The sequence below is a fragment of the Agromyces italicus DSM 16388 genome (genome assembly GCF_000421545.1).
GTDB classification, from domain to species: Bacteria; Actinomycetota; Actinomycetes; order Actinomycetales; family Microbacteriaceae; genus Agromyces; species Agromyces italicus.
Window position 1 is genome coordinate 1 of sequence record NZ_ATXF01000012.1, and the last position, 113997, is coordinate 113997.

Annotated in this window: 108 protein-coding genes and 2 rRNA genes (1 of these 110 only partly in view); 24 read left to right on the top strand and 86 right to left on the bottom strand. The window is 70.4% G+C overall.

Annotation, left to right across the window (positions count from 1 at the left end; all coding sequences use genetic code 11):
* The 3 genes from H516_RS0116670 to tyrS form a co-directional block, all read right to left on the bottom strand.
* Positions 1-2925: ribosomal RNA gene (locus H516_RS0116670) — 23S ribosomal RNA — on the bottom strand; the annotation flags it as partial.
* 489 nt (positions 2926-3414) lie between these two features.
* Positions 3415-4943: ribosomal RNA gene (locus tag H516_RS0116675) — 16S ribosomal RNA — on the bottom strand.
* A 703-nt stretch (positions 4944-5646) separates the two neighbouring features.
* Positions 5647-6948 (bottom strand): tyrosine--tRNA ligase, encoded by a 1302-nt coding sequence (gene tyrS / locus H516_RS0116680; protein WP_026378933.1) that lies wholly within the window; start codon positions 6946-6948, stop codon positions 5647-5649.
* A gap of 113 nt (positions 6949-7061) precedes the next feature.
* Here tyrS and H516_RS0116685 point away from each other — a divergent pair, with 113 nt between their 5' ends.
* Positions 7062-7670: a hypothetical protein gene (locus H516_RS0116685; RefSeq protein ID WP_026378934.1), complete on the top strand. Its 609-nt coding sequence runs from the start codon at positions 7062-7064 to the stop codon at positions 7668-7670.
* On the top strand, positions 7667-8272 hold the full coding sequence (locus tag H516_RS0116690; protein ID WP_051138886.1) for a hypothetical protein: 606 nt from the start codon (positions 7667-7669) through the stop codon (positions 8270-8272). The genes H516_RS0116685 and H516_RS0116690 overlap by 4 nt, the downstream gene beginning before the upstream one ends.
* Positions 8273-8343: 71 nt before the next feature.
* Here H516_RS0116690 and H516_RS0116695 read toward each other — a convergent pair whose 3' ends face one another.
* The 17 genes from H516_RS0116695 to infC all read right to left on the bottom strand — a co-directional run bounded on the left by H516_RS0116695 (position 8344) and on the right by infC (position 25274).
* Complete coding sequence (locus tag H516_RS0116695) at positions 8344-8955, bottom strand: DNA-3-methyladenine glycosylase (RefSeq protein WP_211217113.1); 612 nt, start codon at positions 8953-8955, stop codon at positions 8344-8346.
* 2 nt (positions 8956-8957) lie between these two features.
* Positions 8958-10388 carry an argininosuccinate lyase gene (gene argH / locus H516_RS0116700; RefSeq protein WP_022890844.1) on the bottom strand — a complete coding sequence of 477 codons (1431 nt, stop codon included), beginning with the start codon at positions 10386-10388 and terminating at the stop codon, positions 8958-8960.
* The gene (gene argF / locus H516_RS0116705) at positions 10388-11317 is read right to left on the bottom strand and encodes an ornithine carbamoyltransferase (protein WP_022890845.1); all 930 of its coding nucleotides are present in this window, start codon (positions 11315-11317) and stop codon (positions 10388-10390) included. Before argF ends, argH begins: the two co-directional genes overlap by 1 nt.
* A 23-nt stretch (positions 11318-11340) precedes the next feature.
* On the bottom strand, positions 11341-12495 hold the full coding sequence (locus H516_RS0116710; RefSeq protein WP_051138889.1) for an acetylornithine transaminase: 1155 nt from the start codon (positions 12493-12495) through the stop codon (positions 11341-11343).
* A gap of 32 nt (positions 12496-12527) precedes the next feature.
* Complete coding sequence (gene argB / locus H516_RS0116715; protein WP_022890847.1) at positions 12528-13457, bottom strand: acetylglutamate kinase; 930 nt, start codon at positions 13455-13457, stop codon at positions 12528-12530.
* Between the two features lie 2 nt (positions 13458-13459).
* Positions 13460-14617, bottom strand: coding sequence for a bifunctional glutamate N-acetyltransferase/amino-acid acetyltransferase ArgJ (argJ, locus tag H516_RS0116720; RefSeq protein WP_022890848.1), 1158 nt, complete (start codon positions 14615-14617; stop codon positions 13460-13462).
* The gene (gene argC, locus H516_RS0116725) at positions 14614-15657 is read right to left on the bottom strand and encodes an N-acetyl-gamma-glutamyl-phosphate reductase (protein WP_022890849.1); all 1044 of its coding nucleotides are present in this window, start codon (positions 15655-15657) and stop codon (positions 14614-14616) included. The genes argJ and argC overlap by 4 nt, the downstream gene beginning before the upstream one ends.
* A 320-nt stretch (positions 15658-15977) precedes the next feature.
* Complete coding sequence (gene pheT / locus H516_RS0116730; RefSeq protein WP_022890850.1) at positions 15978-18503, bottom strand: phenylalanine--tRNA ligase subunit beta; 2526 nt, start codon at positions 18501-18503, stop codon at positions 15978-15980.
* A 3-nt stretch (positions 18504-18506) separates the two neighbouring features.
* The gene (gene pheS, locus H516_RS0116735) at positions 18507-19547 is read right to left on the bottom strand and encodes a phenylalanine--tRNA ligase subunit alpha (RefSeq protein ID WP_022890851.1); all 1041 of its coding nucleotides are present in this window, start codon (positions 19545-19547) and stop codon (positions 18507-18509) included.
* Positions 19548-19637: 90 nt separating this feature from the next.
* Positions 19638-20558: an amino acid ABC transporter permease gene (locus tag H516_RS0116740; RefSeq protein WP_022890852.1), complete on the bottom strand. Its 921-nt coding sequence runs from the start codon at positions 20556-20558 to the stop codon at positions 19638-19640.
* Positions 20555-21205 carry an amino acid ABC transporter permease gene (locus tag H516_RS0116745; protein WP_022890853.1) on the bottom strand — a complete coding sequence of 217 codons (651 nt, stop codon included), beginning with the start codon at positions 21203-21205 and terminating at the stop codon, positions 20555-20557. Before H516_RS0116745 ends, H516_RS0116740 begins: the two co-directional genes overlap by 4 nt.
* A gap of 69 nt (positions 21206-21274) precedes the next feature.
* On the bottom strand, positions 21275-22141 hold the full coding sequence (locus H516_RS0116750) for a glutamate ABC transporter substrate-binding protein (protein ID WP_022890854.1): 867 nt from the start codon (positions 22139-22141) through the stop codon (positions 21275-21277).
* A gap of 64 nt (positions 22142-22205) precedes the next feature.
* Positions 22206-22994 carry an amino acid ABC transporter ATP-binding protein gene (locus tag H516_RS0116755; protein ID WP_022890855.1) on the bottom strand — a complete coding sequence of 263 codons (789 nt, stop codon included), beginning with the start codon at positions 22992-22994 and terminating at the stop codon, positions 22206-22208.
* Positions 22995-23050: 56 nt separating this feature from the next.
* A complete protein-coding gene (locus tag H516_RS0116760) occupies positions 23051-23863 on the bottom strand; it encodes a TrmH family RNA methyltransferase (RefSeq protein ID WP_026378938.1) in 813 nt (270 codons plus the stop codon).
* 123 nt (positions 23864-23986) lie between these two features.
* A complete protein-coding gene (gene rplT, locus H516_RS0116765; protein ID WP_022890857.1) occupies positions 23987-24373 on the bottom strand; it encodes a 50S ribosomal protein L20 in 387 nt (128 codons plus the stop codon).
* A 33-nt stretch (positions 24374-24406) separates the two neighbouring features.
* The gene (gene rpmI / locus H516_RS0116770; protein ID WP_022890858.1) at positions 24407-24601 is read right to left on the bottom strand and encodes a 50S ribosomal protein L35; all 195 of its coding nucleotides are present in this window, start codon (positions 24599-24601) and stop codon (positions 24407-24409) included.
* Positions 24602-24653: 52 nt separating this feature from the next.
* Positions 24654-25274 (bottom strand): translation initiation factor IF-3, encoded by a 621-nt coding sequence (gene infC / locus H516_RS20755; RefSeq protein WP_084620765.1) that lies wholly within the window; start codon positions 25272-25274, stop codon positions 24654-24656.
* A 249-nt stretch (positions 25275-25523) separates the two neighbouring features.
* Here infC and H516_RS0116780 point away from each other — a divergent pair, with 249 nt between their 5' ends.
* Positions 25524-25922, top strand: coding sequence for a DUF1844 domain-containing protein (locus tag H516_RS0116780; protein ID WP_022890860.1), 399 nt, complete (start codon positions 25524-25526; stop codon positions 25920-25922).
* Positions 25923-25956: 34 nt separating this feature from the next.
* Here H516_RS0116780 and H516_RS0116785 read toward each other — a convergent pair whose 3' ends face one another.
* From H516_RS0116785 to H516_RS0116825, 9 genes are all read right to left on the bottom strand, one after another.
* Positions 25957-26751, bottom strand: a complete 795-nt coding sequence (locus tag H516_RS0116785; RefSeq protein WP_022890861.1) for a DNA-formamidopyrimidine glycosylase family protein — start codon at positions 26749-26751, stop codon at positions 25957-25959.
* Entirely contained in the window at positions 26738-31378 is a 4641-nt protein-coding gene (locus H516_RS0116790; RefSeq protein ID WP_022890862.1) for an ATP-dependent helicase, read from the bottom strand. Before H516_RS0116790 ends, H516_RS0116785 begins: the two co-directional genes overlap by 14 nt.
* A gap of 68 nt (positions 31379-31446) precedes the next feature.
* The gene (locus tag H516_RS0116795; protein ID WP_022890863.1) at positions 31447-32859 is read right to left on the bottom strand and encodes a pyridoxal phosphate-dependent decarboxylase family protein; all 1413 of its coding nucleotides are present in this window, start codon (positions 32857-32859) and stop codon (positions 31447-31449) included.
* 108 nt (positions 32860-32967) lie between these two features.
* Positions 32968-33822: an SseB family protein gene (locus tag H516_RS0116800; RefSeq protein WP_022890864.1), complete on the bottom strand. Its 855-nt coding sequence runs from the start codon at positions 33820-33822 to the stop codon at positions 32968-32970.
* Complete coding sequence (gene priA, locus H516_RS0116805) at positions 33806-34552, bottom strand: bifunctional 1-(5-phosphoribosyl)-5-((5-phosphoribosylamino)methylideneamino)imidazole-4-carboxamide isomerase/phosphoribosylanthranilate isomerase PriA (protein WP_022890865.1); 747 nt, start codon at positions 34550-34552, stop codon at positions 33806-33808. Before priA ends, H516_RS0116800 begins: the two co-directional genes overlap by 17 nt.
* Positions 34553-34666: 114 nt before the next feature.
* Entirely contained in the window at positions 34667-35305 is a 639-nt protein-coding gene (gene hisH / locus H516_RS0116810; protein WP_022890866.1) for an imidazole glycerol phosphate synthase subunit HisH, read from the bottom strand.
* Complete coding sequence (gene hisB / locus H516_RS0116815; RefSeq protein WP_022890867.1) at positions 35302-35916, bottom strand: imidazoleglycerol-phosphate dehydratase HisB; 615 nt, start codon at positions 35914-35916, stop codon at positions 35302-35304. Before hisB ends, hisH begins: the two co-directional genes overlap by 4 nt.
* Positions 35913-37028, bottom strand: a complete 1116-nt coding sequence (locus H516_RS20760; protein WP_022890868.1) for a histidinol-phosphate transaminase — start codon at positions 37026-37028, stop codon at positions 35913-35915. The genes hisB and H516_RS20760 overlap by 4 nt, the downstream gene beginning before the upstream one ends.
* A gap of 91 nt (positions 37029-37119) precedes the next feature.
* The gene (locus H516_RS0116825) at positions 37120-37482 is read right to left on the bottom strand and encodes a LysM peptidoglycan-binding domain-containing protein (protein WP_022890869.1); all 363 of its coding nucleotides are present in this window, start codon (positions 37480-37482) and stop codon (positions 37120-37122) included.
* Positions 37483-37739: 257 nt separating this feature from the next.
* Here H516_RS0116825 and lexA point away from each other — a divergent pair, with 257 nt between their 5' ends.
* Entirely contained in the window at positions 37740-38423 is a 684-nt protein-coding gene (gene lexA, locus H516_RS0116830; protein WP_022890870.1) for a transcriptional repressor LexA, read from the top strand.
* A 100-nt stretch (positions 38424-38523) separates the two neighbouring features.
* Here the strand turns inward: lexA and metE are convergent, their stop codons facing one another.
* From metE to hflX, 3 genes are all read right to left on the bottom strand, one after another.
* The gene (metE, locus tag H516_RS0116835) at positions 38524-40878 is read right to left on the bottom strand and encodes a 5-methyltetrahydropteroyltriglutamate--homocysteine S-methyltransferase (RefSeq protein ID WP_022890871.1); all 2355 of its coding nucleotides are present in this window, start codon (positions 40876-40878) and stop codon (positions 38524-38526) included.
* Positions 40875-41864 carry a methylenetetrahydrofolate reductase gene (locus H516_RS20765; protein WP_022890872.1) on the bottom strand — a complete coding sequence of 330 codons (990 nt, stop codon included), beginning with the start codon at positions 41862-41864 and terminating at the stop codon, positions 40875-40877. Before H516_RS20765 ends, metE begins: the two co-directional genes overlap by 4 nt.
* Positions 41865-42133: 269 nt before the next feature.
* Positions 42134-43660, bottom strand: coding sequence for a GTPase HflX (gene hflX, locus H516_RS0116845; protein WP_022890873.1), 1527 nt, complete (start codon positions 43658-43660; stop codon positions 42134-42136).
* 42 nt (positions 43661-43702) lie between these two features.
* On the opposite strand from hflX, the gene H516_RS0116850 reads away from it, so the two are divergent.
* Positions 43703-44308 carry a class I SAM-dependent methyltransferase gene (locus tag H516_RS0116850; RefSeq protein ID WP_022890874.1) on the top strand — a complete coding sequence of 202 codons (606 nt, stop codon included), beginning with the start codon at positions 43703-43705 and terminating at the stop codon, positions 44306-44308.
* Positions 44309-44341: 33 nt separating this feature from the next.
* On the opposite strand, the gene H516_RS0116855 is transcribed toward H516_RS0116850, so the two are convergent.
* The 11 genes from H516_RS0116855 to H516_RS0116905 all read right to left on the bottom strand — a co-directional run bounded on the left by H516_RS0116855 (position 44342) and on the right by H516_RS0116905 (position 55160).
* On the bottom strand, positions 44342-45601 hold the full coding sequence (locus H516_RS0116855; protein WP_022890875.1) for an MFS transporter: 1260 nt from the start codon (positions 45599-45601) through the stop codon (positions 44342-44344).
* Between the two features lie 25 nt (positions 45602-45626).
* Positions 45627-46508, bottom strand: coding sequence for a diaminopimelate epimerase (dapF, locus tag H516_RS0116860; RefSeq protein WP_022890876.1), 882 nt, complete (start codon positions 46506-46508; stop codon positions 45627-45629).
* Positions 46509-46513: 5 nt separating this feature from the next.
* Positions 46514-47434, bottom strand: coding sequence for a tRNA (adenosine(37)-N6)-dimethylallyltransferase MiaA (miaA, locus tag H516_RS0116865; protein ID WP_022890877.1), 921 nt, complete (start codon positions 47432-47434; stop codon positions 46514-46516).
* Position 47435: 1 nt separating this feature from the next.
* Positions 47436-49034 carry a tRNA (N6-isopentenyl adenosine(37)-C2)-methylthiotransferase MiaB gene (gene miaB / locus H516_RS0116870; protein ID WP_022890878.1) on the bottom strand — a complete coding sequence of 533 codons (1599 nt, stop codon included), beginning with the start codon at positions 49032-49034 and terminating at the stop codon, positions 47436-47438.
* A 12-nt stretch (positions 49035-49046) separates the two neighbouring features.
* Positions 49047-49853 carry a regulatory protein RecX gene (locus H516_RS21465; protein WP_022890879.1) on the bottom strand — a complete coding sequence of 269 codons (807 nt, stop codon included), beginning with the start codon at positions 49851-49853 and terminating at the stop codon, positions 49047-49049.
* Between the two features lie 16 nt (positions 49854-49869).
* Positions 49870-50937, bottom strand: coding sequence for a recombinase RecA (gene recA / locus H516_RS0116880; RefSeq protein ID WP_022890880.1), 1068 nt, complete (start codon positions 50935-50937; stop codon positions 49870-49872).
* A 301-nt stretch (positions 50938-51238) separates the two neighbouring features.
* Positions 51239-51484 (bottom strand): DUF3046 domain-containing protein, encoded by a 246-nt coding sequence (locus H516_RS0116885; RefSeq protein ID WP_026378943.1) that lies wholly within the window; start codon positions 51482-51484, stop codon positions 51239-51241.
* A 72-nt stretch (positions 51485-51556) separates the two neighbouring features.
* On the bottom strand, positions 51557-51865 hold the full coding sequence (locus H516_RS0116890) for a helix-turn-helix domain-containing protein (RefSeq protein WP_022890882.1): 309 nt from the start codon (positions 51863-51865) through the stop codon (positions 51557-51559).
* A gap of 154 nt (positions 51866-52019) precedes the next feature.
* On the bottom strand, positions 52020-53579 hold the full coding sequence (locus H516_RS20775) for a tripartite tricarboxylate transporter permease (protein WP_022890883.1): 1560 nt from the start codon (positions 53577-53579) through the stop codon (positions 52020-52022).
* On the bottom strand, positions 53572-54144 hold the full coding sequence (locus tag H516_RS20780; protein ID WP_022890884.1) for a tripartite tricarboxylate transporter TctB family protein: 573 nt from the start codon (positions 54142-54144) through the stop codon (positions 53572-53574). Before H516_RS20780 ends, H516_RS20775 begins: the two co-directional genes overlap by 8 nt.
* Positions 54141-55160, bottom strand: a complete 1020-nt coding sequence (locus tag H516_RS0116905) for a Bug family tripartite tricarboxylate transporter substrate binding protein (protein WP_022890885.1) — start codon at positions 55158-55160, stop codon at positions 54141-54143. Before H516_RS0116905 ends, H516_RS20780 begins: the two co-directional genes overlap by 4 nt.
* A 264-nt stretch (positions 55161-55424) precedes the next feature.
* On the opposite strand from H516_RS0116905, the gene H516_RS20785 reads away from it, so the two are divergent.
* Positions 55425-57083: an ATP-binding protein gene (locus H516_RS20785; RefSeq protein ID WP_022890886.1), complete on the top strand. Its 1659-nt coding sequence runs from the start codon at positions 55425-55427 to the stop codon at positions 57081-57083.
* Positions 57080-57778 (top strand): response regulator, encoded by a 699-nt coding sequence (locus tag H516_RS0116915; protein ID WP_022890887.1) that lies wholly within the window; start codon positions 57080-57082, stop codon positions 57776-57778. Before H516_RS20785 ends, H516_RS0116915 begins: the two co-directional genes overlap by 4 nt.
* A gap of 4 nt (positions 57779-57782) precedes the next feature.
* On the opposite strand, the gene H516_RS0116920 is transcribed toward H516_RS0116915, so the two are convergent.
* The 11 genes from H516_RS0116920 to H516_RS0116970 form a co-directional block, all read right to left on the bottom strand.
* On the bottom strand, positions 57783-58340 hold the full coding sequence (locus H516_RS0116920) for a CinA family protein (protein WP_425393482.1): 558 nt from the start codon (positions 58338-58340) through the stop codon (positions 57783-57785).
* Between the two features lie 8 nt (positions 58341-58348).
* Positions 58349-58951: a CDP-diacylglycerol--glycerol-3-phosphate 3-phosphatidyltransferase gene (gene pgsA, locus H516_RS0116925; RefSeq protein WP_022890889.1), complete on the bottom strand. Its 603-nt coding sequence runs from the start codon at positions 58949-58951 to the stop codon at positions 58349-58351.
* A gap of 21 nt (positions 58952-58972) precedes the next feature.
* Positions 58973-61918 (bottom strand): FtsK/SpoIIIE family DNA translocase, encoded by a 2946-nt coding sequence (locus H516_RS0116930; protein ID WP_022890890.1) that lies wholly within the window; start codon positions 61916-61918, stop codon positions 58973-58975.
* 74 nt (positions 61919-61992) lie between these two features.
* Positions 61993-63234 carry an ABC transporter permease gene (locus tag H516_RS0116935; RefSeq protein ID WP_022890891.1) on the bottom strand — a complete coding sequence of 414 codons (1242 nt, stop codon included), beginning with the start codon at positions 63232-63234 and terminating at the stop codon, positions 61993-61995.
* Positions 63231-63971 carry an ABC transporter ATP-binding protein gene (locus H516_RS0116940; protein ID WP_022890892.1) on the bottom strand — a complete coding sequence of 247 codons (741 nt, stop codon included), beginning with the start codon at positions 63969-63971 and terminating at the stop codon, positions 63231-63233. Before H516_RS0116940 ends, H516_RS0116935 begins: the two co-directional genes overlap by 4 nt.
* Entirely contained in the window at positions 63968-65029 is a 1062-nt protein-coding gene (locus H516_RS0116945) for an efflux RND transporter periplasmic adaptor subunit (protein WP_022890893.1), read from the bottom strand. The genes H516_RS0116940 and H516_RS0116945 overlap by 4 nt, the downstream gene beginning before the upstream one ends.
* A 135-nt stretch (positions 65030-65164) precedes the next feature.
* Entirely contained in the window at positions 65165-66841 is a 1677-nt protein-coding gene (locus H516_RS0116950; protein ID WP_022890894.1) for a ribonuclease J, read from the bottom strand.
* An 86-nt stretch (positions 66842-66927) separates the two neighbouring features.
* A complete protein-coding gene (gene dapA / locus H516_RS0116955; protein WP_026378948.1) occupies positions 66928-67902 on the bottom strand; it encodes a 4-hydroxy-tetrahydrodipicolinate synthase in 975 nt (324 codons plus the stop codon).
* Between the two features lie 100 nt (positions 67903-68002).
* A complete protein-coding gene (locus tag H516_RS20790) occupies positions 68003-68935 on the bottom strand; it encodes a type IV toxin-antitoxin system AbiEi family antitoxin domain-containing protein (RefSeq protein ID WP_022890896.1) in 933 nt (310 codons plus the stop codon).
* Between the two features lie 286 nt (positions 68936-69221).
* A complete protein-coding gene (locus tag H516_RS0116965) occupies positions 69222-69782 on the bottom strand; it encodes a dihydrofolate reductase (RefSeq protein WP_022890897.1) in 561 nt (186 codons plus the stop codon).
* The gene (locus tag H516_RS0116970) at positions 69779-70588 is read right to left on the bottom strand and encodes a thymidylate synthase (protein WP_022890898.1); all 810 of its coding nucleotides are present in this window, start codon (positions 70586-70588) and stop codon (positions 69779-69781) included. The genes H516_RS0116965 and H516_RS0116970 overlap by 4 nt, the downstream gene beginning before the upstream one ends.
* 21 nt (positions 70589-70609) lie before the next feature.
* Here H516_RS0116970 and H516_RS20795 point away from each other — a divergent pair, with 21 nt between their 5' ends.
* The 3 genes from H516_RS20795 to H516_RS0116985 all read left to right on the top strand — a co-directional run bounded on the left by H516_RS20795 (position 70610) and on the right by H516_RS0116985 (position 72307).
* The gene (locus tag H516_RS20795; protein ID WP_084620767.1) at positions 70610-70861 is read left to right on the top strand and encodes a DUF4395 family protein; all 252 of its coding nucleotides are present in this window, start codon (positions 70610-70612) and stop codon (positions 70859-70861) included.
* A 111-nt stretch (positions 70862-70972) separates the two neighbouring features.
* Positions 70973-71398 (top strand): OsmC family peroxiredoxin, encoded by a 426-nt coding sequence (locus H516_RS0116980; protein ID WP_022890899.1) that lies wholly within the window; start codon positions 70973-70975, stop codon positions 71396-71398.
* Positions 71399-71401: 3 nt separating this feature from the next.
* Entirely contained in the window at positions 71402-72307 is a 906-nt protein-coding gene (locus tag H516_RS0116985; protein ID WP_022890900.1) for a TIGR01777 family oxidoreductase, read from the top strand.
* On the opposite strand, the gene H516_RS0116990 is transcribed toward H516_RS0116985, so the two are convergent.
* Complete coding sequence (locus tag H516_RS0116990) at positions 72279-72719, bottom strand: hypothetical protein (protein WP_022890901.1); 441 nt, start codon at positions 72717-72719, stop codon at positions 72279-72281. The two genes, H516_RS0116985 and H516_RS0116990, sit on opposite strands and share 29 nt — an antisense overlap.
* Positions 72716-73468: a 4-hydroxy-tetrahydrodipicolinate reductase gene (dapB, locus tag H516_RS0116995; protein ID WP_022890902.1), complete on the bottom strand. Its 753-nt coding sequence runs from the start codon at positions 73466-73468 to the stop codon at positions 72716-72718. The genes H516_RS0116990 and dapB overlap by 4 nt, the downstream gene beginning before the upstream one ends.
* Before the next feature lie 36 nt (positions 73469-73504).
* On the opposite strand from dapB, the gene H516_RS0117000 reads away from it, so the two are divergent.
* A complete protein-coding gene (locus H516_RS0117000; protein WP_022890903.1) occupies positions 73505-73990 on the top strand; it encodes a GNAT family N-acetyltransferase in 486 nt (161 codons plus the stop codon).
* A gap of 10 nt (positions 73991-74000) precedes the next feature.
* Here the strand turns inward: H516_RS0117000 and H516_RS0117005 are convergent, their stop codons facing one another.
* From H516_RS0117005 to H516_RS0117045, 9 genes are all read right to left on the bottom strand, one after another.
* Positions 74001-74603, bottom strand: a complete 603-nt coding sequence (locus tag H516_RS0117005) for a histidine phosphatase family protein (RefSeq protein ID WP_022890904.1) — start codon at positions 74601-74603, stop codon at positions 74001-74003.
* A 28-nt stretch (positions 74604-74631) separates the two neighbouring features.
* Complete coding sequence (locus tag H516_RS0117010; RefSeq protein ID WP_022890905.1) at positions 74632-76017, bottom strand: M16 family metallopeptidase; 1386 nt, start codon at positions 76015-76017, stop codon at positions 74632-74634.
* Between the two features lie 43 nt (positions 76018-76060).
* Complete coding sequence (locus tag H516_RS0117015) at positions 76061-77167, bottom strand: aldo/keto reductase (protein WP_245561894.1); 1107 nt, start codon at positions 77165-77167, stop codon at positions 76061-76063.
* 157 nt (positions 77168-77324) lie between these two features.
* A complete protein-coding gene (locus H516_RS0117020) occupies positions 77325-78137 on the bottom strand; it encodes an HpcH/HpaI aldolase/citrate lyase family protein (RefSeq protein ID WP_022890907.1) in 813 nt (270 codons plus the stop codon).
* Positions 78137-78739 carry a MaoC family dehydratase gene (locus tag H516_RS0117025; protein WP_022890908.1) on the bottom strand — a complete coding sequence of 201 codons (603 nt, stop codon included), beginning with the start codon at positions 78737-78739 and terminating at the stop codon, positions 78137-78139. The genes H516_RS0117020 and H516_RS0117025 overlap by 1 nt, the downstream gene beginning before the upstream one ends.
* A gap of 51 nt (positions 78740-78790) precedes the next feature.
* On the bottom strand, positions 78791-79957 hold the full coding sequence (locus H516_RS0117030; RefSeq protein WP_022890909.1) for an acyl-CoA dehydrogenase family protein: 1167 nt from the start codon (positions 79955-79957) through the stop codon (positions 78791-78793).
* Between the two features lie 10 nt (positions 79958-79967).
* The gene (locus tag H516_RS20800; RefSeq protein WP_022890910.1) at positions 79968-82028 is read right to left on the bottom strand and encodes an acetyl/propionyl/methylcrotonyl-CoA carboxylase subunit alpha; all 2061 of its coding nucleotides are present in this window, start codon (positions 82026-82028) and stop codon (positions 79968-79970) included.
* Positions 82029-82347: 319 nt separating this feature from the next.
* Positions 82348-83211 (bottom strand): type IV toxin-antitoxin system AbiEi family antitoxin domain-containing protein, encoded by an 864-nt coding sequence (locus tag H516_RS22305; RefSeq protein ID WP_022890911.1) that lies wholly within the window; start codon positions 83209-83211, stop codon positions 82348-82350.
* A 323-nt stretch (positions 83212-83534) separates the two neighbouring features.
* Positions 83535-85142 carry a carboxyl transferase domain-containing protein gene (locus tag H516_RS0117045; protein ID WP_022890912.1) on the bottom strand — a complete coding sequence of 536 codons (1608 nt, stop codon included), beginning with the start codon at positions 85140-85142 and terminating at the stop codon, positions 83535-83537.
* 118 nt (positions 85143-85260) lie between these two features.
* On the opposite strand from H516_RS0117045, the gene H516_RS0117050 reads away from it, so the two are divergent.
* Positions 85261-85941 carry a TetR/AcrR family transcriptional regulator gene (locus tag H516_RS0117050; RefSeq protein WP_022890913.1) on the top strand — a complete coding sequence of 227 codons (681 nt, stop codon included), beginning with the start codon at positions 85261-85263 and terminating at the stop codon, positions 85939-85941.
* Entirely contained in the window at positions 85920-86402 is a 483-nt protein-coding gene (locus tag H516_RS0117055; RefSeq protein ID WP_022890914.1) for a GNAT family N-acetyltransferase, read from the top strand. The genes H516_RS0117050 and H516_RS0117055 overlap by 22 nt, the downstream gene beginning before the upstream one ends.
* A 78-nt stretch (positions 86403-86480) precedes the next feature.
* On the opposite strand, the gene H516_RS0117060 is transcribed toward H516_RS0117055, so the two are convergent.
* From H516_RS0117060 to pdhA, 4 genes are all read right to left on the bottom strand, one after another.
* The gene (locus H516_RS0117060; RefSeq protein ID WP_022890915.1) at positions 86481-86795 is read right to left on the bottom strand and encodes a 4a-hydroxytetrahydrobiopterin dehydratase; all 315 of its coding nucleotides are present in this window, start codon (positions 86793-86795) and stop codon (positions 86481-86483) included.
* Positions 86796-86959: 164 nt separating this feature from the next.
* Positions 86960-88378, bottom strand: a complete 1419-nt coding sequence (locus H516_RS0117065; protein WP_026378953.1) for a dihydrolipoamide acetyltransferase family protein — start codon at positions 88376-88378, stop codon at positions 86960-86962.
* Positions 88379-88380: 2 nt separating this feature from the next.
* Positions 88381-89391, bottom strand: a complete 1011-nt coding sequence (locus tag H516_RS0117070; protein WP_022890917.1) for an alpha-ketoacid dehydrogenase subunit beta — start codon at positions 89389-89391, stop codon at positions 88381-88383.
* Positions 89388-90569, bottom strand: a complete 1182-nt coding sequence (pdhA, locus tag H516_RS0117075) for a pyruvate dehydrogenase (acetyl-transferring) E1 component subunit alpha (protein ID WP_022890918.1) — start codon at positions 90567-90569, stop codon at positions 89388-89390. Before pdhA ends, H516_RS0117070 begins: the two co-directional genes overlap by 4 nt.
* A 165-nt stretch (positions 90570-90734) precedes the next feature.
* Here pdhA and H516_RS0117080 point away from each other — a divergent pair, with 165 nt between their 5' ends.
* Entirely contained in the window at positions 90735-91193 is a 459-nt protein-coding gene (locus H516_RS0117080) for an Lrp/AsnC family transcriptional regulator (RefSeq protein ID WP_022890919.1), read from the top strand.
* Between the two features lie 382 nt (positions 91194-91575).
* On the opposite strand, the gene H516_RS0117090 is transcribed toward H516_RS0117080, so the two are convergent.
* Positions 91576-93861 (bottom strand): polyribonucleotide nucleotidyltransferase, encoded by a 2286-nt coding sequence (locus H516_RS0117090; protein WP_022890921.1) that lies wholly within the window; start codon positions 93859-93861, stop codon positions 91576-91578.
* A gap of 344 nt (positions 93862-94205) precedes the next feature.
* Between H516_RS0117090 and H516_RS0117095 the strand changes: the two genes are divergently transcribed.
* Both H516_RS0117095 and H516_RS0117100 read left to right on the top strand, forming a co-directional pair.
* On the top strand, positions 94206-94397 hold the full coding sequence (locus H516_RS0117095; RefSeq protein ID WP_022890922.1) for a DUF5302 domain-containing protein: 192 nt from the start codon (positions 94206-94208) through the stop codon (positions 94395-94397).
* 79 nt (positions 94398-94476) lie between these two features.
* Positions 94477-94683 (top strand): dodecin family protein, encoded by a 207-nt coding sequence (locus H516_RS0117100; protein WP_022890923.1) that lies wholly within the window; start codon positions 94477-94479, stop codon positions 94681-94683.
* An 80-nt stretch (positions 94684-94763) separates the two neighbouring features.
* On the opposite strand, the gene H516_RS0117105 is transcribed toward H516_RS0117100, so the two are convergent.
* From H516_RS0117105 to H516_RS0117115, 3 genes are all read right to left on the bottom strand, one after another.
* On the bottom strand, positions 94764-95261 hold the full coding sequence (locus H516_RS0117105) for a hypothetical protein (RefSeq protein WP_022890924.1): 498 nt from the start codon (positions 95259-95261) through the stop codon (positions 94764-94766).
* Positions 95262-95511: 250 nt separating this feature from the next.
* Positions 95512-96144 (bottom strand): FMN reductase, encoded by a 633-nt coding sequence (locus tag H516_RS0117110; RefSeq protein ID WP_022890925.1) that lies wholly within the window; start codon positions 96142-96144, stop codon positions 95512-95514.
* Positions 96141-97370: an LLM class flavin-dependent oxidoreductase gene (locus H516_RS0117115; RefSeq protein WP_022890926.1), complete on the bottom strand. Its 1230-nt coding sequence runs from the start codon at positions 97368-97370 to the stop codon at positions 96141-96143. Before H516_RS0117115 ends, H516_RS0117110 begins: the two co-directional genes overlap by 4 nt.
* Before the next feature lie 132 nt (positions 97371-97502).
* Between H516_RS0117115 and H516_RS20805 the strand changes: the two genes are divergently transcribed.
* Positions 97503-98309, top strand: coding sequence for a glycosyltransferase family 2 protein (locus H516_RS20805; RefSeq protein WP_022890927.1), 807 nt, complete (start codon positions 97503-97505; stop codon positions 98307-98309).
* A 51-nt stretch (positions 98310-98360) separates the two neighbouring features.
* Here H516_RS20805 and H516_RS0117125 read toward each other — a convergent pair whose 3' ends face one another.
* Together H516_RS0117125 and H516_RS0117130 are read right to left on the bottom strand one after the other, a co-directional pair.
* Entirely contained in the window at positions 98361-99269 is a 909-nt protein-coding gene (locus H516_RS0117125; protein ID WP_245561896.1) for an alpha/beta fold hydrolase, read from the bottom strand.
* Between the two features lie 185 nt (positions 99270-99454).
* Positions 99455-101005 carry a M28 family peptidase gene (locus H516_RS0117130; RefSeq protein ID WP_022890929.1) on the bottom strand — a complete coding sequence of 517 codons (1551 nt, stop codon included), beginning with the start codon at positions 101003-101005 and terminating at the stop codon, positions 99455-99457.
* Positions 101006-101229: 224 nt separating this feature from the next.
* Between H516_RS0117130 and trxA the strand changes: the two genes are divergently transcribed.
* On the top strand, positions 101230-101628 hold the full coding sequence (trxA, locus tag H516_RS0117135; RefSeq protein WP_022890930.1) for a thioredoxin: 399 nt from the start codon (positions 101230-101232) through the stop codon (positions 101626-101628).
* 15 nt (positions 101629-101643) lie between these two features.
* Here trxA and H516_RS0117140 read toward each other — a convergent pair whose 3' ends face one another.
* The 3 genes from H516_RS0117140 to H516_RS20810 all read right to left on the bottom strand — a co-directional run bounded on the left by H516_RS0117140 (position 101644) and on the right by H516_RS20810 (position 104254).
* On the bottom strand, positions 101644-102252 hold the full coding sequence (locus tag H516_RS0117140) for a hypothetical protein (protein WP_022890931.1): 609 nt from the start codon (positions 102250-102252) through the stop codon (positions 101644-101646).
* A gap of 38 nt (positions 102253-102290) precedes the next feature.
* A complete protein-coding gene (locus H516_RS0117145) occupies positions 102291-103178 on the bottom strand; it encodes an LLM class flavin-dependent oxidoreductase (RefSeq protein ID WP_022890932.1) in 888 nt (295 codons plus the stop codon).
* Positions 103179-103243: 65 nt separating this feature from the next.
* The gene (locus H516_RS20810; protein ID WP_022890933.1) at positions 103244-104254 is read right to left on the bottom strand and encodes an EamA family transporter; all 1011 of its coding nucleotides are present in this window, start codon (positions 104252-104254) and stop codon (positions 103244-103246) included.
* Positions 104255-104354: 100 nt separating this feature from the next.
* Between H516_RS20810 and H516_RS0117155 the strand changes: the two genes are divergently transcribed.
* Positions 104355-104900 carry a CGNR zinc finger domain-containing protein gene (locus H516_RS0117155; protein ID WP_022890934.1) on the top strand — a complete coding sequence of 182 codons (546 nt, stop codon included), beginning with the start codon at positions 104355-104357 and terminating at the stop codon, positions 104898-104900.
* Between the two features lie 253 nt (positions 104901-105153).
* Here the strand turns inward: H516_RS0117155 and rpsO are convergent, their stop codons facing one another.
* Positions 105154-105423 carry a 30S ribosomal protein S15 gene (gene rpsO, locus H516_RS0117160; RefSeq protein ID WP_022890935.1) on the bottom strand — a complete coding sequence of 90 codons (270 nt, stop codon included), beginning with the start codon at positions 105421-105423 and terminating at the stop codon, positions 105154-105156.
* Positions 105424-105729: 306 nt separating this feature from the next.
* On the bottom strand, positions 105730-106323 hold the full coding sequence (locus H516_RS0117165; RefSeq protein WP_022890936.1) for a TetR family transcriptional regulator: 594 nt from the start codon (positions 106321-106323) through the stop codon (positions 105730-105732).
* A gap of 131 nt (positions 106324-106454) precedes the next feature.
* On the opposite strand from H516_RS0117165, the gene H516_RS0117170 reads away from it, so the two are divergent.
* From H516_RS0117170 to H516_RS0117180, 3 genes are all read left to right on the top strand, one after another.
* The gene (locus H516_RS0117170; protein WP_022890937.1) at positions 106455-107216 is read left to right on the top strand and encodes an SDR family NAD(P)-dependent oxidoreductase; all 762 of its coding nucleotides are present in this window, start codon (positions 106455-106457) and stop codon (positions 107214-107216) included.
* A gap of 92 nt (positions 107217-107308) precedes the next feature.
* On the top strand, positions 107309-107770 hold the full coding sequence (locus H516_RS20815) for a DUF488 family protein, N3 subclade (protein ID WP_022890938.1): 462 nt from the start codon (positions 107309-107311) through the stop codon (positions 107768-107770).
* 57 nt (positions 107771-107827) lie between these two features.
* Entirely contained in the window at positions 107828-108283 is a 456-nt protein-coding gene (locus H516_RS0117180; protein ID WP_022890939.1) for a CHRD domain-containing protein, read from the top strand.
* Positions 108284-108287: 4 nt separating this feature from the next.
* On the opposite strand, the gene H516_RS0117185 is transcribed toward H516_RS0117180, so the two are convergent.
* On the bottom strand, positions 108288-109139 hold the full coding sequence (locus H516_RS0117185) for a CPBP family intramembrane glutamic endopeptidase (RefSeq protein WP_022890940.1): 852 nt from the start codon (positions 109137-109139) through the stop codon (positions 108288-108290).
* Positions 109140-109150: 11 nt separating this feature from the next.
* The gene (locus H516_RS0117190; protein ID WP_022890941.1) at positions 109151-110041 is read right to left on the bottom strand and encodes a hypothetical protein; all 891 of its coding nucleotides are present in this window, start codon (positions 110039-110041) and stop codon (positions 109151-109153) included.
* A 95-nt stretch (positions 110042-110136) separates the two neighbouring features.
* Between H516_RS0117190 and H516_RS0117195 the strand changes: the two genes are divergently transcribed.
* Complete coding sequence (locus tag H516_RS0117195) at positions 110137-111234, top strand: M4 family metallopeptidase (RefSeq protein WP_022890942.1); 1098 nt, start codon at positions 110137-110139, stop codon at positions 111232-111234.
* A gap of 11 nt (positions 111235-111245) precedes the next feature.
* A complete protein-coding gene (locus tag H516_RS22310; RefSeq protein WP_022890943.1) occupies positions 111246-111572 on the top strand; it encodes a protealysin inhibitor emfourin in 327 nt (108 codons plus the stop codon).
* On the opposite strand, the gene H516_RS20820 is transcribed toward H516_RS22310, so the two are convergent.
* From H516_RS20820 to H516_RS0117220, 4 genes are all read right to left on the bottom strand, one after another.
* Positions 111457-112182: a lysoplasmalogenase gene (locus tag H516_RS20820; RefSeq protein ID WP_022890944.1), complete on the bottom strand. Its 726-nt coding sequence runs from the start codon at positions 112180-112182 to the stop codon at positions 111457-111459. The genes H516_RS22310 and H516_RS20820 overlap by 116 nt on opposite strands.
* Before the next feature lie 73 nt (positions 112183-112255).
* Positions 112256-112627, bottom strand: coding sequence for an FKBP-type peptidyl-prolyl cis-trans isomerase (locus tag H516_RS0117210; RefSeq protein WP_022890945.1), 372 nt, complete (start codon positions 112625-112627; stop codon positions 112256-112258).
* Between the two features lie 180 nt (positions 112628-112807).
* Positions 112808-113983 (bottom strand): PrsW family intramembrane metalloprotease, encoded by a 1176-nt coding sequence (locus H516_RS0117215; protein WP_026378960.1) that lies wholly within the window; start codon positions 113981-113983, stop codon positions 112808-112810.
* 9 nt (positions 113984-113992) lie between these two features.
* Positions 113993-113997 carry the final stretch of an FAD-binding oxidoreductase gene (locus H516_RS0117220; protein WP_022890946.1) on the bottom strand. It continues 1399 nt past the right edge of the window, so the window shows 5 of its 1404 coding nt (coding positions 1400-1404); its start codon lies beyond the right edge, outside the window; its stop codon occupies positions 113993-113995.

The window sequence follows — 113997 nt, forward strand, 5'->3', positions numbered from 1 at the left end:
AGCTAACCAGCGGTGCTCCTGGCGGAACAACTGGCACACCAGAGGTTCGTCCAACCCGGTCCTCTCGTACTAGGGTCAGATCCTCTCAAATTTCCTGCGCGCGCAGAGGATAGGGACCGAACTGTCTCACGACGTTCTAAACCCAGCTCGCGTACCGCTTTAATGGGCGAACAGCCCAACCCTTGGGACCTACTCCAGCCCCAGGATGCGACGAGCCGACATCGAGGTGCCAAACCATGCCGTCGATATGGACTCTTGGGCAAGATCAGCCTGTTATCCCCGAGGTACCTTTTATCCGTTGAGCGACAGCGCTTCCACAAGCCACTGCCGGATCACTAGTCCCGACTTTCGTCCCTGCTCGACCTGTCAGTCTCACAGTCAAGCTCCCTTGTGCACTTACACTCGCCACCTGATTGCCAACCAGGTTGAGGGAACCTTTGGGCGCCTCCGTTACTTTTTGGGAGGCAACCGCCCCAGTTAAACTACCCACCAGGCACTGTCCCTGAACCGGATCACGGTTCGAAGTTAGATATCCAGAGTGACCAGAGTGGTATTTCAACAATGACTCCACCGACACTAGCGTGCCAGCTTCACAGTCTCCCACCTATCCTACACAAGCCACACCGAACACCAATACCAAGCTGTAGTAAAGGTCACGGGGTCTTTCCGTCCTTCTGCGCGTAACGAGCATCTTTACTCGTAATGCAATTTCGCCGAGTTCGCGGTTGAGACAGCTGGGAAGTCGTTACGCCATTCGTGCAGGTCGGAACTTACCCGACAAGGAATTTCGCTACCTTAGGATGGTTATAGTTACCACCGCCGTTTACTGGGGCTTAAATTCTCAGCTTCGCCTTGCGGCTAACCGGTCCTCTTAACCTTCCAGCACCGGGCAGGCGTCAGTCCGTATACATCGTCTTGCGACTTGGCACGGACCTGTGTTTTTAGTAAACAGTCGCTTCCCACTGGTCTCTGCGGCCTTCAAACGCTTTCGGAGCAAGTCCTAATACGCCTCAGGCCCCCCTTCTCCCGAAGTTACGGGGGCATTTTGCCGAGTTCCTTAACCACGATTCTCTCGATCTCCTTAGTATTCTCTACCTGACCACCTGAGTCGGTTTGGGGTACGGGCGGCTAGAACCTCGCGTCGATGCTTTTCTCGGCAGCATAGGATCACCCACTTTTCATCCGCATCGCGTCTCAGCCTTTGATGAGCGACGGATTTGCCTATCGCTCGGCCTACACGCTTGCCCCGGGTCAACCATCGCCCGGGCTGGGCTACCTTCCTGCGTCACACCTGTTAATACGCTCACTCCACCAGATGGGGTCGCATGCCGCCACACGATCGTCCCCGAAGGGATCCACGCGTCTTGGGATGCTTAGCACTCCTGATTTCATGTGGGCGGTTCTTCGCCGGTACGGGAATATCAACCCGTTGTCCATCGACTACGCCTGTCGGCCTCGCCTTAGGTCCCGACTTACCCAGGGCAGATTAGCTTGACCCTGGAACCCTTGGTCTTCCGGAGGACGGGTTTCTCACCCGTCTTTCGCTACTCATGCCTGCATTCTCACTCGTGTGCCGTCCACGGCTGGTTTCCACCGCCGCTTCACCCGGCACACGACGCTCTCCTACCCATCAACACGGCTGGACCACGAAGGCCTACCACAAATGTCAATGCCACAACTTCGGTGGCGTGCTTGAGCCCCGTTACATTGTCGGCGCGGAATCACTTGACCAGTGAGCTATTACGCACTCTTTCAAGGGTGGCTGCTTCTAAGCCAACCTCCTGGTTGTCTGTGCAACTCCACATCCTTTCCCACTTAGCACGCGCTTAGGGACCTTAGTTGGTGGTCTGGGTTGTTTCCCTCTCGACGATGAAGCTTATCCCCCACCGTCTCACTGCTGCGCTCTCACTTACCGGCATTCGGAGTTTGGCTGACGTCAGTAACCTGTTGAGGCCCATCGGCCATCCAGTAGCTCTACCTCCGGCAAGAAACACGCAACGCTGCACCTAAATGCATTTCGGAGAGAACCAGCTATCACGAAGTTTGATTGGCCTTTCACCCCTATCCACAGCTCATCCCCTCCATTTTCAACTGAAGTGGGTTCGGTCCTCCACGACGTCTTACCGTCGCTTCAACCTGGCCATGGATAGATCACTTCGCTTCGGGTCTAGGACCTGCGACTGAATCGCCCTATTCAGACTCGCTTTCGCTACGGCTGCCCCACACGGGTTAACCTCGCCACAGATCACTAACTCGCAGGCTCATTCTTCAAAAGGCACGCTGTCACCCCAACAAGGAGGCTCCAACGGTTTGTAAGCAAACGGTTTCAGGTACTATTTCACTCCCCTCCCGGGGTACTTTTCACCTTTCCCTCACGGTACTTGTCCGCTATCGGTCATCTGGGAGTATTTAGGCTTATCAGGTGGTCCTGACAGATTCACGCGGGATTTCTCGGGCCCCGCGCTACTTGGGATACCTCTCCGGCCGGCCAGGCATTTCGACTACGGGACTCACACCCACTCCGGTCCGCCTTTCAATGCGGTTCGTCTATACCTGACACGTCACCGTGACTGCACGGCAGTACAGTCCGAAAGGTCCCACAACCCCGATCATGCAACCCCTGCCGGGTATCACACATGACCGGTTTAGCCTCTTCCGCTTTCGCTCGCCACTACTCACGGAATCACGGTTGTTTTCTCTTCCTGTGGGTACTGAGATGTTTCACTTCCCCACGTTCCCTCTACCCGCCCTATATATTCAGGCGGGAGTCACCAGGTCACCCAAAGGGCCTGGCGGGGTTTCCCCATTCGGAAATCCTCGGATCACAGCTCGTTTATCAGCTCCCCGAGGCTTATCGCAGATTACGACGTCCTTCTTCGGCTCCAGATGCCAAGGCATCCACCGTTTGCTCTTAAAAACTTGAAATCACATGAGTTCGATCGAATTCGTGCAACACCCCGAAAGGTGCTGCGAAATTGACCAGTGAATACGCCGAACAGCCACCCGAAGGCAACCAATCGGCGACTCACCTATGTGAAACAAGACCGAAGTCCTGTTTCTAAGATGCTCGCGTCCACTATGTAGTTCTCAACAGACGGCCAGAACCCCCACACCCACCGAATCAAAACCATCGGCTACGTGAAGGCCTGAAGAAACCATCACCCCCCAACCCGAAAGCCAGGGAAGTTGTCCGGTCCCTCAGGACCCAACAGCGTGCAACGTACCCGACCGGCCGGCCCCCACCGTTCCAACCCCAACAAGTGAGGCGTACTAGGTCTGAACCATTCAGACGAGCACCCATGTTCAATGTTCCACCCATGAGCAACCAGCAAGACCAGGTCTGTTCCGAAATGAACAGAGCCGTCTTGATCTGGCGCACTGCGAAAACCCGAAGGCTTCCGAGTTGCTCCTTAGAAAGGAGGTGATCCAGCCGCACCTTCCGGTACGGCTACCTTGTTACGACTTAGTCCTAATCACCGATCCCACCTTCGACGGCTCCCTCCACAAGGGTTAGGCCACCGGCTTCGGGTGTTACCGACTTTCATGACTTGACGGGCGGTGTGTACAAGGCCCGGGAACGTATTCACCGCAGCGTTGCTGATCTGCGATTACTAGCGACTCCGACTTCATGAGGTCGAGTTGCAGACCTCAATCCGAACTGAGACCGGCTTTTTGGGATTCGCTCCGCCTTACGACATCGCAGCCCTTTGTACCGGCCATTGTAGCATGCGTGAAGCCCAAGACATAAGGGGCATGATGATTTGACGTCATCCCCACCTTCCTCCGAGTTGACCCCGGCAGTCTCACATGAGTTCCCACCATGACGTGCTGGCAACATGCGACGAGGGTTGCGCTCGTTGCGGGACTTAACCCAACATCTCACGACACGAGCTGACGACAACCATGCACCACCTGTTCACGAGTGTCCAAAGAGTTGACCATTTCTGGCCCGTTCTCGTGTATGTCAAGCCTTGGTAAGGTTCTTCGCGTTGCATCGAATTAATCCGCATGCTCCGCCGCTTGTGCGGGCCCCCGTCAATTCCTTTGAGTTTTAGCCTTGCGGCCGTACTCCCCAGGCGGGGCGCTTAATGCGTTAGCTACGACACGGAAACCGTGGAAAGGTCCCCACATCTAGCGCCCAACGTTTACGGCGTGGACTACCAGGGTATCTAATCCTGTTCGCTCCCCACGCTTTCGCTCCTCAGCGTCAGTTACGGCCCAGAGAACTGCCTTCGCCATCGGTGTTCCTCCTGATATCTGCGCATTCCACCGCTACACCAGGAATTCCATTCTCCCCTACCGCACTCAAGTCTGCCCGTACCCACTGCAGGCTAGAGGTTGAGCCTCTAGTTTTCACAGCAGACGCGACAAACCGCCTACGAGCTCTTTACGCCCAATAATTCCGGACAACGCTCGGACCCTACGTATTACCGCGGCTGCTGGCACGTAGTTAGCCGGTCCTTTTTCTGCAAGTACCGTCAAGGCCGAAGCCCCTTCTTCCTTACTAAAAGCGGTTTACAACCCGAAGGCCGTCATCCCGCACGCGGCGTTGCTGCATCAGGCTTTCGCCCATTGTGCAATATTCCCCACTGCTGCCTCCCGTAGGAGTCTGGGCCGTGTCTCAGTCCCAGTGTGGCCGGTCACCCTCTCAGGCCGGCTACCCGTCGACGCCTTGGTGAGCCATTACCTCACCAACAAGCTGATAGGCCGCGAGTCCATCCCAGACCGAAAAACTTTCCACCCCAGATCATGCGATCCGAGGTCCTATCCGGTATTAGACGTCGTTTCCAACGCTTATCCCAGAGTCCAGGGCAGGTTACTCACGTGTTACTCACCCGTTCGCCACTAATCCACCAGAGCAAGCTCCAGCTTCATCGTTCGACTTGCATGTGTTAAGCACGCCGCCAGCGTTCGTCCTGAGCCAGGATCAAACTCTCCAAAAAAAATGGTTCCCAACACCCGAAAGTGCCAGGGAGTTCAATCTCTGACAGAGAAACAACTGACTCGAAAATCAAATTGTCCATCAATCAAAGGAATCCCACCACCGAAGTGGTTGGGGTTCAATAAATTGGCATTGAACATAGTGCACGCTGTTGAGTTCTCAAGGAACGGACGCACCCGAGTTGAACCCGACCCAAAGCCGAGCCAGCCCCCAGGGCAACCTGTCAAACATACCACCAAACCAGCCCGCCGAAAACACGACGACCACCACAACTCCGAAGAGCCACGATCAACTAGAAGGGGTATCTCATCCTAGACTTGAAATCACCGAGTCGCAATGCTGCGCCTTCGAGGTTATTTGGCTAGAACCACCACCACTCGACCAGACCCGCTCTCCCGCGCTTCCCGGCCGCCGCAGCGACAAGAGAAAATCTACGCGCACACCACCACAACCCGCAAATCCACCACACAACCCGGGCGTGTCGCAATCGCAGCGAAGCCAGTCAGCGCGGTCTATTGCCTGATCAACGTGGATAACGGCGCTGGATCGCGCCGCGGAACGCGAACTCGGGACGAGGGGCCAGCACTCCCCCACCGGCCGCGGACCGGCGAGTTCGAATCGAACGACTTCCCCGTCGACGAGAAGGGCCCCGGTCGATCACGGAGTGATCGGCCGGGGCCCGCGAGGCTCGGCGGAGCCGGCGGCTACTCGACGAAGATGCCTGCGAGCGTCTTCTTCCCGCGACGAAGCACGGCCATGCCGCCTCGCCCGACGAAGCCGTCGAGGGTCGCGGCCTGGTCGTCGACGCGACGATTGTTGATCGAGATCCCGCCCTGGCTGATCGCGCGGCGTCCCTCGCTCACGCTCGAGACGAGCTTCGTGTCGGCCAGCAGCTGAGCGATCGGGGCATCGGGCGAAGTCGTCGTGTTCGGAAGCTCGCGGAGCGCCGACTCGAAGACATCGGCGTCGAGCTCGGTGATCTCGCCCTGCCCGAACAGCGCCTGCGACGCCGCGATGACCGCCGCCGTGGCATCCGCGCCGTGCACCATCGTGGTGACCTCGGTCGCGAGGACCCGCTGGGCCTCGCGACGGAAGGGCTCGCTCGCGACGAGCGCCTCGAGCTCCTCGATGCGCTCACGCCCGAGGAAGGTGAAGACCTTGAGCCGGGTCACCACGTCGGCATCATCGGTGTTGAGCCAGAACTGGTAGAAGCGGTAGGGACTGCACATGGCGGGATCGAGCCACACCGCGTTGCCCTCGCTCTTGCCGAACTTGGTGCCGTCGGCGTTCGTGATGAGCGGGGTGCCGATGGCGTGAACGCTCGCGCCCTCGACGCGGTGGATGAGGTCGGTGCCGCTCGTGAGGTTGCCCCACTGGTCGCTGCCGCCCGTCTGGAGCACGCAGCCGTACTGTCGGTGGAGCTCGAGGTAGTCGAAGCCCTGCAGGATCTGGTAGCTGAACTCGGTGTAACTGATGCCCGAGTCGGAGTTCAGTCGCGAGGCGACCGCGTCCTTCTTGAGCATCGTGCCGACACGGTAGTGCTTGCCGATCTCACGGAGGAAGTCGATGGCGCTGAGGCCGGCCGTCCAGTCGAGGTTGTTCACGAGACGCACCGCGTTCTCGCCCTCCTGCGAGAGGAAACGCGTGACCTGCCCCTGGAGGTAGCCGACCCACTCGGAGACGGTCTCCTTCGTGTTCAGCGTGCGCTCGGCGGTCGGGCGGGGGTCGCCGATGAGGCCGGTGGAGCCGCCGACCAAACCGAGCGGCTTGTGCCCGGCGAGCTGGAGACGCCGCATGGTGAGCAGCTGCACGAGGTTGCCGAGGTGCAGGCTCGGCGCCGTGGGGTCGAACCCGCAGTAATAGGTGACCGGCTCGCCCGCGAGAAGCTCTTTGAGCGCGGCCTGGTCGGTCGACACATGCACGAGGCCGCGCCAGACGAGCTCCTCCCAGACGTCGTCGAATGAGGCGTCGTTGTGCTGGGTGGAGAGGATCACTGGGTCTGACACCACGTCAGATTATCAGCGGAGCGGATGATGAGCATTCCACCCCTAACCGACCGGTGCTTAATGATGTATGCTTATCTCTGCCGAGATGAACCCTGCAAGGTGAAGGAGTGACGATGATCGTCATCACCGCGGACCAGGTCGCAAGCCGCACAACCGCCGACCTCGCCGGCGCCGAACGCGACCGCCTTCAGCAGGAGTACAGCGAGCGCCTGCTGCTCCCGGTCGCCCGCAACGCCGGCGACGAGATCCAGCTCCTCACGAGCGACGCGCGCACCGCCGTCGACGTCGTCCTCGAGCTCACCCGGAAGGGCGAGTGGAGCGTGGGCATCGGCTGCGGCTCAGTACGCGAACCGCTGCCCGACGACATCAGAGAGGCGAGCGGCGACGCGTTCTTCGCTGCCCGCGACGCGGTCGAGCGCGCGAAGAAGAGTTCGCCTCGGCTCGCGATCGAGGCTGCGGGCAACGATGCCGCGCACATCGAGGCGCTCTTCAAGCTCGCGCTGATCCTGCGGGAGCGACGCTCGGAACAGGGCTGGGAGGTCTACGACCGTATCGTCGCGGGAGCTCTGCAGTCCGACATCGCCGACGAGCTCGGTGTGAGCGCCCCGGCGATCAGCTCGCGCATGAAGTCCGCCAACATCCGCGCCGAGCTCGACGCGGTGCCCGCGCTCGCTAGGCTGCTTGAGAATCTGGATGCCTCGACGGGAGCCCGCCACCCATGAATCTCTTCGTCATCGCCGACGCGATCACCTGGTCGGCGCTTCTGCTCTCGCTCGTCGGGGCCGCGGTGCTCTCGATCCTCGCCTCGGTACGGCCCCGTCGCGGCTTCGTCTGGTTCGCGACGGGCGTGCTCGGCATCGCGGTGCTCGCAGCGTCGACGGCACAGGGGCAGGCCCCGATCGGCGTCGCTCCGCTCGTCGTCGTGCTCGGCTTGGCGATCGCCGTGTTCGGGGGCAGCGCAGCAGCCGGCACCGCCCTGGATCTCGCGATGGGCCGCGCCGTCGCCCCCGGCCTCCACGGCGGCATCATCGTGACCGACCGACGCGTCGATGCCGACCTCGCCCCGGGTGTGCACGCCGTGGAGCGACGTCGGGAGGTGCTGCGCGGCGGACTGACGATCGGCGTGCTCGAGCGCATCGCCTCGGCCGGCGCGATCATCGCCGGATTCCCCGAGGCGCTCGCGATCGTCGTCGCGATCAAGGGCGTCGGCCGATTCACCGAACTCGAGGCGCCCGAGGCGCGCGAGCGGTTCATCATCGGCACCTTCGCGAGCCTCATCTGGGCGTGCGCCGCCGCCCTCGTCGTGCACCTCGCGATCCGCTGACCCCGTGCCGCTCGCCCTGACTCGGGGCGCTCGGTTCATTCGGGCGGCGCGCGCCACCCCTCCGCGCGCCGCTACTCGGCGGCGAGCTTGTGCCGCCGGTACGGCGAGACGCCCTCGTCGCCCGGCAACCAGAAGCGCCACGAGTAGCTCGCACCGCCGCCCGTACCGCCGACGCCCGTTCGCGGACCGGCCGAGTGATGGAGCGGCCTTTCGAGGACCCTCAACGAGAACGGCGGGGCGAGCAGGTCGCTGCCGCCCGCCTCGAGCGGCACACCGAGCGCGCGCGACAACCGGCCGGGGCCGCGCGCGAGATCTCGATCGGCCACCCCAGGGCGGCGGTGCCGAGCGAGCTCGAGCCCCTGCACCACCGTCGCCCCGCGCAGGAGCACCCCCGAGGAGGTTCCCGCCGGCCGCGCCACGATGTTCAGGCACACGTGCATGCCGTAGCTGAAGTACGCGTACAGGTGCCCGGGATCGCCGAACATGACGGCGTTTCGCGGCGTGCGTCCGCGGAACGCATGCGAACCGGGGTCTTCACCGACCCCGCGGTAGGCCTCGAGCTCCGAAAGCCGGATGGCCACCTCGCCGTCGGGCGCCGCAAAGCTCAGCACGGCGCCGAGCAGGAGCGGCGCGAGCTGCACCGGATCCTGCTCGAAGAACGCCCGATCGGGCGTCACCAGCACCGTCAGTCCGCCGCCTCCGGAAGACCTGCGACGAGATGCCGCACCCGGTCGGCCAGACGCGCGAACTGCTCGTCGACCCTGACCGGGGCGGTGCCGCCGATGCCGTCGCGGCTCGCCACCGAGCCCTCGATGGTCAGCACCTCGCGCACCTCTGGCGTGAGGTGCGGCGAGATCGCGGCGAGCGCGGCGTCGTCGACGGCGTCGAGCTCGAGGGCGTGAACCTCGGCGTAGCGCACGAGCGCACCGGTGATCTCGTGGGCGTCGCGGAACGGCACATGCCGCTTGACGAGCCATTCGGCCACGTCGGTCGCGAGGGAGAAGCCTGCGGGCGCGAGCTCTGCCATCCGATCGGTGTGGAAGGTGAGCGTCGCCACCATGCCGGTGAACGCGGGCAGCAGCACCTCGAGCGTCTCGACCGAGTCGAAGACGGGCTCCTTGTCCTCTTGGAGGTCGCGGTTGTACGCGAGCGGGAGCGCCTTCAAGGTCGCGAGAAGGCCGGTGAGGTTGCCGATGAGTCGACCCGACTTGCCGCGGGCGAGCTCGGCGATGTCGGGGTTCTTCTTCTGCGGCATGATCGACGACCCGGTCGAGTAGCCGTCATCGAGCGTGACGAAGCCGAACTCGCGCGTGTTCCAGAGGATGATCTCCTCGGAGATGCGCGAGAGGTCGATGCCGATCATCGTGGTGACGAAGGCGAACTCGGCGACGACGTCGCGGCTCGCCGTACCGTCGATCGAGTTCTCGGCCGGCGCGGCGAGGCCGAGGTCGCGGGCGACGGACGCCGCGTCGAGCCCGAGCGTCGAACCCGCGAGCGCTCCCCCGCCGTACGGCGAGACATCGGCCCGCTTCGTCCAGTCGACCAGGCGCTCGAGGTCGCGGCCGAGCGCCCACGCGTGGGCGAGCAGGTGGTGCGCGAGCAGCACGGGTTGCGCGTGCTGCAGGTGCGTGCGTCCCGGCATGATGGCACCCCGGTGCGCCTCGGCCTGCGCGGCGAGCGCATCGATGAGGTGCACGAGCTGCTGTCCGATGACGGCGGCGTGATCCTTCAGGTACAGCCGGACGAGCGTGGCGATCTGGTCGTTGCGGCTTCGGCCGGCACGGAGCTTGCCGCCGAGCTCGGGCCCCACGATGCCGATGAGGGCCGCCTCGAGCGCACCGTGCACATCCTCGTCGCTCTCGGCGGCGACGATCTCTCCCGAGACGACCCGCGCCCCGAGGGTGTCGAGCCCCGCGAGCATCGTCGCGAGTTCGTCGTCGCCGAGGTATCCGGCCGCGGCGAGCGCCCGCGCGTGCGCGCGCGAACCCGCCAGATCGTAGCTCGCGAGCTGCCAGTCGAAATGCGTCGACTTCGACAGTCGCGCGAGTTCGGGCGACGGACCGCTCGCGAATCGGGCACCCCAGAGCGAGCCCTCGTTGGTTCCGTGCTCGGTCATCATGCGTCCTTCCGGTTCAGGAGCCACGCCAGCAGCGCCTTCTGCGCGTGCAGTCGGTTCTCCGCCTCGTCCCAGACGACCGACTGCGGGCCGTCGATGACCTCGGCATCGACCTCGACGCCGCGGTACGCGGGAAGGCAGTGCAGGAAGATCGCCGAATCGGATGCCTCGGCCATGCGCGCTCCGGTCACCCGGTAGTCGCCGAAGATCGCGAGTCGTTCCGCCTTCTCGGCCTCCTGGCCCATCGACACCCAGGTGTCGGTGACGATCACATCGGCGCCCGATGCCGCGGCGGCCGCGTCGGTCGTGACGAGCACCGAGCCGCCGGTCGTCGCGGCGATCCGCTCGGCGTCGGCCACGATATCGGCACGGGGTGCGTAGTCGGCAGGTGCCGCGATGCGCACGTGCATGCCCGCGGTCGCGCCGCCGAGCAGGTACGAGTGCGCCATGTTGTTCGCGCCGTCGCCGAAGTACGACATCGTGAGTCCTGCGAGCTCGCCCTTCTTCTCGCGCACCGTCTGCAGGTCGGCGAGGATCTGACAGGGGTGGAAGTCGTCGGAGAGGGCGTTGACGACCGGCACCGTGGTGCCCGCCGCCATCTCTTCGAGGCCCGACTGGGCGTAGGTGCGCCAGACGACCGCGGCGACCATGCGCTCGAGCACGCGGGCTGTGTCGGCGACCGACTCCTTGCCCCCGAGCTGACTCTCGTTCGAGGCGATGACGAGCGGAACGCCGCCGAGGTCGGCGATGCCGACCGAGAACGAGACTCGGGTGCGTGTGGAGGTCTTGTCGAAGAGCACGGCGACGGTCTGCGGGCCGTCGAGCGGGCGCTCGGCGAAGCGGTCGGCCTTGAGCCGTGCGGCCAGCTCGAGCACCTCGGCCTGTTCTGCGGGGCTCAGGTCGTCGTCACGGAGGAAGTGGCGGGTCATGGGGTCCGTTTCGTGTGGGAGGTTCAGGAGGTGGCGGCGACGGAATCGAGCGCGATCGAGAAGCGCTCGACGAACTCGTCGATCTCGGCGTCGCCGATGGTGAGCGGCGGAGCCACCCGGATGGTGGCGTCGTTCGCCGCGTTCACGATCAGCCCGGCGTCCATCGCCGCAGCGACGAGCGGGCCGGCGACGTGCCCGGTGAGCCCGATGCCGATGAGGAGGCCGCGACCGCGGACGCCGGCGATGAGCGGGGAGTCGAGGTCGAGGATGCGCTCGCGCAGCTGCTCGCCGCGCGCCGCCGCGTTCTCGACGAGCCCCGCCGATTCGATCTCGCCGAGCACCGCGTTCGCGACCGCGGTCGCGAGCGGGTTGCCGCCGAAGGTCGAACCGTGCTGGCCCTTCGTGTACAGCGACGACGCGTGTCCGTAGGTCACGAGGCCGCCGATCGGGAAGCCTCCGCCGACGCCCTTGGCGAAGGTGATCGCGTCTGGCGCGATGCCCGCGTGCTGGAACCCGAACCAGGCACCGGTGCGCCCGGCGCCGGTCTGGATCTCATCGACGATGAGGAGTGCCCCGTGACGATGCGTCAACTCTCGCGCGGCTTCGAGGAAGCCCGCCGGCAGCTCGACGACGCCGGCCTCGCCCTGCATGGGCTCGACGATGAGCGCCGCGACCGCATCGTCGATCTCGGCCTCGAGCGCGTCGAGCGTCGCGGGGATGTGCTCGACCCCGCCCGGCAGCGGCAGGAACGGGTCGCGCATGTGCGCCTTCCCGGTGAGGGCGAGCGAACCCATCGTGCGCCCGTGGAAGGCGTCGACGAGCGCGAGAACCCGCGTGCGGGCCCCGCCCGAGTTGTTGAGGCGGGCGAGTTTGAACGCCGCCTCGTTGGCCTCGGCGCCCGAGTTGCCGAACCACACCCGCCCCTCGTCGCCCGCCCCCGAGAGCCTCGTGATGCGCTCGGCGAGCTCGAGCGTCGGCTCGGTCGTGAAGTAGTTCGAGACGTGGGCGAGGGTCGCCGCCTGCCGGGAGACGGCCTCGACGAAGACCGGATGGGCGTGACCGAGCGCGTTGACCGCGATGCCGGCGAGGAAGTCGAGGTAGGGCTTGCCCGAGTCATCCCACACCCATACGCCCTCGCCGCGCTCGAGCTTCGCGAGCGGCATGCCGATCGAGCGCATGATGCGGGTGTCGAACCGCTGCTGCCAGTCGTTCACTCGGCGCCTCCGGCGTTCTGAGGCACGACCTCGGTGCCGATTCCGGACCGGGTGAAGACCTCGAGCAGGATCGAGTGCGGCACGCGACCGTCGATGATGGCCGCCTTGGCGACGCCGCCTTCGACGGCGTCGAGGCAGGCGCGCATCTTCGGGATCATGCCCGATTCGAGGGACGGCAGGAGCGCCGTGAGCTCGGGCACCTCGATGACCGAGACGAGCGAGTCGCGGTTCGGCCAGTCGCGGTAGAGCCCGGCGACGTCGGTGAGGATGACGAGCTTCGCCGCACCGAGCGCGACGGCGAGTGCCGCGGCAGCCGAGTCGGCGTTCACGTTGAGCGACTGACCAGGCGTGTCGGCATCGGGTGCGATCGACGAGACGACGGGGATCCGCCCGGCGTCGAGCTGAGTCTGCACCGCCTCCGGGTCGACCGCGACGACATCGCCGACGAGGCCGAGGTCGATCTCGGCGCCGTCGACGACGGCCCCGCGCCTGCGGCCGGTGAACAGCCCCGCGTCTTCACCCGAGAGCCCCGCCGCGAGCGGCCCGTGCCCGTTGATCAGCGAGACGAGCTCGCGATTCACCTGCCCCGAGAGCACCATGCGCACGACGTCCATCGCCTCGGGCGTCGTCACGCGGTACCCGCCGCGGAACTCGCTCTCGATGCCGAGCCGCTCGAGCATCGACGAGATCTGCGGGCCGCCCCCGTGCACGACGACCGGCTTGATCCCGGCGTAGCGGAGGTACACCATGTCTTCGGCGAAGGCGCGCTGCAGCTCGGGGCTGACCATCGCGTTGCCGCCGAATTTCACCACGATCGTCTCGCCGTGGAAACGCTGAAGCCACGGCAGCGACTCGATGAGCACCCGTGCCTTCTCGGCGGCGAGGTCGGCGCCCGAGCCCGAGGCATCCGTTTCGATGTCGCTCATGCTCAGCTCGCGTAGGCGCTGTTCTCATGCACGTAGTCGTGCGTGAGGTCGTTGGTGAGAATCGTCGCGGATGCCTCGCCCGCGTGCAACTCGACGAGCACGTGCGTGGCCCGGGGTGCGAGGTCGACCTCGTCACGAGGACGGTCGGGACGGCCGGCGTGGCACACCCGCACCCCGTTCATCGACACATCGACGAGATAGGGGTCGAACGGGGCCCGCGTGGTGCCGATCGCGGCGAGCACCCGGCCCCAGTTGGGGTCGTTGCCGAAGATCGCCGCCTTGAAGAGGTTGTTGCGGGCGACCGAACGGCCGACCTCGACGGCGTCGTCTTCGGTTTGTGCGCCGCGCACCTCGATCGTGATGTCGTGGCTCGCACCCTCGGCATCGGCCTGGAGCTGCGCTGCGAGGTCGAGGCAGGCGGCGGTGAGCGCCTCGGTGAAGGCCGCTTCGTCGGGCACGACGCCCGAGGCGCCGCTCGCAAGGATAGTCACCTGGTCGTTCGTCGACATGCAGCCGTCGGAGTCGAGGCGGTCGAAGCTGACGCGGGTCGCCTGCCGCAGCGCGCGGTCGAGCGCGGATGCCTCGAGCTCGGCATCGGTCGTGATGACGACGAGCATCGTGGCGAGTCCGGGCGCGAGCATGCCCGCACCCTTCGCGATGCCGCCGATGCGCCACCCCGCACCCTCGACGAGGACGGTCTTCGGCTTGGTGTCGGTCGTCATGATCGCTCGGGCCGCATCTTCACCGGCGGCGGCGTCCGCCGAAAGCCGGTTCGCGGCGCTCAGCACGCCCTCCTCCAGGATCTCACCGTCGAGCTGGTCGCCGATGAGCCCCGTCGAGCAGACGAGGACGTCGCCGGCCGAGACCTCGAGCGCCGACGCGGCCGCCTCGGCGGTGCGGTGCGTGACCTGGAACCCCTCAGGGCCGGTGAAGCAGTTCGCCCCGCCCGAGTTGAGCACGATCGCCGCGACCTGGCCGTCGGCGATGGCCTGCCGCGACCAGATGATCGGGTTCGCCTGCGCGCGGTTCGAGGTGAACACCGCGGCCGCCTGCTGCGACGGCCCGCGGTTCACAATCAGGGCGAGGTCGAGCGCCCCGGTGCGCTTGATGCCGGCGGCGATGCCGGCGGCTTCGAATCCGGCGGGGGCGGTGACGGTCACGGTGCGACTCCGTTCACGGGAAGGCCGGTCGACTCGGTGAGGCCGAGCGCGAGATTCGCCGACTGGATGGCGGCACCCGCGGTGCCCTTGACGAGATTGTCGACCGCGGTCACGATGACGACGCGACCCGCGCGCTCGTCGACTGCGAGGCCCATGAGGGCGGTGTTGGCGCCGAGCACGTCGGCGGTGCGCGGGAACTGGCCCTCGGGCAGCAGCTGCACGAAGCGCTCCCCCGCGTACGCGTCCTCCCAGGCGGCGCGCACGGTCTTCGCGTCGGTGCCGGGCATGATGCGCGCGGTCGACGTCGCGAGGATGCCGCGCGACATCGGCACGATCACGGGGGTGAACGAAATGGTCGGGTTCGCCGCGCCGGCCCAGCGGAGCGCCTGCTGGATCTCGGGGATGTGCCGGTGCACCCCGCCCACCGAGTACGGGTTCGCCGAACCCAGGATCTCGGCGCCGAGCAGGTGGGCCTTCAGGCTCTTGCCGGCACCGGACGGCCCGACGGCGAGCACCGACACGAGATCGCGGTCCTCGATGACGCCGGCGCGGATGCCGGGGGCGAGCGACAGCGCGACGGTCGAGGCGTTGCAGCCCGGTGCGGCGATGCGGCGCGACTTCGCCAGCCGGTCGCGCTGGGTGCTCGAGAGTCGCGGCAGCTCGGGAACACCGTACGTCCACGCGGAGTGGAAGTCGCCGCCGTAGAACGCCGCCCAGTCGTCGGCGCGCTCGAGCCGGTGGTCGGCGCCGCAGTCGATGACGAGCGTCTCGGGCGGGAGCTCGGCCGCGATCGCGCCCGAGGCGCCGTGCGGGAGCGCGAGGAAGACGACGTCGTGGCCCGCGAGGGTCGCAGCGCTCGTCTCCTGGAGGGTGAGGTGCGTGTAGGTGCGCAGGTGCGGTTGCACCGCGACGAGCGGCTGGCCGGCGTTCGAGTGCGCGGTCACGGTGCGGACCTCGAACTCGGGGTGATCGGCGAGCAGCCGCAGGATCTCTCCTCCGGCATAGCCGGACGCGCCGGAAACGGCGACGGAGTACGTCATGGAATCCACCTTAGGGTCTGTCTGGTCGGGGCGATGTTCCGGCGACGCCCCGCGACAGGCCGCTACGCCTGTGCAGGGGTCGCCGAGATTCGGCGGCCGCCACGGCGTCGGCTGCGCACGACCGGGACACGCGAGACGCGTGCAGCGGCGACGAACCGGGTGATGGACATGGATCGACCATATCGGCGGGGCGCGGCGAGGTGCAAACCGGCGGGGCGCTGTGCGTCGGAATGCGACGACGGCGCCGCGCGGTATGCGCGGCGCCGTCGTCGGCGCTCGGTACTCGGGTGACGGGCGCCGGGTACTCGGAGCCGAGGAACTCAGTCGCGGATCGACGCGCCCGTGCGCTCGGCCGCGAGGGCCGCACCGGCGAGCTTCGCCTCGCTGGCCTCGGCCGCGGTGAGCGTGCGATCGGCGGCGCGGAAGCGCAGCGCGAACGTCAGACTCTTCGAACCCGCCGGCACACCCTGCCCGCGGTAGTCGTCGACCAGTCCGAGGTGCTCGAGCAGTTCGCCCGCGCCCTCGCGCACCGCGGCGGCGACCTCGGCAGCCGGCACGCCGACGTCGACGAGCACCGACAGGTCTTGCGTCGCGGCGGGGAACGTGCCGGTCGGCGACGCCTCGACCGCGGGGTCGGCGGCGGCGATCACGGCATCGAGGTCGAGCTCGGCGACCGCGACCACGCGCGGCAGGTCGTGCTCCTCGGCGAGCGCCGGCAGCAGCTCGCCGGCGAAGCCGACCACCCGCCCGCCGATGCGCAGTTCGGCCGTGCGACCCGGATGCAGCGCCTGGTGCGCACCCTGCACGATCTCGAGCTCGGCGCCCGTCGCGAGGGCGACCCGGCGCACCGCGTCGAGCGCGTCGACGATGCCGACCGGCTCAGCCGGCTGACCCGGCTGCTTCGCGATCCGCTCGCCCACGAGCAGCACACCGAGGTGGCGCGGCTGCGGCGGGATGCCCGCGTCGAGCGCGGCGAGCGTCTCGTCGCTCGGCTTCGCGTCGCCGACCGGGAGCTCGGCTGAGCCGTAGGCGCGGCCGGGCTCGGGGAGGAAGACGAGTCCGAGTTCGAACAGGTCGACGTCGACGAGCCCGCGCGAACGGTTGCGCTTCGCCGCGGCCATCAGGCCCGGCAGGAGCGAACGACGCAGGTACGGCGTCGACTGGTCGAGGGCGTTCGCGAGGCGCACGGAGGCCACGGGCGACCCGTCGGCGCTGCCGAATCGGGCATTCTCGGACTCGGTCGCGAACGGGAAGCTCAGCACCTCGGTCGACCCCGAGCCCGCGAGCACGTCGGCGGTCTGCCTGCGGAGACGCTGCGAGCGCGTGAGTCCGCGCCCGGGAGGCGCGACCGGCAGCACCGAGGGGATGCGGTGGTAGCCGACGAGCCGGGCGACCTCTTCGGCGAGCTCCTCTCGACCGGTGAGGTCGGGGCGCCACGCGGGGGGCGTGACCGAGAAGCCGCCGTCGACGCGCGTGAGCACGCCGCCGATCTCTGCGAGCGCGTCGTGCACCTCGTCGTTCGTGTACGCGACGCCGATGATGCGCGAGACGAAGCCGTCGGGCAGCACGATCGCGTCGCGCGCCGGCGTCGTCTGGATGAGAGAACCGCCCGTGTCGGCCGTGCCGCCCGCGAGATCTACCATGAGCTGGGCGACGCGTGCGACTGCGACGGCCCCGATGGTCGGGTCGATGCCGCGCTCGTAGCGCTTCGCCGCCTCGCTCGGCAGCTTGTGCCGACGGGCCGTGCGCGCGATCGACACCGGATCCCAGTGGGCGGCCTCGATGAGCACGTTCGCCGTGGTGTCGCCCATCTCGGTCTCGGCGCCGCCCATGACGCCCGCGAGGCCGATCGGGCCGCGGTCGTCGGTCACCACGATATCTTCGGCGTGGAGCGTGCGCTCCTTGCCGTCGAGGGTCGTGAAGCGCTCACCCTGCTCGGCGCGCCGTACGACGATGCCGCCGCGAAGCGCATCGAGGTCGTAGCCGTGGATCGGCTGCCCGAGTTCGAGCATGACGTAGTTCGTGATGTCGACGAGCACCGACAGCGAGCGGATGCCGGCGAGCTTCAACCGAGCGATCATCCACGCAGGGGTCGGCTTCGAGGCGTCGAGGTTGCGCACGATGCGCGTCGCGAACGCGTTCGAGGCGAGCTTTCCGCGCAGCGGCGCCCGGTCGTCGATCACGACCGAGAAGCCATCGGCCGAGGCATCCGTGGCGGGGGTCTGCTCGACGGGGTCGCGGAAGACCGCACCCGTCGCATGCGCGTACTCGCGCGCCACTCCGCGGATCGAGAACGCGTAGCCGCGGTCGGGCGTGACGTTGATCTCGATCGCGGCGTCGTCGAGGCCGAGGAGCGAGATCGCGTCGCTGCCGACCGGCGCGTCGAGCCCCAGGGCCGCCAGGCGCAGGATGCCGTCGTGCTCGTCGCCGAGGCCGAGCTCGCGCGCCGAGGCGATCATGCCGTCGGAGACGTGCCCGTACGTCTTGCGCGCGGCGATCGGGAAGGGCCCCGGCAGCACTGCGCCAGGGAGCGTGACGACGACCTTGTCGCCGACGAAGAAGTTGCGCGCGCCGCAGACGATGCCGCGTACGGCATCTCCGCCGTCTGCCGCCCGCTCGCCGTCGGGCGCGACGCGCACCCGGCACCAGCGGATCGTCTTGCCGTTCGTCTGGGGCTCTTCGACGAACTCGAGCACCTCGCCGACGACGATGGGGCCCTGAAGCTCGAAGGTGTGCACGTCCTCCTCTTCGAGGCCGACCTTCACGAGGGCGGCGTGGACGTCTTCGGGCGTCGTGCCCGGCACGAGCTCGACGTACTCGGCGAGCCAGCTGAGAGGTACTCGCATGTTCTAGACCACCATTCCGAACTGCTGGGAGAAGCGAACGTCTCCCTCGACCATTTCGCGCATGTCCTGCACGTCGTTGCGGAGCATGAGGCCGCGCTCGACCCCCATGCCGAAGGCGAAGCCCGTGTACACCTCGGGGTCGATGCCCGCGGCTTTCAGCACGTTCGGGTGCATCATGCCGCAGCCGCCCCACTCGATCCAGCGAGCCCCGCCCTTGAACGTCGGGTGCCAGAAGTCGAGCTCGGCGCTCGGCTCGGTGAACGGGAAGAAGCTCGGGCGCAGGCGGATCTTCGCCTCATCGCCGAAGATCGCCTTCACGAAGTGGTCGAGCGTGCCCTTGAGGTGCGCCATCGTGAGGCCCTTGTCGACCGCGACCCCCTCGAACTGCATGAAGACCGGCAGGTGGGTCGCGTCGAACTCGTCGGTGCGGTACACGCGCCCCGGCGCGAGCACGTAGAGGGGCAGTTCGCGCTCGAGCATCGAGCGGATCTGCACCGGGCTCGTGTGCGTGCGCATCACGAGGTGCGCCTCGGGCGGGTCGACGAAGAAGGTGTCCTGCATGGCGCGCGCCGGGTGATCGGCGTCGAAGTTCAGCGCGTCGAAGTTGAACCACTCGCTCTCGACCTCGGGGCCTTCGGCGATCTCCCACCCCATGCCGGTGAAGACGTCGCACACCCGGTCTTGCAGGAGGGCGAGCGGATGCCTCGCGCCAGCCGTGACGCGCGAGGGCAACGCCGTGACGTCGACCGCTTCGGCGGCGAGCTGCGCGGCCGCCTCGGCCTCGACGATCTCGGACTCGCGGGCGGCGAAGGCCTGATTCACTCTGCCCCGCGCGCCGCCGACGAGCTTGCCGAGGGCGGCCTTCTGGTCGCCTGGCACGTTGCGGAGCTCGGCGTTGAGGAGCGCCAGCGTCGACTTCTCGCCGGTGTGCTCGGTACGAACGGACTTCAGCGCGGCGGAGTCGCCGGCCGACGCGATGGCCGCGAGGGCTGCGTCGACCGCGGACCCGACCGCGGATTCGGTGATTTCGAGGGGCTCTGGCACGAAGATCGAGTCTAGTCGCCCCGCGCTCCCGCGATCATGCTGCCCCGGAGCGGGGTTGGGCGATGCCGCCACCGCCGACGGCCTCGATTCTTACGCGTTCTCGCTCTGGCGGGCCGCCGCGTTCGCCTCGGCGAGGAGCAGCGCCTGGCTCGGGTCGACTGGAGCGGGCCCGGCCTTGCCCGGGTGGTAGCGGCGGTCACCCCGGCGGCCGAGCCACCGTGCGAACCACGACAGCGAGAGGTTCATCGCGAGGTACAGAATGAACGCGACGCACCAGAGTGTGAACAGGTAGCGGTTGCCGTAGAAGCTGCCGAGGTTGTTCAGGGTGACCCGCAGGAGCTCCTGATAGCCGACGATGTAGCCGAGCGAGGTGTCCTTCAGCAGCACCACGAGCTGCGCGACGATGATCGGCAGCATCTGCCTGAACGCCTGCGGGAACTCGACGAGCATCTTCGACTGAAGCGGACGCATGCCGACGCTGAGGGCCGCCTCGCGTTGGCCTCTCGGCAGGGCGACGAGCCCGGCGCGCAGCGCCTCGCCGATGAGGGCGCCGTTGTAGACGGCCAGCGCGGCGACGACGGCCCAGTACTGCCCCGTGCCGGCGACGAGCAGGATGAACAGCATCATCAGCAGCACGGGCATGCCGCGGAAGAACTCGATCAGCACCGCCGTCGGGATTCGGATCCAGCCGATCGGCGAACTGCGCAGGAGCGAGAGCACCACGCCGAGCGCGACGGCGAGCACCGCGGCGACGAGCGCGGCGCGCAGCGTGTTCCAGACGCCCGTGAAGATGACGAAGTTCCAGAACTCGGGGTCGGCGATGATGTCCCACCGGGACGGGTCGAACATGCCGGGCAGGGTGATGCCGCCCGACTCTCGTGGCGCGTTGAGCACCATGATGCCCCAGGCGACCGTACCGAGGAGGAGGACCCCGCTCACCCACGAGAGGATCGCCGAGAGCCGCCGCGCCCGAGGGCCGGGCGCGTCGAAGAGGACGCTGGAACCGCTCATCGCTGCACCACCCATTTCCGCTCGAGCTGGGTCGCGAGGAAGCCGAGCGGCACGGTCACGACGAGGTAGAAGAAGGCGACGCCGATGAGGATCGCGATGACGGCGTTGCCGTGGGCGTTGGCGAGCGTTCGCCCGACGCCGAAGAGCTCGGAGACGAAGCCGACGCCGCCGACGACCGAGGTGTTCTTCGCGAGTGCGATGAAGACGTTGATGAGCGGCGGGATGGTCATGCGGAACGCCTGCGGGAAGATCACGAGCGCCACAGACTGGCTGAAGCCGAGCCCGAGGCTGCGTGCGGCCTCGGCCTGCCCGATCGGCACGCCGTTGATACCGGAGCGGAGCGCCTCGGCGACGAAGGGGGACGTGTACACCGCGAGCGCGATGAAGCCGGAGAGGATGAACGGCACGCGGGCCCCGAGCAGCGGCACGATCACGACCGCGAAGAGCACCACGAGGGTGAGCGGAGTGTTGCGGATGATCTCGGTGTAAACGGTGGCGATGCCGCGCAGCGTCGCGATCGGCGAGATGCGCATCGCCGCGATGATCGTGCCCAGCACGAGCGCGCCGAGGCCGCTCACGCCGAGCAGCAGCAGTGTCACGCCGAAACCCTCGAGATAGAGGGGAAGGTTCGCGATGACGACGTCCACGCGGGTCCTCTCGGTTTGCAGTCGGACTGTGCGGTCCGGGCCCCGCGATACGGGGCCCGGACCTTCGGATCAGTAGCGGTCGACGGCCGGCGGCTCCACGAACGGCAGGATGGTGCCCGCCGTGGTGTTCCACGCCTCCTCGTAGGTGCCGTCCTCGTACGACTCCTCCAGCACGTCGTTGATCCACATGCGGAAGTCGGTGTCGTCGAGCTTCACCCCGATGCCGTACGGCTCCTCCGTGAACGGTTCGCCGACGACCTTGAACTCGCCCTCGTTCTGGGCGGCGAGGCCCGCGAGGATGACGTTGTCGGTCGACACTGCGACGACCTGGCCGTTGCGGAGCGGCTCGAGGCAGTTCGAGTACGTGTCGGTCTCGAGCACCTCTGCGCCGAGCTCCTTGAGGTTCGCGGCCGGCGTCGACCCGGTCACGGAGCAGACCGGCTGCCCCACGAGGTCGTCTTCGGAGGCGATGTCTTCATTGTCGGCCAGCACGAGGATCGACTGCCCCGCCATGTAGTACGGACCGGCGAAGGAGACGACCTGCTTGCGCTCGTCGTTGATGGTGTACGTCGCGACGACGAGGTCGACCTGGCCGTTCTCGATGAAGGGCTCGCGGTTCGCCGAAACGGTCTCCGTCCATTCGATCTTGTCTTCGGCGATACCGAGCTTGCCTGCGATGATCTTGCCGATCTCGACGTCGAAGCCCTCGGGGTCGCCCGACGGCCCGACCAGGCCGAAGAGCGGCTGGTCGAACTTCGTGCCGATGGTGATCTCGCCCGCCTCGGCGAGCGCGGCCATGGTCGTGCCCTCCTCGAACTCGGGAGTCTCCTCGACGGTGGGCTCGGCTCCGCCGCCGCCGCCGTCACCGGCACAGCCGGCGAACAGGAGCGCGGACGCCGCCGCTGCGGCGACGAGGGCGATTCTGCTGCGTTTCATGTCCCTGCCTCTTCTCTTTCCGTTGGGTCCTCGCCACTCGGGGCGGCGGAGGTCTGTGGAGTCGTCAGTGCTCGAGGATCTTGGAGAGGAAATCCTTCGCGCGATCGGACTGCGGGTTGTCGAAGAAATCGGCGGGGGTGTCCTCTTCGACGATCCTGCCGTCGGCCATGAACAGCACCCGATCGGCGGCCTTGCGCGCGAAGCCCATCTCGTGCGTGACGACGATCATCGTCATGCCGTCTTTGGCGAGGCCGACCATGACGTCGAGCACCTCGTTGATCATCTCGGGGTCGAGGGCGCTCGTCGGCTCGTCCATGAGGATGAGTTTCGGGTTCATCGCGAGTGAGCGGGCGATCGCGACACGCTGCTGCTGGCCGCCCGAGAGCTGGGCGGGAAGCTTCTTCGCCTGATTGGCCACGCCGACACGGTCGAGCAGCTCCATCGCCTTCGCCTCGGCGTCCTTCCGGGACATCCGCTTCACCCTGATGGGCGCGAGCGTGACGTTCTCGAGCACCGTCTTGTGCGCGAACAGGTTGAACGACTGGAACACCATGCCGACGTCGGCGCGGAGCTTGGCGAGGGCCGCCCCCTCTTCGGGGAGCTTCACCCCATCGATCGAGATCGACCCGGAATCGATGGTCTCGAGCCGGTTGATCGCCCGGCACAGCGTCGACTTGCCCGAGCCGGAGGGCCCGATCACGACGACGACCTCGCCGCGGTTCACGACCGTGTTGATGTCGTTGAGCACGTGCAGCTCGCCGTAGTGCTTGTCGACGTGGTCGATCACCACGAGCGGTTCGCCGCGGCGGACGCTGATGTTCGAAGTCGGCGGGGCGGGCTGGGTGGGCTCCATATCCCCAAAACTAGGGCTACCGACGGCCTCGCGCCAAGGACTCCTGGGGTGGTTATCTAACCGTGATGCACGCTGCGTTGCGCGAAGGCGCTCTCGTAGAGGCACACGGAGGCCGCCGTCGCGAGGTTCATCGACTCCGCCCTGCCGTAGATCGGCACGATCACGACCCGATCGACGAGCGCGAGTTGCTCATCGGGGAGGCCTCTGGCTTCGTTGCCGAACAACCAGGCCGTCGGATTCGCGAGCGCGCCCTCGTTGCGCGCCGTGAGCAGGTCTTCGCCCTTGACATCGGCGGCGAGCACGGTGAGGCCGGCGGCACGGGCGCGCTCCAGCACGTCGTCGAGGTCGGCGCCGACCGCGACGGGCAGGTGGAAGATCGATCCGGTCGAGGAGCGGACGACCTTCGGATTGTACAGGTCGACGGCGCGCCCGGTCAGGATCACCGCATCGGCGCCGGCGGCGTCGGCCGCCCGCACGATCGTGCCGAGGTTGCCCGGGTCGCGCACCTCCTCGAGGATCGCGATGAGGCGCGGATTCGCGGCGAAGACGTCTTTCACCGCGGTCGGGAACTGCCGGCACACGGCGACGAAACCCTGCGGGGTGACCGTGTCGGCCATCGCCGCGAGCACCTCCTCGGTGACGAACTCGACCTCCACCCCGGCGCGCACGGCGTCTTCGGCGATGTCGGCATGGCGTTCGAGGGCGGTCGGCGTCGCGTAGAGCTCGACGACGAGTTCGGGCCGAAACTCGAGCGCCTCGACGACGGCCTGCGGCCCCTCGAGCAAGAACAGCCCGCTCTCGGCGCGCGCGGACTTCTTCGCGAGCTTCGCGACGGCACGGACGCGCGGCGAGCGGGGGTTCTCGAGCATGATCACAGTCTATTCAGCGGGATGCCCCGGTCGAGGCATCCTCGCAACTCGTGCAGCGACATGCAGAACGGCCCGGCGCTCTGCAGAGGCAGAGGGCCGGGCCGTTCGAGGAGAAGCCTGCGCCTATGCGGCCGTCTTCGGGGCCGAGGTGTCGGCGGGCAGCGCCTTCTTGGCCGACTCGACGAGCGCGGCGAAGGTCGCCGGCTCGTTCACCGCGAGCTCCGCGAGGATGCGACGGTCGACCTCGATGCCCGCAAGGCCGAGGCCCTGGATCAGGCGGTTGTAGGTGAGGCCGTTCGCGCGCGACGCCGCGTTGATCCGCTGGATCCAGAGACGACGGAAGTCGCCCTTCTTCTTGCGGCGGTCGTTGTACGAGTAGACGAGGGAGTGAGTGACCTGCTCCTTGGCCTTGCGGTACAGGCGCGACCGCTGACCGCGGTAGCCCTCTGCACGCTCAAGGATGACCCGACGCTTCTTGTGCGCATTGACTGCGCGCTTGACTCTTGCCATTGCTCTGTTTCTTCCTTAAAGGGGTTTCGCGACTCAGTGGCCGAGAAGCTTCTTGATGACCTTGGCGTCGGGTGCCGACACGATCTTGTCCTGGTTCAGACGGGCCTTGCGCTTCGAGGCCTTGACCTCGAGGTTGTGGCGCATCCCGGCCTGCTGCTTCTTGACCTTGCCGGTGCCGGTCAACTTGAAGCGCTTCTTGGACCCGGAGTGGGTCTTCTGCTTCGGCATCTCGTGATTCTCCTTGGTTCTGCCGTCACGGGTGACGGACGTGGGTGTTGGCCTACGCCTCGGTCGGCTCGGCCGTCTGCGGCTCGGCGTCGTTCGGGGCATCCGCCGCCGGTCGCACCTTCGCCGCAGCACGCTGTGCATTCGCCTCGGCCTTGGCCTCGGACTTGTTCTTCAGGGGCGCGATGACCATGACCATGTTGCGGCCGTCGATCGTCGGGTTGTGCTCGACCGTGCCGAACTCGACCACGTCTTCAGCGAAGCGCTGAAGGAGTCGGACACCCATCTCGGGGCGCGACTGCTCGCGGCCTCGGAAGAGGATCATCGCCTTCACCTTGTCGCCGGCCTTCAGGAAGCCGACGGCGCGCTTCATCTTGGTCTCGTAGTCGTGCTTGTCGATCTTGAGGCGGAACCGGACCTCTTTGAGGATGGTGTTCGCCTGGTTGCGCCGGGCCTCTTTCGCCTTCTGCGCAGCCTCGTACTTGTACTTGCCGTAGTCCATGATCTTGGCGACCGGCGGCTTGGAGTTGGGTGCGACCTCGACGAGGTCGAGGTCGGCCTCCTGCGCGAGCCGCAGGGCCACCTCGATCTTCACGACGCCGACCTGCTCTCCGCCGGGGCCCACGAGGCGGACCTCGGGAACGCGGATGCGGTCATTGGTACGGGGATCGCTGATGCGTGTACTCCTCTACTCAAGCTGTCTGTGCGCCGAAGGAGGAGAATTCACGTACTTCGCGCGGAATTTCACCGCGGCTCATACGGCACCCTGTCTACTCCCCCGCTGCGATTCTGGCGAACCATCGCGTGGGAGCGGAGTGCAATCGACCCGGTAACCTTGATGAAGCGGTATGCGCGGGTGGGAGAATCTCCACTTTCGTACCGGGGGAAAGCCCCGGAGCCCGAAGTAGTCTAGCAGAGGAAGTCTGTGTCACATAGTTCGCCCACCACCCCGGGTTCCGACGAGTCCGCACACCGCTACGAGGAGGCCGTCACCGAGTCGGTCGACGGCGCGCTGCGCGACATCGCCGAGGTACCCGCGGTCGAGATCATCACGACCGCCGCAGTGCACCTCATGAGCGCCGCCGCGGTGAAGCTCGGACTCGCCGACAACCCCGACGAGCAGCTCGACCTCGACGAGGCGCGCAAGCTCATCAACGCCCTCGCCGGCCTCATCACCGCAGGTGCACCCGAGATCAGCGACATGCATGCGCGGTCGCTGCGCGACGGACTCCGCTCGCTCCAGCTCGCCTTCCGGGAGGCCTCTTCGATCCCCGATCCGATCGGGCAGGGCCCCGGCGAGAAGTGGACCGGCCCCGTCAGCTGAGGGCCCCGCCGGACATGTGAGCCCCGCCCGCTCGTCATCGCTGGCAGTTCGGGCACCAGAAGACGACCCGCTCCCGAGGGTCGTCGCCGGCATTCGCCTCGCGGCCCAGCGCGCCTCGTTCGATCGTCGTGCCGCAGCGAAGGCACGGCGCCCCGGCGCGACCGTAGACCCAGAGGCGACGGCCGCGGCGGTCGACTCCGGTGGTCACGCGCGCCGGGCGGTCACGGTTCGCCGTGATCAGGCGGCGGGCGAGGGCCACGACGGCGGCCAGATCGGGCACCTCGCCGACCAGGCGGTCGGGCCGGATGCCTCGGAGGAAGCACAACTCGTTGACGTAGACGTTGCCGAGCCCGGCGAGATTGCGCTGGTCGAGGAGCGCGACCGCGATCGGAGTCGACGGGCCGGCCGCGAGACGGCGCACGGCCTCCTCGGCATCCCAGTCGGGGCCGAGGAGGTCGGGCCCGAGGGACGCGAGCGCCTGCTCGTCGTCGGCTCGCAGCAGCACCTCGACGAGCCCGAGTTCGAAGCCGATCGCGACCGAGCGGCCGGTCTCGAGCACGACCCGCGCCAGGTGCGCCGGCTTCGGCCAGCGCTCCCCCGGCGCGAGCACACGCCACTCGCCCTCCATCTTGAGATGCGAGTGCACCGTGCGCGTCGGGGTGCGGATGAGCAGGTGCTTGCCGCGGGCGAGCACCTCGTCGACGCGTTCGCCCGCGAGGTCGACCGTCGCAGACGCGGGCACGCGGAAGTCGGTGCGGGTGAGCATCTCGCCTGCGAGGGCCGAGCGCAATCGCGCAGCAGCCTGGTAGACCGTGTCACCTTCGGGCATCGAGCCGTACTCCGCGGGGCGTCTCGCCGAAGCCGGCCGCGCCGAGCGCCCGCCCGAAGGGCGTGCCGAGCACGAACGCGCCGTTCACCGACTCGACGGCGAGCCGCCGCACCCGACCGGCGACGACCGTTGCGGCAAGCGCCTGCGCGGCGAGCTCGAGTCGCTGCTCGTCGTCGTGATACACGAGCACGGTCTTGCCGCCGCGCTCGACGTAGGCGATGAGCTCGCCGTCGACGACCACGACCATGGCGCCCGCCTTGCGCGCCGCGCGATGCGAGCTCTCGCCGGGAGGTTCGGGCCACGGCAGGGCCGCGCCGTACGCGTTCGCGGGATCGGTCGCGGCGAGCACGAGCGTGGGGCCGCCGTGCTCGCGCCGGCCGGACGCCCGCTCCGCGACGCTCGCGGGCGCGCCCGCCGTGCCCGCGAAGTCCGCCGCGGTCGCGAGCCCGGGGGCGCCCGCGCCGCCGCGCGCCTCGCTCGCGGAGTCGACGAGCGCCCGCAGCCGATCGACCGCGCCAGGAGCGGCGAACTGCGCCGCACCGAGCCGCTCGACGAAGTACCCGCGCCGAGCGCGCCCCGACTCCTCGAAGCCTCGCAGGGTCTTGTAGACGAGCGCGAAGCCGCCGAGCACGCCCTCGGCGACCGCCGCCCCGCGCGTGACGATGCCGTATCGGTCGAGCAGCGTCTCGCCGAGCGCGTGGCCGCGCCGGGTGGCATCGGTCTCGGCGACCGGGAGGATCGACCAGCGCCCGGCGACGGACGGCGGGCCCGTGCGGCTCGGCATCACGGCGCGCGGGAGGCTGCGCCCGCGGAGCGCTCGGGCGCGGGCGCTCGGGCGCTGCGGCTTGTGTGCGCTGCGGCCGCCGCCGACGAGCGCGCGCAGCGGGGCCGCGGTGTCGTTCGTGACGAGCCCCGACCACACGAGCGACCAGAGCGCATCGACGAGGGCTGCATCGTCGGGAGGCGCCTCGAACGATCCGGCGGCGCCGACGGCGTCGGCGAGCTGCCGGAAGAAGAAGCCGCCGCCGGAGCCGAGTGCCAGCAGCACCTCGCGCTCGAGCGGTTCGAGGTCGACCTCGGGTGCCCAGGGCAGGGTGAGCGGGGCCGACTCGGCGAGGTGGAGGCTCACCCAGCCGTCATCGCCCGCGAGCGCCCCCGACCCGGCCCAGAGCACCTCGCCCGAACTCATCAGCTCGTCGAGCATCGCAGGCGAGTAGTCGGCGACCCGCGCCGGCAGTGCGAGCGACTCCCACGCCGAGGCCGGAAGCCTGGCCCCCTCGAGCTGCTCGATCGCCGAGAGCACGCCGTCGATGCCGCGGACGCCCGCGCCGACCCGCTGCCACAGCGGCAGGAACCTGGCGAGAGCGAGTTGCGGCACCGGCTCGATCTCGTGCCGCAGGGCGGCAAGCGAACGGCGTCGAAGGCGACGCAGCACCTCGGCGTCGCACCACTCGGTCGAGGTGCCGTGCGGCCGGAACTCGCCCTCGACGACCCGGCGTTCATCGGCGAGGCGGCGCAGCGCGCCCCGCGCGACGGCCACCCCGACGCCGAAGCGCGCGGCGACGTCGTCGACGGTGAACGGGCCGTGACTGCGGGCGTAGCGGCTCACCAGGTCGCCGAGCGGGTCGGCGACGTGGGCCTCGAACGCGGCGGCGACGCCGGGCGGCACGGGCACGCCGAGCGCGTCGCGCAGGCGCCCGACGTCTTCGACCGCGGCGAGCTGCTCGCGCCCGGCGAAGCCGACGCGCACAGCCCGACGCGCCGCGAGGAGCTCGGCGACCGCCGCCTCCGCATCGGTCTCGGCGTCGACCCTGGCGCCGATCTCTTCGGGAGTCAGCGGTCCGAGCGTGCGCAACAGCTCGGCGACACCCTCGACGCCGCGAGCGCGCCGCTCGGGCGCCAGACGCTGGAGCTCGGACTCGACTTCGTCGATGACGGCCGGGTCGAGGAGCTCGCGCAGCTCGACCCGGCCGAGCAGCTCGCCGAGGAGCGCCTGGTCGATCGCGAGCGCCGCGGCGCGTCGCTCGGCGAGCGGCGCGTCACCCTCGTACATGAAGGCGCCGACGTAGCCGAACAGCAGGGCGCTCGCGAACGGGCTCGGCGAGTCGATCGTCGTCTCGACGACCCGGATCTTGCGGGAAGCGATCTCGCCGGCGACGGCCACGAGCGCGGGCACGTCGTAGACGTCTTGGAGGACCTCGCGCAGCGTCTCGAGGATGATCGGGAACGTCGGGTAGTCGCTCGCGACCTCGAGGAGCTGTGCCGACTTCTGCCGCTGCTGCCAGAGCGGGGAACGCTGGCCCGGCCGGTAGTGCGGCAGCAGCAGTGCCCGGGCCGCGCACTCGCGGAACCTGCTGGCGAAGAGGGCCGAGCCGCCGACCTCTTCGGTCACGAGCGGCTCGAGCTCGGCGGCGTCGAAGACGAAGAGCTCGGCCCCCGGCGCCTCGCCGCCGGTGTCGGGGATGCGCACGATGATGCCGTCGTCGGCCGCGATCGCCGCCCCGTCGACGCCGTGCCGTTCGCGCACACGAGTGCCGACGGCGAGCGCCCAGGGTGCGTGCACCGGCATGCCGTACGGCGAGTGCAGGATGATGCGCCAGTCGCCGAGCTCGTCGCGCGAGCGTTCGACGACGAGCGTGCGGTCGCTCGGCACCGCGCCGGTGGCGGCGCGCTGGTCGGCGAGGAATCCGAGCAGGTTCGCCGAGGCGTTCGCATCGAGCCCCGCAGCGGCGACGCGCGCACGGGCATCAGGCTCGTCGGCCGACGAGAGTTCGCGCATGAAACCGCCGAGGGCGCGCCCGAGCTCGGCGGGACGACCGATGGCGTCGCCCTTCCAGAACGGAACGCGACCGGGCTGCCCGAACGCGGGCACCACGTTGACCCGGTCGAAGGTGATCTCTTGAATGCGCCAGCTCGTCGCACCGAGCGCGAAGACGTCGCCGACTCGCGATTCGTAGACCATCTCTTCGTCGAGCTCGCCGACCCGGCGCCCGGTGGCGTCGTCGCCGACGAGGAACACCCCGAACATGCCCCGGTCGGGGATGGTGCCGCCGCTCGTCACCGCGAGGCGCTGCGCTCCGGGCCGCCCCGAGATCGTGCCGCCCTCGCGATCCCAGACGACGCGCGGCCGTAGCTCGCCGAAGCGGTCGGAGGGGTAGCGGCCGGCGAGCAGATCGAGCGTCGCCTCGTACGCCGAACGGGGAAGGTGCTGGAACGGGGCACTGCGTCGCACCGTCTCGAACCACGCCTCGACGTCGAGCTCGTCGACGGCCGCGGCGGCGATCGTCTGCTGGGCGAGGATGTCGAGCGGGTTCGCCGGCACCCTGAGGGTCTCGATCTGCCCGGCGAGCATGCGCTCGGAGGCGACGGCCGTGTGCACGAGGTCGGCGCGGTGCTTCGGGAACATGATGCCCCTCGAGACCTCGCCCACCTGGTGGCCCGCGCGCCCGAGGCGTTGCAGCCCGCTCGCGACCGACGGCGGCGACTCGACCTGCACCACGAGGTCGACCGCGCCCATGTCGATGCCGAGCTCGAGGCTCGAGGTCGCGACGACGCAGCGCAGCCGGCCCGACTTCAGATCGTCTTCGATCTCGGCGCGCTGTTCTTTGCTGACCGAACCGTGATGGGCCCGGGCGACGACGGGCGGCGCGCCCGCGGTCTGCCCCGATTGCGCCATGAGTGCCGCGGGCGGACCGCTCGCGGCCGCAGCCGCGACGAGCGCGGTCTGCTCGTCGGCCTCGAGCGCCAGTTCGTTGAGCCTGGCCGTCAGCCGTTCGGCGAGCCGCCGCGAGTTCGCGAAGACGATCGATGAACGATGCGCGAGCACCCGGTCGAGGATGGCCTGCTCGACGTGCGGCCAGATCGACCCCGTCGCGTCGTCGCTCGCTGGCAGGCGCGCCATGTCTTCGACCGGCACCTCGACGCGCAGTTCGAAGCGCTTCTCGCTCGGCGGGGCGACGACGGTCACCGGGGATGCCGCGGAGAGGAAGCGGGCGACCTCGTCGAGCGGGCGCACCGTCGCCGAGAGGCCGATACGCTGAGCCGGCTTCGCGAGGAGGGCGTCGAGCCGCTCGAGCGAGACCGCGAGGTGCGCACCGCGCTTCGTGCCGGCGACGGCGTGGATCTCGTCGACGATGACCGCCTCGACCCCGCGCAGCGTCTCTCGCGCCTGCGAGGTGAGCATGAGGTAGAGCGACTCGGGCGTCGTGATGAGGATCTCGGGCGGCCTCGCCACGAGCGTGCGGCGCTCGGAGGCGGGCGTGTCGCCGGAACGCACGCCGACCGAGACCTCGGGCACCTCGAGGCCGTGCGCCGCGGCGGTGCGGGCGATGCCGATGAGCGGCGCCCTGAGATTGCGTTCGACGTCGACGCCGAGCGCCTTGAGCGGTGAGAGATAGACGACCCGGGTGCCCGCGGTCGTCGGATCGGGCGCCTCGTGGTGCAGCCGGTCGATCGCCCAGAGGAACGCCGCGAGCGTCTTGCCCGAACCGGTCGGCGCGACCACGAGCGCGTGATCGCCCCGCGAGATCGCCTGCCAGGCGCCGCGCTGCACGGCGGTCGGTTCGGTGAACGATTCGGTGAACCACGCCCTGGTCGCGGGCGAGAACTCCGCGAGCGCCTCGGTCATGCCTCCATTCAAGCGGATGCCACCGACGCGGCTGCCGATGCCGTCGCACTCGCGCGCCGCGCCGCCGTTCAGCCGGCCTCGCCCGTGGCGAGCGCACGGGCGACGGCATCGACGGTGCGGCGCACCTCCGCGGCATCCGTTCGCCAATTGCTGACCGAGAAGCGCACCACCGCGCGATCGTGCCAGCGCGAGGTCATCGCGAGCACCTCGCCCTCCGCCCAGAGCCGTTCGCTGAGCGCCTCGGTCGCGGCGTCGTCGGCGAGCGCGATGCACAGCTGCGTGAAGACGACCTCGTTCAGCACCTCGACGCCGGGAAGGCGCCCGACGCCGTCGGCGAGGCCCCTCGCAGCATCGGCGAGTCCCTCGACGAGCTCGGCGACGCCCGAGCGCCCGAGCGACCGCAGGACCGCCCAGACCGGCACGCCGCGGGCCCGGCGCGAGAGCTCGGGCACCCGCTCGTGCGGGTCCGATCCGACGTCGGTCGCCTGGAGGTAGCTCGCATGCATGCTGAGCGCGCGGCGCATTGCGCGGCCGTCGCGCACGATCGCGAGCCCCGAGTCGTAGGGCACGTTGAGCGTCTTGTGCGCGTCGGTCGACCACGAGTCGGCGGCGGCCATGCCAGAGGTCAGGTGACGGAGGCGCGGGGATGCCGCGGCCCAGAGGCCGAACGCACCGTCGACGTGCACCCAGGCGCCCGCCTCGTGCGCCGCGGCGATCGCGCCCGCGAAGTGGTCGAAGGCGCCCGAGTGGATGTTGCCGGCCTGCAGCAGCACGATCGCCGGCCCCTCGCCTGCGGCCAGCACCTCGCGCAGCGCGTCGACCCGGATGCGCCCCTCGACGTCGGACGGCACCACGACAGGCGCCCCGAGTCCGAGGTAGCGGGCGGCGAGGTCGACCGTGCCGTGCCGCTCCTCGCCGACGATGAAGCGGATCCGCGGGGCGCCCGCGAGCCCCGACTCCTCGACGTCCCAGCCGACGCGGGTGAGCACCTCGTCGCGCGCCGCCGCCATGCATGTGAACTGGGCCATCGTCGCGCCCGTGGTGAAGCCGACCTCACTGCCGGCCGGAAGCTCGAGGAGGTCGACGAGCCACGCGCCCGCGAGTTCCTCGGCGGCGACCGCGGCCGGGGTGATCGTGCGCAGCCCGGTGTTCTGGTCCCAGCTCGAGACGAGCCAGTCGGCGGCGAGCGCCGCGGGGTGCGTGCCGCCGATCACCCAGCCGTAGAAGCGCGGCGACCCGATCGCGATGAGCCCGGGCTCCGCCGCGGCGGCGAGATGGTCGATCACCGCGGCGGCGGACTCGCCGTCCTCCGGCAGGTCGCGGCCGAACCGGTCGAGCAGCTCCTCGGTGGTCGCGCGGGGCGGCACCTTCCGCTCGCGGACGCCGTCGAGCCAGGCCCGCGCGTGCACGGCGGCCCGCTCGAGCGCTGCGTCGTAGCCGTCGTCGCCGTCCCGTCGTTCCGCATCGGGCTGCTCGGTCATGGCCGCACCTGGATTCCGCGCCGTCGCGCCCTCCGATCATGCTCCCGCGTGCGGCTGCGGTCAACCACCGCAACGGCTCACAGGCCCGACGGCCTCCCGGTCGCCGGTTCAGGCGTCGGATGCCCCGGCGACGAGTTTCACGGCGAGCGAGTCGACGCCCGTGGCGATCGACTCGTCGGCGGCCCAGCGGTGCGCCAGCCGAGTCGTCGTCGCATCGAGCGCCTCGCGGGTGAGGCCCGCGACGAGTTCGAGACGCACGATCAGCTCGGGGCCGGCGAGCCTCGCCTCGGGGTCGCCCGGGAGAAGCGTCACCCCGAGCACCGAGAGCTCTCGCTCAGCGGCGCGCAGGAAGGCCTCCCGCACGGCATCCGACTCGAACGGCGGACGCCACGGCAGCGACTGCGCGACCCCCCAGACCGCTGGGCGGCGCAGGACGAACTCACCGGGCGAACCGGGATCGAGCACGACGAGCTCGGTGCCGTCGTCGGCGGCCGCGAGCGCGACGCGCACGCCGTCTGCGGGCACCGGCCGCGCGATCGGGTTCCATCGTGCCATCGCCTCGACCGAGGAGAAGACCGGCAGCACCGCCCGCCCGTCGGGGCCGGCGACCGTGACGATCGAGAGCTCCTGGCTCTTGTCGACGGCGAGGCCGTGCGCGCCCGTCTCGGTTGAAGCGCCGGACCCCCCTGAGCCGGTCGAAGGGTCGCCGAGCTCGGCGAGCAACGGGATCAGCAGGCGCGACCTCGCGAACGCCGCCACGACCTCGGACTGACCGCCGTCACCCGCGCGGAACGCCGCGATCGCGGCGGCGAGCTCGACCGGCGCACTGCCGTCGTCGGCCGCGTGCGGGTTCGCGTCGAACGAACGCCCTGCCCAAGGCACGCCGGCGGAGTCCGCGACGCGCGACGAGGGCGGCGCGCCATCGTGACGCTCGCTCGCCGAATCGTCAGCGCGAGGCGACATCCAGCGCCTCGGTCAGCGTGAACGCACCGGCGTAGAGTGCCTTGCCGACGATCGTGCCCTCGAGGCCGAGGGGAACGAGCTCGCGCAGGGCGACGATGTCGTCGAGGCTCGAGATGCCGCCCGAGGCGACGACCGGGCGCTCGGTGCGCTCCATGACCTGCCGGAGCAATGCGATGTTGGGGCCTTGGAGGGTGCCGTCCTTCGTGACGTCGGTGACGACGTAGCGGGCGGCGCCTGCCTCCTCCAGCCGGTCCATGACCTGCCAGAGGTCGCCGCCGTCCTTCGTCCAGCCGCGGGCGGCGAGCGTCGTGCCGCGCACGTCGAGGCCGACCGCGATCGCCTCGCCGTACTGGGCGATGACCGAGGCGGCCCACTCGGGGTTCTCGAGCGCCGCCGTGCCGAGGTTGATGCGCTTCGCACCGATCTCGAGGGCGTGCTCGAGCGACTCGTCGTCGCGGATGCCGCCCGAGAGCTCGACGTTCACGCCGCGCACCTGACGGATGACCTTCTTCAGGATGCCGCCGTTCGACCCCCGGCCGAAGGCCGCGTCGAGGTCGACGAGGTGAATCCACTCGGCGCCCTGATCGGCCCAGTCGACGGCCGCGTCGACCGGGTCGCCGTAGCTCGTCTCGGTGCCGGCTTCGCCCTTCGTCAGGCGGACGGCCTTGCCACCGGCGACATCGACTGCCGGAAGCAGCACGAGACCGGGGGTCTTGTTGAACTCACTCATCACTGTCCTCGTTCGCGGGATGCCGCCGTGGATCGACGGTCGGCACAGTCACAGAAGCTTAGTCGCCCGGGAGTCGAACGCCCTGACCGTGACACGCACGGTCGTGAGCGGCCGTCAGCCGAGCGTGCCGATCCAGTTCGACAGCAGCCGGATTCCGGCCTCGGCGGACTTCTCGGGGTGGAATTGGGTCGCCGAGAGGGGGCCGTTCTCGACCGCGGCGAGGAATGACCCGCCGTGCTCGGCCCACGTCAGCTTCGGCCCGGGGAACGGCGGGATCACGTCGAGGTGCCACTCCTGCGCGGCGAAGGAGTGGACGAAGTAGAAGCGCTCGTCCTCGATGCCGTCGAACAGCACCGACCCCGCATCGGGCGTCACCGTGTTCCAGCCCATGTGCGGCAGCACCGCCGCAGGCAGCTCGGTGACCGTGCCCGGCCATTCGCCGAGTCCCTCGGTGTCCACCCCGCGCTCGACACCGTGCTCGAAAAGCACCTGCATGCCGACGCAGATGCCGAGCACCGGGCGCCCGCCCGCGAGACGCCGATCGATGATCTCGTCACCGCGCACCGCGCGAAGCTGCTCCATCACGGCCTTGAAGGCGCCGACGCCCGGCACGAGCAGGCCGTCGGCCTCGCTCGCAGCCCGACGGTCGGCCGTGACCAGGGCTTCGGCGCCCGCGGCTTCGAGCGCCTTCGCGGCAGAGTGCACGTTGCCGGAGCCGTAGTCGAGGACGACGACGCGGCGGGTCGGGCTCACAGCGCGCCCTTCGTCGACGGGATGCCGGTGACCAGCGGATCGAACGCCTTCGCCTGACGGAATGCCCGTGCGAAGGCCTTGAACTCCGCCTCGGCGATGTGGTGCGGGTCGCGGCCCCCGAGCACGTTGACGTGCACGGTGAGCCCCGCGTTGAACGTGATCGCCTCGAAGACGTGACGCACCATCGAGCCGGTGAAGTGCCCGCCGATGAGGTGGAACTCGAAGCCCGCGGGCTCGCCGGTGTGCACGAGGTACGGACGCCCCGAGATGTCGACGACGGCCTGCGCGAGCGCCTCGTCGAGCGGCACGAGTGCGTCGCCGTAGCGGGAGATGCCCCGCTTGTCGCCGAGCGCCTGGCGGATCGCCTGGCCGAGCACGATTCCGGTGTCCTCCACGGTGTGGTGCACGTCGATGTGGACATCGCCGGAGGCCCGCACCGTGAGGTCGGTGAGCGAGTGCCTCGCGAAGGCCGTCAGGAGGTGGTCGTAGAACGGCACGCCCGTCTCGATGTCGCTCGCGCCCGTGCCGTCGAGGTCGATCGAGAGGTCGATGCTCGACTCGCTGGTCTCGCGCTGCACGCGCACCGCGCGGTTCTGGGTCTGGCCGCTCATGCGTCGATCCTATTCTCGGCGGCGCCCGCCGCCCGCTCCGGGGCGAACACCGCGATCGCCTCGAGGAACGCGGTGGTCTCGGCTTCGGTGCCCGCGGTCACGCGCAGGTGACCGCGAATGCCGAGATCGCGAATGAGGATGCCGCGCGCCAGCAGCGCCTCGAAGACCGCGTGCGGGTCGTCGACGCCGCCGAAGAGCACGAAGTTCGAGCCGCTGCGATACGGCGCGAAACCGAGCCGAGCGAGCTCGGCGGAGAGGCGCACGCGCTGCCCGCGGATCTCGTCGACCATCGCGAGCATCTCATCCGCGTGGGCGAGCGCCCCGAGCGCGGCCGCCTGCGTGAGCGCGGAGAGGTGGTACGGAAGCCTCACGAGGCGCAGCGCGTCGATCGTCGCGGGGTCGCCGGCGAGGTAGCCGACCCGGGCGCCGGCGAACGCGAAGGCCTTGCTCATGGTGCGCGAGACGACGAGCCGTGGCCGCCCCTCGAGGAGGGTCAGCGCGCTCGGCGTGCCCGGCTCGGCGAACTCGAAGTACGCCTCGTCGACGATGACGATGCCGCGGGCGACGTCGGCGACCGCACGGATCGTGTCGAGGTCGAGCGGGGTGCCGGTCGGGTTGTTCGGTGCGCACATGAGCACCAGGTCTGGGTCGTGCTCGAGCACGGCGGCGACCGCGGCCTCGGGGCCGAGTTCGAAGTCGTCATCGCGAGGCGCAGTGACCCACCGGGTGCCGGTGCCCGAGGCGAGCAGCCCGTACATCGAGTACGTCGGTTCGAAGCCGAGGGCGCTGCGCCCAGGGCCGCCGAAGGCCTGCAGCAGGTGCTGGAGCACCTCGTTCGACCCGTTCGCGGCCCAGATGTGCTCGGGGGTGAGCCCGTGGCCGAGGTACCCGGCGAGCGCCTCGCGCAGTTCGGTGAACTCACGGTCGGGATAGCGGTTCAGCCTGAGGATCGCCGCGGCGACGCGGGCCACGATGTCGTGGGCGACGTCTTCGGGGATCGGATGCGTGTTCTCGTTGACGTTGAGGGCCACGGGGACGGACTTCTGCGGTGCGCCGTACGGCGAACGCCCGCGGAGGTCGTCACGGATGGGGAGGTCTTCGAGACTCGTCACCGAACCATGCTAGCCACGAGCGGCTGCGACCATCGCCCGTGCGACCCAGTGTGACCGGGCACCGAGCGGCCCGCTCGCGGCCCCGCGCGCGCTACTCGCCCGCCGGCACGGCGAGCCGCTGGCCGGGCACGATCGTCGCCTCATCGAGTCCGTTGATACGCAGGATCTCGGCGATCGTGTCGCGCGGATCGGCGCTCGGGGCGACCGACTCCGCGATCTCCCAGAGGGAGCCGCCGACGTCGACGGTGACGTACTCGAGCGCCGCGCCGGCACCGGCGACATCGGCCGCAGCGCCGCCCGCCCCGAGCACGAGCGCGAACGCCCAGACGATGAGCGGCAAGGCGGCGAATGTCGTGAATACGACGCGACCGCGGCGCGTCAGTCGCAGACGGGTTCGCACCGCCGCGCCGTCGCCCGCCGCGCCGTACCCGCCGGTCATGATCGCTGCGCTCATCTCACACCTCCTGAGTGAATCGCACCCTGCCCTCGGCCGGGAGAGCCGGGTGCGAATCTTTGTTCCGAATATATCTTCGACTGAATTCGAAGGCAAGCACCCTGGGGCACCGTCTTCGTGCACGAATACCCCGACACACTCGAACGAATGTTTGCCGCACCCCCGCGAGGCGGATACAGTTTCGAATGTCTGGAGACCAGTCCAGCAGACACCACCGACATCCGATCGCGAGGCGATCGCAACGAGGGGCGGAGACCGTGAGCGACAACGACGTGCGTGAGATCGGAAAGGCGCGTCGACGCAAGAGCCTGAGCGCGAAGCAACTCGCGATCCTCGAGGCCGTGCAGCGCTCGGTCGCGAGCCGCGGCTACCCGCCGAGCATGCGCGAGATCGGCGACGCCGTCGGGCTGTCCTCGCTGTCGAGCGTCACGCACCAGCTCAATCAGCTCGAACTCGCCGGCTACCTGCGGCGCGACCCCAACCGCCCCCGCGCGCTCGAGATCCTCATCGAGGTGCCCGGCCTCGACGAGCGCGCCCCCACGGCAGGCGATGCCGCCCCCGTCGGCGACGCCGCGATGGTCCCCCTCGTCGGCCGCATCGCCGCCGGCGTGCCGATCACGGCCGAGCAGCAGATCGAAGAGGTCTTCCCACTCCCCCGCCAACTCGTCGGCAAGGGCGAGCTCTTCATCCTCAAGGTCGTCGGCGACTCGATGATCGACGCCGCCATCTGCGACGGCGACTGGGTGGTCGTGCGCTCGCAGCGCACCGCCGAGAACGGCGAGATCGTCGCGGCGATGCTCGACGGCGAGGCGACCGTGAAGGTCTTCCGGCAGCGCGACGGCCACACCTGGCTGCTGCCCCGCAACAGCGCGTTCGAGCCGATCGTCGGCGACCACGCCGAGGTGCTCGGCAAGGTCGTCTCGGTGCTGCGGGCGGTCTGACGCCCGGCCGGCCGTGCGGCCGGCCGAGACCCGCCACGACGACACCGAAGGGGCGGATGCCGCGCAGCGCGCGGCATCCGCCCCTTTCTTTTCGCCCCGACTAGCCCGCGAGCGCCGGCTCGGTGCGCGCCTCGAGTTCGGCGCGCACCGCACGCGTCGCCTCGATGATGTTCTCGAGCGAGGCGACCGTCTCGTCGTAGCCGCGAGTCTTCAGACCGCAGTCGGGGTTCACCCAGAGCCGCGACGCCGGGATCTCGGCGACCGCGCGCTCGAGGAGCGCCTGCACCTCGGCCGTCGACGGCACACGGGGCGAGTGGATGTCGTAGACGCCCGGGCCGATGCCGTGGTCGAACCCGCTCGTCGAGAGGTCGTCGACGACCTCCATGCGGCTGCGCGCCGCCTCGATCGAGGTCACGTCGGCGTCGAGGTTCTTGATCGCGTCGATGACGACACCGAACTCCGAGTAGCAGAGGTGCGTGTGCACCTGCGTCGCCGCCGCGGCTCCGGCCGTCGCGAGCCTGAACGAGCCGACCGACCAGTCGAGGTAGGCGGCCTGGTCTGCGAGCTTCAGCGGGAGGAGTTCGCGAAGGGCGGGCTCGTCGACCTGGATCACCTTGATTCCGGCCTCCTCGAGGTCGGCGATCTCGTCGCGCAGCGCGAGCGCCACCTGACGCGCGGTGTCACCGAGGGGCTGGTCGTCGCGCACGAACGACCAGGCGAGGATCGTCACGGGGCCCGTGAGCATGCCCTTGACGGGCTTCTCGGTCAGCGACTGCGCGTACGACGACCACTCGACCGTCATCGGCGCGGGCCGCGAGACATCCCCCCAGAGGATCGAGGGGCGCGTGCAGCGCGAACCGTACGACTGCACCCAGCCGTGCTCGGTGACGGCGAAGCCGTCGAGCAGCTCGGCGAAGTACTGCACCATGTCGTTGCGCTCGGGCTCGCCGTGCACGAGCACGTCGAGGCCGATCTCCTCCTGCAGGCGCACGACCCGTTCGATCTCCTCGCGCATGAGCTGCGCGTAACCGTCGGCGTCGAGCTCGCCCTTGCCGAGGCGCGCGCGGGCGCGCCGGATGTCGCTCGTCTGCGGGAACGAACCGATCGTCGTGGTGGGCAGCTCGGGCAGCTCGAGCGCCGCCTGCGCGGCGACGCGGGCGGCGTAGTCACCGCGGTCGAAGTCGCGGTCGGAGAGGGCCGAGAGGCGGTCGCGCACCGCGGGCAGGTGCACGCCGGGCGCGGCACTGCGGTCGGCGAGCGCGGTGGATGCCTCGTCGAGCTCTGCGGCGATCGCCTCGCGTCCCTCGGCGAGCCCACGGGCCAGCACCGCGACCTGCGCGACCTTCTGGTCGGCGAAGGCGAGCCACGAGACGAGGCGTGCGTCGAGCGACTGCTCGTCCTCGACGTCGTGCGGCACGTGCAGCAGCGAGGTCGAGGTCGAGACGGCGACGCTTCCCGAGAGGCGCTGCACGGCGGCGACGCGGTCGAACGCGGCGGCGAGGTCGCCGCGCCAGATGTTGTGGCCGTCGACGACGCCCGCGACGAGGGTCTTCGCGGAGAGCGCTTCGGCGGTGACGGGGTCGAGGCCCTCGGGCAGCGAACCGCGCACGAGGTCGAGCGAGATCGCCTCGACGGGGGTCGCGGCGAGCACCTGGAGTGCGTCGTCGAGCGAGCCGTACGGGGCGGCGACGAAGATCGCCGGACGCTCGCCCTGCGCGCCGAGCGCGTCGTAGGCCGCGGCCGCCGACTCGAGTACGCGGGCGCGCGGCTCGTCGATCGACTCGCTCACGAGCGCGGGCTCGTCGAGCTGCACCCACTCGGCACCGGCACGGGCGAGCTCGGCGAGCAGTTCGCCGTAGACCGGCACGAGCTCGGCGAGGCGATCGATCGGGCGGAAGCCCGCGGGCGCGTCGTCTGCGGCCTTCGCGAGGAGCAGGAACGTCACAGGCCCGACGATCACGGGGCGGGTGAGGAAGCCTTGCGCCTTCGCCTCTTCGAACTCGGCGAGGATGCGCTCGGCGTGCAGCGAGAACGAGGTGCCCGGGCCGATCTCGGGTACGAGGTAGTGGTAGTTCGAGTCGAACCACTTCGTCATCTCGAGCGGAGCGTCGTCGCCGACGCCGCGGGCGATCGTGAAGTAGGCGCCGAGGTCGACGCCGCCGTCCTCGCCGAGGAGCCGCGCGAAGCGCGTCGGCACCGCGCCCACGGCCACCGCCGCGTCGAGGACCTGGTCGTAGAACGAGAACGACTCGGGGATGGCGGCCCCTGCGCGGTCGAGGCCCTGCGCGGCGAGGCGCTCGCGGGTCGCGGCGCGCAGCTCGGCGGCGCGCGCCTCGAGCTCGCCGGCGTCGATCGTGCCGGCCCAGAACGCCTCGACGGCGCGCTTGAGCTCACGGCGACGGCCGATCCGGGGGTAGCCGAGGATGGTGCCGGTGGGGAAGTCGGGTGCGGTCATCGTGCAGTGTTCCTCTCATTGACGAGCTGTGTCGAGACTCCGATTCCGAGCCGGGCGAGCACGCCCAGCACGGCCTCGTGACGGTTGAAGGTGTACAGATGCAGCCCGGGAGCGCCGCCCGCGAGTACCCCGGCGGCGAGGTTCGCGGCAAATGCGACTCCGAACTCGGCCTGCGCCTCGGGATCGGGTTCGATCTCGAGGTCGATCGCGAGCTCGGCCGGGGCCTCGACCCCGGTGAGCTCCGCGAGCCGGGCGAGTCTCGCCGACGTCGTGACGGGCATGATGCCCGGCAGGATCGGGATGGTGACGCCCGCCGAGCGGGCGCGTTCGACGTAGCCGAGGTAGTCGTCGGCATGCCAGAAGAGTTGCGTGATCGCGAGGGTCGCGCCCGCGATCTCCTTCGCGAGCAGCGCGTCGACATCTTGATTGGCGGTGCGAGAACGCGGATGCCCCGTGGGGAACGCCGCGACCGCGACGCGCTCGGGCCGCGGCCGCTCGCGGATGCGCGACGCGCCGGGCACGCCCGGAACGCCGATCTGCCCGAAGGGTTCACGCTCCTCCTGGACCCGGTGGATGAGCTGCACCAGCTCAGCGGCGCTGCCGAGGTCGCCGATGCCCCCGTCGGGCCCCGCACCGGTCGGCGGGTCGCCGCGCAGGGCGAGGAAGCTCGTCACGCCGGCGTCGAGGAATTCACGGACCAGTCGGTTCGCCTCCTGGTGCGAGGAGCCGACGCACGTGAGGTGCGCCATCGGATCGACCGCGGTGTGCTCGAGCATGTAGCGGAGCACGGTCAGCGAGCGATCCCGAGACGAACCGCCGGCGCCGAAGGTCACCGAGATGAACGCGGGATCGGCCTCGGCGAGACGGTCGATCGTGCGGCCGAGGGCGAGCGCCGCGGCATCCGATCGGGGCGGGAACAACTCGAACGAGACCGGCGGGCGCGGCCGGCCGAGCACATCCCGGGGGTCGGAACCGGTGGCGGCCATGGGACTCCTGCGTGGCGCAGCCGATGGGGCGGAAGCGCGGCAGGCCGCGTCCCCCGGCCGGATTCGGCGGGTGGGTCTCGCGGGCGGGTGCCGGGCTCGGCGGTCGCTCCTGGTGCACGGCATCCGGCCGTGCACCGACGATCAGGAGCGACGATACGCGCCGATCCCGCCCATCGCGGCTCTATGACGTGAGGTGACGCGAGGCGCCCCTGGCGATCTCCGGCGACCCCGGCGACCTCCGGCGACCCGCACCTGCGGCCGCGAGCGTCTCAGGCGCCGACGGGTGCCGCGAATACGGCGAGCTGGGCCGACAGCTCGGGCGAGACCAGCGCGCGCACGCGCGTACCCGCCTCGAGGTAGTCGATCGAGAGCACGCGGCCGGTCTCGTGCAGCGTCGAGACGACGTCGCCCCGGTCGTACGGCACCACGAGGTCGATCTCGACCGCCGGGTCGGGCAGCATGCGCGTGATCGCCGCGAGCACCTCGTCGATGCCCTCGCCCGTGCGCGCCGAGGCGAACACGGCGCCGCGCTCGAGCCCGCGCAGCACGAGTCGGTCTTCGGGCGTCACGAGATCGGCCTTGTTGAAGACGATCAGCTCGGGGATGTCGCGTGCCCCGACCTCGCCGATGACGTCGCGCACCGTGGCGATCTGGCCGGCCGGGTCGGGGTGGGCCGCGTCGACCACGTGCACGATGAGGTCGGAGTCGCCGACCTCTTCGAGGGTCGATCGGAACGCCTCGACCAGCTGGTGCGGGAGGTTGCGCACGAAGCCGACGGTGTCGGCGAGCGTGTAGACGCGACCGTCGGCCGTCGTGTTGCGGCGCACCGTGGCGTCGAGGGTCGCGAACAGGGAGTTCTCGACGAGGAGTCCGGCACCCGTGATGCGGTTCAGCAGACTCGACTTGCCGGCGTTGGTGTACCCGGCGATGGCGACGGAGGGGATGGCGTTGCGTCGGCGGTTCGCGCGCTTCGCGTCACGGGCGGGCTTCATGCCCGCGATCTGCTTGCGCAGCTTCGCCATGCGCGAGTGGATGCGGCGCCGGTCGAGCTCGATCTTCGTCTCGCCTGGGCCGCGAGAGCCCATGCCGGCGCCGCCGCTGCCGACCTGGCCGCCGGCCTGGCGCGACATCGACTCGCCCCAGCCGCGCAGGCGCGGAAGCAGGTATTCGAGCTGCGCGAGCTCGACCTGCGCCTTGCCCTCGCGGCTCTTCGCGTGCTGGCTGAAGATGTCGAGGATGACGGCCGTGCGGTCGATCACCTTCACCTTGACCGCGTCCTCCAGCGCACGCCGCTGGCTCGGCGCGAGTTCGGTGTCGGCGACGACGGTGTCGGCGCCGAGCGAGGCGACGATGTGCCGCAGTTCTTCGACCTTGCCGCGACCGAGGTAGGTGCTCGGGTCGGGGTGCGGGCGCCGCTGCAGCACTCCGTCGAGCACCCGCGCGCCCGCCGTCTCGGCGAGCGCCGACAGTTCGCGCAGCGAGTTCTCGGCGTCATCGAGCGAGCCCTGCGAGTAGACCCCGATGAGCACCACGTTCTCGAGCCGGAGCTGCCGGTACTCGACCTCGGTGACGTCCTCGAGCTCGGTCGAGAGGCCCGCGACGCGACGGAGCGCCGCGCGCTCCTCGCGCTCGAACTGCTCGCCGTCGGTCTCGGCGCCGGCCGCGGCGTCGGAGCCCTGCTCCATGAGCGCCTCGGCGGCACCCGAGCCGAAGCGGGTCAGCCCGGCCTTCGTCTCAGCACCGCGCAGCACCCGCTCGACGGCGTCGTCTGCGGTGTTCTGGTCGGCTTCGTTCATCACGTTCAAGACTAGTTCCAATCGCTGCGATAGGTTCCCTGTATGGGTTCCGAGCACTATTTCTCCGCGTCGCCGTCGAGCAGTTCGCGCACCCGCACCATCCGCGCGCGCCTCGCCGGCCGCGAGGTCGAACTCACGACCGCCGGCGGTGTATTCAGCCCAGAGCACCTCGACCAGGGCACCCGCGCACTCCTCGACGCCGTGCCCGCTCCACCGAATTCGGGCGATCTGCTCGACCTCGGCTGCGGGTGGGGCCCGATCGCACTCTCGCTCGCGCTCCAATCGCCGGATGCCACGGTGTGGGCCGTCGATGTCAACGAACGCGCGCTCGAGCTCACGCGGCAGAACGCCGCACGACTCGGTCTGCACAATGTCAACGCCGTGCTGCCCGACGATGTTCCCGAGTCCGTGCGGTTCGCGGCGATCTGGTCGAACCCGCCGATCCGGGTCGGCAAAGCCGAACTGCACGCACTCCTCACGCGCTGGCTGCCGCGTCTCGACGAGAGCGAAGACGCCGCCGCCTGGCTCGTCGTCGCGAAGCACCTCGGCGCCGAGTCGCTGCAGCGCTGGATCGGCGCGGAACTCGGGCTCGAGGTCGAGCGCGCCGCGAACACGAAGGGCTTCCGGGTGCTCCACGTCCGGCGCTGACCCATCGACGCCGGCGCACGGCGGGAGCGGACGTCAGCCGGGGATCGTCGGGCGCGCACTGCGCACGGCCGCCGTGGTCGTCAGCGCGAGAAAGCTCAGCGTCGCGACCAGCACCGCAACGAGCGGCAGCGCCCAGGCCCCGCTCGACTCGTGCAGTGCGCCGAGCACCGGTGGCGCCGTCGCTGCAACGAGGTATCCGCCCGATTGCACGAGCGCCGACATCTGCGTCGTCTCACGGTCCGTGCGCGTGATGCGGACGATCATCGCGATGATCACGACGAAACCGCCGCCCTGCGCGATCCCGCCGGTCACCGTCCACACGAAGTAGGCCTGGGGGGCGAGCAGCAACCCGAGCGGCAGCGTCGTCCAGAGCACGCCGACGAGGGCGGGCTGCACCCAGCGCGGCCGGACCCCGGCCAAGAACGGCACCCCGAGGGCGCCGGCGACCGCGGCCAGCTGGAACAGCGACGCGACGTTGCCCGCCGCCACCGGGTCGAGGCCGTAGTCGTCGGCGTAGAGGCTCGGAAGCCACGCGCTCAGCCCGTAGTACGAGAACGACTGCGCCGCGAATGCCGCCGCGAGCAGCCACGTCATCGGGTTGCGCCACGCGGAACGCTCTCCAGGGGGCACCACGCCGGTCGGCCCCGTCACCGCCGCGATCGAACCCGTCACCGCGAGCGCCTCGGCCGCGCGCGCCTCCCGGCTCTCGGCGACGGTGCGGCGCAGGTGCACGCCCCAGACCGCGAGCGCTGCGATGACGAGCACGCCCCATACGGCGGTCGCCCACTGCCAACCGATCACCTCGGCGAGCGGTGCCGTCGCGGCGATCGTCAGCATCGACCCGACGTTCATCATCGCGGAATACACCCCGGTGACGAGTTGCGCCCGCTCGGGCGGAACGTCGCGACGGATGACGACGGGCACGACGACGTTGCCGATCGCGATGGCGAGGCCGATGATCACGGTTCCCGCGAACGCCGCCCACGTCGTGCCGCCGGATCGGACGATCGTGCCGATGAGCGTTCCGACGAGCGCGATCGCGACGGCGCGTTCGGCCCCGGTCAGTCGGATCGTCCACGCGGCGATCGGCGTGCCGAGGGCGAAGCAGAGCACCGGCAGGCTCGTGAGCAGCCCCGCCGTGGTCGACGAGATGCCGAGGGATTCCTCGATGTCGCCGATCACTGGGGCGATCGTGACGAGCGGTCCGCGCAGGTTGAGCGCGACGAGCGAGATCCCGACCAGCAGCAGCCATGGGAACCCGGCGCGGGCGGCCGATCTGGGGTCGTGGTTCACCGTCGGACGCTCCGCATCGACCGGGTCACGCGAGCGTCAGCACGCCGTCGAAGACGAGCTCGGCAGGGCCCGCGAGGGCCACGTGCTCGCCGTCGGCGGCCTCGAACATGCGCACGCCGAGCACGCCGCCCGGCACCTGCACGCGCCAGTCGTTCGGCGCCGAGGCGCCCGCCCAGTGCCGCACCGCGAGCGCCGAGGCGACGGCGCCCGTGCCGCACGAGAGGGTCTCACCCGAACCGCGCTCGTGCACGCGCATGCGGATGCGGCCCACGCCGTCGTCGACGAGCGGCTCGGCGGGCACGACGAACTCGACGTTCGCGCCCGCCTCGGGCGCGGGGTCGAGGATCGGCGAGAAGGCGAGATCGAGGCCCTCGAGTTCGTCGTCGTCGGCGAGGGCGACGACGACGTGCGGATTGCCCACGTCGATGCCGAGGCCCGGACGGGCCACCGGCAGCTGCTTGGCACGCACGAGCGGCTCGCCGCCGTCGAGGCGCCAGGGGCCCAGGTCGACCTGGAAGCCCGTCGCCGTGCGCGTCACGAGCCGGACGCCGGCGCGCGTGCCGATCGCGATCTCGGCGCCCGGGTGGAGCTCAGCGAGCCCCTGGTCGAGCAGGTAGCGCACGAAGACGCGGATGCCGTTGCCGCACATCTCGGAGACCGTGCCGTCGGCGTTCCAGTAGTCCATGAACCAGACCGCGCGCGGATCGGCCGCAAGGGCGGCCGCACCGTCGTCGAGGTTCTGCGAACGCACGGCACGGATGACGCCGTCGGCCCCGACCCCGAAGTGCCGGTCGCACACCGCGGCGATCTGCGTCGCGGTCAGCGCGTTCTCGCCCTCGGGATCGCTGAAGAGCACGAAGTCGTTGCCCGTGCCCTGGCCCTTGGTGAAACGCAGATCGAACGGCATGCGATTCAGTCTAGGGCGGCCTGACGCACCAGTTCGGCGCCGCGGGCGACCATGTCGTCGGCATCGATCACGACAGCTTCGCGGTAGCGCTTGAACCAGCCCACCTGGCGTCTCGCGTAGGTGCGGGTGAGCCGCTGCGTCTCGGCCACGGCGTCGGCTCGAGACATCCGCCCGTGCAGCTCGGCGAGCGCCTGCGCGTAGCCGATCGCCTTGCGCGCGGTGACCCCGCGCTCGAGGCCCATCGGCACGAGCCCGCGCACCTCGTCGACGATGCCCTGCCGCCACATCTCGTGCACGCGCTCGTCGAGCCGCTCGACGAGCACGCCGCGATCGGCGCGAAGGTGCACGATGCGGTGTTCGCGCCACGGCACCGGCTCGTCGGGCAGCCGGGCCGCCGCGGGCTCGCCGGTGACCTCGATCACCTCGAGCGCGCGCACCACCCGGCGGCCGTTCTGCGGGTCGACCTTCGCCGCGGTCTCGGCGTCGATGCCGCGCAGACGCGCGTGCAGGAGGCCCGGTCCGAGCTCGACGAGCTCGGCCTCGAGTCGTGCGCGCACGACCGGGTCGGTGCCCGGAAACCGGAAGTCGTGGATCACCGACGAGACGTAGAGGCCCGAGCCGCCGACGAGGAGCGCGACGGCGCCACGGTCGACGATCTCACCGATGCGCGCCCGCGCGAGTTGCTGGTATTCGGCGACCGAAGCCTCATCGGTGACCTCGAGCACGTCGAGCAGATGATGGGGCACGCCGCGTCGCGCCTCGGGCGAGAGCTTCGCGGTGCCGATGTCCATGCCTCGGTAGAGCTGCATCGCGTCGGCGTTCACGACCTCGGCGGCGCGACCGGTGCGCTCGATCGCGTCGGCGAGGTCGAGCGCGAACGCCGACTTGCCGGTGCCGGTGGCGCCGACGACGGCGATGAGGCTCACGTCAGCGCTGACCGTCGGTCGGGTCGTAGATCGGCATCGTGCCGACGCCCGGCGACACGAGCGGCTCGCCGCCGCGCACGCGCAGCGACGGCAGACCGAGCGAGACCTTGCCCGGCGATTGCGCCTCGGAGGCGCCGCCTGCCGACGGCACGCCGCAGCTCTCGGCCTGCGCCCGATCCCACGCGTCGCCCGCCCGCGTTCGACGCACCTTCAGCGGGGCGTCGTCGGTGGAGTCGGCGATGAGGTGGAACGGCGCCGCCTGCGTGATCACGACCGACACGACGTCTCCGGGCCGCGGCAGTTCGGAGCCGGCCGGTACCTCGAAGTGCACGAGCCGGCTGTCTTCGGCGCGGCCGCTGAGACGGTGCGTCTCGGCGTCCTTCTTGCCCTCGCCGTTGGCGACGAGCACCTCGACGGCGCGGCCGACGAGGTGCTGGTTCTCCTCCCAGGAGATGCGCTCCTGGAGGGCGATCAATCGCTCGTAACGCTCCTGAACGACCTCCTTCGGCACCTGGTCCTCCATCGTTGCCGCGGGGGTGCCCGGACGGATCGAGTACTGGAAGGTGAACGCCGAGGCGAAGCGCGCGGCCTCGACGACCCGCATCGTCTCGAGGAAGTCGTCTTCGGTCTCACCGGGGAAGCCGACGATGATGTCGGTCGAGATCGCCGCGTTCGGGATCTTGGCCCGCACCCGGTCGAGGATGCCGAGGAACTTCTCGGAGCGGTACGAACGGCGCATCGCCTTGAGAATGCGGTCGGAGCCCGACTGGAGCGGCATATGCAGCTGCGGCATGACATCGGGCGTCTCGGCCATCGCGTCGATGACGTCATCGGTGAACGCGGCGGGGTGCGGGCTCGTGAAGCGGATGCGCTCGAGGCCTTCGATCTGCCCGGAGGCACGCAGCAGCTTGCCGAAGGCCTGTCGGTCGCCGAACTCGACGCCGTAGGAGTTCACGTTCTGGCCGAGCAGGGTCACCTCGATCGCACCGTCGTCGACGAGCGCCTGGATCTCGGCGAGGATCTCCCCGGGCCGACGGTCCTTCTCTTTGCCGCGGAGCGCCGGCACGATGCAGAAGGTGCAGGTGTTGTTGCAGCCGACCGAGATCGAGACCCAGCCGCTGTAGCTGGAGTCGCGCTTGGTCGGCAGCGTCGAGGGGAACACCTCGAGGGCGTCGAGGATCTCGAGCTGCGCCTCGTCGTTGTGGCGGGCCCGCTCGAGGAGGCTCGGCAGCGCGCCCATGTTGTGCGTGCCGAACACGACGTCGACCCACGGCGCCTTCTCGAGGATGACGTGCTTGTCCTTCTGGGCGAGGCAACCGCCGACGGCGATCTGCATGCCCGCGTGCCGACGCTTGACACTCGCGAGGTGGCCGAGGTTGCCGTAGAGCTTGTTGTCGGCGTTCTCGCGGACGGCGCAGGTGTTGATCACGACGATGTCGGGCTCGCTGCCGGCGGCGGGCACATAGCCCGCAGCCTCGAGCGAGCCGCTGAGGCGCTCGGAGTCGTGGACGTTCATCTGGCAGCCGAAGGTGCGGACCTCGTAGGTGCGCGGCGCGGGCGTCGTCGCCTCGGCGCGGGCGACCTCGTGAATGGTGCTCATGATCGCACCAGTTTACGAGCCCTCGACGGACAGTGCCGCCGTCACCGCCTCGCGCACGACGTCGCCGGGGTAGCCTCGGCGCTGGAGGAACGCCGACAGGCGGCGCTCGGCCGTCTGTCGGTCGAGACCGCGGAGCTGGCGAGCACGGCGCTCGGCGACCGTACGGGCGTTCTCGAGCTCGGTCTCGGGGTCGAGGTCTTCGACGGCGGCCCGCGCGACCGTCTGGTCGACGCCGCGGCGACCGAGCTCGTTCAGGAGCGCGCCGCTGCCCTTGCCGCGCCGCACGCCCTGACTGTGCACCAACTGCTCGGCAAGACGTGCGTCGTCGAGATAGCCGAGGCGCTCGTATCGTTCGATCCACTCGTCGAGCTCTGAATCGTCGAGCCCGTGCTCGGCGAGCACCGCGCGCACCTCGGAGACCGAGAGCGCCGAGCGACGCAGCCGCGACACCACGAGGCGGTCGATGCGCTCGTCGCGCTCGACGCCCGACTCGTCGGCCACGCCCTCGGGTACGCTGCCGACGCGGGTGCCACGGGCGGCTTGCGACCGTTTCGAACCCGTGTCGCGAGCGGCGACCGGCTCGCTCGGCACTTCTTCGCCGAACCAGCGGTCGGGCACCGCGTCGTCGGAACCCCGATCGGCGAACGCCTCTGCTGCCCGGCGAGGCCGGCGCGCCGGTGCAGATCGACGCGCCGTACCCGCCTCACCGGGACGTTCTTCGCTCGTGGGCGCGGGAAGGTGCCGCACCCACGGCAGGTAGGTCACCGGGGCGAGGTGCTCGGCCGACGGGTCGTGCAGCTCGCTTCCCTCCCCGGTCATCTGGTACCCCCGCCGCTCAGGCGCCCTTGCGCTTCGCGGTGATCGACTCGACGTTCGCCGGCACCGTGTTCGCGGCCGCCGCACCCGCCTGGCCGATGCCGAGCTTCACGAGGATCTTCTGCTCGATGTCGGCGGCGATGTCGGGGTTCTGCAGCAGGAAGTTGCGGGCGTTCTCTTTGCCCTGACCCAACTGGTCGCCGTCGTAGGTGTACCAGGCGCCCGACTTCTTGACGATGCCCTGGTCGACGCCGTAGTCGATGAGGCTGCCCTCACGCGAGATGCCGACCCCGTAGAGGATGTCGAACTCGGCCTGCTTGAAGGGCGGCGCCATCTTGTTCTTGACGACCTTCACGCGAGTGCGGTTGCCGACCGCCTCGGTGCCGTCTTTCAGGGTCTCGATACGGCGGATGTCGAGGCGGACGGAGGCGTAGAACTTCAGAGCCTTGCCGCCGGCGGTCGTCTCGGGGCTGCCGAAGAACACGCCGATCTTCTCGCGCAGCTGGTTGATGAAGATCATCGTGGTGTTCGTCTGGTTGAGGCCACCGGTCAGCTTGCGGAGCGCCTGCGACATGAGTCGGGCCTGGAGGCCGACGTGCGAGTCGCCCATCTCGCCCTCGATCTCGGCACGTGGTACGAGCGCCGCGACGGAGTCGATGACGATGAGGTCGATGGAGCCGGAGCGCACGAGCATGTCGGCGATCTCGAGCGCCTGCTCACCGGTGTCGGGCTGCGAGACGAGCAGCGCGTCGATGTCGACGCCCAGCTTCTTCGCGTACTCGGGGTCGAGCGCGTGCTCGGCGTCGACGAAGGCGGCGATGCCGCCGGCACGCTGCGCGTTCGCGATCGCATGGAGCGTGAGCGTCGTCTTGCCCGACGACTCGGGGCCGTAGATCTCGATGATGCGGCCGCGCGGGAGGCCACCGACGCCGAGGGCGACGTCGAGGGCGATCGAACCGGTGGGGATGACCTCGACGGGGGCGCGATCTTCGCTGCCGAGGCGCATGACCGACCCCTTGCCGAACTGGCGGTCGATCTGTGCGAGGGCCGCTTCGAGCGACTTCTCGCGGTCTGCGGGTGATGCCATGGTGTGGACTCCTTCGATGCTCGTGTGCTGCTGCCTCTAGGCTGTCGTTCCACGTTGCGGGCCCCGGCTGGCCGGTGCTGACCCGCGGCGTCTCACGACAAGGCGGTTGCGGTGTGTTGCGACGAGTCGACCGTATGGCCGGCCACCGACATCGCGGCCCGAGATGGCCCGCGACGTGGACGGATTCGCCGTTCCTCCTGCTGTTGAGGAGCCTAGCGCAGGAACCGAATGAATGTTCGAACCGACACCCCGCGTGTCGAACGCGTCTTCGGAACCGAAGGGCCGAGCACGTCGGACGGGCTCAACGCCCCGAGCCGCCCCGCGACTCCCCCGGCATCGGGCGGCCGGCGCCGTGCCGGCGACCCTCCGGGACATCCGTCGCCTCGCAGAGCGCGAACCAGACCTCGCGCGGCCGCACGCCCGCAGCGAGCGCCTCGCGCGCCGTGCGCCCGCCGAGCGAGGCGAGCACGAGGTCGTTCACGACCACGCCGCCGTAGCCCGAGCCGAACTCGCGATCGACGGCGATCTGGAACTCACTGAGTTTCACGGAACCTCCGGACATGGCTTCGGCCGGTCCGAAGACCGGCCGAAGCGCGAGAAATCGATCGGGTGCGCGCGCTCAGCGGACCATCATCTCAGCGTCGAACTCGGCGACGAGCTCGTCGGGCAGGCTGTCGGGAACCACGGAGAGCCCCTCGAGCACCGCGATGCGGTCGCCGACCTCGTGCATGATCACCGAGATGGGCGTGTCGAGCGCATCGGCGACCGAGGCGAGGATTTCGGAGGAGGCCTCTTTCTGACCCCGCTCGACCTCGCTCAGGTAACCCAGAGCCACGCTCGCCTTGGACGCGACCTGCCGGAGCGTTCGCCCCTTCTGCAGGCGGAAGTCCCTCAACACGTCGCCGATCTCCTGTCGAACCAGAACCATCGGGGAACCTCCTTCTACACTGCCTCGACTCCGCCGGAGCCGGAAACGGGAGCGTCAGTCTACCTGATGCTCTCGGCTTCCAATCTAGCGTCGCACACTGGGGCTTTCGTGTGAACCTGCCACATGTAACAGGGTGTTCACGAAGACTATTCCGCTACTTCCGTTCTTCCTCCGAGGCGGGCAGCGAGGCGGTGATCGGCTCGGCGCCGGATGCTTCGAAGCGGGCCTTGCGACGTTTCAGCCACACCCCGAGGACGATGATGACGGCGAGCGCCGAGTAGGCGACGATCGCGAACGGGCTGCGGACGAGGTAGGTCAGGTCGCCCTGGCTGATCGCCATCGACTTGCGCAGCTGCTCTTCGGCCATCGGCCCGAGGATGCCGCCGACGACCATCGGCGCGACCGGGTAGCCGTACCGCCGCATCAGGAACCCGATGAGCCCGACGAGGAGCAGCACGAAGGTGTCGAACACGTTGAAGTGCAGCGCGTACGCGCCGAGCCCCGCGAACGCGAGGATGCCGGCGTAGAGGTACGGGCGCGGGATGCGCAGCACCTTCACCCACATGCCGACGAGCGGCAGGTTGAGCACGAGCAGCATCACGTTGCCGATGTAGAGGCTCGCGATCAGTGCCCACACGAGTCCCGACTGGTTCTCGAACAGCATCGGTCCCGGGCGGATGCCGTACGACTGGAACGCCGAGATGATGATCGCCGCGGTCGCCGTCGTCGGGAGGCCCAGGGTGAGCAGCGGCACGAGCACGCCCGCGGCGGCCGCGTTGTTCGCCGCTTCGGGGCCGGCGACGCCCTCGATGGCCCCGCGCCCGAACTCGGCTCGCGCGTTGCCCTTGGCGAGCTTCCGCTCGGTCGCGTAGGAGAGGAAGGTCGCCACGTCGGCGCCGCCCGCGGGGATCGTGCCGATCGGGAAGCCGATCGCCGTGCCGCGCAGCCACGGCCGCCACGAACGTGCGAGGTCGCGACGCGACATCCAGCTTCGCCACCCCTTCGTCACGGGGATGACCCGCACCGGACCGTGCCTGAGCCGCGACGCGACGTACAAGGTCTCGCCGAGTGCGAAGAGCCCGACCGCGATGACGACGACGTCGATGCCGTCGGCGAGGCTCGGCACGCCGAGCGTGTAGCGTTGCTGCCCCGAGAGCACCTCGGTGCCGACGAGGCCGAGGAAGAGCCCCAGGCCGAGCGAGACCAGCCCGCGGGGCACACTCGAGCCGAGCAGCGCCCCGACCGTCAGGAACGCGACCACGATGAGCGCGAAGTAGTCGGCCGGGCCGAGTTGGACCGCGAGCTTCGAGATGCCCGGCGCGAGGAACGTCAGGGCGAGGGTCGCCGCGGTGCCCGCCACGAAGGAGCCGAGCGCCGCAGTCGCGAGCGCCGCCGCACCCCGGCCCGCCTTCGCCATGCGGTTGCCCTCGAGCGCGGTCACGATCGACGACGACTCCCCCGGCGTGTTCAAGAGGATCGAGGTCGTCGACCCGCCGTACATGCCGCCGTAGTAGATGCCTGCGAAGACGATGAGCGCCCCCGTCGGGTCGAGCGAGTAGGTCAGCGGCAGGAGCAGGGCCACGGTCATCGCCGGGCCGATGCCGGGCAGGACGCCGACGGCGGTGCCGATGAAGACGCCGAAGAGCGCGTAGAGGAGGTACTGCGGCTGGAGGGCGGTGGCGAAGCCGTCGAGCAGCGCGGTGAGGCTATCCATGGAAGATCGGGATCCAGTCGAGAAGGGGGCCCGCGGGCAGCGAGAGCCCGAGCCAGGCCCCGAAGACGAGTTGCGTCACGAGCCCGAGGCCCAAGCCTGCGGCGAGCGCGACCCACCAGCGCTTCGCGCCGAGCGACCACGCGGCGCCGGCGAAGAGCACCATGACCGCGACCGGCCATCCTGCGAGTTCGATGAGCACGAGCTGCGTCGAGAAGCACACGACGAGCTTCGCGACCGTCAGCCAGTCCGTCGGGGCGTCCGGGTCGATGTCCTCGCCGTCGTCGGGCGTGCCGCGGTGCCCGCGCAGCACTTGGGCGATCACCACAAGGGATGCCACGAGGAGGAGTACTCCGACGGCGTACGGGAACACCCGCGGCCCGAGCACACTGGCCGATCCCGGCGGCACCCGGATGAAGCCGGCGCCCACGATCGTGTAGACGCCGAGTGCCGCGCAGATGCCGGCGAAGACGAACTCGCCGACGGGCGGGCCGGCACGGTTCGCTGCCCTCGCGGGGGTTCCCCCCGACGTGGGGGCGTCGGAGGGAACCGGGAGCGGAACGGTCACCGGGAGACCAGGCCGATCGTCTGGAGGGTCGAGGTCACCTCGGCGATGTCGCTCGTGAGGAACTCGTCGAAGTCGCCGCCCGTGAGGAACGCGTCGCTCCAGCCCTTCTCCGCGAGGGCCCGGGTCCAGCCGCCGGAGGCGTGCATCTCGGTCACGAGCTCGGTGAGCGCGGACTTCTCCTCGTCGGAGATGCCGCCGGGCGCGAGGACGCCGCGCCAGTTCGTGAGCTCGACATCGTAGCCCTCCTCGACGAGCGTGGGCGTGTCGGCCAGCAGGTCGACCCGCTCGGGCGACGAGACGGCCAGTGCGCGGAGCTCACCGGCCTCGATCTGCTCGACGAACTCGCCGACGCCAGAGATGCCCGCCTGCACGGTGTTGCCGAGCAGCATCGTGACGGCTTCGCCGCCGCCCGAGTTCGGGATGTAGTTGAGCGTCGTCGGCACGTCCGCCGCGTCGACCCCCGCCTCGACGAGGAGCATGCCCGCGAGGATGTGGTCGGCGCCGCCGGCCGAGCCGCCCGTGACCGCGATCGCGGCGCCCTCCTCGAGGATCGCGTCGACGAGGTCATCGGTGGTCTTGTACGGCGATTCGGCGGGCACGACGAGCACGAGCGCCTCCTCGGTGAGCCGAGCGATCGGCGTCGTGTCCTCGATGCGGCTGGCCGAGGCGTTCGTCTCGACTGCACCGACCATGACGAGACCGGTGATCATGAGCGTCGCGGGATCCTGCTCGTTCGCGAGCGCCGCGAGTCCGACGGTGCCGCCCGCCCCACCGATGTTCTCGACTGGCGCCGAGCCGACGAGATCCTCGTCGGTCAGGACCTGCGACATCGTACGCGCGGTCTGATCCCAGCCGCCGCCGGGGTCGGCCGGAGCGATCAGGTTGACGGATTCGAGGGCGACGGACTCGCCACCGTCACCGCTCGAGTCGGCGCCGGTCGCGGGGGCACTGCACGCCGCGAGGGCGAGCACGCCCGCGAGGCCGAGCCCGAGGCCCGCGAGCCTCCGACGGAGCACGGGACGACCGGATGTACTGCGGAAATGGACGACCGAGTGGCTCGGCCCGCTGCGAGATCGCAATTCTCCTCCTTGAGCGCCCGCCGGCTTCGACGGGCGACGATCGATTCGGGTCGACGCTAGGGACCACGCCCGTCCGGCGGAACACTGCGGTCGTATCGGTCGTATCGGTCGATTCGGTCGCTTCGGTCGTATCGGTCGATTCGGTCGTATTGGTCGCGGCCTCGTGCCGTCGGCGACTTCGGGGTGAGGCACACTTGACAGGTGGTCCGGTCGATGACGCTTGGCATGCAGCTGCTGCTGCTGCAGCTCGCCATCGTGCTCGTCACTGTCGTCGGCACGGGCCTCACCGCCATGTGGCTGCAGGAGCAGCAGCTCCGCGAGGGCTACCAGGACCGCATGATCGCGGTCGCGCAGTCGGTCGCCGGGCTGCCGGTCATCACCTCGGCCTTCGACGACGTCGACCCCGCCGCGACGATCCAGCCGGTCGCCGAGGTCGTGCGCGAGGCATCCGACGTCACCTACGTCGTCGTCTCGGATGACGCGGGCATCCGCTTCTCGCACCCGAACCCCGACCGCATCGGCGAGAAGGTCTCGACCGACCCGACGATCCCCCTCTCGGGCCAGGTCTACGTCGGCACGCAGACGGGCACGCTCGGCGAATCGTGGCGGGTGAAGGTGCCGATCTTCGACGACGTCGGCGAGGTGATGGGTCAGGTCTCGGTCGGGATCCTCGAATCCGAGCTCCGCGCCGACTTCCTCGGCAACCTCACCGTGCTGCTCATCACCCTCGTCATCGCCGCCGTCATCGGCGTCATCGGCTCCGCCTGGGTCGGACGGCTGATCCGGCGCCGCATCTACGGACTCGAGCCCGACGAGATCCGCGCCATGCTCGAGACGCGCGAGGCGATGCTGCACGGGATCCGCGAGGGCCTCGTCGCCGTCGACGACCACGGCCGGGTCGTGCTCGTGAACGACGCCGCGGCACGGCTTCTCGACCTCGACACGACGGCCGAGGTGCTGGGCCGACGGGTCGACGAGGTGCTCGACCCCGAGCTCGCCCGATTCATCACGTCGGGTGAGGAGCGCGAGAGCCCCGTCCTGTCGGGCGAACGCGTGCTGCTCGTGCACGGCGACCGGGTGCGCGTCGACGGACGCGAGATCGGCTCGATCGCCATCCTCCGCGACCGCACCGAGCTCGAGACGACGCTCCGCGAGCTCGAGGGCGCGCAGAGCCTCGCCGACGGCCTGCGCGCGCAGTCGCACGAGTTCTCGAACAAGCTGCACGTCGTGAGCGGGCTGCTCGAGCTCGGGCACCTCGACGCCGCACTCGACTTCATCGAACGCGTCGGCAGCGGCGGGGCGATCTCGACGCTCGACGAGCACGACGGCCTCGCCGACCTCGAGATCGCCGCGCTCGTGCTCGCGAAGCGCACCCGCGCGCAGGAACTCGGCATCGCCGTCGAACTCGCCCCGGAGGTGCACCTCGACGCGACGCACGGCGGAGAACCGCGCACCGAGCTCGTGACGATCGTCGCGAACCTCATCGACAACGCCATCGAGGCGTGCGTGCTCGGCGGCCGGGTCGTGCTCGACGTGCGCGACGATCTCGAACCCGGCGCCGTCGTCGTGCGAGTCGACGATGACGGGCCGGGTGTTCCGCCCGCGCAGCGCGAGGCGATCTTCGAACCGGATGTCTCGGGCAAGGCCCCCGTGCCGGGCAAGGCGCGGCGCGGAATCGGTCTCGCGATCGTGCAGCGGATCGCGCACCGCCTCGGCGGCGAGGCGCGGGTCGACGACTCTCCGTTCGGCGGCGCCCGCTTCACGGTGCGGCTGCCCTGGGGTGCCGCCGACGCCGCGGGCGACGTGGGCGCCGCCACCGCGTCGAACGCCTCGGCTGCCTCGACGGGAGCCGCGCGATGACCGCCGCGCACCGGCACGGCGACGTCCTGCGCGTCGTCGTGGTCGACGACGACCTCGCCGTCGCCCGGGTCAACCGGGCCTTCGTCTCCGCCCACCCGGGGTTCGCGGTCGTCGCCGAGGCGCACACCGGCGTCGATGCGCTCTCCGCGATCGCGCGGCACCGACCCGATCTCGTCCTTCTCGACATCTACCTCCCCGACCTCGGCGGACTCGACGTGCTGCGCCGCCTCCGGGCCGCCGGCGACGAGGTCGAGGTGATCGCCGTCACCGCGGCCCGCGACCTCGACACCGTGCGCACCGCGCGACTGCTCGGAGTACGCCACTACCTCGTCAAGCCCTTCTCCGGCGCGAGCCTCGGCGACCGCCTCGACGAGGTGCGCCGCGGCGTCGCCGCGGACCGCGCCGCGCCCGCCGCGCTCGACCAGCGGGCCGTCGACGAAGCGCTCGGGTCGGCACCGGTGCGACGGGGCGCCCTGCCGAAGGGGCTCTCGGCCGTGAGCCTCGAGCGGGTCGCCGCCGGCCTCGCAGCTCGCCCCGGCGACGCGTCGGCGGCCGAGATCGCGGAGACGCTCGGCATGTCGCGGGTGAGCGCACGACGCTACCTCGAGCACCTCGTCGCCGCGGGCGCCGCGGAGGTCGCGCCGCGCTACGGCTCGGCCGGGCGGCCCGAGCACCGCTACCGCGTGCCTCGGTAGCCGATCAGCCGGCGCCGAGGCGGCGAAGGGTGTGCTCGACGAGGGCACGCACGGTCGCGCGGCGGATCTCGGCGCGGTCGCCCGTGAGCGCGAGCTCGATCGATTCGGCGTCGCCCTGGCCGCGACCCTCGGGGTCGTCGCCGAGGCCGTCGCCGAACGAGAGGCCGAGGAAGACCGTGCCGGGCGGGCGCCCGCCCTGCCAGTCGGGCCCCGCGACGCCGGTCGTGGCAAGCCCCACGTCCGCCGGGCTCCCGGCGATCGCGAGCGCCGCACGCACGCCGCGCGCCATCTGACGGGCCACCTCGGGGTGCACCGGGCCCTCGCGGTCGAGCAGTGCGGCGTCGACCCCGAGCAGCGAGCGCTTCACCGCGGTGTCGTAGGCGACGATGCCGCCCGAGACGACGAGCGACGCCCCCGGCACCGAGGTGAGTTCGGCCACGACGAGCCCGCCCGTGAGCGACTCGGCGACCGCCACGCGCAGGGCCCGCCGGGTCAGGAGCTCGATGAGCAGCGTCGTCGTGTCGTCGGCGCGAGGCATCCGACCGCTCGTCTCAGCGCTCATCGCGGCACTCAGCTCGCGGCGCTCGCGCCCCGCGCGAGCCGCACCGCATCACGCACGTAGAGGAAGCCCGACCAGAGCGTGAGCGCGAGCGCGAGCGCCATCGCCGCCCAGTTCACCCACAGCACCCAGTCGCCGAGGAGAGTCCACAGCGGGACGAGGGCGAGCGAGATCGCGACGGCCTGCACGACCGTCTTGAGTTTGCCGCCCGAGGAGGCCGGCACGACGTTGCCCCGGCGCAGCTCGAGGAGCCGCCACACCGTGATCCCGACCTCGCGCCCGATGATGAGGATCGTCACCCACCACCACAACTCGCCGAGGATCGAGAGGCACACCAGGGCGCCGCTCGTCAGCAGCTTGTCGGCGATCGGGTCGAGGATCTTGCCGAGGTCGGTGACCAGCCCCCGCGAGCGCGCGATGTATCCGTCGATGCCGTCGGTCGCGATCGCGACGATGAACAGCACGGCCGCCCACCAGCGCAGAGCCCCGTCGGCACCGTCGTCCGCGAGGAGCATCCAGAAGAAGACGGGCGCGGCCAGGATGCGCACGACGGTGATGGCGTTGGGGAGATTCCAGTTCGCCGATCGCCCGGGGGTTCCGGCGGAGGAGGTCATACGCCCAAGGATAGCCGCCGATCAGTCGCGGCCGGTGAGCCCCCAGGCGTCTTCGTCGTCGTCGGCCTCGACCTCCGGCAGGCCCTCCATCCCGCGGGCGATCGGGTCGTCGTAGCGCGCGTCGGGTGCGTCGGAGGCCTCGGTCGGTGCGGGCGGGCCGCCGAGCGGCCCCTGGGCCGGCCGGCCGGCCGGCGCGGCCTGCGACGCCGGGGCGCCACCGCCCCCGCGCGCGCCGCCGCCCGCGGGCTCCTCGCCGCGGAGACGTGCGAGCACGCCCGGCAGTTGCTCGGCGGTCACGAGCACGTCGCGCGCCTTCGAGCCCTCCGACGGGCCGACGATCTCGCGCGATTCCAGCAGGTCCATGAGTCGCCCGGCCTTCGCGAAGCCCACCCGGAGCTTGCGTTGCAGCATCGAGGTCGAGCCGAACTGCGTCGAGACCACGAGCTCGGCGGCCGCGAGCAGCAGTTCGAGGTCGTCGCCGATGTCGGCGTCGATCTCCTTCCGCTCGACGGCGGCCGCCACGTCCTGCCGGTATTCGGGTCGCGCCTGGCGCGTCACGTGCGTGACGACCTTCTCGATCTCGGCTTCGGTGACCCAGGCACCCTGCACGCGCAGCGGCTTCGACGCTCCCATCGGCAGGAACAGCGCATCGCCCTGGCCGATGAGCTTGTCGGCGCCCGGCTGGTCGAGGATGACGCGCGAGTCGGTGACGCTCGTCACCGCGAACGCGAGCCGAGACGGCACGTTCGCCTTGATGAGGCCCGTGACGACGTCGACCGACGGTCGCTGCGTCGCGAGCACGAGGTGGATGCCGGAGGCGCGGGCGAGCTGCGTGATGCGCACGATCGAGTCTTCGACGTCGCGCGGGGCGACCATCATCAGATCGGCGAGCTCGTCGACCACGACGAGGAGGTACGGGTACGGCTTCAGCTTGCGCTCGCTGCCCGCCGGCAGGATGATCTCGTCGTTCACGACGGCCTTGTTGAAGTCGTCGATGTGGCGGAATCCGAACGACGCGAGGTCGTCGTAGCGCATGTCCATCTCTTTCACGACCCACTGCAGCGCCTCGGCCGCCTTCTTCGGGTTCGTGATGATGGGCGTGATCAGGTGCGGCACGCCCGCGTACGGGGCGAGCTCGACGCGCTTCGGATCGATGAGCACCATGCGCACGTCGGAGGGCCTCGCCCGCATGAGCAGGCTCGTGATCATCGAGTTCACGAAGCTCGACTTGCCCGAGCCGGTCGAACCGGCGACGAGCAGGTGCGGCATCTTCGCGAGGTTCGCGATGACGTACCCGCCGCCGACGTCTTTGCCGACGCCGATCGTCATCGGGTGCTTCGCCCCCACCGAGGCCTGCGAACGCAGCACATCGCCGAGGGTGACCGTCTCGCGGTCGGCGTTCGGGATCTCGACGCCGATCGCGCTCTTGCCCGGGATGGGCGAGAGGATGCGCACCTCATTCGAGGCGACGGCGTACGAGAGGTTCTTCGAGAGCGCGGTGACGCGTTCGACCTTCACGCCCGGGCCGAGTTCGATCTCGTACTGCGTGACGGTCGGGCCGCGCGAGAAGCCCGTGACCTTCGCGTCGACCGAGAACTGCTCGAGCACCCCGGTGATCTGGCGCACGACCTCGTCGTTCGCCTGCGAGCGTGTCTTCGCGGGCGGACCCGCCGCGAGCGTCGAGGCCGACGGGAGGAAGTACGGGCGATCGGGTGCGTCATCGCCGATTCCGTCGAACTCGGATGCCTCGCCGCCGACGCCGGACGAGTCGCCGGCGAAGTCGACGGCCGCGTCGTAGAGCGGCACCGCCTGCGTGGCACCGGCATCATCGCCGCGGAGCCCTCGCCCGGACTGCGGCGCCTCGCCCGTGAACTGCTGCAGCGCCGACTCCGCGCGCTCGAGGTCGCCGAGCACCTCGGTGCCGTACTCGCCCACAACCGCGGGCGCGCCGCCGACCCCCTCGATCGGGCTCTCGAAACTGCCCACGGCCGAGCCCTGACCGAACACCTCGGTGAGGCCCTCGACACCGGGCGCGTCGAACTCGGGGTCCTCCTCGCGGTTGGAGGCGTTGCGCCGCCACCATGGCAGGAGCCCGCTCGGCTCGGACTCCTCGTCGTCGCCGTCGATGCCGTCGAGCTCGGTCTGCACGCTCTTGCGCCGGTCGCGGCGCGAGGGCTTCGCCGTGTCATCCGGCTCGGCCTGCTGCGCCTCGTCTGGCGCGCCGAACAGCCACTCGTACAGTTCGCGGAACCGCGCCGGAACACGGGTCGGCGGCGTCTTCGTGATGATGAGGAGCGACAGGACCACCAGCAGGATCACAACGATCGTCGCGCCGGCCTCGGTGATGAGGAGGATGAGCGGGGTCGCGAGCATCCACCCGAGGATGCCGCCCGCGCGCGCGAGCACGGCCATGCCCTCGCTCGGCTCGGGCTGGCCTCCGAAGAGGTGGCAGAGCGCCGAGACGCTCACGAGCAGGATGCCGAGTCCGATGCCGATGCGCGTGTTGTCGTGCACCGAGCTCGGATGCCGGAACAGCCAGACGGCGAAGATCAGCATGATCACGGGGAGCGCGAACGCGACCCGGCCGAACAGGCCGCCGAAGCTCCACGAGTCGAGGGTCTGCGCGACCGGCTCGTTGATGAAGAACCACTCGACGACGGCCCCGGCGATCGCCAGCACCACGATGAAGAACGGCAGGCCGTCGCGGCGCTCGTCTTTCTGCAGGGTCTCGGGGCCGAGCGCGCGCGCCGCACCGCCGGCGAGGTGGGCGAGGCCCATCCACGCCTTGACGAGGAAGTTCGGGCCGGTCGGCTGCGCCGCGGGCTTCTTCGCCGCTGAGCCGCGCGTCGTCTGCGCGGGCAGCTTCTTCGTGGGTGCGGTCTTCGCCGCGCCGGTGCGCGAGCCGCTGCCGCGGGACGAGCTGCCCGAGGCGCGCCCGTTCGACTTGGTGCCCGTAGCCATGCCCATAAGGCTACGGCCGCGGGCCGACACGGCCGGTTAGGCCACCGGGGGTGTTCGCGATCGGTCGCATGCGCGGGCCGTCAGAACCGGATCGCATCGATCACGCGCACGCGCACGGCGGCGAGCGCCGGCACGAGCCCGGCGAGCGCGCCGACGGCGACGGCCGCCGCGATGCCGATGAGCGCCGCCTCCACCGGGAAGCCCGGCATGTCCTCGATCCGGGCGCCGCCGAGCGCCATGCCCATGAGCGGGCTGCGCACGAGGGCGATCGAGATGCCGACGCCGACCACCCCCGCGACGAAGGTGCCGACGACCGACTCCATGAGCACCGAGAAGAACACCCGGCCGGCCGAGGCGCCGAACGAGCGCCGGATGCCGATCTCGCGGATGCGCGTGCGGACGGTGACGAGCGAGACGGTCACGAGCCCGAGCGCCCCGAGCAGCAGGATCACGACGGCCACGCCCGCGACGGTGAGCTTCAGCGGAAGGTACGGGTCGCCCTCGATCGCGGCGTAATCAGTCCGCCACCCGTCGACCGTCGCACCTTCGCCGATCCCCGAACGGAACGCCTCCCGCATCGACGCCATCAGCTCGTCGGAGACACCCTCGGGCACCCACATCTCGTAGGCCGGCACGAACTCGCCCATCATCGGGTCGGGTGTCTCGGGCTGAAGCCCGACGTACGCGTCGGTCAGCACGAACATCGACGGCTGGGTGTCCCACCCCCCCTGCGACGGGGTCACCCCGACGACGACCGCATCGACCCGTTCGGAGCCGATGAGCTCGACGACGGGGTGGGTCGCGAGCGCCGGGCGGCCGAGCTTCGCCCAGAACGCCTCGTTCACGACCAGCGCGGGTGCCAGCCGGTCGGCGTCGCGATCGGCGAACCAGCGCCCTTCGCCGACCGCGACACGGTGCATGACCCCGTAATCGGGATCGACGACCTGCGCCTGCACCGTGAGGGCGCCGTCGGCGAAGGGAACGGTCAGCCCGCCCCAGCCCACCCGGCTGGCGAAGTCGACGTCGTGCCGATCGAGTGCATCGCGCCAGGCCGCGCCGGCCTGCTCCACGTCGAGCGGCCCGGTGGTGCTGTAGGCGTTGAGACTGACCGTCGCGGGCCGTCCGCCGTTGCGCTCCTGCAACTCGCGACCGGCCTGTTCGGCGATCGCGCCGGCCCCGACGACGGTGGCGAGCGCGCAGACGGCCGCAGCGACGCCGATGAGCGACAGCAGCACCCGGCCACGGTGCACGCGAAGCTCCTCGAAGGCCTCGACCACCGTCGCGACGAACACGGTCGCGACCCGTAGCGCGGCGCGCTTCACGCCGCAGCCCCGGCGGCCATGCCTGCTTCGGTGGACGCACCCCCCGCAGGCTCGAGTTCACGCGCCTCGAGCCGACCGGAGACGAGCCGGAGATGACGGGTGGACCGGGCCGCGATCGACGGGTCATGGGTGATCGTGACGAGCGCGGCGCCGGTCTCGGCGGCGACCGACTCGATCAGCTGCATGACCTCGGCACCGGTCTCGAGATCGAGTGCACCGGTCGGTTCGTCGGCGAGGATCAGCCGGGGCCGCCGGACGAGTGCACGCGCGATCGCGACCCGCTGCTGCTCACCGCCAGAGAGCCGCTCGGGCTTCGCGTCGAGCCGCTCGCCGAGCCCGACCCGGTCGAGCATCTCGCGCGCGAGGCGCTCGCGCTGCCAGAATGCGCGGCCGCCCGAGTAGAGCAGCGGCGTCTGCACGTTCTCGAGCGCCGTGCGCCCGGGCAGCAGGTTGAACTGCTGGAAGACGAAGCCGATGCCGTCGCCGCGCAGCCGATCGCGTGTTCCGCTGCGCGTGCGGCGCACGTCGACGCCGAGGCAGTGCAACTCGCCGGCCGTCGGCAGGTCGAGCAGGCCCAGCAGGTTGAGCAGCGTCGACTTGCCCGAGCCGCTGCGCCCGACGATCGACACCCGGTCGCCCTCGGCGATCTCGAGGTCGACGCCCGTGAGGATCTCGAGCGGCGAACCATCGGCGAGTTCGACCGTGCGGCCGACCCCGCGCGCCTGGACGAGGCTCATTCGACCGGGGTCCCGCACATCATGGCGCCGTCGGGCGTGCTGACGCACGCCTCCTCGTCGGCGGCCCCGGCACCCGGCACGAACTTCAGCACCTGGTCGCCCTCCGCAACGCCCTCGATGACCTCCACGTTCGAACCGTCGGACAGACCCAGCTTCACGGGCCGTTCGACGGGTTCGCCAGCGTCACCGATGAGCCACACCACGCCCGTCTCGGCTCCGCCCGCGACCGCCGTCGTCGGGACGGTGAGCACGTCTTGGGCGCTGCCCGCCGAGATCTTCACCTGCGCCGTGAGACCGGCGAACACCTGCACGTCGGCCGGCACCGCGCACCGAACCGTCGTCGCCGATCCCGCCTCGGGCGCGGCGGCCGCGTCGTCGGCGGCGCCCCGGCCGCTCCCGGCGAGCGGGGTCGTGATCTTCAGCGCCGTGCAGGTGAACGGGGCGGGACCGCCCGCGATCGTCACGAGCGCCTCCTTCGGCGCGCTCGTCAGCCGGTACTGCTGCTCGGGGCTCAGCATCGCCGTCACGCTGTAGCTCGGCGGGGCGACCTGCCCGGCGACGTCGCCCGTCGACACGGGCTGCCCGGGGATCACCTCGAGCGACGAGAGCACCCCGGCAGCCGGGGCGAGCACCTTCTCGTAGTGGAACGTCGGCTGCGAAACGACCGGCGCCTGCGGTTGCCCGCCGGCGGGTGGCGCGGCCGAATCGGCGAGCTCTGCGGGATCGACCTGGTCTTCGACCTTGATGTCGAAGAGCTTCTGTCCCGCGTCGACACGCTGCCCGACCTTCACGAAGACCTCGTCGACCGGGCCCGTGGCGGCCGCCTTCACCGGCACCGAGGCATCCGCGTCGACCGTGCCCGTGAGCAGCACGTCGTTGGCGATGACGCCGCGCTCGACCACCACCTGCGGCTCGGCGACCGAACCGGTCGGCGCGAGCGCCTCGGCCTCGGATTCGGCCCGGTCGGGGAAGAAGGCCAGCTTCGTGAGCGCCACCGCGATGACCGCGATGACCACGATGCGAACGGTCGGGAAGATCCACTTGCGCCAGACGCCCACGGCACTCCTTCGTCGGGTCGCCCACGGCGTGGGCCGCGGGCGTCTCCCCCACCCTATGGAGTCGGCCCGCCCTGCGGAATCCTCCTCAGGGAGGAATCCGGGTCTTCCCCGAGCCGCCGGCGGGCCAGGCGCCGCCTACGCCTCGATGACGAGCGGCACGAGCATCGGGCGACGGCGCAGGCGCCGGCTCACCCAGGTGCCGAGCGTGCGACGCACGAGCTGCTGCAGGGCGTGCGAATCGCGCACCCCGTTCTGCGCGGCCTCGGCCAGGGCGGCCACGATCTTCGGCTTGACGTCTTCGAACACGGCGTCGTCCTCGGCGAAGCCGCGGGCGTGGATCTCGGGTCCCGAGATGACATGTCCGGTCGTGGCATCCACGACGACGATGACCGAGATGAAGCCCTCTTCGCCCAGGATTCGGCGGTCCTTCAGGTCGGCGTCGGTGATCTCGCCGACCGTCGACCCGTCGACGTAGACGAAGCCGAGGTCGAGCTGGCCGGCCTCGCGCACGACGCCGTCGGTCATGTCGTAGACCGTGCCGTTCTCGCCGATGAAGACGTTCTCGGCCGGGATGCCGGTGTCGCGGGCGAGCTTCGCGTTCGCCTGCAGGTGACGGTACTCGCCGTGGATCGGCAGCACATTCGCCGGCTTCAGGATGTTGTAGCAGTAGAGCAGTTCGCCGGCGGCGGCGTGGCCCGAGACGTGCACCTTCGCGTTCGCCTTGTGCACGACGTTCGCACCGAGCTTCGTCAACCCGTCGATGACGCGGTAGACCGCGTTCTCGTTGCCCGGAATGAGGCTCGACGCGAGGATCACCGTGTCGCCCTCGCCGATCTCGATCTGGTGGTCGCGGTTCGCCATTCGGCTGAGCACCGCCATCGGCTCGCCCTGCGAACCCGTCGACATGTACACGATCTTCTCGTCGGGGATGTCGCCGGCCTTCTTGTAGTCGACGAGCACGCCCGCCGGCACGTTGAGGTAGCCGAGGTCGGCCGCGATGGTCATGTTGCGCACCATGCTGCGGCCGAGAAGCGCCACCCGACGCCCGTTCGCGTGCGCCGCGTCGAGCACCTGCTGCACGCGGTGCACGTGGCTCGAGAAGCTCGCCACGACGACCTTCTTCGGCGCTCGCGAGATCACCTGGTCGAGCACGGGACCGATCTCGCGCTCGAGGGGGGTGAAGCCCGGGACATCCGCGTTCGTGGAATCGACCATGAACAGGTCGACGCCCTCTTCGCCGAGCCGCGCGAACTCACGCAGGTCGGTGAGGCGGCCGTCCAGCGGCAGCTGGTCCATCTTGAAGTCGCCCGTCGCGAGCACCGTGCCCGCGTCGGTGATGATCGCCACGGCGAGCGCGTCGGGGATCGAGTGGTTCACCGCGACGAACTCGAGGTCGAACGGGCCGAGCTCCTCGTGCTGCCCCTCTTTCACGGTGTGCGTGTAGGGCGCGATGCGGTGCTCCTTGAGCTTCGCCTCGACGAGCGCGAGCGTCAGCTGCGAGCCGATCAGGGGGATGTCGCGGCGGAGCTTCAGGAGGTACGGGACCGCACCGATGTGGTCTTCGTGGCCGTGGGTCAGCACGACGCCGACGATGTCGTCGATGCGGTCGCGGAGGAATCCGAAGTCGGGCAGGATCAGGTCGACGCCCGGCTGGTGCTCTTCGGGGAAGAGCACGCCGCAGTCGACGATGAGGATCTTGCCGTCGATCTCGTAGCTCGTCATGTTGCGGCCGACCTCTCCGAGGCCGCCGATCGGGATGATGCGGAGCGTCCCTGCTTCGAGCGGAGCGGGATCGATGACGGTATCGGGCACAGTGCCCTCCTAACGTTGCGGTGTTCAGTTCGGTGCGACGCTCACGGCGCCGCGGATGTCTCGTGGTGAGGTGCGCCTCCACCCGCTCAGCGGGTGGTGCCGGCCACCTTCGGCAGTGCGCCGCCGGCGGCGGCATTGCGGTCGGGTCGGAAGTTGTGGAAGTCGACGCCCGGGATGCCGCTCACGAGGTCGATCTCGTCTTCGATCAACGCGGCCTCCCACTCTTCGGGGCCGACGAGGGGCAGACGCACCCGCGGGCTCGAGATGCGGCCGAGGCCGTGCAGGATGTACTTCGCCGCGACGGTGCCCGGCACGTGCGTCATGACGGCGCGCACGAGCGGCTCGAGCTGCTGGTGCGCCTCGGTGGCGGCCGTCAGGTCGCCGCGGTTCACGGCGTCGACGATCGTGCGGTACGGCGCCGGGGCGATGTTCGCCGTGACGCCGATGAGTCCCGTCGCGCCGATCGCGAGGTGCGGCAGCACGTTCGCGTCGTCGCCCGAGAAGTACATGAGGTCGGTCTGGTTCAGCACCCGGCTGACCTCCGAGAAGTCGCCCTTGGCGTCCTTCACGGCGAGGATGTTGGGGTGCTTCGCGAGCCGGAGGATCGTCTCGTACTTGATCGGCACGCCCGTGCGGCCCGGGATGTCGTAGAGGATCACCGGGAGGTCGGTCGCGTCCGCGACCATCCGGAAGTGGGTGAGGATGCCGGCCTGGGTCGGCTTGTTGTAGTACGGCGTGACGATCATGATGCCGTCGGCGCCGGCCTGCTCGGAGTGCTTGTAGAGCTCGATCGCGTGCGCGGTCTCGTTCGAGCCGCCGCCCGTGATGATCTTCGCGCGCCCCGCGGCGACGTCTTTGCCGACCTCGACGAGCCGGATCTTCTCGGGGTCGGTGAGGGTCGACGTCTCACCCGTGGTGCCCGTGACGACGATGCCGTCGGCGCCGCCCTGGATGAGGTGATCGATGTGCTTCTCGACCCCGGGCCAATCGACCTCGCCGTCCGCCGTGAACGGCGTGACGAGCGCGACGAGCACTTGTCCGAAGGGGTTCTCTTGAGTCACGCCCACCAGCGTATCGGTTCGAACGGATGCCGCGTGGCGCGGCGGCGCTTGGCAGGCGCTTGGCGGCGCGGCGACCCGGTCGCTCGTGCGGTACGCCCCGTCAGGCCACGTCGCGGCGGCGGGACGGCCGGCCGGGCTTCGGTGAGCGGTGCCTCCCGTGCGCGACGCACGCGAGGATCGCCGCCTCGACGCTGGGCCAGTCGTGGATGATCTGGGCGTAGTCGAATCTCAGGGTGACATACCCGCGTTCGGCCGCCGCCGCGTCTCGCACGAGGTCCTTGTGCCGCTTCGACGACGACGCCGCGGGGTCGCGGCTCCGCTGTTGCGAGTCGTCGAATCCATCCACGTGGTTGCCCTTGCCGTCCGCTTCGAGGATGAGGCGGTCGCCGAGCACGAAGTCGACCCGGCCGACACCGTCGATCTCGATCTGCGAGCGGAGTTCGATGCGGTGGCGCCGGAGGCGCAGCCGGAGCAGCGACTCCAGACCGCTGTCGGCGTCCCAACGGGCGAAGTCGACGATCCGGCGGTGCTTCGCGGGCACCCTCGCGCGAAGCCGGCCGACGCCCGCCGCGTCGAGCAACCGCTTGCGCATCGCGGACTCGAGGGCGGCGAAGAACGTCTCGTCGCCGTGGCACGCGAGGAGTTGTGCGAGCGCCTCGACGATGGTGCTCTCGCCGAGTGCCGACCCGCTGCCGGTCCAGTGCAACACGCAGGTGCAGGCAACATGCGGGTGAAGACGCCCGTGCTCCGGCATCGAGACATGCACGCGGCCGTCGTCGTCGAGCAGCCACACGCCGGCGCGCCGCAGGCGCGACATGCAGCCGAGCCTCCCTCCGTGCCGCGCGGCGGTCACCACCTCGCCCGCAGCGGTCGCCGTCGCGTACACACCGGGTCGGACCCGTTCGACGGCGCCTTCGCGTCGCGCCCGGGCGATGGACTTGGAATCGGCGCCGACCGCCAACAGGTCGGAGGTCCGGGCGACACCGCCGAGCCGGTCGCACCAACGCTCGATCTCATACGTGTCGATGGGCATGCAGCGATGTTGCCGTCGGTCGCCTCCCGGCCGACCCGCGCGGCCGAGTCGGTGCACCGTTCGGGGAGCCGTCTCGGTGTTGAGGACGAGTGGGCCCGGCCGGAATGTCGGGGAGTCTGGCGTCGAGGGCTGGAGACGGGCGCTCTGTAGCGAATCCTCCGACATCGCGGCCGCGCCGGTTCGGCCAGCACGGCCGAAATGTCGGAGGAAGGGCACACCTGCGACCTGGCTGCGCCACTTCGCCGAGATCCTCCGACATTTCGGCGAGCGCCGACCTCGCACGCGGTCAGGCGCGGCGGTAGGTCAGGAACCGGTATCGGATGCCGCCGCGGGACGTGTGCGCGCCGTCGGCGGGGTCGGATGCCACGAGCTCGAGTGCGGCGGGCAACGGCGGCGCGTGCACGTCGCCGGGTGCGGGCCCGAATCCGTCGGGGTGCACGAGCTCGGTGAGCTCGACCCGGTCGGCGCGCTCGATCGCCTCGGCGAAGAGCTGCCCGCCGCCGATGACCCAGACGCGGTCGGCGGGCGAGCCCGTCCGCGCGTCGCCCGCGACGAGTGCGAGCGCCTCATCGAGCGAACCGGCGCGCTCGGCGCCGTCTCCGACCCAGTCCGCCTGCCTCGTGACGACGACGTTGCGCCGTCCCGGCAGCGGCCGGTAGCGCGGCGAGAGCGAGTCCCAGGTCTTGCGCCCCATGATCACCGCTGCGCCCAGGGTCACGGCCTTGAAGTGCGCGAGGTCTTCGGGCACGTGCCACGGCATGCCGCCGTCGCGGCCGATGACACCGCGCTCCGCCTGCGCCCACACGAGCCCGATTCGCGGCACGCGCCCGGCGGCATCCGTGCTCATACGGCGACGGCGCCGCGGATCGCCGGGTGGTGCTGGTAGCCCTCGACGGCGAAGTCGTCGTACTCGTAGTCGAAGATCGACTCGGGCGTGCGGGTCAGCCGCAGCGTCGGGGCCGGGTACGGCGTGCGGGTGAGCTGCTCGCTCACCTGCTCGACGTGGTTGTCGTAGATGTGGCAGTCGCCGCCCGTCCAGACGAAGTCGCCGACCTCGAGCCCCGTCTGCGCCGCGACCATGTGGGTCAGCAGCGCATAGGAGGCGATGTTGAAGGGCACGCCGAGGAACAGGTCGGCGCTGCGCTGGTACAGCTGGCACGACAGCTTGCCGTCGGCGACGTAGAACTGGAACAGCGCGTGGCAGGGGGCCAGTGCCATCGAGGGGATGTCGGCGGGGTTCCACGCCGAGACGACGAGCCGGCGCGAATCGGGGTTCTCCCGGATCTGCGCGACGACGTCGGAGATCTGGTCGACGACCTCGCCCGACGGCGTCGGCCACGAACGCCACTGCACCCCGTAGACGGGGCCGAGCTCGCCGGCGGCGTCGGCCCACTCGTCCCAGATGGAGACGCCGTGCTCGCGCAGCCAGCCGACATTCGACGAGCCCTGCAGGAACCACAGCAGCTCGTACGCGATCGACCTGAAGTGCACGCGCTTCGTCGTGACGAGGGGGAACCCCTCGGCGAGGTCGAACCGCAACTGGCGCCCGAAGACACTGCGCGTGCCGGTGCCGGTGCGGTCGGTCTTCGGCGTGCCGTGCTCGAGCACGTCGCGCAGGAGGTCTTCGTACGGGGTTGCGATCGTCTCGGACATCGCATCAAGGCTATCGTCCGGATGCCTCGACGCCGGCGTCATTGGTCGTCGCAGTCGCCGCGCCGCGACCGGGCGGCCTACTTCGCTCAGGGCGTCGGCTTCGCCGTCGCGGCGACCGGGGTCGTGCTCGCCCTCTTCGGGGTGCCGTTCGCCGTGCCGATCGCCGCCGCCGCCGCGTTCTTCGCCGCGTTCCTCAATGCGGCGTTCGACTTCTGCCTCGGCTGCCAGCTGTACCTGCTGCTGGTTCGGGTGCGGGTCATCCGCACGGCGTGAGCGCGAGGCATCCGGCCGTCGCCCTCGTGCGCCGCAGGGTGCCGCGAAACCCCCGAGCATCGGACCTCGGCCCCACTAGGCTGAGACTCCGGCTCGAAGTGGAGGAACCCGATGGCAATCACGAGTGAAGCGACGACGGTCTGGAAGGGCACGCTGTTCGAGGGCTCGGGCGACGTCGGCCTGGACTCCTCGGGGCTCGCGAGCTTCCCCGTCAACTGGAAGGCCCGCTCCGAGGGCGTGGCGAACACGACGAATCCGGAAGAACTGCTCGCGGCGGCGCACTCCTCGTGCTTCTCGATGGCGCTGTCGCTCGCGCTCGCCCAGGCGGGCAAGCCCGCCGAGAGCATCCAGACGACCGCGGCGGTGACCTTCGAGGCCGGCAAGGGCGTGCTCGGCAGCCACCTGCTCGTGAGCGCCCGGGTGCCCGGTCTCAGCGAGGCCGAGTTCGAGGCCTTCGCGAACGACGCGAAAGCCGGCTGCCCGATCTCGCAGGCCCTCGCCGGCATCCCGATCACGATCGAAGCCGAACTCGCCTGAGCGATGCGGGTCCTGATCGCCGGCGCCTCGGGGTTCATCGGTGCGCCGCTCGTGGAGCGACTGCGTCACGAGGGTCATGAGGTCACCAGGCTCGTGCGGCGGCGGGCGCAGGCGGATGACGAGGTGTCGTGGTCGCCCGCGGCGGGCATCATCGACTTCACGGTGATGGATCGGGTCGACGCGGTCGTCAATCTCGCGGGTGTCTCGCTCGCGCGGCTGCCCTGGACCAAGGGCTACCGGGGCGAGATCCTCGACTCGCGCATCGGCGTGACACGCACGCTCGCCGACGCGATGCGCAAGGCCCGCGACGCGCCGTCGGTGTTTCTCAGCGCCTCGGCGGCCGGCTACTACGGCGACCGCCCAGGCGAGCTCCTCACCGAGTACTCGAGCGCCGGAACGGGGTTCTTGGCCGACGTCGTCGCGAAATGGGAGCGGGCCGCGACGCTCGCCCCAGAGGAGACGCGCACCGTGCACGTGCGGACCGGGCTCGTGATCGGCGAGGGCGGCGCGATGCAGCGCGTCGGCACGCTGACGAAACTGGGCGTGTCGGGGCGGCTCGGCACCGGCGGCCAGCACTGGCCGTGGGTCGCACTCGACGACGAGGTGGGCGGGCTCGTGCACCTGCTCGACTCGAAGCTGTCGGGCCCGGTGAACTTCGCGGGCCCCACGCCCGCGACCGCCGACCGGGTGATGACGGCGATGGCCGAGCGCATGAACCGCCCGTACGCCTTCGGAATACCAGAGCGCATGCTCGAGCTCGCGCTCGGCTCCGCCGCCGACGAACTGCTGCTCGCGAGCCAGAAGGTCAGGCCGCAGCGCCTCATCGACGACGGCTACCGGTTCACCCACCCGACGGTCGAGTCGGCGCTCGACGCCATGCTCAGCGTGAAGCGCGATCGAGCTCGATAGCCTGTCTGACGGCCTGCCGCGCGCGTCGGCGGTCACCCGCCGCGTCGTAGGCGAGTCCGAGCCGGAGCCAGGCCCGCCACGAGTCGGGTTCGGCCTCGGCCGCGTCCTTGAACCGGCCGAACTCGGCGCCTGCGGCGGCGCGGTCGGCGCGACCGCTCGGCAGCAGCGGCAGCCCGAGGTCGAGCCCACCCTCCGACTCGAGCCGCTTCACGAGCGCCTGGGAGCGGACACCGAACGAGAGTTCACGCCACAGCGCCCACACCGCGATGATCGGCAGCACGATGAGCGCGATCCCCATCGCGACCGCGACCGGCTCGCCGGTCATGACGAACTGCACGGCGCGCCAGCCGACGAGGGCGAGGTAGAGGGCGAGCAGGGCGGCCATGATGAGCGCGCCCACCTTGATGGTCATCGGTCGGCACCCGGCAGGCCCAGGTCGAGCAGCGCGTCGAGGCCGACGGTGACGCCGGATGCCTCGGGCGCGCGCCGCAGCGCGAGCAGGATCCCGGCCTCGTATGAGCTCGGCGAGAGGGTCGAGTGCGTGAACGAGAGCGTCTCGCCGTCGCCCCCCATGATGACCCGCTGCTCGGCGAGCACGCCCGACATGCGGAGACTGTGCACCGGCACGCCCGACACGAGTTGGCCCCGTGCGCGCTGGTCGGCGTGCGGCGCCGCGACCGGCCCGGCCGCGCCGCGGCCCTCGCCGATGAGTTCGGCGGTGCGCACCGCGGTGCCCGAGGGCGAGTCGACCTTGCCCGCGTGGTGGGCCTCGATGATCTCGATCGAGTCGAAGTAGGGCGCGGCGAGGGCGGCGAAGGCCGTCGCCAGCACGCTGCCGATCGAGAAGTTCGGCACGAACAGGACGGCACGGGCATCGTCGCCGGCGCGCACCGAACGGGCGATCTCGGCAATGCGATCGCTCGACCAGCCCGAGGTGCCGACGACGATCGGGATGCCGGCGCCCACAGCGAACTCGACGATCGACGAGCTCGCGGCGGGGTGGGTGGCGTCGAACGCGACGTCGGCCCCGAGCATCTCGTCGAGGCTCGAACGGGAATCGAGCGCCGCGTGCAGTTCGAGGTCGTCGGCCGCCTCGATGAGTCGGATCGCCAGCTGCCCCATCTTGCCCGTGGCTCCGGCCACGGCGACCTTGATCGTCACCGGGCCAGCCTAGCAAGCGGCGAATATGCTCGAGGCATGCTGCGATTCCGCGACGCCGCCGTCACCGACCGCGACGCCCACGCCCTCCTCGAGGCCTACTTCGCCGAGCGAGCGCTCGGCTTCCCGGCCGAGCAGGGCGAGTACCGACCGACATTCCCGGATGCTGCGCAGTTCACGCCGCCCGCGGGCGTGTTCCTCGTCGTGGCCGACGACGAGCACGACGGCGGGCTCGTCGGCTGCGGGGGCGTGCGGCGCATCCAGCGGCGCCCCGAGACCTTCGAGGTGCGCTTCGAGGTGAAGCACCTCTGGCTCGCGCCCGCGGCCCGCGGCCGCGGCGAGGGCCGTCGCCTGCTCGAAGAGCTCGAGCGCCGCGCCGTCGAGTACGGCGCGCAGGAGCTGGTGCTCGACACGAATGCGAACCTCGAAGCCGCGGGCGGCCTCTACCGCTCGGCCGGGTACTCCCCCGTCGAGCCCTACAACGCCAACCCGAACGCGACCGACTGGTTCGGCAAGCGGGTCTGAGGCGTACCGCTCAGATCGTGTACGGCTCGGGCAGCCCGCTGCGCAGCTCGGGCGGCAGGTGCGCGAGGTCGTTGTGCGAGACGAGGCTCCACGGGCGGCCCGGCCTCTGGCTGAGCACGGTCAACCCGCAGTTCGCCTGGTTGACCGACACCCAGCGCCAGTCGGGGGCACCGAGCACCTCGCGCACGAACCAGCCGATGACGAAGTTGTGCGTGATGAGCAGTTCATGGCGGTCTTCGCGGTGCGACCGCAGGAACTCGGCGACGGCGTCGGCCATCTGCGCGCTGCCGGCTTCGATCTCCTCCTCGGTCACCGAACCGAAGAACGGGTCGTAAACCTTCGGCGTCTCGGGTGCGGGGCCCGATGGGATGCAGTCGAACAGCAACGGCGAGGGTTCGGGGTCGAGCGCCGGCATCTTCGCCGCGATGATCTCGGCCGTCTCGCTCGCCCGCTGCAGCGGCGAATGCCAGGCGTGGTCGAAGGGGATGCCGCCGAGGCGCTCGGCGAGGAGTTCGGCCTGGCGGCGACCGCGGGGCGACAGCGGCCCGTCGGGAAGGCCGTGCTCGGCGTCGATCTGCTCGCCGTGTCGCACGAGGTAGAGGTGATGGGTCACGGGCCTGCTCCTGTAGGGATCGCGTCGCTCAGGCGACGTCGGTGCTCGGCGCGAGCTGGTCGGCTGCGCCGGTGAAGGCCGACTCGTCGATCGCGCCCACGGCGACGAGCGAGAACGGCTGGGCGGCGAGGTCGCTCGCGAGGGCCTGCACATCGTCGACGGTGACGCGTGCGACGCGCCGGAGCGCCTCGTCGAGGTCGACGAATTCGCCGAGGGTGAGTTCTGAGCGCCCGAGCCGCGACATGCGGGTGTCGGAGTCTTCGAGCGCGAGTGCCGAAGCGCCGGCGAGCTGGCCGCCTGCGCGCTCGAGTTCTTCGGGCGTCACGCCGTCACGGGCGAGGCGCCCGAGCTCGTCGCGCATGAGCTCGGCGACGGTGCCGGCCTTGGCGGGCGAGCACCCCGCGTACATGCCGAAGAGCCCCGCATCGGAGTACGCCGGCGCGAAGGAGTAGACGGAGTACGCGAGTCCGCGCCGCTCGCGGATCTGCTGGAACAGCCGCGACGACATGCCCGAACCGAAGATCGCGTTGAGCACGCTCATCGTCACCCTGCGCTCGTCGGTCGCGACGAGCGCAGGCGCGCCGAGCAGCAGGTTCACCTGTTCGGTTGGTCGTTCTACGACGGTCAGCGGATGCCCCGGGGCGAGCGCGGAGGGCACGATGGCCCGGCGCGCGACGGGTTCGCCGGGTTCGTCGAGGCGCCAGCCGCCCGCGGTGAGCGCACGGCCGAGTTCGGCGACGAGCTCGTCGTGGTCGACCGCGCCGGCGACGCTCACCACCAGGTCTTGCGGGCGGTAGTTGGCCCGATAGTGTTCGGCGACCGCGCCGCGGGTGGCGGCTTGGATGGTGCCGGTGTTGCCGCCGATCGGGCGGCCGAGCGGGTGGGTGCCGAGCACGGCCTGGAAGAAGCGTTCGTTCGCGACGTCGGCCGGATCGTCGCCGGCCATCGAGAGTTCTTCGAGGATGACGCCGCGTTCGGTCTCGAACTCGTCGGGGTCGAGAAGCGAGGAGGTGAACATGTCGGCGAGCACGGTGATCGCCATCGGCAGGTCTCGGTCTTGAACCTTGGCGTAGTAGCAGGTGTACTCCTTCGCCGTGAGCGCGTTGTGCTCACCGCCGACCGCGTCGAAGGCGATCGCGATGTCGAGCGCGGTGCGGCTCGGAGTGCCCTTGAACAGGAGGTGCTCGAGGAAGTGGGTCGATCCGAGGCTCGCGGGCCCCGAGGCATCCGCATGCTGCTCGTCGCGCGAGCCGACCGCGACCCAGAAGCCGATCGTCACACTGCGACTGCCGGGCACCTGCTCGCTGAGCACCCGCACCCCCGATGGGAGCACCGAACGCCGCACACGCGAGCCGCCCGTCGCCTCGAAGGAGAGCTCGGCCTGGCCGAGAGGGAGGTGGACGGCGCCGTTCATCCTGAACAGCCTATGTCACTCCCCCGTCGAATACGGGATGGGTTCACGCCGAGGCGCGGTCGAGTTCCACGAGTTCGGAACGGGTCAGCTCGACCGCCGCAGCGGAGACCAGCGCGTCGACCTGTTCGGGCTTCGTCGCGCTCGCGACGGGCGCGGCCACCGTCGGCTTCGCGAGCAGCCAGGCGAGGGCGATCGTGGCGGGCTGCATGCCGCGGGCGAAGGCCACCGAGTCGAGCGCGGCGAGCACCCGGTGCCCTCGGCGCCCGAGGTGGCGCGCCTGGCGGGCCCCCCGAGCGTCGTGCCTGACATCGGCCCGACGGCGCACCTGGCCGCCGAGGAAGCCGTTCGCGAGCGCGAAGTACGGCAGCACGGCGAGCCCCTGCGCGTGGGCGACGAGCTCGGGCGCCCCTTCGAAGGCGCGCCGTTCCATGAGGTTGTACCGAGTCGTGTACGTCTCGAACCGCGGCAGGCCGTTGGCGGCGAGAACCCTGGCTTCGATGAGGCGCTCGGGGCTGAAGTCGGAGGCGCCGATCGCGCCGACCTTGCCCGCCGCGATGAGCGCGTCGATCGCGCCGAGGCTCTCCTCCAGGGGCACATCGGGGTCTTCGCCGTGGAAGTGCACGAGGTCGATGCGTTCGACGCCGAGCCGCGAGAGCGACCCATCGACCGCAGCGTTGATCTGCGCGGGTGCGAGGCCCGCGGCATCGGCGTGACGACCGATCTTCGTCAAGACCCGGACGCGGTCGCGGGTTCGCCTCGACTCCATCCACATGCCGATGATCGACTCGCTGCGCCCGGCGACGTAGCTGTCGGCGGTGTCGATGAGGGAGCCGCCGACGGAGACGAAACGATCGAGCACGGCGAAGGCCTCGTCGGCCCCGAGCGTCCAGCCGAAGGTGCTCGCGCCCAGTACGACCGGATGCGCCGTGAGCCCCGTGCCGCCGATGGCGACGCGGGCGGGGACGATGATCGGGCCCGACAACGGGTTGGATGCGATCGTCTCGACTCGCGAGCGCGCGAGGTCACCGTTCAGGGCCGCACCGGATGCCGCTGCGCCGGCCTCGATCGCGACGTCGCCGAACTCCATCTCGGCGACCGCTGCCCCCGCAACGCTCGCCGAGCCCGGCCGATAGCTGTGTCGTCTCGCCACCCGTCCCCTCCTCCCCAGGATTGGGTTCGAGAATACGCATGCTGTCCCCCGTTTCGAGCACTGACGGCCCAACACGGGGTGAACTGTTATCGAATCGTTTGAAGCGGCCCGGATCCGTGCCCTCATCGGGGGTCGGCGTCCTTCATCACGAACCCGCTCACGCGCGGCGCAGGACCGCCTCGGCCTGGGCGAGCAACGGCGCGTCGACCATCGCCCCGCGGAAGGCGAAGACCCCGCGTTCGCTCCGGGCCGCCTCGAGGACGGCATGCGCCCACTCGACCCGCTCGGCGCTCGGCCGGTACGCGGCACGGACGACCTCCACCTGCGCGGGGTGGATGCACGCGGTCGCGGCGAACCCGACGGCCGCGGCATCCTCGGCCTCGTCACGGAGGCCATCGGTGTCGGCGATATCGAGGTGCACCGCGTCGATCGCGGCGACGCCGTGCGCTCCGGCCGCGACCAGCACGCGCGAGCGCGCATGCCGGGCGACCTCGCGGTACGCCCCGTCGGCCGCCCGGCTCGACGACCCGCCGAGCGAGGCGACGAGGTCTTCGGCCCCCCACATGAGCGCCGACACGTTCGGGATCGCGGCGATCTCCGGCGCTGCGAGCACCCCCTTCGCGGTCTCGCAGAGCGAGATGACCTCGAACTCGGCGAGGTCGACGAGATCGGCGGTGCCCTCGCACTTCGCGAGCATCACCGTGCGATAGTCGGTCGCGGCGAGCGCGGCGAGGTCGTCGGCGAAGCCGTCGCCGTCCGCCGGGTTCACCCGCACGATCACCCGCTCGGGATCGAGCGGCCTCGAGACGAGCGCGACCCTCGCCGCGTGCTTCGCGTCGGGAGCGACCGCGTCCTCGAGGTCGATGATCACGGCGTCGGCCCGGTCGAGGGCCTTCGCGTAGCGCTCGGGGCGGTCGGCCGGGCAGAAGAGGATCGCCGGGCCGAATCGGAAGCGGGGATGCGCGGACATCATTCCTCCTCGTCGGTGCCGTCGTGCGGCGAGGGGGCCGAATCGCCGCGCCCGCGATGCACGGCGCCGCGCCGAGGCGTCGGCGCCTCGGTCTGCCGCTGCCCCGCCTCGCGCATCCACATGAGGACGGAGCGGCGTGCGCGGGCGACCTCGACGCCGTCCTGGTTCCGCCCCACGTGCTGCAGCGTGACGATGCCCTGCCCCGGACGCGACGCGGATTCGCGCACCTCGACCACGACGGTCTCGCTGTAGAGCGTGTCGCCGTGGTACAACGGCGCCGGGAACGCGACCTCTGTGAAGCCGAGGTTCGCAACGATCGTGCCCTGCGTGAGCTGCGCCACCGACGCGCCCACGATCGTCGCGAGCGTGAACATCGAGTTCATCAGCCGTTCGCCGAACGGCTGCGTCTCGGCCCATGCGGCGTCGAGATGCAGCGACTGCGTGTTCATCGTCAGCGTCGTGAACAGCACGTTGTCGGCCTCGGTCACCGTGCGACCCGGTCGATGCAGGTACCGGGTGCCCGGTTCGAACTCCTCGAACCAGAGCCCGCGCTGCAGCACCTCGCGGTGGACCTCCGGCAGCCCGATCGATTCCCCGGTCATCGCCGCTCCCTCCCGCCGCGGGGCGCGCCCCGCGGCATCCTTGCTCGAACGCTACCCCGCGAGACCCAGCTCGCGCGCGATGACCATGAGCTGCACCTCGTTCGTGCCCTCACCGATCTCGAGGATCTTCGAATCGCGGTAGTGCCGGGCCACGAGGCTCTCGTTCATGAAGCCCATGCCGCCGAAGATCTGAGTGGCGTCGCGCGAGTTGAGCATCGCCGCGTCGCTCGAGACGAGCTTCGCCATCGCGGCCTCCTTTTTGAACGGCAGCCCGGCGTCGACCCGTCGCGCCGCGTCGTGCCAGGCGAGCCGCGAGGTGTAGACGCGCGCCTGCATCTGCGCGATCGTGAAGGCGATGTACTGGTGCGAGGCGATCGGCACCCCGAAGACGTTGCGGGTCTTCGCATACGCGAGTGCTTCGTCGAGGCAGCCCTGCGCGACCCCGGTCGCGAGCGCCGCGATCGCGATGCGACCCTCGTCGAGCGTGCGCAGGAAGTTCGCGAAGCCGCGGCCCCGCTCGCCGAGCAGGTTCGCCGCGGGCACGCGCACGTCGTCGAAGGTCAGCGGGTGCGTGTCGGAGGCGCGCCAGCCCGACTTGTCGTAGCCGGGAGCCACCGTGAACCCCGGGGTGCCGTTCGGGACGATGATCGTCGAGAGCTCCTTCGAGACCGAGCCGTCGGAGCGGGTGCGCTCGCCCGTCACCGCCGTGACCGTGACGAACCGCGTGATCGGCGTGCCCGAATTGGTGATGAACTGCTTCGAACCGTTCACCACCCACTCGTCGCCGTCGAGCACCGCGGTGGTGCGGGTGGCACCGGCGTCCGATCCGGCCTCCGACTCGGTCAGCCCGAAGCCGGCGAGTGCGCGCCCCGCGACGAGATCGGGAAGGAGTTCGGCCTTCTGCTCGTCGGTGCCGTGACGGTGGATCGGCATCGCGCCGAGGCCGACGGCCGCCTCGAGCGTGATCGCGATCGACTGGTCGACCCGGGCGAGCGCCTCGATCGCGAGGCACAGCGCCAGGTAGTCGCCGCCCTGGCCGCCGACCTCCTCGGGGAACGGCAGGCCGAAGAGCCCGAGCTCGCCCATCTGTGCGACGACGTCCATCGAGAGCGTGTGGGTGCGGTCGGCCTCGTACGACTGCGGCGCGACGACCGTGTCGGCGAACTCGCAGACCATGTCGTACAGCTGCTGTTCTTCCGGGCTCAGCTCTGTGCTCACGTCGTGCTCCTCATTTCTGGTGGGGTGCTCTCGGGTGCGCACCCTCGTGGGGTGCGCCCGACGATGCGGGGGTCGGGATGTTCTCCGCCGGAGCCTCGGCTTCGCCGGGGGTCTCAGCGCCGGATGCCTCGGTGCCGGGCTCGACGCGGGCGACGGGCTGGTCGCGCGACACCTGCGCGCCCAGCGCGACCGAGAGCCGCACGAAGCCGGCGACGGGCGCCGTCACGCGGTGCTCCATCTTCATCGCCTCGATCGCGACGACGGCGTCGCCCGGATCGACGTGGTCGCCGTCGGCGACGAGCACGGCGGTGACCGTGCCGGGCATCGGTGCGCGCAGCTCGGGGTCGGCCAGTCCCCCGCGTTCGATCATCGCGAGACGGGCGTCGAGTGCGGCACGGCGGTCTACCTCGGGGACGCGCCAGGTGCCGAGACGGGTGTGCAACCAGAGCGCGCCGTCGGCGTCGGTGGCGGTGACGGTGGCATCTGCAGACGCCACCGCGGTACCGGCACCCGCGGTACCGGCACCGGACCCTGCGGCCGCTGCGTCGCTCGCCCCGCCCGCCCGCCAGTCGCGTGCGAGCTGCCAGGCGTGTCCGCCCGCCGCACGAGCCGACTCGATCGCCGCGGCGGTGCGTACGGCACGGGCGGCGGCGAGCACGTCGCCGGGGACCTCGTCGGACACGTGATCCGGCATGCGGTCGATGAGGCCCGTGTCGAGATCGCCGCGCTGCACCGCCGGTTCGGCGAGGAGCCGGCGGAGGAATGCGAGGTTCGTGTCGACGCCGAGCACCACCGTGTCGGCGAGCGCGGCGTCGAGCCGTGCGAGCGCCTCGGCGCGGTCGGCACCGTAGGCGATGACCTTCGCGAGCATGGGGTCGTAGTCGGCGGTGATCTGCTGGCCCGAGCGGATGCCGCCGTCGACGCGCACCCCGTCGCCCTCTGGCCGGCGCCAGACGAGCAGCTCACCGGTCGACGGCAGGAAGCCGCGCTCTGGGCTCTCGGCGTAGACGCGCGCCTCGATCGCGTGGCCCGTGAGGTGCACGTCGTCCTGGCGCAGCACGAGCGGCTGGCCAGCCGCGACGCGCAGCTGCTGCTCGACGAGGTCGACGCCGGTCACGAGTTCGGTCACGGGGTGCTCGACCTGCAGCCGGGTGTTCATCTCGATGAAGAAGAACTCCTCGGGCGAGGCATCCGACACCAGGAACTCGACCGTACCGGCGCCGCGGTAGTCGACGCTGCGTGCGGCATCGCACGCGGCCCGGCCGATGCGTGCACGCGTCGCCTCGTCGAGCAGCGGCGACGGCGCCTCTTCGACGACCTTCTGGTGGCGACGTTGCAGCGAGCACTCGCGCTCGCCGAGGTGGATGACACCGCCGAACTCGTCGGCGAGCACCTGCACCTCGATGTGGCGCGGGCGTTCGATCAGTCGTTCGAGCAGCAGCGTGTCGTCGCCGAATGCGGCGAGCGCGACGCGGCGGGCCGCGGGGATCGCGGCGGCGAGCTCGCGCGCATCGCGGGCGATCTGCATGCCCTTGCCGCCGCCGCCGGCGCTCGGCTTCACGAGGAGGGGGTACCCCACCGACTCGGCGGCCGCGGCGAGCGCGGCGTCGTCGAGGGTCGGGTCGGCGACACCGGGCACGATCGGCACCCCGGATGCCGCGACGTGCAGTTTCGCCCTGATCTTGTCGCCCATGACCTCGAGCGCCTCGACGCCGGGACCGATGAACACGATGCCGGCGTCGCGACATGCAGCGGCGAACCCCGCATGCTCGGAGAGGAACCCGTAGCCGGGGTGGATCGCCTGGGCGCCGCGCTCGCGCGCCGCCGCGATGATGCGCGCCGGGTCGAGATAGCTCTCGGCGGCCGGGGCCGGCCCGATGCGCACGGCCTCGTCGGCGAGGCGCACGTGGGGCGCGTCGGCGTCGGCGTCGGAGTGGACGGCGATCGCGCGGATGCCGAGGCGGCGCAGCGTGCGGATGACGCGCACGGCGATCTCGCCGCGGTTGGCCACGAGAACCCGGTCGAAGGGGCGCGGCGGTCGTTCTTCGATGACGGCGTCGCCCGTGCCCATCCGCGCCTCCCTGCGCTCGAGATGCGCGCAGATCAGTTAACGCGCACTAACTGGATTCGATGTTAGTGGTCGCTAACTGGAATCGCAAGGGGCGACGCCTCAGCGCGACGCCGACGCGAGCGCGGCGACGCGAGCGCGGCGACCGGGCGCTGCGACCGGGCGCTGCGACCGGGCGCTGACTCAGGGCACGTTGTGCGCCCACCCCGCCGATCACCCGCATGCTCCAGCCCACGCCGCCGACACGAGGGAAACCGCGACTTCGAGGGCGGGCCTGGACCGGGTCATCCTCGCGAGTGCAGATCTCCGCGGAATCGCGAACTCAGCGAGCGTGATGCAGGCCCTGCGCCACGGCGCGCACGAGTCGGTCCTGAACCGTGTGCCATCGCTCGACGATCTGCCCGTAACCGACCCGGATCACGTGATAGCCGAGCAGCATCAGCTGCGCATCGTGATCGATGTCGGACTCCCGCTGCTCGCCGACATGATGGCCGCCGTCGATCTGGAGCACGAGGCGCTCCCCTATCAGGAAGTCGACCCGATGTCCCGCGATCCAGACCTGAGGCACGAGCGGGATCCTCATCCACCCGAGCCGTGGCACGACGAACGACTCGAGCCCCGAGTCGGAGAACGGGAGCGAACGCTCGAGCACGTTCCGAGCGGCGGTGGGCAGCGGCATCCGTTCGAGTGCATCGCGCTCGACGAGCGCCTGACGAAGTGCCGACTCCCACACCGCGAGGGCCGCTTCGAACGGCTGGCACATCGCAACGAGCACGAGCACGTTCTCGATCGGGTCGACGAGGGCATCGGGATGCCGCGGCACGAGCGGCTTCGCCCAGTGCACCGTCGCGTCCCTCGGTGAGACGCAGCCCGAGTGGGCCGGAGCGGCGACATGCGGGCGGTCCTCATCGAGCACCCAGAGCCCGAGACGCCGCGCCTCGGTGATGCAGGACACCACGACCCCCGCACGCGCCGCCGCCACGAGGTACGCGTCGGCGCCGGGGACCGCCACCCACCCTTTGCGCACCCGGGTCAGGCTTCCCTGCGCGATCGCCCGGTCGATCCGGTATCTGCTGTACCCGGCTCTGATGAGGTTCCGGGTGCGCACGACCCCGCCCGCAGCCTTCGTGTACACGGCGACGGGTTCGGTCGTCGTGTCGGCCTCGAACGCGATTGCACTGTTCATGCAATCGACTCTGCACGCGGTTCGGTCGAGTATCTCGGGTGCGCACGCGTCCGTGGACGATGCGAACCGTGCGTCGCATGGGGAGGAGCCGCGAGGCAACGGCCGGAGTGAGGAGATCCGCGAATCCGAGGGCCCGTGCGGCCCCGCCCGTCCTCGGAACGGCCGATCTCCGCTCCTCAGCAGGGGCTGTGGGCGCGATCGGGCGCGATCGGGCGCGATCGGGCGCGATCGGGGCGAGACCGCGGCGCGATCGGGCGCGATCGGGCGCGATCGGGCGCGTCGCCGCGGCATCCGAGGCCCGACACCACCGGAGCCCGACCCGACTACATGCGGAAGAGTCCGAACCGGGACTCGGGCAGCGGCGTGCGGCTCGCGAGCTCGAGCGCGAGGGCGAGCACGGTGCGCGTGTCCTCCGGCGCGATGATGCCGTCGTCCCAGAGCCGCGCGGTCGAGTGGTACGGGCTGCCCTGGTCGTCGTACTGCGCGCGGATCGGATCCTTGAAGGCCTGCTCCGCGGCATCCGGCCAGGTCTCGCCCCGCATCGCGAGCTGGTCGCGCTTGACCGTCGCGAGCACGGACGCCGCCTGCTCTCCACCCATCACCGAGATGCGGGCGTTCGGCCACATCCACAGGAAGCGCGGCGAGTACGCGCGCCCGCACATCGAGTAGTTGCCGGCGCCGAACGACCCGCCGATGACGACGGTGAGCTTCGGCACCCTCGTCGTCGCGACGGCGGTGACCATCTTCGCGCCGTGCTTGGCGATACCGCCCGCCTCGGCGTCGCGGCCGACCATGAAGCCCGAGATGTTCTGCAGGAACAGCAACGGGATGCCGCGCTGGTCGCAGAGCTCGATGAAGTGCGCGCCCTTCATCGCCGACTCGCTGAACAGCACGCCGTTGTTCGCGACGATGCCGACCGGGTGGCCGTCGAGGTGCGCGAAGCCTGTGACGAGCGTGTCGCCGTAGTCGGGCTTGAATTCGGCGAACTCACTGGCGTCGACGAGCCGCGCGATGACCTCGCGCACGTCGTAGGGCTGCTGCACGTCGACCGGCACGGCCGCGGTGAGCCCCGCGGGGTCGACGGCGGGGTCGCGGGGTTCGCGCACCGCCCAGGCACGCGGCGCCTGCGCGGGCAGCGTCGCGACCATGTCGCGCACGAGTTCGAGGGCGTGCTCGTCGTCTTCGGCGAGGTGATCGACGACGCCCGAGGTGCGCGAGTGCAGCTCGCCGCCGCCGAGCTCCTCGGGCGTGACGACCTCGCCGATCGCGGCCTTCACGAGGGGCGGGCCGCCGAGGAAGATGGTGCCCTGGTTCCGCACGATCACGGTCTCGTCGCTCATCGCCGGCACGTAGGCACCGCCGGCGGTGCACGAGCCGAGCACGGCCGCGAGCTGCGGGATGCGCATCGACGAGAGCTGCGCCTGGTTGTAGAAGATGCGACCGAAGTGCTCGCGGTCGGGGAACACCTCGTCCTGGAGGGGCAGGAACGCGCCGCCCGAGTCGACGAGGTAGACGCACGGCAGCCGGTGCTCCTTCGCGACCTCCTGCGCGCGCAGATGCTTCTTCACCGTCATCGGATAGTAGGTGCCGCCCTTCACGGTGGCGTCGTTGCAGACGACCATGACGGGTCGGCCGTGCACGAGCCCGATGCCCGTGATGATGCCGGCGCCAGGCGAGTCGTCGCCGTAAAGGCCGTCGGCGGCGAGCGGCGCGAGCTCGAGGAACGGGCTGCCCTCGTCGAGCAGGCGCTCGACACGGTCGCGGGGCAGCAGCTTGCCGCGGGCGACATGACGGTCGCGGGATGCCTCGGGCCCGCCCAGTGCGGCCGCAGCGAGTCGTCGGCGAAGCTCGGCAGCCAGTTCGGCATGAGCGCCGGCATTCGCCCGCCCGGTGTCGCCGTCGGGGTCGATCTGCGTGTGCAGGATGCCCATGGGCTCAGCTCGTCTCGCTCGGTCCGTCGTCGTCGACGGCGCGCCCCCTTGCCGCGGGCACCTGGTTTCGGTTAGTGTGCACTAACTCGATTCCCGATGTTAGCGAGCGTTAACCGAGATGGCAAGCAGCCCAGCAGCACCCACCGCGACCGCACCCGCCTCCGTCGAGCCCACCGCGACCGCACCCACCACCGTCGCACCCGCCTCGGCGTCGCTCACCGAGCGAGGCAGGCAGAAGGCCGACCGCCGTGCCGCGATCCTCGCCGCCGCCGCGACGCTCTTCGCCGAACGCGGCTACGCGGGCGTCACCATCGAAGACCTCGGCACCGCGGTCGGCGTCTCCGGGCCGGCCGTCTACCGCCACTTCGCCGGCAAGGCCGCTGTGCTCGCGGCCATCCTCGAGGGCGCGAGCCGGGCCCTCCTCGACGGAGCCGAGCGGGTGGTCGACGAGGCATCCGACCCCGAACACTCGCTGCGCGCGCTCATCGCGCACCACGTCGACTTCGCCCTCGGCGACGCCGACGTCATCCTCGTGCAGGATCGCGAACTCGAGCAGCTCGACGCGGGTGCGCGCCACGACGTACGCCTCCTCCAGCGCCGCTACGTCGAGCACTGGGTCGACGTGCTCTCCCGACTCCGGCCCGATCGGGCCGAGGCGGAGCTCAGGGTCAGGGCACACGCCGCCTTCGGCCTCCTGAACTCCACTCCGCACAGCGCCCGCATCCCCGGGCGCCGACCTGCCGACGGCGCTGTCCGCGGCATCCTGGAGGAGATGGCATGGGCGAGCCTCATGTCGTGACGCTGCGCGCGACCCGCGACGGCGATCTCGATGCACTGTTCCTGATCGAACAGGACCCGGTCGCGGTCCGGATGGCGGCCTTCACCCCGCCCGATCCGAGCGACCGTGCCATGTTCGACGCGCACTGGCGCAGGTTGCTCGACGACCCCGCCGTGGACGCCCGCACCGTGCGCGCCGACGGCGCGATCGTGGGCAGCGTCGCTCGCTGGTACGACGAGGGCGCCCCCGAGATCACGTGCTGGGTCGACCGCGCGCAGTGGGGCCGCGGCATCGCGACGCGCGCCGTGCACCTCCTGCTCGACGTACTCGACGAGCGCCCGGTGCGCGCCCGCGTCGCCGCCGACAACGCCGGATCGATCGCCGTGCTCGAGAAGCTCGGCTTCGAGCACATCGGCACCGAGCAGGGCTACGCGAACGCCCGCGAGGCCGAGATCGAAGAGCGGGTCTACCGGCTCGGCTGACGAGTCCGAGCGGGTGGATGCCTCGTCGTCGCGCGGCGACGGGAGCGCCCGCACGATTCGCTGCACGCACCCGCTTGGTCAGTTGCCGGGCCGCGCGCCCTGCCCGTCGGCGAGCGCGGCGATGCGCCGGGCGAGTTCGATATCGCGAGACGTGACGCCGCCGACGTCGTGCGAACTCAGCTCGAAGGCGATGCGCCCCCAGCCGAGCCGCACGTCGGGGTGGTGGTCGAGCGCGTCGGCGATGAGCGCAACCTCGTCGAGGAGCTCGACGGCGCTCGCGAAGTCGTCGGTGCGGTAGGTGCCGTCGAGCCGGTCACCGGTGTGCACGAAGGCCGTGCCCGCCAGCTCGTCGGCCGTCTCGGCCGGGGTGAGGATGCGCCGCGGGTCGCTCATACCGCCATCATCCTCCTCTACCCGCCCCGACGCCCGTCGAGTCGCCGAAAACCGTCCTTCCGGGTTGGGTTTCGAGCACTTCTTGGCGACTCGGTGGAAGGAGGGGCGGCGGGAGCGGGGCGAGGTAGGCGAGGTCGGCCTGGGGACGGCCCCGCGTCGCGCGATCACATCATCGTCAGCGCGCGACCCGGCTCGCGGAGGACCGCGCCGATGTCGGCGAGGAAGCGCGAGCCCTGCTCGCCGTCGACCAGGCGGTGATCGAACGAGAGGCTCAACGTCATGACCTCGCGGAGCGCGATCTCGCCCCGGTGCTCCCACGGCTGCCGGCGCACGGCCCCCATCGCGAGGATCGCCGCCTCTCCCGGGTTCAGGATCGGCGTGCCCGCATCGATGCCGAAGACGCCGATGTTCGTGATCGAGATGGTGCCGCCCGCGAGCGCCGACGGGCTCGTTCGGCCCGAGCGGGCCGTCTCGGCCAGCGCGGTGATCGCGTCGGCGAGCTCGAGCAGGGTGAGCCCGTCTGCGCCGGGGATGTTCGGCACGACGAGTCCGCGTTCGGTCGCCGCCGCGATGCCGAGGTTGACCCCGGCGAACTGCACGATCTCCTGCGCCTCCTCGTCCCACCGGGCGTTCACCTCGGGCGTGCGCCGCGCGGCGATGCAGAGTGCCTTCGCGACGACCGCGAGCGGCGTCACGCGATGGGCGGCGAGCGCGCGGTCCTCGCGGAGGCCGCGCACGAGCTCCATCGTCTCGGTGACGTCGATCGTCAGGAACTCGGTCACGTGCGGCGCCGTGAACGCACTGCGCACCATCGCCGCGGCGGTGTGCTTGCGCACGCCCTTGATCGGAATGCGGGTCTCGGCGGGCCGGGACCCCGTCGCGGGTCGCGGCGCGGCGGCGTCGGCTTCCGCGCGCAGCGCCGCGGCGGGCGCGGGACCGCCCGTTTCCGCCGCGGAGGCCGCGCGCTCGACATCGTCTCGCGTGATCAGGCCGCGCGGGCCGGTGCCCGCGACACCTTCGAGTTCGAGCCCGAGGTCGCGTGCGAGCTTGCGCACCGGCGGGGTCGAGCGCGGTCGCTCGGCGATGATCGCCTCGGCGGCGGCCGGCTCGACGGCGGCAGTGCTCGGTTCGGCCACCGAGACTGCGCGCCCACGCGCCCGGCGCTTCGGCCCGCCCTCGTCGCGGGCTCCGTAACCCACGAGATTCGGGCCGGGCGCGGCCTCGCGCGACGTGTCAGCGCCACCGGCCGTCGGCTCGGGCGCCGCTGGCGCATCCGCCGCGGCGTCCTCCACCGCAGGCCCCCGCCCCGTGGCATCCGCCTCGTCTGTCAGCGCACCCGCCGGCTCGCCGGTGTCGCAGGAGAACAGCGGTGCACCGACATCGATCGTCTCCCCCTCGGCCGCGTGCAGGGCGGTGATGACGCCCGCGTACGGAGAGGGCAGCTCGACGACGGCCTTCGCGGTCTCGACGTCGGCGATGATCTGGTTGAGTTCGACGCGGTCGCCCACGGCGACGCGCCAGGCGACGATCTCGGACTCGGTGAGCCCCTCACCGAGGTCGGGCAGCGGGAAGTCGCGGATCATCGTCACGCCTCCACCCCGCTCAACGAGTTCGGGCGGCCGAGAGCGCGATCGACGCCGTCGAGGATCCGGTCGAGGTCGGGCAGATGATGACGCTCGAGTTTCGCCGGCGGGTACGGGATGTCGTGGCCCGTGACCCGCACCGGCGCCGCCTCGAGGAACTCGAAGCAGCGTTCGGTGATCGACGCGGCGATCTCGGCGCCCATGCCGCCCTGCTGGCCCGCTTCGTGCGCGATCACGAGCCGGCCGGTGCGCCGCACCGACGCCTCGATCGGCGCGTAGTCGATCGGGGCGAGCGAACGCAGGTCGATCACCTCGAGGGAGATGCCCTCCTCCTCGGCCGCGGTCGCGGCATCCCTCGCCGTCTGCACGAGCGCGCCGTAGGTGACGAGCGTGACGTCGCTGCCGCGCGAGAGCGTCGCCGCGACGCCCATCGGAGGTGCGTCGGCGAGGCTCGCCGACTCGTCGACCTCGCCCTTCACGTGGTAGCGGCGCTTCGGCTCGAAGAACAGCACCGGGTCGTCGCTCGCGATCGCCTGCCGCAGCATGACGTACGCGTCGGCGGGGTTCGAGCAGGCCACGACCCGCAGGCCCGCGGTGTGTGCGAAGTACGCCTCGGGCGACTCCGAGTGGTGCTCGGCCGCACCGATGCCCCCGCCGAACGGCACGCGGATCGTGATGGGCATCTTCACCGTGCCGCGTGAACGGTAGTGCAGCTTCGCGACCTGGGCGACGATCTGGTCGAACCCGGGGTAGATGAAGCCGTCGAACTGGATCTCGACGACCGGCCGGAACCCGCGGTACGCGAGCCCGACCGCCGTGCCGATGAGGCCGGCCTCCGAGAGCGGCGAGTCGACGACGCGATTCGCGCCGAACTCGGCCTTCAGCCCGTCGGTCACGCGGAACACGCCGCCGAGAGTGCCGATGTCCTCACCCATGAGCACGACCTTGTCGTCGTCGGCGAGGGCGCGCCGGAGACCGGCGTTCAGGGCCTTGGCGAGCGTCAGCTGCGTCATCGCACGCCTCCTTCGGTGCTGCTGGATGCCTCGGGCGCGGCGCCTGCGGCCGGCGTCTCGCGCTCGCCCGGCTCGTCGAACATCGCGAGGTAGCGCGCGTAGTTCGCGCGCTGGCGCTCGAGGTGGCTGTTCGGCTCGGCGTAGACGTGGTCGAACACGCTGAGCGGCTCGGGGTCGCCGAGGGTCGTGATCGCGGCACGAAGCTCGGCGGCGACCCGGTCGGCCTCGGCGGTGGCCTCGCGTTCGAGACCCGCGATGTCGACGCCCGAGCCGTCGAGGTAGGCGAGCACGCGGGAGATGGGGTCGCGCTCGCGCCACTCGGCGAGTTCTGCGTCGCCGCGGTACCGCTTCGGGTCGTCGGCGGTCGTGTGCGGCCCCATCCGGTAGGTGACGGCCTCGATGAGGCTCGGCCCCTCGCCGCGGCGGGCGCGGTCGAGGGCGAAGCGGGTCGCCGCGAGCACGGCGAGCACGTCGTTGCCGTCGACGCGGAGGCCGGGCATGCCGAAGCCGTCGGCACGACGCGCGATCGCCTGCTTGGACTGGAGGCCGACCGGCTCGGAGATCGCCCATTGGTTGTTCTGGCAGAAGAAGACGACGGGGGCGTCGAAGCTCGAGGCGAAGACGAGCGCCTCGTTCACGTCGCCCTCGCTCGTCGCGCCGTCGCCGAAGTAGGCGATGGAGGCGGCGTCGGACCCCTCCCAGCGGAGCCCCATCGCGTAGCCCGTGGCGTGCAGCGCCTGCGCGCCGATGATGATCTGCGGCACGGCCATGTTGTGCTCGTACGGGTTCCAGCCCGAAGCCGCCGTGCCGCGCCAGACGCTCAGCAGCTGGGCGGGAGCCACCCTGCGGTGCCATGCGAGCGCATGCTCGCGGTAGCTCGAGAACACGAAGTCGTCGTCGCGGAGCGCGTGGGCCGAGCCGATCTGGGCGGCCTCCTGTCCGACGAGCGGCGGCCACAGACCGAGCTCGCCCTGCCGCTGCAGCGCGGTGGCCTCGGTGTCGATGCGGCGCACCACCACCATGTCGCGGTAGAGACGGCCGAGCACCTCGAGGTCGACGTCGGCGACCCACGGATCGTACTCGGCGTTGCGCACCCGCTCACCCGTGGGGGTGATCAGCTGCACGAAGGGGTCGGGGCGTGTCAGGAGGCCGGTGGCGTCTCGGTCGGATGGGGTCATCGTCGATCCTCGCTCTCAGCGGGCCCGCTTCGTGGGCAGCCCGCACCGGCGTCTCTGCCGGATACCGTGAGCGTACGTCGATCGGTCACTCAGCTCAAGCAAGCGTGGACGCATTGAGCATGTTGCCAAGCCCCGCCCGGCGGCACGGTGCTATCGTGTGGCGTTATGACCGGTTACGACGCCGTCGATCGAGCGCTGCTCTCGGCCCTCTCGCCCGATCCGCGTGCGACGGTGGTCGCACTCGCCGACCGCCTCGGACTCTCGCGCAACACGGTGCAGGCGAGGATGGCCCGCCTCGAGTCGTCGGGCGCGTTCCTCTCGTTCGAGCGCAGCATCGACCCCGCTCCGCTCGGCTACCCGATCGAGGCGTTCATCGCGGTGCACGTGCGCCAGAAACTGCTCGGCGAGGTCGTCGACCTGATCGCCGCGATCCCCGAGGTCATCCAGGCGCACGGCCTCTCGGGGTCGATCGACCTGCTCGTGCGGGTGGTGTGCCGCGATGCCCACGACCTGTTCCGCATCGACGGCGAGATCCTCGCGATCGACGGCGTCGAGCGAACCGAGACATCCCTCGCGATGGGCGAGCTCATCCCCTACCGCCTGGGGCCGCTGCTCGGGCGCTGAGCGCCTTCTCCGGTTGCAGAGAAACCACGTGATGTCGACGACGCGCTGAAGTCGCTCGCCCGCTGCGAGTGCGAATCCACAGCTTGCGAGCCGTCGAGGCGACCGTGACCGCCAGCTCGGCCGGTTCGAGGCCCGCGCGGCAGGTCCTCGCCGAGCGCGACGCGCTGCTCGGCCGGGCGAACATCCGCCTGCTCCGAGACGCCGACCGTGGCAGAAGCTCCGCCACAAGATCGGAGATCGCCACCTGATCGGGTGATTCCGCCGGATCGAGCCGAACCGGTGCAGATCTCCGATTCGGTGGCGCGGGGCGATCCGCGAGACCTCGGCAACGCAGGATGCCCCGCCCGAGTGGGCGGGGCATCATGCGTCTCAGACTCGACGACTACTCGTCGTCGGCGCCCTCGGCGGGAGCCTCGGCGTGCTCACCGGTCGCGCCGCGACCCTCGGAGTCCGCGTCTTCCGCCAGCACCGGGGCGAGCGAGAGCTTGCCGCGGTCGTCGATCTTCGTGATCTCGACGAGGATCTTCTGGCCGACGCCCAGAACGTCTTCGACGTTCTCGACACGCTTGCCGCCGGCGAGCTTGCGCACCTCGCTGATGTGCAGCAGTCCGTCTTTGCCCGGGAGCAGCGAGATGAACGCGCCGAAGGCGGCGATCTTCACGACCGTGCCGAGGAACTGCTCGCCGACCTCGGGGTTCGTCGGGTTGGCGATGGCGTTGACCTGGGCGCGGGCGGCCTCGGCCGACGGGCCGTCGACGGCGCCGATGTAGACGGTGCCGTCCTCCTCGATGGAGATATCGGCGCCGGTCTCGTCTTGAATGGCGTTGATCGTCTTGCCCTTGGGGCCGATCAGCTCGCCGATCTTGTCGACCGGGATCTGCACGCTGATGACGCGGGGCGCGGTCGGCGCCATCTCGTCGGGCGCGTCGATCGCGGCGTTCAGCACGGCGAGGATCGTCGTGCGGGCGTCCTTCGCCTGCGTCAGCGCGCCGGCGAGCACCGAGGCGGGGATGCCGTCGAGCTTCGTGTCGAGCTGGATCGCGGTGACGAACTCGCTGGTGCCGGCGACCTTGAAGTCCATGTCGCCGAGCGCGTCTTCGGCGCCGAGGATGTCGGTGAGCGCCGCGTAGCGGGTCTCGCCGTTCACGGTGTCGGAGATGAGGCCCATGGCGATGCCCGCGACGGGTGCGCGGAGCGGCACGCCGGCGTTCAGCAGCGACAGGGTCGACGCGCAGACCGAGCCCATCGAGGTCGAGCCGTTCGAGCCGAGCGCCTCGGAGACCTGACGGATGGCGTAGGGGAACTCTTCACGGGTCGGCAGCACCGGCACGAGCGCACGCTCGGCGAGCGCGCCGTGGCCGATCTCGCGGCGCTTGGGCGAACCCACCCGACCCGTCTCACCCGTCGAGTAGGGCGGGAAGTTGTAGTTGTGCATGTAGCGCTTCTTCGTCACCGGCGAAAGCGAGTCGATCTGCTGCTCGAGCTTCAGCATGTTCAGCGTGGTGACGCCCAGGATCTGGGTCTCGCCGCGCTGGAAGATCGCCGAACCGTGCACGCGCGGCACGACCTGGACCTCTGCATCGAGCGGGCGGATGTCGGCGAGGCCGCGGCCGTCGATGCGGACGCCCTCTTCGAGGACGCGCGAGCGCACGACGTGTTTGGTCACCGACTTGTAGGCGGCGGAGATCTCGGCGATCGCGGGCTCGGGGAGCTCGCCCGCCTCGATCTTGGCGATGACGTGCTCCTTGACGCGAGCCTTGAGCGCGTCGTCGGCGTCCTGACGCTCGACCTTGCCGGCGATCTGGTAGACGCCCTTGAGCTCTTCGAGGGCGAACGCCTCGACGACGGCCTTCGTCTCAGGCTGGTACGGCGGGAACGTCGGGTAGTCGGCGGTCGGCTTCGCGGCGGTCTTCGCGACCTGCTCCTGGGCCTCGACGAGCTGCTTGATGAACGGCTTCGACGCCTCGATGCCCTGTGCGATGACCTCTTCGTTCGGCTTGACGGCGCCGCCCTGGATGAGGTTCCACGCGTTGTCGGTCGCCTCGGCCTCGATCATCATGATCGCGACGTCGTGCGTGCCGTCGGCCTCGGTCACGACACGACCCGCGACGACCATGCTGAACACGGCGTCCGCGAGCTGCGAGTGCTTCGGGAACGCGACCCACTGGCCGTCGATGAGCGCGACGCGCACGCCGGCCACGGGGCCGGAGAACGGAAGGCCCGAGAGCTGGGTCGAGAGCGAGGCGGCGTTGATGGCGAGCACATCGTAGAGCTCGTCGGGCTCGATGGCGAGCACCGTGACGACGACCTGCACCTCGTTGCGGAGGCCCTCGACGAACGAGGGGCGCAGGGGGCGGTCGATGAGACGGCAGGTGAGGATCGCCTCGGTCGAGGGGCGGCCCTCGCGACGGAAGAACGAGCCCGGGATGCGGCCCGCGGCGTACATGCGCTCTTCGACGTCGATCGTCAGCGGGAAGAAGTCGAAGTGCTCCTTCGGCTGCTTCGAGACGGAGGTCGCCGAGAGCAGCATGGTCTCTTCGTCGATGTAGGCGACCGCCGAGCCCTGCGCCTGCTGCGCGAGGCGGCCGGTCTCGAAGCGGATGGTGCGGGTGCCGAACTTGCCATTGTCGATGACGGTCTCGGCGAACGTGATTTCAGGACCTTCCAAGAGGCCTCTCCTTTGTTTACCGTCGCACCCCGTGTGGGCACGACTCATACGAAGGAGCAGGAACAGGCATTACGAATCGCAAGAGCTTGCGTTCACGCTGGCCACCAGTAGAAGTCCACCGATCGTCGGTCGAGGAGCGCGGAGCGCGTCTCGAGACCCTCGGTGATCCACCACAGGGGACCAGCTTCCTGCCGGCCTGCTCCAGTGATCGCCCGGGCGAATGCACGGGCAACCGCTCACAATGCTAGCAGAGGGCCCGTTTTCGGCCGGTGAACTGCGGATGTCCCGCGAGTGACGCCTCGTCGCGGCGCGCACCGCGCGGCATCCGTGCCAGACTCGAGGGCATGACTTCCGACGAGCAGACGACTCCCAGCGCCTCCGAGGAGACCAAGCGCAAGTTCCGTGAAGCGCTCGACCGCAAGAACAACGCGTCGAAGCGCCGCGAGGGCGAAGCACACCTCGACGGCGGCGGCCAGGCGCAGGACGCGCACGGCCCCGCCTCGCACAAGCGCGAGTTCCGCCGCAAGAGCGGCTGAGCCTCGGTCTGGACATCGGGCGGCCGTGGGCGTTGGATGGAGGTGGTACGCACCATTCCGACGTTCAAGGGGGAACATCATGGCTTCCGTCGCACGTGTCACGACCATCACCGTCCGCTCCGAGAAAAGCTTCGACGACGCCGTCGCCGCCGGGGTCGCCCGCGCGGCGGAGACGCTCCGCAATGTGACTGGAGCGTGGGTGAAGGAGCAGAAGGTCGAAGCGGCCGACGGGCGGATCACGGCCTGGTCGGTCACCCTCGAGGTGACCTTCGTGCTCGAGGACTGACGTCTCGGGCACCGCGCACCGCAGTACGAACCCGGCGGAGACGCGATCGCTCCCCCGCCGGGTTCGTGCGCGCGCACCGATCAGACCGGGGAGCCCGAGCTGAACGTGCCCTTCAGCATGATCGAGGCGCCGCTCGTCAGATCGTCGACCCTGACGTTCGACCACGTGACCGCGGTCAGCGTCGAGGTCTGGCCGTTCGGGCAGTCGAGCACGTCGGCGGCTGCGGGCGGCGACAGCGAGAGCATGCCCACGAGGTTGCCGTTCTTGCCCGCGGTGAAGGCGCCGCTCTCCGAGACGTCGGCCGAGACGGTCGTCTTCTTCGGATCGCTCGGGTTGTTGCCGCCGTTGTTGATGCACTGGTAAGTGGCGTCGAGGTGCGCCGTCGCCTGGACGGTCTCGACGGAGCCCGACGACAAGCCGGCCTCCTTGAACTGCACGACGACGTTCACGCCGTCGGCCGACGCGCTCGTCGCGCTCTTGATGAAGTGGGGGCTGCCGCCCGCCATGGCCGGGCCCGCGCCGGCGAGCACGAGCGCGGCGGCCGCGGCGAGCGCGACCAAGGCCTTGCGAATGGACATGTTGGATCCTTCCGATCGGGTTTCGAAATCGGCGACCCGGCCGTCGTCGACCCGCGAGACCTCGTCCCCCCCCGATCGGAATGCGCGCGGTGTTCGCGGTCATGAGACCGCGTCCCGATTGCGAGCGTACGCCCGCCGTCAGGCCGCCTTCAGCAATACCTGATGATTCCTCACCTATACCCCCAGAACTGGGGCCCGCACGCAGGACTGGGTGCCGCGCGCGAACGCAGGGACGCAGGACGGCCCACTGCTACTCCCCCGCAAGGCCTCCGATGAGATGGCCGAACGGACGGTCGAGCTGGAACGGATCGTTCACGAGCTGCGAGCGGTCGGTGCGCTCGACGAGGTCGGCGAACTCCTCCGCCCCGCGGAAGATCCGGTCGGGCAGCGAACGCACGCCGTCGCCCTCCGAGCCGCCCCAATCGCTCGTCGCCGCGAAGACCCCGGTCGTCACGGGCACCGCGTGAAGGTAGGTGAAGAGCGGCCGGATCGCGTAATCGATCGCGAGCGAGTGCCGTGGCGTGCCGCCCGTGGCCCCGATGAGCACGGGCAGGTCGGTGAGCGCCTGCGGGTCGATCACGTCGATGAACGACTTGAAGAGGCCCGCGTAGCTCGTCGTGAAGATCGGCGTCACGGCGATGAGGCCGTCGGCCGACGCGATCGCGTCGAGCGCCTCCTCGAGCCTGGGCGGGGCGAAGCCGAGCAGCAGGTGGTTCGTGATGTCGTGCGCGAGCTCGCGGAGCTCGAACGTGCGCACCTCGGCCTCGACGCCGCGCTCGGCGAGCGCGGAGACGGCGTCGGCGGCGAGCCGGTCGGCGAGCTGACGGGTCGAGCTGGGGGTGGACAGCCCTGCCGAGACGACGACGATCTTCTTGGCGGTCATCGGGTCGCCCCCTGACGGGTCGCGGCGGGGCCGAAGGCCGATCCGGACTGCGGCTTCTCCTGCGCGTCGACCGTCTCGGTGTCCTGGTAGGGCGAGCCGACCGTGAGATTGTCACCGCGGTTGGCGTTCGGCGTCGCCTGCCGGGGGGCCGCGTCGCCGTACTTCGCAGTGACGAGCGAGGCGTGCGTCGGGGCATCCGGCACCTCGGCGGGGCGGTTCTTCGCGAACTCCTCGCGCAGCACCGCGACGACCTCGCCGAGCAGGTCGAGCTGCTCGAGCACGGTCTTGAGCGGGAGACCCGCGTGGTCGATGAGGAACAGCTGACGCTGGTAGTCGCCGACGTAGTCGCGGAACCCGAGCGTCTTGTCGATGACCTCCTGGGGGCTGCCGACGGTCAGCGGAGTCTGCTGCGTGAACTCCTCGAGGCTCGGGCCGTGCCCGTAGACGGGAGCGTTGTCGAAGTACGGACGGAAGTCGCGCACCGCGTCCTGCGAGTTGCGGCGCATGAACACCTGGCCGCCGAGGCCGACGATCGCCTGAGCGGCCGCGCCGTGGCCGTGGTGCTCGTAGCGCTGGCGGTAGAGGGCGACCATCCGCTGGGTGTGCGAGGCGGGCCAGAACACATGGTTCGCGAAGAATCCGTCGCCGTAGAACGCGGCCTGCTCGGCGACCTCGGGAGTACGGATCGAGCCGTGCCACACGAACGGCGGCACTCCGTCGAGCGGGCGGGGCGTCGAGGTGAACCCCTGAAGCGGGGTGCGGAACTTGCCCGACCAGTCGACGACGTCTTCTCGCCAGAGGCGGTGCAGCAGTTCGTAGTTCTCGACGGCGAGCGGCAGGCCCTGTCGGATGTCCTGGCCGAACCAGGGGTAGACGGGGCCCGTGTTGCCGCGTCCGAGCATGAGGTCGGCGCGGCCGCCCGAGACGTGTTGGAGCATCGCGTAGTCCTCGGCGATCTTCACCGGGTCGTTCGTGGTGATGAGCGTCGTCGCGGTCGAGAGCTGCAGCGTCGAGGTCTGGCCTGCGATGTAGGCGAGGGTGGTCGTCGGCGACGACGACCAGAACGGCGGGTTGTGGTGCTCGCCGAGCGCGAAGACGTCGAGGCCGACCTCTTCGGCGCGCTTGGCGATCGCCACGGTGGCCGTGATGCGCTCGGCCTCGGTCGGCGTGCGCCCGGTAGTCGGGTCGGCGGTGATGTCGCTGACGGTGAAGATTCCGAATTGCATTGCAGCTGCTCCTGAGCTCATCCGATGATAGGTAGAGTCTATGCGTTTGCATATATCTCGTCCAACCGCGGCGGTCCTCACGATATTCCCCGCTCTGCCCGGACGCACGGCCACGGCGATACACTCGGCCCGATGAGCACGATCTCGGTCGTCATTCCGTGTCTCGACGACGCGGACTTCCTCCTCGCGTGCCTCGACGCGATGGCCGTGCAGTCGCGCCCCGCCGACGAGATCATCGTCGTCGACAACGGCTCGACCGACGACACGGGTGCGGTGGCGCGCGCAGCGGGCGCCCGGGTCCTCCTCGAGCCCCGGCGCGGCATCTGGCCCGCGACCGCGACCGGCTTCGACGCCGCGAGGGGCGAGATCATCGCCCGGCTCGACGCCGACTCCGTGCCGGCACCCGACTGGCTCGCCGAGATCGAGCGGCGCATGGCCGAGAGGGACCGACCGACCGTCGTCACGAACGGCGGCCGATTCTACGGACGCACTGCCGCCGTCCGGTGGATCGCGCGCAACCTCTACATCGGCGGCTACTTCACCGTGATCGGCGGCCTGCTCGGCCACCCGCCGATCTTCGGATCGAACTACGCCATCCGGGCCGACGCCTGGCAACGACTCGGGCACCTCGTGCACCGCGACCGCGCCGACGTGCACGACGACCTCGACCTCGCCTGGTGGATGCAGCCCGGCATGACGGTCGTGCGCGACCGGCGGCTCGTCGTCGGCGTCTCTGCGCGGCCGTTCGACACCGCGGCCGGGCTCTGGCGACGAGTGCGCATGGCGTTCCACACCATGTCGATCGAATCGCGCGAATGGCCGCCGCTCACCCGCCGCGCCGAGCGGCGAAGGGCACCGGCCTGGGTCTGGGAGTCGCCCGAGCTCCGCGACGTCACGACCGAGTCCGACGCGGAGGGCGACGACGCGCTGCCGGCCTGACACGCCGCGAACGAGGATGCCTCGCGGCCGGCGCCGCGACGCGGCATCCGCTCACTCGGCGACCGACCGACTCGCCTCGAACAGCGCGAGCATGTCGCGCACCAGCTGGTGCGGGGCCGTCTCGCAGGGGCTGTGCCCAGTGGGGTAGGTCACGAGGCGAGCGCCGAGCTCGCGAGCGGAGCGCTCGTGCAGCGCGTGCGGCCACAGGTCGTGCTCGCCGACGGCGACGAGCTTCGGGACGGATGTCGCGGCGAGTTCGGCGCGCACGTCGGGGGTCGCCATCATCAGGGCGATGATGTCGTCGACGCTCTCGCGCCGGGTGAGCGCGAACCGCTCGCGCACGAAGGCGAGTCGGCCAGGCGGCACCCGGTTGAGGTTGTTGCGGATGCCCCACAGCATGAGCCCTGCGCCCTGCCTCGGCGTCGTGAAGCCGCTCAGCCCGCCGATGCGTTTGACCCCTCGGAACGCCTGCCCGGGTTGAGGCGGTGAGCTCAGGAGCGTCAGGCTCGCGAAACGGTCGGGCCGTTCGAGCAGGGCGAGCCCCGCGAGCGTTCCTGCGAAGCTGTAGCCGAGGACGTGCGCCGCTCCCGCACCGTCGTCGAGCACCCCGATCAGGTCATCGAGGAAGAGCCGCAGCTCGTAGCGTTCACGCGGAGGCACGAGGTTCCACGGGCCTGCCTCGTGCGACTCGTACTGGCCGGAGAGGTCGAACGACTCCACCCGGTACCCCGCGGCGGCGAGCAGCGGCATCATGACGACGAAGTCCTCCTTCGAGCCCGTCGCACCCGGTACCAGCACGACGCGTTGCCCGTCGGCCGGCCCGACGGCGATGCGCGCGAGCGGGCCGCTGGGCGCCGCGAACATCGTGCGCTCTGTGCCCGACGGAAGCGCCCGCCAGTCGCGGTCGGGCAGCGACTCGTCGAGCGTTCTCGCCCCGTCGATCGCCCTGACGACCCTCACGACCCTCACGATAGCGGCTGCCGGGCGCTCTGCGACCATGACGTTCCGACCGCACCGCCGGGCAGCCCCGCCGAGCGGCTCCGCCGGAGCTGCGCCGAGCACGCCGCACGACGCGACGAGGGCGGGGGTGCCGATCGGGCACCCCGCCCCCGCCCCGCGCTCCGCGCTCCGCGCTCCGCTCAGAGCTACCCGACGTCGCCGTGGGCGTGGCCGCCGTCGCTGCCGACGGTGCCCTCGGGGCCGGCGGGAGCCGGAAGGACGAGCCCACCAGGCACCTTCTTACCGGCGACCCCGTTGACCGACTCCGTCGTGTACGAGTACGCCAGCACTGCCAGCGCGATCGCGTCGACGTTCACGTCGAGTGCATACGGGTCGACGTTGTCGAGATCGTCGCAGCTCTGGTGGTAGCACTGGTCGAGCATCTCGTCGACCTCGCCGCCCCAGATCGCCTGCTGCTCGGCGGTCTTCTCCGCATCGGCGCCCGTGAACAGACCACCCGCGGCGATTCCGTTCAAGATGAACGCCTCGTAGTCGCTGCGACCGCTGAACTCCGCATCGTCGTACGGCACGCCGACGCTCGTGAAGTAGCTCTCGAACAGCTTCTCGATCTCGACCGACCCCTCGGGCACCGTCACCGGCGCCGGGAAGCCCGACTCGTCACCGTCGTAGGTCATGAACATGTAGTTCGGCGAGGCGACCATGTCGAAGTTGAGATACAGGGCGATCTCGTCCTTCTCGGCCTGCGAGAGCGCGGCCACGTAGGCGGCCGAGCCGAGCAGGCCGTCCTCCTCGGCACCCCACCACGCGAGCCGCACGGTGTTCTGCGGCTTCACCTTCGACATCTGCTCGGCGATCTCGAGGAGCGCCGCCGATCCGCTGCCGTTGTCACTCATGCCCGAGCCCTCGCGCACCGAGTCGAGGTGCGCGCCGGCCATCACGACGTTGGCGTCGTTCGCGCCCGGGAGCTCGGCGATGATGTTCTTCTGCGGACGCGGGTCGGGCGCCGGCACGAAGACGTGCGCCGTGGAGTTCGCCTGTGCGAGCGCTTCGCCCTGCGCGAAGCTCGCGCCGACGACCGGGATGCCGTGCGCGACCGGCGTGCCGTCGGTTCGCGACGAGGCGTCGGCGACAACGAGGCCCTCGCGATCGGGCGTGTTGCCCTGATTGAAGATGATGACGCCGACGGCGCCCGCCTGCTCGGCGAAGAACGCCTTGTCGCCGAAGTTGCAGCTGCCGCGCTGCACGAGCGCGATCGCTCCTGCGGGGAACCCGGCGAAGTCGGACTCCTCGCAGCCGCTCGACGAGGCGCGCGGCGGCGTGAGGTTGATGTCGACCGGCACGACCGCTGCGGTGACGTCGCCGGCACCGCTTCCGCTGAATGCCCCGGTCGGGTAGTCGGCCTGTACCGGGGTCAACTGCTCGAGCGTCGAGTCCCCGATGAAGTCGTACGCGAACTCCTCGATCGAGACGTTCCAGCCGGCATCCTCGAGCGTCTCGACGACGTAGTCGACGCTCGCCTCGTAGCCCGGGAGGCCGGCGGCCCGGTTGCCGCCGTTCTCGTCGGCGATCGACTGCAGCGCCTCGAGGTGCTCCATCGCGCCGTCGCCGCTCACGCATTCGAGCAGCTTGGAGATGGTGTTGTTGTTGCGGTTGTCGCACTTCGCGGCCGGCGCGGCGGTGGCCGCTCCTGCCGGGAACAGGGCGACGGCGAACGCCGCGACGGTCGCGATCGCCAATCCGCGGGACGGTGTTACAGGTGACTTCATCGTCTTCCTCCAACCAGGCACCCGATCTGGGCGCCTGGCAAGGGAGCATAGAGCGCGCGGCGGTACCGAGAAAGGGGGTGGGCGAAACTCCGGACGAACGTCTCCCCCGGCGTGCCGCCCCGGCCCGATCCGTCCCCGGGTCGCTGACAGCGAACACCCGGCGGGTGCTCAGCGGCGTCGCCTAGGCTGGACGAATGGCTACCGTCGCGCTCACCCTGGAGAACTTCGAGAAGACGATCCTCGAGGGAGGCACCGTCTTCGTCGACTTCTGGGCCGAGTGGTGCGGGCCCTGCCGCCAGTTCGCGCCGAACTACGAAGCCGCCTCCGAGGCGAACCCCGACTTCACCTTCGCGAAGGTCGACACCGAAGACCAGCAGCAGCTCGCGGCCGCGATGAACATCACGTCCATCCCGACGATCATGGCCTTCAAGGACGGCATCGGCGTGTTCTCGCAGGCCGGTGCGCTCCCCCGCCCGATGCTCGACGAACTCGTCTCGCAGGTACGGGCGCTCGACATGAACGAGGTGCGTGCGCAGCTCGACGCGCAGGAGGCGCAGGACGCCGACCGGGCGCAGCAGGCCGCGGGCGCCTGATCCGCGGGCACACGATCACCGACCGTTCGCGAGAACCTCGAGCCCCCCGAGGTCGAGTTCGACCCCGTGCGGGCGCGAATCGCCGGTGATGCGCGCGGGCACCTTCACGTAGCGCCCCCCGGTCGCGAGCCCGTCGAGGAGCTCGCGCCACGTGGCATCCACCGCATCGCCGAGGAAGCCGGCGTGCCGGGGCGTGCCCCCGCCGATGAGCTGCACCCCGATGCGGTAGCGCCGTGACAGCCACCGACTGGCGCGCGGCACGAGCACGGCCTCCTGGTCGGCGCCGCCGTGCAGCAGCGCCAGGTCGATGGCCGACTGGTGCCGGTGGGTGTCGGCGACGGGGGCGACCCGGCGCACCGCGCGTTCGAGATGCGGTGCATCGACCAGCTCGATCCCGTGGAGCGTCAGCAGATCGCCCCACCGGTCGGGGTTGCCGCGACGCCGTCCGCTGACCAGCCCGGCGATGAGCCACGCGAGCGCGGCGACGAGCAGCACGATGAAGGGCCAGAACAGCCACGGCGGCGAATCGGGCCGAACGCCGCCCGTCGCGATGAGCAGCACGAGCACGACGAGGTACGGCAGGGGCTCCCACTGGAGGAGCGGCTTCCGACGGGGCACAGACATCTGTTCAGGCTATCGCGGCGGATGCCCCGGCCCCGCCGTCAGCGGAGGGCCTCGAGCCGCTCGGCGACCTCGTCGAGCACACGCTCGTCGGCCGCGTAGATTCCCTCGGGGCGCGGCCAGTGCGCGACGACGTCGGTGAAGCCGAGGTCGCGCGCGCGGCCCACCGCGTCCTCGAAGGCGTCGACGCTCGCGAGGCTCGTGCGGGCCTCGGAGTCGAGCGACAGGGTGCGTGCGAGCTCGCCTGGCGCTCGGCCCACCGCCGCGCACGCCTCGTCGAGGCGTGCCGAGAGGGTCGCGACGTGTCGCCACCACGCGTCGGTGCCGTCGTCCTCACCGCCCGTCGTGATCCATCCCTCGGCGAGTTCGGCGACAAGCGCGAGCCCTCTCGGACCGTTCGCCGCGAGATGGAGGGGCGTGCGCGGCCGCTGCGCCGGCTCGCCGACCATGCGGGCGCCGTCGGCACCGAACCACTCGCCGTCGAACGAGATTCCGCCCGAGCCGGGCTCCTCGAAGCGCAGCAACGTGTCGAGCGCACGCACGAACTCGTCGAAGCGGTCGGCCCGCTGCCGGGCGGTGAGCTGCGGCTGCCGCAGCACGGTCGCGTCGAACCCGGTGCCGCCCGAGCCGATGCCGAGGATCACGCGTCCGCCCGAGATCTGGTCGAGGGTCGCGACGTCCTTCGCGAAGGGCACCGGATGCCGGTAGTTCGGGTGCGAGACGAACGTGCCGAGACCGATCCGCTCGGTGACCAGGGCCGCCGCCGTGAGCGTCGGGATCGTCGCGTGCCAGCGCTCGCCCGCGAGGCTGCGCCACGCGAGGTGGTCGTACGTCCACGCATGGTCGAAGCCGTACTCTTCGGCCCCGCGCCAGTACCGTGCGGCCTCTGGCCAATCGAACTGGGGCAGGATGACGATGCCGAATCGCATGACCGTAGCCTAGGACCGCTTCGCGCGCGCCACGATCTCGGCGATCGCCGCGACTTCGGACGCCCTCATCGGTTTCCGCCCGAAGTCGTGGTGATCTCCGAAATCGTGGCGGTCACGGGCACCGGTTCGGCGCCGAGTTCGACCGCGGGCGCAGCGGGCGCACCCGGCGGTTCGACCCGTTCGAGCTTCACGCACACGATGCCGCCGAGGATGAGCAGGCCGCCGAGGATCTGCAGCGGGCCGAGCACTTCGCCGAGCAGCACCCACCCGGCGATCGCGGCGAAGACGACCTCGGAGAGCCCGAGGAAGGCGGCGAGCCGCGAGCCGAGCAGTCCGATCGAGGCGATGCCCGCCGTGTAGGCGAACGCCGTGGAGATGATTCCGACCGCGAGGAGCGGCACGAACCACGAGACATCCGCGCCGAGGAAGGCGACCTCGTCGAGGGTCGCCCGCATGGGGAGGAGCCCGGTGAGCCCGGCGAGGCCGAGCGCGATCGCACCGACGACGAACCCCGAGGCGATGAGGGCGACCGGCGGCAACTGCGCGGCCGCCGATTCACCGATCGCGTAGTAGACGCAGACGCCGATCATGGCGAGCGCAGCGAATGCGATGCCGAGCACGTCGAGGCCGCCCCCGCCCGGCCCGATGACGAGCACGAGGCCGCCGAGCGCGAGTACCGAACCGGCGATGACGACCGGTTGCGGGAGGCGGCGGGTGCGCACCCACGCGAAGAGCACCAGCACGATCGGCGCGAGGTACTCGATGAGCAGGGTCATCGACACCGGGATGCGCTCGAGCGATGCGTAGAAGAAGAACTGCACCCCGGCGACGGCGACGAGTCCGTAGAGCAGGATCGTCCACTTCGCTCGCCAGAGCGGACGGAGGTCGCCGCGGAGCGCGAGGAGGCCGGGGATCGCGAGCAGCACCGCCGCGATCGAGATGCGCGCGAGCACCGCGGCGCCGGGAGACCAGCCGGTCTCGAGCAGCGGCTTGACGAAAACCCCGCCGATGCCGAACGCCAGCCCTGCCGCGAGCCCGAGCGTGATGCCGAGCACCCCGCCGCGTCGTGCCGCCATGTCGCCTCCTGCGCGTGTCGATGCGGTTCGAACATTCCCGATGTCATGAGCGAACACCGGTATGCTCGTGACAGTACCCCGCGAAGTCGTCAGGAGTCAAATGATTTTCACCGATGACACGGTGGCTGCGCTCGAGTTCATGGCCGCGCTGGCCGACACGGTCGCCGAGGCCTCCGAATCCGGCGAGGACGAACTGGTGACGACGGCGCAGCTGACCGGGCTTGTCGACGCTTGGAGGTACTCGGGCCGACGCGACGGCGACGACGCCGAGCTGGCGGAGGTGCGGGCGGCGCGAACCCGCCTCCGGGCGGTCTGGGCGCTGCCGCGCGACGAGCTCGCCGACGCGGTCAACGGCATCCTCGCGGAGGCGAATGCGCTCCCCCGGCTCGTGCGGCACGACGGCGCCGACTGGCACATCCACGCCACCTCGCACGACGCACCGCTCGCGGAGCGCATGCTCGTCGAGGCGGCGATGGCGCTCGTCGACGTCGTGCGCGCCGATGAGACGGGGCGACTGCGCGAGTGCGACGCCGACGACTGCGAGGGTGTCTACGTCGACCTCTCGAAGAACGCCTCCCGCCGCTATTGCAGCACCCGCTGCGGCAACCGCATGGCCGCCCGCGCGCATCGGGCTCGGGCGAGCTGAACCCCGACCGCCGGCGGTCGGCCGCCGACCCTCGTGACGAGTCGTCAGCATCGGCCGATGGCGCGCCGACGCCTCTGGACTCCGGAACGACGTGTCGCGCGCCGACGCCGACGACTGGTCACGCGCCGCGGCGATTGCGGCCGCGCCGACTCACGGCACGAGGCATCCGCGCATGACGAAGGCCCCCGCCGAACCGGCGGGGGCCTTCGCAAGAAGTTCGCGGTGTCTTCGAGAGCCGCGCGAGGAACTGCGCTTAGCGGCGCAGCCCGAGACGCTCGATGAGCGAGCGGTAGCGCGCGATGTCGACATCGGCGAGGTAGCCGAGGAGACGACGGCGCTGACCGACGAGGAGCAGCAGGCCACGACGCGAGTGGTGGTCGTGCTTGTGCGCCTTGAGGTGCTCGGTGAGGTCCTTGATTCGCTTCGTGAGGAGCGCGATCTGGACCTCGGGGGATCCAGTGTCACCGGGGTGCGTCGCGTACTCTTCGATGATCGCCTTCTTGACGTCTGCTTCGAGTGCCATAGATGGGATCCCCTTTCTCCTTGTTGCGCGCTGCCCGTGGCCGAATGCCCGAGCTCTCTTTGTGCGCGGCCGTCATGACGGCAACCTGAACACTCTACCAGAACGGATGCCTCGGGGCCGACCGGTCACGGAAGGGGCAGGTCGGGTCTGCGTACTGAGACCGAGGGTCGCGACCCGGGTGACCCATGGGATGTCACGGCGTGGCCTTCGCCCTCGAACGCGGGTGCAGCCGAGACCCTTGCAGCCCGACGGCTGCGGCTCGTGGGTCAAGGTCGGGTGATGTACCGGCCGGGTGGCCGCGTTTCGCTAGGCGAACGACCCCTCCAACACCCCGAGCGCCGCGTCGACGGCCTCTTCCGGCGTGCCCGTGCCGCTGCGCGCCCACCAGCGCATCGCGCTGAATCCCGTCGTCGCGTAGAGGTCGGCGAGCAGGTGCGCACGGAGCGAACCCCGTTCGCCGAGATGGGGCTCGAGCAGTTCGTGCACTGCGCCGAACTTCGCGAGCCCGTGCGCGAGCACCGCGGGGTGCGCGTCGATGATGCGCAGCCGCTGCCGCGTGACCCCGAGGAGCCCTGGCGGAAACTCGGCCATCGCGACGTACGCCCGGTGGAGTGCCGTGACCGATGGCTTGGCGCCCTCCGCCCCGAGCGATGCTTCGAACCGCTCGATCGCCTCGTCGAACCCGCCCCAGACGAGGTCGGGCTTCGACGGGAAGTAGCGGAACAGCGTGCGCCGGCTCACTCCCGCGGCAGCGGCCACCTCGGCCATCGTCACCTCGTCGAAGCCGCGCTCGTCGAACAGCGCGAGCGCGATCGCCGCGAGCTGGTCGGGGTCGACCTCGACCGGTCGCCCACGCGTCGCGCGGGCGGCGGCGGGCGCTGCCGAGGCTTCCGTGGTCATGCTGCCATTCTCATGGGAATATTTTATGGCACTGAGTGTTACAACTGGTGGACCGGCCAGGAACCCGGCCGGCGAACCCCACCGCGACGCCGCGCACCCCACGACGCCGCACTCACCGCTGAGGAGCAGCAATGAACACCTCCATCACCCCTGGACGCTTCGACGGCAAGGTCGCGATCGTGACCGGCGCCGGCTCGGGCATCGGCCTCGCGACGACCGTGCGCCTGGCCTCGGAGGGCGCACGAGTGATCGCCGCCGACGTCTCGAAGGAGCGCCTCGACGAGCTCGTCGCTGCGAACCCCTCGCTCGACATCGTGGCCGTCACCGGCGACATCACCGTCGAGGAGAACGTGCAGGCGCTCGTCGCCGCCGCCGGCGACAAGATCGACGTCCTCGCCAACATCGCCGGGATCATGGACGGATTCCTCCCCGCCGCCGAGGTCGACGACGCCACATGGGAGCGCGTCATGAACGTCAACGTCACCGCCGTCATGCGCCTCACCCGCGCGGTGCTGCCGAAGATGCTCGCCGAGGGCTCGGGCTCGATCGTCAACGTCACGAGCGAGGCGGGCCTGCGCGGAGCCTCGGCCGGCGCCGCCTACACGACCTCGAAGCACGCCGTCGTCGGCTTCACGAAGAACGCCTCGGTGATGTACTCGGGCTCGGGCATCCGCGTCAACGCGGTCGCGCCCGGCGGTGTGAAGACGAACATCGAGGCTCCCTTCAAGTCGGAGCACGCAGGCAAGGTGCTCGGCCCGGTGCTCGGCGCCCTCGCGCTCGTGCCCGCCGAGCCCGAACAGCTCGCCGCGGCGATCACCTGGCTCCTCTCCGACGACTCGGCGAACGTATCGGGCGTCGTGCTCGCCTCGGACGGCGGCTGGTCGGCGATCTGACGCCTGAGATGTCGAACACCGGATGCCTCGTGCGCACGCCTGCGCACGGGGCATCCGTTGTCTCGTCGACCCTCGCCCGCCAGACTCGAACCATGAGCTTCGTCATCAAGCGCGTGTACGAACCCGCCGAACCGGGCGACGGTCTCCGGGTGCTCGTCGACCGGCTCTGGCCGCGCGGCGTCAGCAAGGAGCGGGCCGAACTCGATGCCTGGGACAAGGAGGTGGCCCCCTCCCCCGCGCTCCGCACCGAGTGGCACCACGCGGTCGACCGCGAGGGCGACTTCGCGCACTTCTCGGCGCGCTACCGCGCCGAACTCGACGAGAATCCCGCGGCAGCAGCGCTCCTCGACCTCGGCCGTGAGCACGAGCGCGTCACCCTGCTCTACGGCGCCCGCGACGCCCGGGTCAACCACGCCGAGGTGCTGCTCGGCTGGCTCGACGAGCACGGGGCGACGGTCGAGCGCCGACCGCCTCCGCACCCGCCTGAGGCCACGCACCCGGTGCCCGTTGCTCGTTCGCGCACGATCCGCACCGAGGCATCCGACCCCCCTTGAAGCCACGCCCCCGTCGGCGTAGCGTGCGAGGCGACCCGAGAAAAGCGAGGTTTCATCATGCGTACGCCCGCCCGCATCCGAATCGCCGCCCTCACCGCGGTGGCCGCCGCCGCCCTCACGTTCGCCGGCGCCGGCGCCGCCCAGGCCAAGCCGCCGGGCACGCCGGCGATCCCGCTGAACAACGAGCAGGAGTCGCAGACCACGGGCGCGACCGGCGGCGCCCGCGGATTCATGGCCTATGAGATCGTCGGCGACGAGTTCTGCTACACCGTCGAGGTCGAGGGGCTCACCGGCGGCGCCGTCGCCACCCATGTGCACGTCGCACCCCGCAACGTCGCCGGCCCCGTCGTGATCCCGATCGCGGTGCCCAACGCGACGAGCTTCGTCGTCGAAGACTGCGTGGCCGCCGCTCCCGCCCTGCTCGCGGCGATCGCCGCAGCGCCCAAGGCGTACTACCTCAACGTGCACACGCCGATGTTCCCGGGGGGCGAAGTGCGTGGTCAGTTGAAGTAACCCGTCACGGTATCAGCGGGAAGATCGCCGGCCACCCGGTGTGCGCGTACACGATGACGGCGAACACCACGGCGTCGAAGAGCATGTGCACCACGAACACGTAGGTGAGCGACTTCGTGAGCTTGAAGGTGTAGCCCTGGATGAGCGCGAACGGGATCGTCAGCAGCGGCCCCCACGACTGGTAGCCGAGCTCCCACAGGAACGACACGAACACGATCGACTGCAGGAGGTTCGCCTGCCACGACGGGAAGTGCCGGCGCAGCAGCACGAAGACCGTGCAGACGAAGAAGAGCTCGTCCCACGTGCCGACGGCGGCGACGCCGACGAAGAGGCGCGCGATCGTGTCGGGCTCGGTCACGGTCGGCCAGTTCTCGTAGACCCCCGAGGAGATGAAGTAGAACGGCAGGATGAGCCAGCCCGCGAGCGTCACGAAGATCAGGTAGAGCCACTGGGTGCGGTTCCAGCGCCTGCCCGTGCGCCACGGGAAGCGGATGACGTGTTCGCGGTAGACGAACCGCGAGATGACGTAGGGCACGAGCACGGCGAGGCCCAGCACGACCGCGAAGCGCACCATGCCCTCGTTGCTGAGGTCGGCCTTCAGCGACACCGTCGAGATGATGACCTGCCCGATGGCGATGAGCGCGAGGTCGGCGAGCAGTCGCTCGGTGCGGTCCGAGCGGTCGCAGAGCCATGCGGCCAGGAGTCCCACGGCGAGCATCGCGTAGCCCGCAATCGGCACCATGAACCCGAAGAGCAGCACTGCGGCACCGCACACGAGCACGGCGGGCACGAGGGCGATCGGATGCGTCCGCAGCGCGGCGACGTCTGCGGTGTCGGCGATGTTCGTGCTCGGCATGGGCGGGCTCGCTACTCGTCGTCGTCGAGGTCGCCGCGGCGCGACGCCTCGGCCCAGCGGGAGAGGAAGACCGCGCCCGCCTCGTCGTGGATCAGCTCACCCGCGGTGAGCACCGGGTAGCCGGTCGCGAGGATTCCCTCGGCCGGACGCACGTCGACGTGCCGCACCCGCTCGCCGCGCGCGTGCAGCCAGTCGGCCATGCGGTAGTCGCCGCGCGAGTCGCCCATGGTGCGCCAGTGCTGCGGGCGGATGCCGCGTGCCTCGAGCAGCTCGACGGCGCGCGCCGCCCCCAGGTCTTTGCCGAGCCTGACCGACTCGACATCGGTCGAGATGATGGTCGGGTCGATGCGCCAGTGCACCTGCCCCGTGTCATCCGGCCGTGCATCGCCGCCCCGCACCGTGCCGAAGCCGCGAGCGGCGAGCGATTCGTGCGCGTGAGCGTCGAAGCGCGGCTGCGCCGCGAGGTACGCGTCGGATGCCACGTGCAGGTGCTGCTCGACGGAGACCATCGCCCGCTTCGTGTCGTCGAAGAATGCGAACTCGTCGAAATGCGCCTCGACGTAGGCGCGCATCTCGGCGGCGAAGTCGGCGGGCATCGCGAGGTCGAGATCGATGAAGATCTCGCCGAGCCCGCCCGTGCCGATCTCGGCCCAGACGGCGCCCTTCTCGCAGATCGCCCAGACGGGCGCGCCGGGCTCGAGCCCGGCGGCGAGGAGCGGCGGCACGACCTCGTCGGCGATGAACGCATCGGATCGGCCCGTGTTGAAGACGACGGGATTGCCGGCGTTCGCGAGGGCCGCCAGATCGCGAGCGATCGACGGGATCGCGATCGACCGGGTGACGGGGCTCGCGATGGGTCCGTCGACATCGAGCAGGAGCGCGAGGAAGGGTGCGGCGGTCACGCGAACAGCCTATCCGCGCGGTCCGACCGGACCCGGCCCCTCCCGGAGTCCGCCTCGGGCCTCGACCTTGTCGGCGGCGGATGCCACCATGAGGCATGCCACAGATCGTTCCGCCCTACTTGCTCGATCGCATCGCCGACGCGGGCGCCGAGCGCTTCCCGCTCGCCGCCGAAGCGGCCCGGCGCTCGTTGCTCCACGATGCACCACGGCGAGCACTGCGCGGAGCGCCGCCGATCATGCCACTGCCGCGCGACGACGACGAACTGCCGACCGTCCTGCCCGACGCCCCGTCGACGCCCGACCGTCGAATCTCCGACGCCGGGGGCCGTGAGACCCTGCCCGGTCGCCTCGTGCGGCGCGAGGACGAGCCGGCGACCGGCGACGAGTCGGTCGACGACGCCTACGACGGCCTCGGCGACACGCACCGACTCTTCGACCGGGTGTTCGGCCGCGACTCGATCGACGGCGCCGGCATGCCGCTCGAAGCGACCGTGCACTTCGGCCGACGCTACGACAACGCCTTCTGGGACGGCGAGCGCATGGTCTTCGGCGACGGCGACGGCGAGGTGTTCCGTGGCTTCACCGACTCGCTCAGCGTGATCGGCCACGAACTCGCGCACGGCGTCACCGAGCACACCGCCGGCCTGCGCTACCAGGGGCAGTCGGGCGCGCTGAACGAGCACGTCTCCGACGCGTTCGGCGCGCTCGTCGAGCAGTACGCCCTCGGCCAGGACGCGGGCGCCGCCACCTGGCTCATCGGCGAGGGCATCTTCACCGACGAGGTCGAGGGGCGGGCGCTCCGCTCGATGATCGAGCCGGGCACGGCCTACGACGACGACGTGCTCGGCCGCGACCCGCAGCCCGACCATATGCGCGACTACATCGACACCGCCGACGACAACGGCGGCGTGCACCTGAACTCCGGCATCCCGAACCGGGCGTTCGCGCTCGCCGCCCGCGAGCTCGACGGCTTCGCGTGGGAGCACGTGGGGCGCATCTGGTACGACGCGCTCACCTCGGGGCGACTGGGCCGCGACGCCACCTTCGCCGAGTTCGCGGCCGAGACCGTGCGAACCGCCGAAGCACGCTTCGGGGCCGGCTCGCGCGAAGCCCGTGCCGTCGAGCGCGGTTGGCAGGCCGTGGGCGTGCCGGGAGAGCCGAGCGAGCAGGCGGCCGGGGCCGCAGCGGAGTAGCATCCAGCTCGATGGATGTCATCGTGCAGCGCAGCGGCGGTCTCGCAGGCGCCCGCCTCACCTGGGAGGTGCGCGTCGACGAGCAGCCCGACCCCGACGAGTGGTACATCCTCATCGAGGAGATCCCGTGGGGCGAGCCGCCGCCGGTGCCGCCCGAACCCGACCGATTCGTCTATCGCATCGAGTGCCCGCCGAACGAGGCGACCCTCGCCGAGCGTCAGCTCACAGGGCCGTGGCGTCAGCTCGTCGATCGGGTGCAGGAGGCGACGGATCCGAAGCGGAACGCCCCGCTGCCGGGCGACCCGCGCGAAGCTTCGCGACGACGCCCCACGCGATGAACCCCTGCGCGGCGAGGTAGCTCGACATCACCACGAAGTCGTGCGCGGCGAACTCGTACCCGGGCAGGAACCGGCCGAGCGCGAGCACCGAGTCGGAGACGACGAAGAACGCGCCACCGAGTGCGATCCACCCGCCGTGCATCGACGCGCTCGTCGCCATCAGGCCGATCGCGATCGCATAGGCGACGATCGGCGCGGAGAGCATGCCGGCGTGCGGCAGCAGGAGGCCGAGCATGACGATCACCCACGCCCAGTAGACGTACGACCACGCCGGAGGTCGGCGGCGGGTACGCGGCAGCCGCAGGAAGAGCACGATGTAGACGACGTGCGCGAGGAGGAACGATGCGAGGCCGGCGGCGAACCATCCGTCGCCGCGGAAGGTGAGCAGGACGTCGCCGCCCCAGGAGAAGGCGATCCCTCCGAGGAGGAGCATCGGCATCCCGCCGGCCGGGCGCTCGGGCCGCGCCGGGCGCATGAGGAGGACGACCGCGAGGGCGAGGAGCGGCATGAGCAGCGATTTCGTCGCCGTCACGCTCCAGTCGGGGCCTACGTACTGGAGGACGAGGTGGATCGCGGAGACCACGAGGTATGGGGCGAATGCGGGCAGCACCCCCGAAGCGTAGCCCAGGGACGACGACGGCCGGTGGGCTCGCGCCCACCGGCCGTCGGAGTCTCGGGGTGGTTCAGCTCACGCCGAGCAGGTCGATCACGAAGATCAGGGTCTTGCCCGAGAGCTGGTGCCCGCCGCCCGCGGGGCCGTAGGCCTTGTGCGGGGGCACCGTGAGCTTGCGGCGGCCGCCGACCTTCATACCGGGGATGCCCTCCTGCCAGCCGGAGATGAGCGCCTGGAGCGGGAAGTTGATCGACTGGCTGCGACTCCACGAGGAGTCGAACTCCTCGCCGCTGTCGTACTCGACGCCGAGGTAGTGCACGTCGACCGTCGATCCGGCGGTCGCCTCGGCGCCGTCGCCGACGACGATGTCCTCGATGAGGAGGTCTGCGGGAGCCGGGCCCTCGGGGGCGTCGATCTCGGGCTTGCTGTTCGTATCGGTCATGCCTCAAGTTGAGCAGGTTCCCTGCGCCCTCGCAATCGCGGACAACCGTCCACCCTGCTCTTGCGCTGACTGCGAACACGTTGCACTCTGGAATCCAAGAACTCGTCGCCCCGTAGAGATGTCGGCAGTGCCACACCACAGGGCGGCGAGTTTCTTCGTGCCGGCGAGGCTCGCCCGTGCTCAGCGCAGGAGCGCCTGCCGACCACCGACGATCGAGGCCAGCAGCGCGTGCTCGTCCGCCGCCGCGACGGCTCCTCCCTGTCCGGTCGCGATGCGCTGCCGGGCGAAGGCCAGGTGCGTGGCATCCGCGATCAGCCGCTTCATCGTCGCGGTGCGCGGCGGAAGCTGCGCGCGCGCCCACGCCTTCGCCTGCCGACGGCCCGCCGGGGTCGCGAGCAGTTCGACCTCGGCGTGGCTGAACCAGCCGACGGCCGCGTACTCCGCCAGGCGGCGACGGGTGACGCGCACCTCCTGGCGACGGAGGTACAGAGTGATGAGGATCGCCGCGACGAAGATCGGCACCTGCACGGTGACGTACAGCGCGATCGCGTCGTCGCCCAGGGCGAGCGAGCCGTTCCAGAGGGCGTGCAACGCGATCGCGCCGGCGAGCCCCAGCAGGAACCAGCCGATGACGCCCGCGCCCCCGCCTCGCCGTGCGCCGATGCCGATGCAGAGGCCGGTGCACGCCGTGAACAGCACGTGCGCGAACGGTGAGAAGATGCCTCGCACCACGAAGGTCGCCCCGAGACTCTCGGCGCCGCCCTCGATGAGGGCCGACCCGAAGTAGATGATGTTCTCGGTGAAGGCGAAGCCGCCCGCGACCACCGCCGCATACACCAGGCCGTCGAGCGGCCCGTCGAACTGCCATCGGGCGAAGGCGAAGACGAGGAGCACCCCGAGGCCCTTCGCGAGTTCTTCGACGATGGGCGCCTGCACGACGGCGCGGACGACCTCGTCGGCCGCGCCGCCGGGGTGCGAGTAGGCCACCGCGAGTTCGACGCCGAGGTCGACGATGAGGGCGATCGCGACCGAGACCGCTGCGCCCCAGAGGAACGCGAACCAGAGCGCGCCGCGCGGCTCGGGCTCCCAGCGGTCGACCCAGCGCACCGCGAGGAGCACGCCCGCGAGCGGCACGAGTGCGAGCAGCGAGCCGATCACGAGCACCGGGGCGCCGAGCGCGAGCGCGAGGTAGGCGACGACGAGGAGGCCGACGAGCCCGCCGATCACGATGCCGACGATCGCGAAGACGCTGCCGCTGCCGTTGCGGCCGCGCACCGGCGCGGCCCATGCGGGCGGTGCCACCGCGGGCTGCGGGGCGACGGGGTATGGGGAGGGCCCTGGGGCGAGGTGGCTCACGCGTGCAGCCTAGC

Coding starts and splice junctions, on each gene's coding strand:
- H516_RS0117180 (WP_022890939.1), top strand. CDS start 107,828: ATGCGTACGCCCGCCCGCATCCGAATCGCCGCCCTCACCGCGGTGGCC.
- H516_RS0116970 (WP_022890898.1), bottom strand. CDS start 70,588: ATGTCCGAGACGATCGCAACCCCGTACGAAGACCTCCTGCGCGACGTG.
- pheT (WP_022890850.1), bottom strand. CDS start 18,503: ATGCGAGTACCTCTCAGCTGGCTCGCCGAGTACGTCGAGCTCGTGCCG.
- H516_RS0117045 (WP_022890912.1), bottom strand. CDS start 85,142: ATGGGCATCCTGCACACGCAGATCGACCCCGACGGCGACACCGGGCGG.
- H516_RS0116825 (WP_022890869.1), bottom strand. CDS start 37,482: ATGAGCGCAGCGATCATGACCGGCGGGTACGGCGCGGCGGGCGACGGC.
- H516_RS0117210 (WP_022890945.1), bottom strand. CDS start 112,627: ATGACCGATACGAACAGCAAGCCCGAGATCGACGCCCCCGAGGGCCCG.
- H516_RS0117065 (WP_026378953.1), bottom strand. CDS start 88,378: ATGATCCGCGACTTCCCGCTGCCCGACCTCGGTGAGGGGCTCACCGAG.
- H516_RS20765 (WP_022890872.1), bottom strand. CDS start 41,864: ATGGCCGCCACCGGTTCCGACCCCCGGGATGTGCTCGGCCGGCCGCGC.
- H516_RS0117170 (WP_022890937.1), top strand. CDS start 106,455: ATGAACACCTCCATCACCCCTGGACGCTTCGACGGCAAGGTCGCGATC.
- rpsO (WP_022890935.1), bottom strand. CDS start 105,423: ATGGCACTCGAAGCAGACGTCAAGAAGGCGATCATCGAAGAGTACGCG.
- H516_RS0117055 (WP_022890914.1), top strand. CDS start 85,920: ATGGGCGAGCCTCATGTCGTGACGCTGCGCGCGACCCGCGACGGCGAT.
- H516_RS0116740 (WP_022890852.1), bottom strand. CDS start 20,558: ATGAGCGGTTCCAGCGTCCTCTTCGACGCGCCCGGCCCTCGGGCGCGG.
- H516_RS0117105 (WP_022890924.1), bottom strand. CDS start 95,261: ATGTCCATTCGCAAGGCCTTGGTCGCGCTCGCCGCGGCCGCCGCGCTC.
- H516_RS0116915 (WP_022890887.1), top strand. CDS start 57,080: ATGACCGCCGCGCACCGGCACGGCGACGTCCTGCGCGTCGTCGTGGTC.
- H516_RS0116965 (WP_022890897.1), bottom strand. CDS start 69,782: ATGAGCACGGATGCCGCCGGGCGCGTGCCGCGAATCGGGCTCGTGTGG.
- H516_RS20795 (WP_084620767.1), top strand. CDS start 70,610: ATGCCTCGACGCCGGCGTCATTGGTCGTCGCAGTCGCCGCGCCGCGAC.
- H516_RS0117140 (WP_022890931.1), bottom strand. CDS start 102,252: ATGTCTGTGCCCCGTCGGAAGCCGCTCCTCCAGTGGGAGCCCCTGCCG.
- H516_RS0117145 (WP_022890932.1), bottom strand. CDS start 103,178: ATGCGATTCGGCATCGTCATCCTGCCCCAGTTCGATTGGCCAGAGGCC.
- H516_RS20790 (WP_022890896.1), bottom strand. CDS start 68,935: ATGCCCATCGACACGTATGAGATCGAGCGTTGGTGCGACCGGCTCGGC.
- H516_RS0117025 (WP_022890908.1), bottom strand. CDS start 78,739: ATGACCGGGGAATCGATCGGGCTGCCGGAGGTCCACCGCGAGGTGCTG.
- H516_RS0117095 (WP_022890922.1), top strand. CDS start 94,206: ATGACTTCCGACGAGCAGACGACTCCCAGCGCCTCCGAGGAGACCAAG.
- H516_RS0116785 (WP_022890861.1), bottom strand. CDS start 26,751: ATGCCCGAAGGTGACACGGTCTACCAGGCTGCTGCGCGATTGCGCTCG.
- H516_RS0117060 (WP_022890915.1), bottom strand. CDS start 86,795: ATGAGCGACCCGCGGCGCATCCTCACCCCGGCCGAGACGGCCGACGAG.
- argB (WP_022890847.1), bottom strand. CDS start 13,457: ATGAGCGACATCGAAACGGATGCCTCGGGCTCGGGCGCCGACCTCGCC.
- H516_RS0117185 (WP_022890940.1), bottom strand. CDS start 109,139: ATGCCGAGCACGAACATCGCCGACACCGCAGACGTCGCCGCGCTGCGG.
- H516_RS20810 (WP_022890933.1), bottom strand. CDS start 104,254: ATGGCGGCACGACGCGGCGGGGTGCTCGGCATCACGCTCGGGCTCGCG.
- H516_RS0116850 (WP_022890874.1), top strand. CDS start 43,703: ATGGGTTCCGAGCACTATTTCTCCGCGTCGCCGTCGAGCAGTTCGCGC.
- argF (WP_022890845.1), bottom strand. CDS start 11,317: ATGACCCGCCACTTCCTCCGTGACGACGACCTGAGCCCCGCAGAACAG.
- H516_RS0117050 (WP_022890913.1), top strand. CDS start 85,261: ATGGCAAGCAGCCCAGCAGCACCCACCGCGACCGCACCCGCCTCCGTC.
- H516_RS0117070 (WP_022890917.1), bottom strand. CDS start 89,391: ATGACGCAGCTGACGCTCGCCAAGGCCCTGAACGCCGGTCTCCGGCGC.
- H516_RS0116685 (WP_026378934.1), top strand. CDS start 7,062: ATGATCGTCATCACCGCGGACCAGGTCGCAAGCCGCACAACCGCCGAC.
- H516_RS0116890 (WP_022890882.1), bottom strand. CDS start 51,865: ATGGTTCTGGTTCGACAGGAGATCGGCGACGTGTTGAGGGACTTCCGC.
- hisB (WP_022890867.1), bottom strand. CDS start 35,916: ATGAGCGGCCAGACCCAGAACCGCGCGGTGCGCGTGCAGCGCGAGACC.
- H516_RS0116760 (WP_026378938.1), bottom strand. CDS start 23,863: ATGCTCGAGAACCCCCGCTCGCCGCGCGTCCGTGCCGTCGCGAAGCTC.
- priA (WP_022890865.1), bottom strand. CDS start 34,552: ATGAGTGAGTTCAACAAGACCCCCGGTCTCGTGCTGCTTCCGGCAGTC.
- H516_RS0116750 (WP_022890854.1), bottom strand. CDS start 22,141: ATGAAACGCAGCAGAATCGCCCTCGTCGCCGCAGCGGCGGCGTCCGCG.
- hflX (WP_022890873.1), bottom strand. CDS start 43,660: ATGAACGAAGCCGACCAGAACACCGCAGACGACGCCGTCGAGCGGGTG.
- argH (WP_022890844.1), bottom strand. CDS start 10,388: ATGACCGAGCACGGAACCAACGAGGGCTCGCTCTGGGGTGCCCGATTC.
- H516_RS0117020 (WP_022890907.1), bottom strand. CDS start 78,137: ATGTCCGCGCATCCCCGCTTCCGATTCGGCCCGGCGATCCTCTTCTGC.
- H516_RS0116940 (WP_022890892.1), bottom strand. CDS start 63,971: ATGAGCCTCGTCCAGGCGCGCGGGGTCGGCCGCACGGTCGAACTCGCC.
- H516_RS0116755 (WP_022890855.1), bottom strand. CDS start 22,994: ATGGAGCCCACCCAGCCCGCCCCGCCGACTTCGAACATCAGCGTCCGC.
- argC (WP_022890849.1), bottom strand. CDS start 15,657: ATGACGTACTCCGTCGCCGTTTCCGGCGCGTCCGGCTATGCCGGAGGA.
- H516_RS0116980 (WP_022890899.1), top strand. CDS start 70,973: ATGGCAATCACGAGTGAAGCGACGACGGTCTGGAAGGGCACGCTGTTC.
- H516_RS0116990 (WP_022890901.1), bottom strand. CDS start 72,719: ATGACCATCAAGGTGGGCGCGCTCATCATGGCCGCCCTGCTCGCCCTC.
- H516_RS21465 (WP_022890879.1), bottom strand. CDS start 49,853: ATGACCGGGGAGGGAAGCGAGCTGCACGACCCGTCGGCCGAGCACCTC.
- H516_RS20775 (WP_022890883.1), bottom strand. CDS start 53,579: ATGGATAGCCTCACCGCGCTGCTCGACGGCTTCGCCACCGCCCTCCAG.
- H516_RS0116710 (WP_051138889.1), bottom strand. CDS start 12,495: ATGCGCTCGATCGGCATGCCGCTCGCGAAGCTCGAGCGCGGCGAGGGC.
- metE (WP_022890871.1), bottom strand. CDS start 40,878: ATGACCGCACCCGACTTCCCCACCGGCACCATCCTCGGCTACCCCCGG.
- H516_RS20815 (WP_022890938.1), top strand. CDS start 107,309: ATGAGCTTCGTCATCAAGCGCGTGTACGAACCCGCCGAACCGGGCGAC.
- miaB (WP_022890878.1), bottom strand. CDS start 49,034: ATGAGCACCATTCACGAGGTCGCCCGCGCCGAGGCGACGACGCCCGCG.
- H516_RS0116800 (WP_022890864.1), bottom strand. CDS start 33,822: ATGTCGCCTCGCGCTGACGATTCGGCGAGCGAGCGTCACGATGGCGCG.
- H516_RS0116790 (WP_022890862.1), bottom strand. CDS start 31,378: ATGACCGAGGCGCTCGCGGAGTTCTCGCCCGCGACCAGGGCGTGGTTC.
- H516_RS20805 (WP_022890927.1), top strand. CDS start 97,503: ATGAGCACGATCTCGGTCGTCATTCCGTGTCTCGACGACGCGGACTTC.
- H516_RS22305 (WP_022890911.1), bottom strand. CDS start 83,211: ATGAACAGTGCAATCGCGTTCGAGGCCGACACGACGACCGAACCCGTC.
- rpmI (WP_022890858.1), bottom strand. CDS start 24,601: ATGCCGAAGCAGAAGACCCACTCCGGGTCCAAGAAGCGCTTCAAGTTG.
- recA (WP_022890880.1), bottom strand. CDS start 50,937: ATGGCATCACCCGCAGACCGCGAGAAGTCGCTCGAAGCGGCCCTCGCA.
- H516_RS0116930 (WP_022890890.1), bottom strand. CDS start 61,918: ATGGGCATGGCTACGGGCACCAAGTCGAACGGGCGCGCCTCGGGCAGC.
- H516_RS0117100 (WP_022890923.1), top strand. CDS start 94,477: ATGGCTTCCGTCGCACGTGTCACGACCATCACCGTCCGCTCCGAGAAA.
- H516_RS0117155 (WP_022890934.1), top strand. CDS start 104,355: ATGATTTTCACCGATGACACGGTGGCTGCGCTCGAGTTCATGGCCGCG.
- H516_RS0117000 (WP_022890903.1), top strand. CDS start 73,505: ATGCTGCGATTCCGCGACGCCGCCGTCACCGACCGCGACGCCCACGCC.
- H516_RS0117110 (WP_022890925.1), bottom strand. CDS start 96,144: ATGACCGCCAAGAAGATCGTCGTCGTCTCGGCAGGGCTGTCCACCCCC.
- pdhA (WP_022890918.1), bottom strand. CDS start 90,569: ATGACCCCATCCGACCGAGACGCCACCGGCCTCCTGACACGCCCCGAC.
- H516_RS0116690 (WP_051138886.1), top strand. CDS start 7,667: ATGAATCTCTTCGTCATCGCCGACGCGATCACCTGGTCGGCGCTTCTG.
- H516_RS0117165 (WP_022890936.1), bottom strand. CDS start 106,323: ATGACCACGGAAGCCTCGGCAGCGCCCGCCGCCGCCCGCGCGACGCGT.
- H516_RS20800 (WP_022890910.1), bottom strand. CDS start 82,028: ATGGGCACGGGCGACGCCGTCATCGAAGAACGACCGCCGCGCCCCTTC.
- rplT (WP_022890857.1), bottom strand. CDS start 24,373: ATGGCAAGAGTCAAGCGCGCAGTCAATGCGCACAAGAAGCGTCGGGTC.
- H516_RS0116795 (WP_022890863.1), bottom strand. CDS start 32,859: ATGACCGAGCAGCCCGATGCGGAACGACGGGACGGCGACGACGGCTAC.
- H516_RS0117115 (WP_022890926.1), bottom strand. CDS start 97,370: ATGCAATTCGGAATCTTCACCGTCAGCGACATCACCGCCGACCCGACT.
- H516_RS0116920 (WP_425393482.1), bottom strand. CDS start 58,340: ATGAGCGCTGAGACGAGCGGTCGGATGCCTCGCGCCGACGACACGACG.
- H516_RS22310 (WP_022890943.1), top strand. CDS start 111,246: ATGGATGTCATCGTGCAGCGCAGCGGCGGTCTCGCAGGCGCCCGCCTC.
- H516_RS0116985 (WP_022890900.1), top strand. CDS start 71,402: ATGCGGGTCCTGATCGCCGGCGCCTCGGGGTTCATCGGTGCGCCGCTC.
- pgsA (WP_022890889.1), bottom strand. CDS start 58,951: ATGACCTCCTCCGCCGGAACCCCCGGGCGATCGGCGAACTGGAATCTC.
- trxA (WP_022890930.1), top strand. CDS start 101,230: ATGGCTACCGTCGCGCTCACCCTGGAGAACTTCGAGAAGACGATCCTC.
- dapF (WP_022890876.1), bottom strand. CDS start 46,508: ATGCCGTTCGATCTGCGTTTCACCAAGGGCCAGGGCACGGGCAACGAC.
- H516_RS0117010 (WP_022890905.1), bottom strand. CDS start 76,017: ATGAACGGCGCCGTCCACCTCCCTCTCGGCCAGGCCGAGCTCTCCTTC.
- H516_RS0117195 (WP_022890942.1), top strand. CDS start 110,137: ATGCCACAGATCGTTCCGCCCTACTTGCTCGATCGCATCGCCGACGCG.
- H516_RS0117080 (WP_022890919.1), top strand. CDS start 90,735: ATGACCGGTTACGACGCCGTCGATCGAGCGCTGCTCTCGGCCCTCTCG.